The following is a 114,541-nucleotide window of genomic DNA, read 5'->3' as shown; positions in this document are numbered from 1 at the left end:
CCCTCCGCGTTCATGGCGGGGGCGCTCATCGGGGTGGCGGCGGACTGGCTCCAGCGCGGCTGCCCGCGCACCCCGGCCGAGATGGCGGCCCTGACCTGGCCGCTGCTGGACGCCCTGCGTCCCGACGTCATCCGCCCGCTCACCTGAGATCCGCACGGTTCTCCGGCTCGCTCGCCGCGCCCGCCGGCTGAGGCGGGGGATCCCGTTCGGACATGCGAAAGGCGACCAGGCGGGCGACGTCCCGCTGATCACGTGCCCTGGTGGGCCGGCGCTCAGGTCTTGTACAGCAGCGACAGCGGCATCGGCGCCGCCCGGTCGCCGAGCTGCGTGGCGGTCCGGCCGACGAAACGGGTCAGCGACCGCGCCAGGTGCGGCTGGTCGAAGTAGCCGAGCCGGTGGATCACGTCGTGGACCGGCACGCCCTCCTGGATCAGCACCGCCGCCTGCCTGGCCCGGTCGATCTGCCGGATGGAGCCCTGGGTGAGGCCGGTCGCGGCCAGGAAGCGCCGCTGCACGGTGCGCTCGGACACGTCAGGGGGCGCCTCGCCCAGCACCGCGGCCACGATCGGGTCGCGGACCAGCACCTCCTCCCGCGCCATCCGCCGGACGAACGCCTCCGCGTCGTCGTAGCCGGGCACGTCCCAGGACGAGCCCTTCAGCCAGAACGATCTCCGCGTCGCGTCGGGGATCTCCGCCGTGTCGTTCACGAGCCGGCTGACGGGGAGGTGCGGCATCGTGGTGCCGAGCGAGAAGGTGATCCCGAAGAACGTGGCGTCCTCGGGGACCGGGGCCGTGGCGGCCTTCGTCTCCGGCCCGTGGACGGCCACGCTCACCTGGCCGCGATGCTCCCAGAAGACCAGGTCCCAGCCGGCGGCGGCGATCGACGTCATCTGGTCGACGTGCTCGCTGCGGCTGCGCCACACCCGCTCGACGTACGGAGAATCCGACGGCCGGCTCTCGACCTTCAGGCCCATCCCCGTCACTCCTTCCCGACCGCCGGGCGCCCTGGCGCCGCACCCAGACCCTACGCCAGGGCCCCTTCCGCTAGTTCCAGATCCCGGGGACCTGGGCGGGCACGTCGTCGGCGACCTGCGTCCGGTCGATCACGTCGCCGCGCAGCGGCAGCAGGACGGTGACCTCGCGGCCCCAGTCCGAGAACCGGGTGGTCGACTCGATCCTGACGGAACCCTTGTCCACGGGCAGCACGCCCTTGGCGGACACCCGCTCGACCAGGCCCTTGGCGCCGAACCAGAGGGTGTAGGAGATCGTGCCGTCGTGGCCCTTCTTGTACCGCGTGCCGTAGCGCGCGGCGAACGCGGGCGACGCGGCCGCGAGCTTGGAGGCCTTGACGGACCCCTTGAGCACCCCGTCGCGCCAGGAGGAGCGGCCGGCCAGGAGCGTCTTGAGGGTGGCCGGCTCCAGCGTCTCCACCAGCAGATTGCTCGCCGGCAGGGTCACGCCGCCGTAGCGCACCCAGCTCGTGCCCTGCGGCAGGGCGTCGTCGACCACCGGACCGGAGACGTAGCTCGACGTGCCCGAGGAGATCATCCGGATGGGCCCCTCCAGCAGGTCCTCGGTCTCCTTCGGGCGGGAGCGCATCATGCCGCGGAGCAGGGCCTCGCTGTACGTCAGCGTCTGGCCCACGTCGGACGCGACCGCGCCCCGGGGGCCGAACCCGATGGTGCCGTCCAGCTCGGAGCCGGCGACCTGGTCACGCGAGTACGCCACCTTCGCCGTGGACTGAACGTTGACGGCCCTGCCGCGCGCTAACTCCGACTGGAGCGCCTTGACCGGGTCGCTTGCGAGTGCCGCCTGCGCGGGGGTGGCGGTGAGCTGCACCACGCCCGCGACCACGGCGACACCGACGATGGTTCGCTTCATGAGGATTCCTAGGGAACGGTCCGAAAAGTCGCGAATAATCTGGTGCATCTAAGATCGCCAGTCAAGCCGAATCGGGGATGCCACGGCCGGTGAACCCAGGTTCGCCGGCACACGTCCCGTTCTTACGATGAGAAAAGCGATGTGCGCGGTTCTCCTCCTGGTCGCTGCCCAGCTGGTGCTCACCGGGGAAACCGTGATCAGGTATCGGGACCCGTCGGCACTGGTCCAGGAATGGGCGCCGTTCCCGGAAGGCCGGGCGCTTCGTCCGATCCTGCTGGTGCAGACGCTTCCGGCGGTGGCCGTGAAGCCGGCCGGCGGGCGCGTCGCACGCGTGAGACCCGGCACGCCCCTGGACGCACCGGCGCCGGCGGCCACGGCGGTTTCGTTGCCCGACGGGGTGGCCCGGCTGCCGCAGATCTCCGCTTCGGAGGCGTTCGACGGCCTGGCCCGGCACCTGGCCCGGCTGGGGGCGCCAGGGCCGGAGGACACGGTGGTCGGGGCGCAGCACACCGTGCACGCCTTCCAGTCCGACCGCGGCCCCGTACGGCTTCCGGCCTGGAGTTTCCGCCTGTCCCGGGGCGGGGTGCTGGTGTGGCCGGCGCTGCCGTCCCGGCTCTTCTGGCGGCTCGGGTCGCTCTCCCGGTCGTCCGCCATCACGTGGGCGAGCGAGAGCCCGGTACGGCGCGAGGTCACCGTCTGGATGGACCCCGGCCGCACGTGCGGGGGCGGGGGCCGGCCGGCTCCGCACGTGCGGATCACGGAGACCCCGGACGTCGTCGTGATCGGCGTCGTCGAGACGCTCGAACCCCAGGGGGCGCCCGAGCGGTGTGTCGTGCCCGCCGACTTCCGCGCCAGGCCCTTCACCTACCGGCTGAGCAGCCCCCTGGGTGCCAGAGGGCTGCTCGACGCGAGGGGCGGCGTCACCGTCGTGGGAGCGCCGCTCAGCCCTCCGGGGCGAGGTCCAGGGCCACCCCGTACATCCGCGACACCTTCAGCCGGATCACCAGCCGCCGGCCCCTGACCATCTCCTCGAGGAACGCCGCCTCGTCCGCCGGGTCCGCGAAGCCCCCGGACATCTCCAGCAGCTCGCGGCCGGTCGCGTCGCCGGGCACCGTCGTCACCTCCGACACCTCCGCCTCGCCCTCGGCCACGGCGTAGGACAGGACGCTGTCACCTTGCAGGTGCACGGTCGCCCGCGGGTCGTGGCGCAGATGGCCTACCTTGACGCGGCCCTCCGCCGACGAGATCCGGACGACCCGCTCCCCGGCGTTCCAGTTGACGACCATGGAGGCCAGGTGCGGCCGGCCGTCGCGCTTGAGCGTGGCCAGGACGCCGAAGGGCTGCTTGCCCAGGATCTCCAGCAGTTCGTCCTCGGTGAGCGGGCGCGCGCCCGGTCCTTGCCCAGGTCCGTATTCGGACATCTCGATGGCTCCTGTTCAGACGGTGGTCGGGTGCTGGATCTGCGGCCGGGCCGGGGATCCGCCCGGCCCGGGCTTCGGCCGGCGCAGCACGATCAGGGCGACCGCGAAGGCCGCGACGAGCAGCCCGGCGGAGGTGGCGAAGGCGAGGTGGTACCCGCCGGTCAGCGCGGCCGCGTCGGACGCGCCGCCGGCCCGCAGCGCCTCGGTACGGGAGGCCGCCAGCGTGGACAGGACGGCGACGCCCAGGGCCATGCCGATCTGCTGGGTGGTGTTGAACAGGCCGGAGGCCAGCCCGGCGTCGTCCTCCCGGGCGCCGGACATGCCGAGCGCGGTCAGCGTCGGGAGCACCAGGCCGCCGCCCGCGATCAGCACCATCACCGGGAGCAGGTCGGTGACGTAGCTCGCCTGCACCGGGATCCGAGTCAGCCAGGCCATCGCGGCGAACAGCAGCACGAGCCCGCCCAGCAGCACGGCGCGGGCGCCGAAGCGGGCGCTCAGCCGGGCCGAGACGAAGAGCGAGATCGTGCCGATCGCCACCGCCGCCGGGAGCATCGCCAGCCCGGTGTCCAGGGCGCCGTAGCCGAGGACCTTCTGCATGTAGAGGGCGACGATGATCTGGAAGGAGAACATCGCCGACAGCGCGAGGACCTGGACCGCGTTCGCCCCGGCGACGCTGCGGGAGCGCAGCACGCGCAGGGGCATCAGCGGGTTCTTCGCGGTGGCCTGGCGGACGACGAACGCGGCGAGCAGCGCCAGCGACACCGCGCCGAGCCCCAGGGTGTGCGCCGCCAGCCACCCGTGCTCCTCCACCTTGACCACGGTGTAGATGCCCAGCATCAGGCCCGCCGTGACGAGCAGCGCACCGGCCACGTCGGCCCCGGCGCGGAGCCCGAGCCCGCGGTCGGCCGGCAGCGCCGGCAGGGCCACCGCGATCGTGACCAGGCCGATCGGCAGGTTGATGAAGAAGATCCAGTGCCAGTCGAGCACATCGGTCAGCACGCCGCCGACGACCTGCCCGATCGACGCCCCCGCTGCGCCGGTGAAGCTGAACACCGCGATCGCCTTGGCGCGCTCGCGTGGCTCGGTGAAGAGGGTCACCAGGATGCCGAGCACGACGGCCGAGGCCATCGCGCTGCCCACGCCCTGCAGGAACCGGGCGGCGATCAGCATCTCCTGGCTGCCCGCCGCCCCGGCCAGCAGGGACGCGGCGGTGAACACCGCGTTCCCGGCCAGGAACATGGCCTTGCGCCCCAGGAGGTCGCCGAGCCGGCCGGCCAGCAGCAGCAACCCGCCGAACGCGATCAGGTAGGCGTTGACCACCCAGCTCAGACCGGCGGGAGAGAAGCCCAGGTCACGCTGGATGGCGGGCATCGCGACCGTGACGATGCTGCCGTCCAGGATGGTCATCAACGCGGAGGTCGACAGCACGACGAGCGCCGTGCGACGTGATGTGAACGACATGGTCCACTCCTGTCTCAAGGGATCAACAGGAGAGACCGTAGCAGATAGTTCCGTTGCAGACGATCCCTATCGGACCTACTTTGTGCGCTCCCGGGCCCGCCGGACCGCCTGCGGCGCCTCGGGCAGGGTGGCCAGGTGGCCGGTGACGAGCCGGTTCATGGCACGCAGCAGGACCTCCCGCTCGTCGTCCGGCAGGGAGCCCAGCGCCGCCGCGTGCACGCCGTCCACGATCTCCTGGCTCCGCCGCGCGACCTCGGCGCCCTTCTCGGTCACCGCCACGATGCGGGCCCGCCGGTCCGTGCTGGACGGGCGCCGCTCCGCCAGGCCGGCCTTCTCCAGGGCGTCCATGGTCACCACCATCGTGGTCTTGTCCATGTCGCCGAGCTCGGCGAGCTGGATCTGGGTGCGCTCCTCCTCCAGCGCGTGGACCAGCACGCAGTGCATGCGGGCGGTCAGCCCGATCTCGGCCAGGGCCGCCGCCATCTGGGAGCGCAGCACATGGCTGGTGCGGTCGAGCAGGAAGGACAGGTCGGGCTCGGTGCGCGAGGGTGCCATAGCAGTCATGCCCCCAGGCTACCAACTCGTCCCGTAATGGATTATCTGGCGAAGTCCAAAGCTGGACGCGCCGCGGTCCTTTGCGCCTGCGGCCCGGATCAGTGACGCTCCGAACGCGGAAGGTAACGAACGCGCTACGGTGAGCACGTCTCTGGCGGGCGACGTGGCCGTTGCCCGCTCGTCGCCGGTAGCACGCATCGGAGCAGGCGCATGACCCATCAGGCCCGGCCCGCGGCACGCCATGTCGCGGCCACCGCCGCCGTCCTGCTCGCAGTCGCCGCCGCGCCGGCCCTTCCCGACCGGCCCCGGCCACCCACCGCTCCACGCATCGCCACCACTCCACCCGACACCGTCGGCGCGGCACCGCTGGCCGGGCCGTCGGGCCTGCCGGCGCTGGCGGAGGTGGCCGCTCGCCGGCTGTTCCTGGCCGATGCCGTGGCGGCGGCGAAGTTCGGGGGCGCGGGTCCCATCACCGATCCCGTGCGGGAGCGGGAGCTGCTGGCGTCGGTCGCCGCGACGTCGGCGGAGATCGGCCTGCCCCCGGACACCGGCGTACGGTTCTTCCGGGCCCAGATCGAGGCGGCCAAGCTGGTGCAGCGCGGACTGCACGCGCGCTGGCGGGCGTACCCGGAGCTGCGCCCGCGCGAGCGGCCCGACCTGGCCACCGAGGTGCGCCCGAAGCTCGACCGGCTCACTCCCCGCCTGCTGGAGCTGCTGAAGGCGACCGGGCCCGTCCGCGCGATCCCGGACCGGTGCCAGGAGACCCTCGCCGTCGCCCGCCGCGCCGCCGGGACGCGCACCCGCCTCGACCCGCTGCACCGAGCCGCCCTGAGAGTGGCCCTGACCCCCGTCTGCCGGATCCGCGACAGATAACGAGAACGTCCTCCGGAGCATGCGAGCGGAATTTACCGGCGATCAGCTCAAAACCCGGCGGTGTGCGTTTCCAGAACCCAACCCTTGGGGCCGCCCGATCCGTCGTTCCCAATGCCGCCGGGGCTTTGCGCCGTAACGCGCCCGGGGAAGCCGGAACGGTTCAGAACCTCGTGTGCGTCGGGGACGCCGCACACCATGTCACCGAAGGATCTTGCTTCTAATCGCACCGGTCGGACGCTCTCGGTCAATGACCGGATGCGACGGGCCATACTTTGAATTGAACTTCAACATGGCGAATCATAGCTATTGACACCAGGGACGGGCGCCCGCGCGGCGGCAATGCCGGGAGCGCCAGGTGAGCCGGTGGATCGGCGCCGGTGAGGGCTGATTGGGGCACGTTCACAGGGGTGCGCCGTGGGGCTGGAGATACGGCGACCTCCCACGCCGCTCCAGAGGTGCCGGTGCCATGGTGCGGTCGCCGTGTGTCGATGGCTTATCACTGGTAGGAAGGGGGGCGCGTATCTCGTACGGCCCCGGACGCGCGCCTCGGCCCCGCCCGGGCGGCCGGGATGTCCACCGCCAGGTCACGGGCTGAGCCGCCGTCGATGAATGCCGGGCCCGAGAACCACGAGAACTGCGCCACATGGGCGAAAGACCGCGTTGTTCAAGGTTGGCCCGAGCCGTTCCTTTGAGCTGGAACGGCACCCCCTGGAGATGCATAATGTGCTGAAGAAGGCTACAGTACCTGCAACCGTTACGTAATTGGAGCACCCTTATGGCGAAGCGTATTGTTGAGTCCTTTATCGATGACATCGACGGCAGTGACGCCGAGGGGACCACACGGTTCGCGCTCGACGGCACGAGCTACGAGATCGATCTGTCGGGCTCGAACAGGGAGAAGTTGGAGAAGGCCCTCGCGCCCTTTATCACCAAGGCTCGCGCGGTCCGTGCCGACAGGGGGCCTCGCGGCAGGCGCGCGGGCGCCGGTTCCACCCGGGCCGTCAGCCGTGAGAAGTCCACTGAGATCAGGCGCTGGGCCAAGGCCCAGGGTCTGCCGGTGAGCGAGCGCGGCCGCATCGCCGCCACCGTCGTGGAGCAGTACGAAGCCGCTCACTGAGCGGAGCGGGCGTGCCGTCCCGGAGGCTCGCCGCCTCCCCTGAAGGGGGTCAGGCGGCGGAGTGCGGCGTGAGCAGGTCGGCGAGCCCGATGCGGGTCAGGAAACGGGTGCGGATACGGTCGGCGACCTCGCTGACCTCCGCCGAGCCGTCGTCGGCCGGGTCGACGTGCACCCGGAAGGGGCGCTGCCCGTGCGGGGCGCCGACGACCTGGACGATGGCGTCGGCCACCAGGGACACGTCGGCATCGGGCGGCTGCAGGGCGGCCAGGCGCTTGGCGACCTGCTCCATCAGCGCGCCGTACCGCTCGTCGTAGGCCGGGAGCACGCTCCGCTCGGCCGGGTGACCGGCGTTGGCGAAGTGGTTGGTGCCTGAAGTGAAGGCGCCGGGGACGACGATGGTCGTCTCGATGCCGAAGCGGGCCAGCTCGGCGGCGTACGACACGGCCAGCGCGTCGGCCGCCGCCTTGGCGGCGAAATACGGGGCGAGGTACGGCGGTGTGCCGCCCCTGGTGGAGCTGGAGCCGACCCACAGCAGCAGACCGCGTTCCCGGCGGCGCATGTGCGGCAGGACCGCCCGGTTGAGCCGCTGGCTGCCGAGCACGTTCGTGTCGTAGACGGCGGCGAGCTCCTCGGGCGTGAACGCCTCGGCCGGCCCGAGCACCATGTGCCCGGCGTTGTGCACGACCACGTCGATGGCGTCCGCCTCGGCCACGACGGCCGCGACCGCCGCGTCGACGGACTCCTGCGACAGCACGTCCAGCTCGACGACCCGCAGGTCCACGTCGTGCTCCTCGGCGTAGTCGCGCACCTCGGCGACGCGGGCGGCGTTGCGGCCGTCGGTGGCGCGCATGGCCGCGTACACGGTGTGGCCGGCGCGGGCCAGGGCGCGGGCGGAGAGGGCGCCGAAGCCGGAGCTCGCGCCGGTGATGAGGATGGTCTCGCTCATGAGGTACTCCCGGAGATCAGGATGACAGGCGGCGGGAAGCCGGGCGGAGCCCGCGGGCCGCGGCCGGTCAGTGGAAGGCGACGACCCGGCCGGTCACTGGAAGGCGATGACCCGGCTGGTCAGTGGAAGGTGATGACGCGGCGGCCGCCACCGGAGCCGGCGGCCATGGCCTCCAGCGTCTCCGGGGCCTGGTCGAGCGTGATCGGGGTGACCGCGGGCAGGATGCCGTGCTGCGCCGAGAAGGCCAGCGTGTCGCGCAGGTCGTGCGGCGAGCCGGACGGCGAGGCCATGACCCGCAGCCGGTTGAGCACCATCGGCTGGGCCCGCAGGGTGAGCGGCGTGTTGTCGTAGCCGCAGAGCACCAGCGTCCCGTCGGGGGCGAGCCCGCCGAGGGTCGCGGCGGCGGCCGCGTTGGACGGGGCGGCGTTCAGGATGACGTTCGCGCCGCCGTCCCACGCCTTGAGCGCCGCGGCCGGGTCGGTGTCGCGGGTGGCCACGTACAGCTCGGCGCCGAGCTCCTTGGCGGCGGCCGCGCCGTCGGCGGACCTGCCGATCACCGCGACCCGCGCGCCCATGGCCAGGGCGTACCGGATGGCGAGCGCGCCGATGCCGCCGCTGCCGATGACCGCCACCCTGGAGCTCGGGGTGGCGCCGGCCTGCCGCAGGCCGTTGAACGCGGTCAGCCCCGCGCACATCAGCGGCGCCGCGGCCACCGGATCGAGCCCGGCCGGCAGCGGGGTCACGTAGCCGCCCTTGAACAGGCCGTACTCGGCGTACCCGCCGTCGGCCACGATGCCGGTGATGCGCTTGGACGGGCAGAGAATCTGGTCGCCGGACACGCAGTAGTCGCAGTGGCCGCACGAGTCGTACAGGAACTGGGCCCCGACCGGGTCGCCCACGGACAGGCCGGACACGCCGCTGCCGAGCGCGGCGACCGTGCCGGTGATCTCGTGGCCGGGTACGACCGGGAAGCGGGCGAACGGGTAGTGCCCGCGCACGAGGTTCAGGTCGGTGAAGCACACGCCGCAGGCGGTGATCTTGATCAGGACCTCGCCCGGACCCGGCTCCGGGACCTCGCGCTCGGTAAGGGAAAGCGGGGCGTTCACCCCGGTGGCCAGTGCGACTCTCATGACGGTCTCCTTGTTGGCTGAGCTCGTACGGAGGCTCGGAGAGTGCCCCCGCACCGCCTCCTTCCAGCCTGCCCCCCGACCGCCCGGCGGGAAAAGTGCGCAGCCTGGGGTGATCAACCCCAGGCTGCGAGGAGGCCGAAGGCCGGGCCCGGGGTGTCGCGCCAGACGCCGGCGGGGTCGAGGGTGCGCAGCGCCGGCATGACCGCGGGGTCGTCGGGGACGAACCAGAGCAGCCGCTGGGCGGCGTCGGCCGTGACGATGCTGTTGCAGGTGACCTTGAGGATGCCGAGCGCCGGGTTGACGATCCGCTTGTACTCCTCGTGGCGCACCTTGACCTCCTGCGCCCGCCACAGCTCGGCGAACTCGCCGCCGGCGGCCAGCAGGTGCGCGACGAGGTCGGCGCCGGCCCGGTCGCCGGGGCCGCGGCGGGCGACCGCGGCGCGCAGGTCGGAGACGAGCAGCCGGGAGTGGTAGTCGTGGTCCTCGGCCGGGTAGAGGTCGCGGGTGGCCGGGACGGTGAACCAGTGGTGGAGGAAGCTGGCCCGGACCCCGGTCAGCCCCGCCTGCGGCCCGACGAGGACCTGCGCGGCGTGGTTCTGCATGACCACCTCGTGCATGTCGGTGATCACCATGGCGGGCGTGTCCTGCAGGCGGTCCATGAGCTGGCGCAGCGCGGACTGCATCTGGAGGGGCTCCGCGCCGAACGGCGCCGGCCGGCCCGCCAGGAGGAACAGGTGGACGGTCTCGTCCGGGTCCAGGCGCAGGGCGCCGGCCAGCCCGCGCAGGACCGGCTCCGAGGGGGACTGCCCGCGGCCCTGCTCCAGCTCGGTGTAGTAGTCGGCGGACACGCAGGCCAGCTGCGCCACCTCGTCGCGGCGCAGCCCGGGCACCCGCCGCCGGGTGCCGGGCGGCAGGCCGACCGCCTCCGGGCGCAGCCGGTCTCTGCGGGACTTCAGGAACGATCCGAGCTCACGCAGGTCCACCTTGCCCTCTCCTCTCGTCTCCTTCCGACTCTAGGTCGGCCCGCCGACCGCTCATGCCGGTGCCCGGGCTCCTGAGCAGGGCGAGCACGGCGTTGATCGCCGGGGTCTCGGTGCGGAGCAGCGCGTGCGTGGTGCGGGTGATCTCGATCGTGGAGATCGGGCGGAGCACGACGCCGTCGGGTACGCCGACCACCGTGGCCACCAGCTCGGGCACCAGGCTGGCGCCCAGTCCCTCGCGGACCATGCGCAGGACGAGCGCGTAGTCGTCGGCGGTGTGCACGACGTTCGGGCGGAAGCCCGCCAGCGCGCAGGCGCGGTCGAGCATCTCGTGGTCGGCGGTGCCCCAGGAGCCCGCTATCCACGGCTCCCCGCGCAGCGAGCGCAGGTCCACCTCGTCGGCGGCGGCCGGGTGGCCGGCGGGCAGGGCGATCAGGAGGGGCTCGACGCCCAGGCGCCGCCGGGTGACCCCGGGGGGCGGGTCCTCGGGGATGAGGCTGTAGGTGAAGGCGATCCCGAGGTCGCAGCGGCCCTCGCGGAGCGCCTCGATCGCCTCGCGGGGCTCGAGCTCGTACATGATGACGTGGAGGTCGGGGTGCCGGGTTCGGACGGTGGCCATCGCGGGCAGCAGGCGGTGGACCGCGGCGGTGGCGAAGCAGGCCACGCGTACGGGACCGCGCGGGGTCGAGGCCGAGCGGAGATCCTCCTCGGCGGCGTCCAGGGCGTTCAGGACATTGTGCGCGTGGCCGACGAGGCGCCGCCCCTCCGCCGTCAGCCGGACCCGGCGCCCGGCCCGCTCGAACAGCCGGACCCCGGCCTCGCGCTCCAGGGTGGCGAGCTGCTGCGAGACGGCGGAGGAGGTCAGGCCGCAGACCTCGGCCACGGCCGTCATCGTGCCGTGCTCGGCGAACTCGCGCAGCAGGCGCAGCCTCGTGGGATCCAACATCAAGGAAACCTTATAGATCGGCTCATGAATACTAAGTGGACGTTGCCGATTGGACCACGCCACACTGTCGCCCGGCCACCAGAAAACCCCAGGTGAAGGAGGGCAGGATGCGGACTGTCGTCGAAATCCCGCAATGGCAGGGGTCGCTGTCGCCCACGGCGCCCAGGCTGGTCGAAGGCGCGGCCCGGCTGGCCGCGATGGTTCCCGGAGCGCGGCACGTACGGGTGGAGACCGGCGACACCCTCGCCGAGACCGCCGAGCGGGTCCGGCGGGCGCTGCCGGAGGACGGCTTCGTCGTCACGGTCGGCGGCGACTGCGGCGTGGAGCTCGAACCGGTCGCGGCCGCGTTGCGCCGGTACGGCGATCGCCTCAACCTCGTGTGGTTCGATGCCCACGGCGACCTGAACTCCCCGGCCACGTCACCGTCCGGGGCCTTCCACGGCATGATCCTGCGCGCACTCCTGGGCGAGGGCCCGCCAGGCCTGACGCCCTCGCCCGCGCTGCGCCCGGATCAGGTGGCCATGGTCGGAACGCGCTCGCTGGACCCCGGGGAGGCCGCCTACATCGAGCGGACGGGCATCGGCGGCCTCTCCACCCTCGACGATGGCGCGATCCTCTACATCCACGTGGACCTCGACGTCCTGGACGGCATCAGGTCGGTCGGCTACCCCGAGCCCGACGGCCTGTCGGCGCGGGCCCTGACCGAGGCGGTCGCCGCCCTGGCGGCCCGGCACGAGATCGCCGGCCTGGGCATCACCGAGTACGCGCCCTCCGACCCCCGGGACGAGGAGATGCTCAGGAGCCTGGTCCCCGAGCTCGTCCGGCTGTGCGCCGCGTCACGTCCGTGGCAGGTCGAACGGCGCGCGGCCGCCGCCTGGCCCGCCCTGCACGTCGAGGAACGCGACGGCTGGCTCCTGCGCCACACGCCGGGCGTGCACCGCAGGCGCTCCAACTCGGCGCTCCCGCTGCCCGGCGTGGCCGTCCCGTCCGTCCAGGCGGTGGAGGACTTCTGCGCGGCACGGGGGATCCCCGCGACCGTCCAGGTGAGCCCCGCGGAACACCACGGGGAGCTCGACGCGCTCCTGGCGGCCCGCGGCTACACGACGGCGGGCAGGACACTGGTCATGACCGCCGGCACCGCGACCGTCCTGGCCGCGGCGGGCGACCCCGCCGGGGCCGGGCCGGTGCACGACCGGGCCCGCTGGCCCGAGCTGTTCCAGGCGGTGAACGGTGATGCCGGCGACATGGCGGTCATCGAGCGCATCCGGCCCGAGGCGGTGCTGCTCGCCAAGGACACGAGCGGTGTGGCCCTGGCGGTCACGGAGGACGGCTGGACGGGGGTCTTCTGCATGGCCACCCATCCCGACCACCGGCGCAAGGGAGTGGCGAGGGCCCTCCTGGCGGCGCTCGCCCGCTGGTCGGAGGAGCGGGGCGCGGACCGTCTCTACCTCCAGGTCGAGGCGGACAACGGCGCGGCCCGCGCGCTCTACGAGGGCTTGGGCTTCACCGCGTCGCACGGCTACCACTACCGCTCGCGGGCGTAGCCGCGGGGCCGGGGCCCGGCGCGTCGAGGCCGACCCGCTCATGTCATGCTCCGCCCCACATGGGCAGGTCGGCGATGTCGTCGTGCTTCCACGCGAGGTCGTCGTGGACGGCGACGACGCCGTCGATGTTCTCCGCCAGGCGGACGGCGGTGGCGGCCTGGCTGTGCTCCGGCAGGGTCCCGGACAGGGTGACCACACCGTCGGCGACGGTGACCACGAGGCCGTGGTCGTCGGCCCGCACGGCGTCGCGCACGTACGTCTCGATGTCCTTGTCGAGGCGCAGGAAGACCTTGATCAGGTCGCGGCGGCTGACGATGCCGGTCAGGCGGCCGTCGGCGTCGACCACGGGCAGGCGCTTGACGCCGTGGCGGTCCATCAGCCGCGCGGCCGACACGATCGGCGTGTCGGGCGTGGTGACGTGGGCGGGCGCGGTCATCAGCTCGCCGGCGGTCTCGCCGAGCGACTTGCGGTAGCCGCTGCCCTCGCTGCCGGTGGTGTGACGGATGCGGGCGCGCAGCGGCGGGCGGTAGCCGTCGCCGTAGTAGCGCTCCTTGAACTCCTCCTTGGCCAGCAGGTCGGCCTCGGAGACGACGCCCAGCACGCGGTTGTCGTCATCGAGCACCGGCACGCCGCTGACACCCCTGGTGATGAGCAGCTCGGCCACGGCGTGGAAGGAGGCGTTGCGGCCGACGGCGGCGACGTCGGTGGTCATCACGTTCTCGACGATGGTTCTCATGGTGTTCTCCTGGTGTGTCCGGCCCGGCCGGCGCCGGGTGCGGTGCGGGCGATCAGGGCTGTCGGGGATGGTCACTTGGCGTCCCACGCGGAGTCGTCCTGTTTCCAGGCCAACTTGTCGATCACGTCGACCACCCCGTTGACCCGGCGCGTCATGCGTACGGCGATGCTCGTCTCGGTGCGGCGCTCCATCCAGCCGGACAGCGTCACGACGCCCTGGTCCACCGTCACCTGCACGCCCTCGGTGTTCACCCACAGCGCGCGGTCGAGGATGTCGTCGCGGGCGGCCTCGACCGCCGGCGCGTCGGGGGAGACGGAGACGGCGGGGCTGGTCATGAGCTCGCCGGCGGTGTCGCCGGCGGCCTTCTGCCGGCCCCGTCGTCGTCCACCACCGGCACGGCGCTGATGCCGCCGGTGATGAGCGTCTCGGCGATGTCCTTGAAGGCGGTGGTGGCGGTGACGGAGACGACCTTGCTCGTCATCACGTCCGTGACGGTCATGCGCATGGCGGGTCAGCTCTTTCGGCATTCCTCTGGATTTGTCTTCTTTCATGACAACTCGGAGCCGGATCGCGATGTAGGGCCGGAAGTCCCGACCGGCGGCGGTCATTGGTCAGCGGTCAGAGCGGGTGCCGGAGCCGGACGGCCCTGTGGGCGGGTCCCGGTCCAGGATCACCGCGTCGGTGGCGAACTCCTCGTCCAGGCCGTAAGGGGGGGACGCGGCGGCGGTCGCCGATGATGCGGCCGCGGCCGTCGCGTCGAACCCAGCCGGCGTCGAGGATCCCGCGCCGCCGCTCCTCGGGGAGCAGCGCCGGGACCCGCCCGCGCCACGGGCCTTCGTCCCCTCGCGCTCGTCCGAAGCCGCCGGCATTCTCGCCGCCCGGTTGTCCGGCCACACCGGTCCAAGGGCGGACGACTCGCCGGCGGGAAAGGCCGGCTCGCGGGAGGACGGGGTGAAGCGCGGGCCGAAGGTCCTTCGCAGCGAGGGCCTTCGGCTCCGGCGCGCCCGCGGCCGGGGATGATCCAGTGGTGCCATGGACGCCATGACGCATGCCCGGGACGGGCTCGCCGAGGACGAGGCAGCCCGGCTGCTGTCCGAGCACGGGCGGAACGAGCTGCCCGAGCCGAAGCGCCGCTCCCTGCTCTCGCGGGCCGCGCGCCAGCTCGCCGACCCGCTGTCGATCCTGTTGCTGATCGCGGGGGTGGTCACGCTCGCGGTGCTGGGCGAGGTGCCCGAGGGGGCGGCGATCCTGGCCATCCTGGCGGTCAACATGGTCATCGGGGTCAGCCAGGAGGCCAAGGCCGAGCAGGCCGTGCGCGCCCTGCGGACGATGACCGCGCCGATGGCCAAGGTACGCCGCGACGGGAGCGTACGGCGCATCCCGGCGGCCGAGGTGGTGCCCGGCGACGTCATCGAGGTCGCGGCGGGCGACCGCGTGCCGGCTGACGCGCGGGTCGTCGAGGCCGTCTCGCTCGCGGCCAACGAGTCGATGCTCACGGGGGAGTCGCGTTCGGCGGGCAAGCGGGCCGGCGGGCTGCTGGAGGGGTCGCTGGGCGACCGCGACGGTGAGCTGTTCTCCGGCACCATGATCGTACGCGGCTCCGGGGTCGCGGTCGCCACCTCGACCGGGGCCGGCACCCAGATGGGCCGCATCGCCTCGGCCCTGCACGGCCAGGTGAAGGGGCCCCTGGAGGTGGAGCTGGCGCGCGTCTCCAAGCGCATCGGCGTGCTGGCCGTGGCCGCCGGCCTGGTCATGGTGGCGCTCGGCTTCACCAGGGGCGGGATCGCGCCGTTCGACCTGGTGCTGGCCGGGGTGGCGCTGGCCATCGCGGCGGTGCCGGAGAGCATGGCGGCGGCCGTCACCACCGCCCTGGCGCTCGGCTCGCAGCGGATGGCCCGGCTCGGCGTGATCGTGCGGCGGCTGTCGGCGATCCAGGCGCTGGGCGCGACGACCGTGATCGCCTCCGACAAGACCGGCACCCTCACCACCGGCCGCCTGGCCGTGGCCGACCGGGTCACGGTGCCCGGCGCCGATCTGTGGCGGGCCGCCGTACGATGCAACGACGCCCGCGACGGGCTCGGCGACGCGGTCGACGTCGCCCTGCTGTCCGGCGCCGCCCACCACGGGGTACGGCCGGAGCCCGGCGACACCAGGCTGGCCGCCAGGCCGTTCGACGCCGACACCCGCTCGATGGCGGTGGTCACCGACGGGCCGGTGCTGACCGTGAAGGGCGCTCCCGAGGTGGTGCTCGCCCGCTGCGCGCCAGGCGGGGAGACCGACCGGCTGGCCGCCGCCGTACCCGATCTGGCCAGGAGGGGGCTGCGGGTGCTGGCGCTGGCCGAGGGCGACACCGCCGACCTGGACGCGACCGGGCTGCGGCCGGTCGGGCTGGTCGCGCTGAGCGACGAGATCCGCGCCTCGGCCCGGCAGGCGGTGGCCGACTCCCGGGCCGGCGGCATCCGGGTGATCATGGTGACCGGCGACCACGCCGACACCGCCCGCGCCGTCGCCGAGGAGGTCGGTATCGAGCCGGATCCGGTGGTGACCGGGGCGGGGCTGGACGGCGCGGACCGGGCGGACCGGCTGCGCGAGGCCGGGGTGCTGGCCCGGGTCGACCCGGAGACCAAGCTGGACCTCGTACGGGCCCTGCGCGACGGCGGCGAGGTCGTCGCGATGACCGGCGACGGGGTCAACGACGCCCCGGCGCTGCGGCACGCGGACGTGGGCGTGGCGATGGCGGGGGAGGAGGGCACCGACGTCGCCCGCGAGGCCGCCGCCGTGGTCGTCACCAACGGCGAGCTCGGCACCATCGTGACCGGCGTGCGCGAGGGCCGCCGCCTGCACCACAACGTCGGCTCCATGATAGGCTACCTGCTCGCCGGGAACCTGGCCGAGATCTTCCTCGTGCTCGTCGGACTGTTCCTGTGGCCCGACCTGGTCATCCCGCTGCTGCCGGTCCAACTGCTCTGGATCAACCTGGTGCTCGACGGCATCCCCGCCATCGCCCTGGGCGTCGACCGCGCGCCCGGCGACCCGCTGGCCACCCGGCCCGGCCGCGACGGGCTGCTGTCCCGGCGGGTGCTGGGCCGCATCGCGATCCGCTCGCTCATCGTCGGGGTGCTGGTCGTCGCCGCCGTCGAGGCCGCCCGCCGCCTCGGCTGGGACGACACCCAGGTCAGGACCCAGGCCGTGCTCACCCTCGTCTTCGCCCGGCTCACCCTCGCCTACGTGGCCAGGGCCCGCCGGTGGACCTTCGAGCACGGCTGGTGGCGCGGCCGGGCCGTGCTGCTCGCGGTCCTCGGGACGGCCGCCCTGCAGGCCCTGGTCACGCTCGTGCCGCCGCTGGGCGCGCTGCTCGCCCTGGCACCCGTCCCGCCGCTGGGCTGGGGCATGGCGCTGGGCGCGGCCCTGCTCACCCCGCCGCTGTGCGACCTGGTGCGGCGGGTGGGAATCCGCCACAGGTCCCGGACGAGCCGGGACCAACGACCCTAGGCGAGGGCGGGACGTACCACGAGGATGAGATCAGACACCCGCCGAGGTGCGAGAGAGGTCCCCATCCCCCGCGGCGGCTCCGCCCGGCAGCGGATCGCCGGCAGCGGCCGGCAGTCACAGTCGCCACGTCGGCGAGCCCCGCCGGGCGGAACCGCTCACTCGCCCGGCGGGTGTCTTTCGCACATGAGGGCCCCGTAAAGGGTGGAGCAGCTGCGGGTGCGGGCGTGCGGGTCTGGTGCCGGTGGGCCGCCGCGCGGGCGCATGGTCGCGAGGCGGTCCTCGGTCGCTCAGAGGGCGTGGATGCGGCGGCCGGTGATGTGGTGCGGCACGACGCGGATGTACAGGTGCCGCCGGCCGCCCGCCCAAGGGGTGACGTCGGCCTCGCCCATCCCGGCCGCCTCGGACTCCGGCACGTGGTGGGCGGCGCCCTGGACGAGGACGCTCCAGCCCTCGTGCCGCGCCTCGTCGATCCGGTCCACCTGGAACCCGATCATGATGTCCACGCCCTCGAGCCCCGTCCGCAGATCCCGGTCCATGGGGCCGCCGTGCGCGGTGCGGAAGACGATGGCGCCGTCGTGCAGGCGGTAGTTGACCGGCAGCACCGTCGGCCCGTGCGAGCCCGTGAAAGCGACCCGGCCGATGCCTCCCGGCCCGATCAGGCGCAGGCACTCCTCCGGCTCCAGCCCCTCCAGGACGGAGTCGGCCGGTCCGGGACCGGCGCCCGGCGGGTGGTCCTGCCCCCCGCCCAGCAGGTCCTCGACCGTGGTCTCCAGCGCCTTGGCCAGCCGGGTCACCGTGCCCATGTCGGGGGTGCCCAGGTGGGTCTCCAAATACTGGACGTACCCGGGCGACATGTCCGCGCGGTCGGCGACCTCCTCCAGCGTGAGGTCAAGCTTGGTGCGGTGAAAGGTGATGCGACGCCCGAAGTCGCCGTTGCCTGTCATGAGCGTGCCCTCCGTGGTGATGGTCCGACTCGTGGGACGCTACCCAGCCACCCTCACACCGGACAGGGTCCTTCGGCCCGATCTTCGCGCGGATCAGCCTGCCTCGAGTTCGGCCGCGGGCCGGCGCGGGCTGCGTGCCACGTGCGGGCCGTAGCCGAACCTGATGATCATCTGGGGGTGGCCGCGCCGGTGGTGCGGGTCCCGGCGGTGGCGCATGTCCCGCAGGTCGAGCGGCTGGTTCAGGAACGACGCCGACAGGCCGTGCCGGGCGGCGACCAGCAGCACCCGCTGCAGGGCCTGCCCGGCGCGCAGCCAGTCGAGCGGCCGATCGCCCATGGTGGTCAGCACCGCGAGCTGCGGCCTGCCCTCGAAGCGCGCCTCGCCTTCCCGCCGGCCGAAGTCCCTGACCGGGGACGGGTCCTTCAGGGCGTGCGGCCCGTGCGCGTAGCCGGGCATGCCGTCGTGGTGCGCGCCCGGCATCGTCCACGCGGCCACCTCGGCGCGGTACTCGTGGTCGTGCGCGAGCTCCTCCTCGGCGATGGCGGCGTGGTCGAGCATGTCGATCGTGCCGTGCCGGTCGAGCGGGACGAGGCCCGCGCCCTCCCGGGAGGCCGCCGTCCGCAACTCGGCCAGCACCGCGCGGGGCAGGCGGCGGTCGTCGAAGGGCCGGCGGCTGGTGCGGCGCACCGGGATGAGGTCGTACAGCTCCCGCTGCTCCTCCGGTACGCGCAGCGTCCCGGTCATGCGCACGGCCGCCAGCAGGTCGGGCTCCTCCTCCGGCGACGGCAGCAGCCACACCATCGGCCGCTGCCCGGCCGTACGCACCGCCAGGCGCAGGTTGAACAGCGCCGCGCCGCAGCTCACGTACTGGTTGCGGCCGCGCGGATCGAGGACCCGCAACCGCCGGTCCGGGTCGGCGAGCAGCTCGACGAACTCGCGGCGGACCACGCGGAAGCGCCACGGCTGGGTGTTGAGCACCGACGGCGCCTGCCCGGCCGCCACCAGCAGCCTGCGGACACCGAGTTCGGTAGCGAGTGAAGAGGACATCGCACACCTCCTGAGCCCGACGCTTCCGCACCGGCCGGCCCGTGGTGAGTGCCGGACGGCCCCGCCCCCGGCGCCGAACGTCCCTTCCCGGCGGGAGCGGGCGGAGAGGACCAAGGTCCTTCCGCCGCAGGCCGTACGGCACTGATCAGCGGCGGCCGGAAACGGTGTGATGAGGGTGCGACAAGGAAGACACGACAGAACAGAGAGGAAGGCCCGCCATGGCCACCACCGTCAGCAGGCCCGTGATGGACGCCCGCGTCGCCAAGGCGGCACACGCCCCCGTCGACTACGTCTGGGCGGCGGCCCGGATCTCGATCGGCTGGGTCTTCCTGTGGGCGTTCCTGGACAAGACCTTCGGCTGGGGGCTCGCGACGCCGGCCGGCCGCGCCTGGATCGAGGGCGGCAGCCCGACCACCGGCTTCCTCAAGGGCACCGGCGAGAACGCGCTCGGCGGCTTCTTCTCGGGCCTGGCGGGCCTGGCGTGGGTGGACTGGCTGTTCATGGCCGGCCTGCTCGGCATCGGCCTGGCGCTGGTCCTGGGCATCGGCACCCGGATCGCCGCCGTAGCCGGCACGCTGATGCTGGCCCTCATGTGGGCCGCCGAGCTGCCCCTGGCCAACAACCCCTTCATGGACGAGCACATCATCTACGCGATCGTCCTCATCGGCCTGGCCCTCACCGGCGCGGGCGGCACCCTCGGACTCGGCAACCTGCCCGTCGTCCGCCGCAACAACTGGCTCAAGTAACCGGCCCGGCGACCCCCGCCCACCCCCGCCACGGGGGTGGGCGCTCGTCGTTCGCGTGGGCGATCACCAGCGCTGCGCTGGCGGAAGGTGGAGGAGGAGACATGATTCTCGTCGGAGTGGACGGCTCGCGGGCCGGGCTGGACGCCGTCGGCTGGGCGGCGCGGGAGGCGGGCCTGCGCGGGGTGCCGCTGACGGTGGCGCACGCCATGCCGCGGTGGGCGTACGAGACGGAGACCGGCCGCCTGGCCGAGGTGGCCGGATGGATGCGCGAAGGCGGCCGGACCGTGCTGGCGGCGGCCGAGGAGCGGGCGCGCAGGGAGCGGCCGGACGTCGACCTGAAGACCGCCTTCCTGCCCGACGATCCGCGCACGGCCCTGATCGACGCGGCGGCGGACGCCGAGCTGCTGGTCGTGGGCGGCCACGGCGTCGGCGGGGTGCGCGGGATGCTGGTCGGGTCGGTGGCGTACGGGGTGGCCGGGCACGCCCCGTGCGACGTCGTCGTGGTACGCCGGCCGCCCTCGCCCCCTTCGGGGGAGATCGTCGCGGGAGTCGACGGGTCACCGGCGTCGCCGCGGGTGCTGGAGTTCGCCCTCGCGGAGGCCCGGCTGCGGGGAGCCCGGCTGCACGCCGTGCACGCCAGTGACCGTGCGCGGCCCGGCGGATTCGACCCGGAGGGCTCCGACGGGCCGCGGGTGCTCCGGGAGAGGCTCGCGGCGCTTCGCGCGGACCATCCGGACGTCCCGATCGTCGAGGAGGTCGTGCCCGGCCACCCCGCCGAGTTGCTGCGCCAGGCCGCGAGCGGCGCCGACCTGCTGGTGGTGGGCTCGCACGGGTACGGGACGCTCGCCGGGATGATCCTCGGCTCGATCAGCCACGAGCTGGTCCACCGCGCGCCGGGCCCGCTGGCCGTGGTCAGGAGCCCGCGATGACCCCCGCCGGCCGGCGCGGCAGAAAGGGACCCGGGGCCCTGCCGCCGGTCCCGCCGGTGGGTCACGCTGTCGCGACGACGCACGTACGACAGGTGGCCGGATCTGCATGACCGGCCGCGATCTCATGGAACTCAGCGAGGCGGAGTCCCTCCGGAGGCTGGCCGGCGTGGCCCTCGGACGGGTCGTGTTCACCCGCCACGCGCTCCCGGCCGTGCGCCCGGTGAACCACCTCGTCCTCGACGGGCGGATCGTCATCCGCTCCAGCCCCGGCACCATCCTGAGCTCGGAGATCGCCGCCCGCGAAACCGTGGTGGCCTACGAGGTGGACGACTTCGACGTCCACCGGCGCCTGGGCTGGAGCGTGGTGGTCATCGGCGTGGCCCGGCTGGTGGAGGCACCTGAGGAGGTGGCCCGCTTCAAGGAGCTCCTGCACCCGTGGGTGGCGGGTGAGAGGGAACAGGTGATCGACATCCGCCCGGAGATCGTGACCGGTTTCGAGCTGGTCCCGATCTGAGAGCCGGCCGGCGACGGTCAGGCGCCCGCGTCCAGGTCTATGAGGGCCAGGCCGGTGCGGGGGTCGTGGCGGCGGCGCAGGTACCGAGGCGACTGGGTGACGATCACCTCCAGGGTGGGGAACACCTCGCCGCTGATCAGGTGCCCGCCGCGCGCCGCCCCGTCCGGCAGCCCGACCACCACGTGGGCGTGCAGCTGAGGGGCCTGACCGTTCTCGGCCATCGCGAAATCGCCGATCAGGGCGAGCACCTCGGTCTGCTGATCGAGCGGGATGCGGCGGTAGTCCTGGGCCTCCGGGTCGAAGAAGCCCAGCGTGACCCTGCGGAACCCGCCGATGCCGGTCAGGCGGGCGGACCGGATGCCGGTTCGCGCCGCCCACTCGGTGAGGCCGTCCACCACCTGCTCGCCCTGGTCGAACACGACCACGTACGTCTGTTCCACATCGAACGCAAGCTGCTTCGCACGCATGCCGCCCCCCTGCCCCGACCGCCCGACCCGAACCCGGCCGCCGGCCGCCCGCCCCGAACCCGGCCGCCGGCCGCCCGCCCCGAACCCGGCCGCCGGCCGCACGTGGCGCTCGCGGCCGGACGCGCTCACCGGGTCAGGTCCAGCGACAGGGCCGGGTCGAGCGCCAGCGTGGCCACCGCCAGGCCGAGGAACACGTTCGCCAGCCCGAACGTCGGCGAGTAGTCGCTGACGCGCGCGTGGGTGTAGAGGGCGCAGGTGAAGTAGAGCACGAGGCCCGCGGCCGCCGCCGTGCCGATGACCGGCACGCCGAGCAGGCCAAGGGCCAGGCCCAGCGCGCCGAGCGCCTTGAGGGCGCCGATCGGCCACACCAGCCAGCGTTCGGGCACGCCGGCGTTGGCGAGCGCGGGCCCGAGCACCCGCATGATGGGCTCGAGCCGGGTCATGGCAGCGAACCCCGAGAACGTGTTCGCGGCGATGGTCACCAGGGCGGTGACGACGTAGGCGGCTGACATGGACGTGATCAGTCCTGGAACGCGCGGGCGTGGTCGGCCGCCCAGTCGGCGAAGGTACGCGCGGGGCGGCCGAGGACCTTCTCCACGTCGCCCGTCGCGAGGTGCTGCGGCCGCTCGGCGTAGGCGGTGTACCTGGCCATCAGGGCCCGTACGAACGGCTCGGGCAGCCCGATCCCGGTCAGGTGCGCGATGAGGTGGTCCGGCGAGACCTCCTCGAAGCGCAACGGCCGGCCGAGGACCTCGCCGAGGACGGTCACCGCCTCCCGGTGCGTGAGCGAGTGCGGCCCGGTGACCTCCAGCCTGCGGCCCGCCTGCTCGTCGGTGAGCAGCGCGCGGGCCGCGACCTCGGCCAGGTCCCGCTCGTCGAGCAGCGCCTCCTGGAACCCCGCGTAGACGTACCGGACCACGTCGCCGGTCCGGATCTGGGGGCCCCACGCCTGGAGCAGGTTGCCGCAGAAGGAGCTGGCCCGCAGGCTCGTCCAGGACAGGCCGCTGGCCACGGCCGCCTCCTCGGCCTCCTTGTTCCGGTCGCCCCGCTGACGGGAGGGCTGCAGCTCGTACGGGTCGTCGATGTTCATCGCCGACAGGGCGACCACCCGCTCCGCGCCCCGCTCCCGGGCCAGGGCGAGCAGGGCGTCCGCCGACTCGCCGAAGGTACGCGGGTGCAGGAAGACGGCCCGGACGCCGTCGAGATGGCCGGCGAGGCTCTCGGGCCGTGCCGGGTCACCCTCGACGACCTCCACGCCCGCCGGGAGGCCGGCGGCTCCGGGCGTACGGCTGACGGCACGCACCTTCGCGCCCTGGCCGACGAGCCGTTCCACGATCAGGCGCCCGACGGCGCCGGTGGCTCCGGTGATCAGAATCATCGTGTTCACCTTGCTTCAGTGAGCTTTTGTTCGGACGGAACCTGAGAGGCCCCCGGCGGCCGGAGTGTGACATCACCCGCTGAAACTTTCACGACTAACCCCGGCCCGCTGACCGGCCGAGAATCCGTCTCTGCCCTGCTGGCAGCCGGAACGGTCCGGAACAGGGCGCCGCCGAGCCCTCGCCCGGATCACCCGCGCTGGGGACAGAGTGAGGCGAATGACCGTGAGCCGGGAAAGACCTACCAAGTCACGCAAAACCACGCGGAGGCGGGAATGGCCGATTCCGAGCTGAGCAGGAGGCGCCTGCTGACGGCGAGCGGCGGAGCCGCCGCGGCAGCCCTCGTCCCGACGACCCCGGAGACCACCCAGGCCACGCAGGCCACGCAGGCCACCCCGGCCACCCCGGCCATCCCGGCCGCCCCGGTCGCCGCGGCCGGGCCCACGCTGACCCGGCTGGGCGACACCGTGCTCGACCAGGCAGCCCTGTACTTCGTCTCCTACGACGGACTGGTCAACGTCGAGTCGTTCCAGCTCAACGGCATCATGACGCACGCCGGGCACCAGTACGCCGCCTGGTACACCGCCACCCGCGACGTCCGGATCGCGCGCCGCACCCTGCCGGGCGGGGCATGGCAGGCGATCACGCTGCCGCACCGGCTCAGCGTGAACGACTCGCACAACGTCATCTGCCTGGGCATCTCACCTGCCGACGGCCGGCTGCACGTGGCCATGGACACCCACAACAGCACGATCTACTACACGAAGTCGGACGCGGATCTCGCGGCGGGCGGCACCTGGTCGGCCGCCCGCTTCGGCCCGGTGCAACGCAGCCTCGACGGAGTCTCCCTGGGCGCCATCACGTATCCGCAGTTCGTCGTGGCGCCATCGGGCCGGCTGCAGCTGTTCTACCGTACGGGCGGCTCCGGCAACGGCACGAACGAGCTGGCCGAGTACACGCCGAGTGGCTGGACGAAACTGGGCAAGTGGTCGTCGGCCACCGGCTCCCACACCCACAACGGCGCCACCAGCACGACCCGCAACATGTACGTGCACGGCCTGACCTACCACGGCAACCGCCTGCACGTGGCCTTCACCTGGCGCGAGGGCAACACCGCCGTCCTGTGCAACGCGGGCGGGCTGGCCAACCACGACACGTGTTACGTCTACAGCGACGACCAGGGCCGCACCTGGCGCAACGGCGCGGGCACCCAGGTGGGCACGACCGGCGGGACCCTCGTGTCGATCACCTCACCGGGCCTGATCGCCGACCCGCTCACCGTCGACCACGGCCTGATGAACCAGGAGAGCCAGGCCGTCGACTCCACCGGCCGCCCGCACGTGATCATCAGTTACGTACCGGGCCGCTTCACCCAGTGCGTCTCGTCGTACGCCGCCCAACGCCGCACGTACGGCCGGGTCTTCCATGTCCGGCGGGACTCCGCCGGCGCCTGGCACAAGCGCGAGCTCCCGGTGCCCCCGAACTCCACGGGCCGCTCCCGCCTGGTCTTCGACACCGCCGACAACGCGTACGTGGTGCTGCCGTTCGGCCGGGTGGCGGCGGCGAGCGCCGCCTCCGGCTGGACGGACTGGAGCCTGCTCTTCGACGCGGCCGGCCTGAACGCCTTCGGCGAGGTCACCATCGACTACCCGCGCGCGACCACCGAACGCATCCTCTCGATCATGTACCAACAGACCTCCACCGCCCCGACCCCCTCGCCCCTGCGCGTCCTCGACCTCCGCCTGGGCCCATAGCCCGACGCCCCCACCAGGCAGGATCGAAGACCCTGTCTAGTACGTACCACCACGACCCCCCGGTTCACTCTTATGCCAGCTGACGGGGTATCCGGGGTAACCGCGATAAGCCATCCCACAATGGGGCAATGGCATACCCTCCACAGCCCCACCACCCGCAGGACCCGTGGGGCCCGCAGGCGCAGGAACCGTCCCAGGAGCACGGCCGGTCCGGATACGGCCGGCCGTCGTCCGGCCAGGCGGGCCCGCCACCCGGCTACGGACCGCCGGGTACCGGCCGCCCCCAGAACCCCGGCCGCCCGGGACCCGGCCCACAACCGCGGCAGGGAGGCCCGCCACCACCCCCCAACCCCCTGGACTGGCCGACCCAGTACGGCAAGGGCGACCCCTACGGCCTCCCCACCGACCGCCACGGCCTCCCGCAGGACCCCTACGGCCTTCCCCCTGATCGTCACGGTCTCCCGCAGGACTCCTACGGTGTGCCCTCTGATCGTCACGGTCTCCCGCAGGACTCCTACGGCCTCCCCACTGACCGCAACGGCATCCCCCAGGATCCCTACGGTCAACCCCAGGATCCCTACGGTCTCCCCCAGGACCTCTACGACTACGGCCGGCCCCGCAGACGCAACAGCGCCCTGATCATCGCGTTGTCCGTCGGCCTGGGGGTCCTCCTGCTCGGCGGCGGCACGATCGGCGCGGTGACCTACGTCAAGTCCTCCGCCCCCGAGCGCGTCACCGCCCTGCCCAGCGGCGCGACCTCGTTACCCACCACGGCCCCCTGGCAGTCCGACTCCCCGGCGGCCGACCCGACCGCCGATCCAGGCGACTCGACCGCCGATCCAGGTGATCCGACCGCCGATCCGGGTGACCCGACCGGCGATCCGGCCGAGCCGGGCACCGAGCCCACCGGCAGCCCGCCCACCTCGTCACGGGCCCAGCCGGGATCGCCCATCGCGCACACCGAGTTCGACGACTGGAAGTTCGCCCTGAGCGGCGTCAAGTTCGACGCCAACAAGGTCGCCGGCTGGACCTACGACACCTGCGACCCGGTGGACGCCCAGGGCGTGCTGGCCAAGAACAAGTGCGAGCGCGCCGTCCAGGTCGCCTACTCCGCCTACCGGGGGCACCTCAAGGCGGTGCAGGTGATGATGGCGTTCCCGACGGACAAGGCCGCCAGGACCGCCGCCACGCGCCTGGCCAAGGTCCCCGCGGACTCGGTGAACATCCGCAGGGACATGGCCCTCGCCAACTTCTCGTACGGGAAGATCCGCACCAACGTGTCGAAGAAGTACGTGGTCGTCACGATCGTCACCGCGGACAAGACGGCCCGGTCCAAGGCCGACAAGTTCCACCTCTACATGCAGGCCGACGCCGTCAGCTATTTCCTGCTGCGCGACCTCACCATCACCAGCTGACCGCGCCACCCGCCCGGCGTGCGATCGATCGGTGGGCCGGCCGTCCGCGCCGGATCTTGCCCGCGCCGGATCTTGCCCGCGCCGGATGCTGCCCGCACCCGGTGCGGCAGCCAACGAGACGCCGGAAAACAGAGCCCGACGGCGGCCCCGGCCCGGGAGGGATGGGCCGGGGTCGCCGTCGGGGGAGTGCCGGCCGTCAGGCGCAGGTGTATCCGGACGGCAGTGCGGTGCTGCCGTTCGGGCGGGTCGCCTGGAAGCCGACGCTGGTGGTGGCCGCCCCGGGGGCGAGGGTGCCGTTGTGCCCGGTGTTCCTGATGGTCACGGTCTGCCCGCTGACCGTGGTGGTGCCGTTCCACGAGCCGGTCAGCGTGTGCCCGGCCGGCAGCGTGAAGGTGACGGTCCATCCGGTGATCGCCGAGGTGCCGGTGTTGGTGACGGTCAGCGGCTGGATGACGTACCCGGTGGCCCACTGGGTCTGTACGGTCGGGACGGCCGTGCAGCCTCCGGTGGACGAGCCGGGCTGGGTGGTGACCTCGGCGGTGTTCGAGACGGGGGAGAGGTTGCCCGCCGCGTCCCGGGCCCTGACCTGGTAGCGGTAGGCGGTGCTCGGGGTCAGGCCCGTGTCCGCGTACGTGGTCGTGGCTGAGGTGCCGACCTGGCTGAACGCGCCCGCGCCCGCGGCGCGCAGGATGTCGTAGCCGGTGACGCCGTTGTCGTCCGTCGAGGCGGTCCAGCTCAGGCTCGTGCCCGTGGACGTGGTGCCGGAGGCCGCCAGGCCGGCCGGGGCGGTCGGCGGCGAGGTGTCGCCGCCGGTGGTGGTCGTGGTGAACGTGACGGGCTGGGAGTCGCCGGACAGGTTGCCCGCGCCGTCACGCGCCCGTACGTACACCTGATACCGGGTGTTCGCGGTCAGCCCGGTGAGGGTGATCGAGCTGGTGGTGGACTGGCCGAGTTGCGGGTCGGTGGCGCCCTGCTCGCGGTAGACGTTGTAACCGGCCAGCCCGGAACCGCCCTGGTCGGTGGAGGCCGCCCAGGTCAGCGTGGCACTGGTGGCGGTGACGCCGGACGCGGCGGGGGTGCCCGGGGTGCTCGGCGCGGTGGTGTCGCCGGAGTCGCCGAGGGCCGGGGTCGTCCAGTTGCGCCACTCGGCCAGGTTGCCGCTCGCCCTGGACGAGATCCTCATCGCGCCGGGCGCGCTGCCGGTCTTCAGGAGGTGCTTCTGGATGTTCTGCTGCAGCGGGGTCCGCCATTCGGCCCTGCTGGCGCAGTGGCTGCCGTCCTGGACGTCGGACCAGTACGTGATGTTCTCGCCCGCGCCGAGCGCCTTGTAGACCTCCGCTCCGCCCAGGGCCGCCACGCTCGCCGATCGGGGGCCCAGGTTGGCGATGTGCGGGTTGTCCATGATGAACAGCCCGCGCGGCGCCACCATGGCCACGATCTCGTGCGTGTCCACCGGCAGCCTGGCCGGACTGCCGGTGAAGGAGCCGAACGCGTCGCCCAGCCACGGCTGTTCCCCGTACGCGCTGCTCAGGCTCTGGGCGCCTTCCCCGGGGATCCCGCGGAAGATGGGCACGCCGGCGCTGCCCGACTCGATCGGCATGGTCAGGGCGATGCGCTGATCGAACGCACCTGTCACGAAGGCGCCCTTCCCGAACCGGGAGCAGCCCGTGACGCCGGTCGCGTCGGCCTTGAGGATGCTGCCGCCCGACTGCTCGAGAACGTCGATGATCCGGCTCACCCCCCAGGCCCAGGCCAGCAGGAGCCCGGTGCTGCTGGAGGAGCCGTAGATGCTGTAGAAGGCGCCTTGCTTGTTGTTGCGCGGGGTGCCCTCCCGCCCGACCGCGTAGGGGTCGTAGCTGATGACGGCGGCGCCGGCCGCTCTGATGGCGGCCGTGTCCGCGCCGAAGCCGCCCAGGACGACGACGGCCGGGAAGGGCCCGGTGCCGCTCGGCAGCTCCACGCTCGCCGAGAAGCTGGAGCTCCTGCCGTTGTGGCTCACGTTCACGGTGATGCCGGTTCGCGAGACCGTACCCGTGACGCTGGACGGCTTCACGGGTTTCTCGCCGTAGACGAACTTCTCGGCCAGCCTCTTGATCTCTTCCCGACGGCACCGCCAGTCGGCCTTGGCGGCGATACGCGTACCGTCCAGCTTCCTGAAGGGGTCGGGGAGCCTGGAGTCGGTGGGCAGGGATCCCGCGTCGGGCAGGCCGGCCACCGCGCAGTCGGCACCCTCGTTCTCGACTCCGGCGGCCGCGGCGGCCTCGGTGGCGGTCACCGTCACCGTGCCGGCCACCGAGAGCGCCGCCGCCACCGCCAGCGCGACGACCCTCGAACGGGTCTTGGAGCGGGCCAAGCTGATGATCACCAGGGCTCTCCCTTCCGGGTGGGGTGTTGGCGATCAGTGTGAGAATCGATCCGAAACATGTCAACGTAGAAGTCGAAATATTTCGGACGCCAGCCTGGCTATGGGTAATTGACGTGCTAAGGCGCTAATGCACGAGTCCGATAGTTTCGGAAATTAGCTGAAATGAGAGGCAGGGTGGCCACGGATGACCTGCCTCTCCGAAAGTTTCGGTGGCGCACGGCCATGGCCGCGCGCCACCTCACCTCAGCTCAGACCCGTCACGGGTTGCCGGACCGGCAGGTCGCCAGGGTACGGAACTCGACGGACGCCCCGGTGGCGTCGGAGATCACCGATCGGATGTCGTACCGGAAGGGGGGCTGGCAGCCGATCCCCACGAAGGTCCGGTCGTCGAACGACGGCACGCGGTTGCCGTCGAGGAACCAGCGGATCGAGACCGGCGCGACCGCGCCGCTGAAGGCCACCTGGCAGAGGAACCGCCGCGCGAGCGCCTCGCAGCCGCCGCCGGTCAGGGTCAGCGCCATCATGCTCGCCGAGCCGGCCGACGCGGTCGTCTCGGCCGACGCCGGCGAGGTGAGCGCGGCCGGGAACATCAGCATCCCGGCAGCGGCGAGCGAAGCGATCTTGTACGACTTGCGCATTCCTGTCTCCTTTTGGAGTGATGACGGAATCGGATGTCGCGTTCGACGGGGTGAGCCGTCTCAGCATCTGCTTCGCCGCCGTGAGGCCCCTGGATGACGAGCGGACCGGGCGCCTGACCAGCAGCTGGGAGACCCTGGGATATATTCGAATATTGGGGGAGCGAACCATCGTCATCGGGGGTTGCGATGGTGGGAGACCTGCCGCTCCGGCGCCGGCCGGGCGTCGTCCGCCCGTGGTCGCCGTCGCCGCCGATGCGGCGCGAGGAGGTGATCCATGAGGCCGTGAACGACCGTATGCCCGTCACTGCCGAGCGAGGGAGACGAACGCCATGCCTGGTAACAGAGGAGTCATGTACGAAGGCCCAGGCAAGGTCGAAGTAAACGAGATCGACTACCCCGGATTCGAGCTCAAGGACGGCCCCGGGGTCAATCCGGCGAATGTCGGCCGCAGGTTGCCGCACGCCGCGATCATCAAGACGGTCGCCACCAACATCTGCGGCAGCGACCAGCACATGGTCCGCGGCCGCACCACGGCGCCACAGGGGCTCGTCCTCGGTCATGAGATCACCGGCGAGGTCGTCGAGACCGGTTCTGACGTGGAGTTCATCAAGACCGGCGATCTCGTGTCCGTGCCGTTCAACATCGCCTGCGGCCGCTGCCGCAACTGCAAGGAGGGCAAGACCGGAATCTGCGAGAACGTCAACCCGGACCGGCCCGGTTCGGCGTACGGCTACGTCGACATGGGCGGCTGGGTCGGCGGCCAGGCAGACTACGCCCTCGTTCCCTACGCCGACTGGAACCTGCTGAAGTTCCCCGACAAGGAACAGGCGATGGAGAAGATCCTCGACCTGGCCATGCTCGCGGACATCTTCCCGACGGGGTTCCACGGCTGTGTGACCGCGGGGGTGAAGCCGGGGTCCACCGTCTACGTCGCCGGCGCCGGCCCGGTCGGGCTGGCCGCGGCCGCCTCGGCGCACCTGCTGGGGGCCGCCGTGGTGATCGTCGCTGACCTGAACAAGGAGCGGCTGGACCAGGCGCACAGCTTCGGCTGCGAGACCATCAACGTCGCCATGGGCGAGCCGAAGGACCAGATCCTACAGATCCTCGGTGAGCCGGAGGTCGACTGCGGCGTTGACGCGGTCGGTTTCGAGGCCCGCGGACACGGCCACGAGTCGGGGGTGGAGCATCCCGCCACGGTGCTCAACACGCTGATGGACGTTACCAGGGCCGGCGGCGCGCTCGGCATTCCCGGCCTGTACGTGACTGGGGACCCGGGCGCGGCGGACGAGGCCGCCCAGCACGGCGCGCTGTCCATCCGGATCGGCCTCGGCTGGGCGAAGTCGCACAGCTTCGCCACCGGCCAGTGCCCGGTCATGCGCTACAACCGGCAGCTCATGCAGGCGATCCTGCACGACCGGGTGCAGATCGCGAAGGCGGTCAACGCCACGCCGATCCCGCTCGACCAGGCGCCGCGGGGCTACCACGAGTTCGACGAGGGGGCCGCCCGCAAGTACGTGCTCGACCCGCACGGCATGCTCGGCACAGCGGCCTGACCCACGTCGCCGGAGGCCGCGCCGTCATCGGCGGCCTCCGGCGCAGGTCCGGCTCATCGGGAGCGGCCCGTGGCGTTGTAGTCCACCACGCCGCGGGACCCCGCCCGCCGCGCTGGCCTCGCGGCAGGTGTCGTAAGCCCCCGCTGGGTCAGCCCCCGGTGAGGGACGGCAGCGGGTTCATCCGGAAGAACGGCGCGGCGAAACGCGTCAGCCAATTCTCGAAGATCCGCATGTTGTTCTTCCGGATGCGCTGGTCCGCCTCGCGAAGCTCGGTCAGGAAGTCCTCGAAGTCGGCCTCGCCGGGCCCGATGATCCCTTCGCTCGCAAGGGTGTCACGTCGCATTCTGGCCAAGGGGATGAGATGGTCGGCGGCCACCTCGGGGTGCGGCTGGAAGGTCCGCACCTGCGAGCCGAACGCCAGCGCCTCGTGCCGATAGCTGCTGCTGAACGCGAGCTCGGTGGCCTGCCCGTGTTGTCCTTGCGGAAGCCGGGTCGCCACGTCGACATGAGAGGTGAACAACTCGAACGTGTCGGGCAGGCCGGCGAAGAGCGGATCCTGCCGGCCGGCCGCGGTCAGCCGCAACTCCTCGATGCCGACCCTGCGGCCGTTCGAGCCCGGCCCGACGTCGCCGCCGAGCGCCATGACCTGCGCCTGGTGGGACCAGCAGATGTGCAACTGCGGAATGCCCTGCCGGAGCGCGGACCGGTAGAACTCCTTGGTCCGGTAGATCCAGCGCAGATCCTCGTAGGCGGCGTGCACCGACCCGCCGCCGATGATCCCGTGCGCCTCGATCGTGCCGGGCAGGTCCGCGCCGTCCGCCACGTCGACGACGTCTATCTGCGACCCGGCGAGCCGGGCCACGGAGGCGATCCACTCACCGTAGGGGCGCAGGCCGAGCTCGGTCAGGAGCTTTCCCTCCTGCGGATTGACGACCAGGATCCGCATCCGCTCCCTGACGCGGAGCATGGACCGGGGATTCGCTTGCCGGGCAGTGTCGAACCCGGCCTCCGCGGCTATTAATCCCATGCCATCGACTCCATCCGTGAGAAATCTTGAGATAGTTCACGCCGACCGGGTCCGGCCCTGATCACCGGCCGACCGCAGACGAATGATTCGCGAAATACAAGGCCATGCCCCCGCTGCCTTTCGCGGCTCTCGTGGCGCTCAAAGCAAATATGAGCTTTATTACGCTCCCGGGAGCCCCGCAGCATTTCGCGTCACAAACGATGCCACATCCCAAGATCCTCTGGGGAGGATGGTGGAGATCTCAGGGCGTCCGCCAGATACTCTGGCTATGCTACATGCTCGACTCCCCGCCTGACCCTCTCCAGTGCACGGTCGTGTCGTCAGCTGATCTCCCGAAAAAGGGATCTTTGCCGTATCGTCGGAGGTACTGACATGGGAAGAACGCAGGGCCCGGATTGGCTGGAACGTCTGGACGGGTTCCTGGTGCGGCGTCAACCGGGTCTGGTGGCCTTTCGCCGTGATCTTCACATGCACCCTGAGGCGAGCTTTCAGGAGTTTCGTACGACGGAACGAATCCTGCACCAGCTCGAGACGGTGGGCTTGACGGCCGTCCGCCTTCCCAAAGGCACCGGTGCGATATGCGATATCGGCTCGGGAAAAGGACCGATCGTCGCGTTGCGGGCGGATATCGATGCGCTGCGGTTGACGGATGAAAAGTCCGTTCCCTATCGATCGACGAACCCGGGCGTTTGTCATGCCTGCGGCCATGACGTCCACACGACGGCGGTGCTCGGCGCGGGCCTGTTCCTGAGCGGCCTGGCTGATGAGGGACTCCTGCCGGGCACCGTGCGTCTGGTGTTCCAGCCGGCGGAGGAAACGCTCGGCGGAGCGCTGGACGTCGTGGCCTCCGGCGGCCTCGCGGGTGTGCAGCGGATCTTCGGGCTGCATTGCGAGCCGAAATACGAGGTCGGCCAGGTCGGGCTGCGCGATGGCGCGATAACCGGCGCGTACGACAGAGTGCGCGTCCATATCGGGGGGATGTCCGCTTCGGGGCGGCATCCGGATCTCATCTTCGCCCTTGCGAAGATCATTACCGAGTTACCGGCGGCCCTGTCGCGGCGTATTGACCCGCGCTCCAGCCTGAGCCTCGTATGGGGCACCCTGAAAGCGCTCCCCACGGATGGGCTGCTGCCCGACAGCGGCATTGCCGAAGGGACCGTGCGATGTTTCGACGAGGCGGCGCGGCGCCGGGCGCCCGGGATAATCGAGGAGCTGGTGCGCTCGGTCGCGTCCGCCTATGACATCGAGGCATCACTGAAATACATTCACGGCATTCCTCCCACCGTCAACGAGAGCAACAGCGTCGGCAATTTCCGGGACGCGGCGCAGCTCGTCCTCGGCGAGAACAAGATATTCACCGCGCCGCAGAGCCTGGGCGGCGACGATTTCGGGGTTTACCTGCAGGAAGTGCCCGGCGCATATGCCCGCCTTGGCGTCCGCGCGCCGGGGCAGAGCGATTACGACCTCCACCAAGGCATTTTCGACGTGGACGAAAGAAGTATCTCCGTGGGAGTGCGGCTGCTCGCCGTCGCCGCTCTCATGGCGCTCAGCCAGCTGTCCCTTACCGGCTGAACGAAGGAGAGCCGGCTCATGCCTGCCGATCCACCTACCCGCAGCGGGACCCTCGGCTTCGCCGCCGACCAGGTGCCGATGGGCGGCGGGCGAGGTCTGGTTCGGGCGCGAGCACGCACACGGTGCCGCCGGGCCGGAGCGGGTCGAGTCCGGCCTGCGCGCCGGCCTGTCCCGCGGGGCCGAGCGCCTACGTCTCGGCCCGCTCCCCGAGCTTCAGGGTCACCAGGTGACGGGCAGCTCGTGCATGCCGTACACCGTCGACTCCTCCTTGAACGAGAGCTGGTCGGCGGGGACGGCCAGCCGGAGATCGGGGATACGCCGGAAGAGGGTCTCGAAGACGACCTCCAGCTCCACCCGGGCCAGGCTCTGGCCCAGGCACTGGTGGGCGCCGTAGCCGAAGGCCAGGTGGTTGCGGGCGCCGCGGTCGATGTCGAACCGCTGGGGGTCCTCGAACACCTCCGGGTCGCGGTTGCCGGCGTTGGCCAGCATGAGCACGCCGGACCCGGCGGGGATCACCGTCCCGCCGAGCTCCACGTCCTCCAGGGTCACCCGTGCCATGGCGAACTCGGCGATGGTGAAGTAGCGCAGCAGCTCCTCCACCGCGCCGGCCGTCCGGTCCGGGTCCTCGCGCAGCGCTGCCAGCGCCTCGGGGTGCTCCAGCAGCGTGTACGTGCCGAGCGAGATCATGTTCGCGGTGGTCTCGTGCCCGGCGATCAGCAGCAGGAAGGCCAGGGAGAGCAGCGCGGGGTGGTCCACGCCGCCGTTGTCGCGCTGCTTGGCGATCTGGCGGCCGAGCAGGTCGTCGGGCGCCTCCTGCTCCTTGGTCCTGATCAGCTTGTCGAGGTAGATGGCCAGCTCCAGGACGGCGTGCTGGCGCTCCTGCTCGGTGGCGCGGCGGTTGAGGAGCTGGGCCGAGTGCGTCTGGAAGAAGTCGTGGTCGGCGTACGGCACGCCGAGCAGCTCGCAGATCACCAGGGAGGGCACCGGCAGGGCCAGCGCGGTCACCAGGTCGGCCGGGCGGGGGCCGTCGAGCATGGCGTCGATGTGCTCGTCCACGATCTGCTGGATGCGCGGCCGCAGCGCCGCCATGCGCCGGACGGTGAACTCGCCGACCACCGCGCGGCGGGCCGGGCCGTGCTCGGGCGGGTCCATCTCCAGCAGCATCTTGGGCAGCGGTGAACCGGCCATCCCCTGCCCGCCCTGCTCGCTCAGCCGGGGAATGCCGGGGTGGCGGCGGTCGGCGCTGAAGCGCGGGTCGCTGAGGATCGTCCGGATGTCCTCGTAGCGGGCCGCGACCCAGGCGTCGCTCCCGGTCGGCAGCGTGACCTTGGCGACCGGCTGCTCGCGCAGGAGCCGCAGGTGCTGCTCGGGCGGGGCGAACGGGCAGCCGCGGGTGGTCTGGAGCGTCGCAGCGGGGTCAGTGGTCAAAGCTCTCCCCATTCGGTGTGGACCGCATAGATAAGCTACATATGTACGTTAACAGACTGGTGTCCGAGGATGGGTGCGTGGCCATGAGAGAACGCGGAGCCGAGGGTGACCGCCGGACACGACGCACCCAGGCAGCCCTGCGGCGCACGCTGATCGAGCTCGTCCAGGAGCGGAGCCTGTCGAAGGTCAGCGTGGCCGACGTCGCCGAGCGGGCCGGCGTGGGCCGCTCCACCTTCTACGACCACTACCGCGACGTGCACGAGCTGGCCGAGGCCGCCTGCACGGAGATGATCGACGAGCTCATCGACGCCATACCGGGCCACGTCCTCGCGTCGCCCGGCCCGTCGCAGGCCAAGTCCGACACCCTGCTGATCTTCTTCGCCCACCTCGCCGAGCACGCCGGCCTCTACCGCAGCGTGCTGGGAGCGCAGGGTAGCGCCCGCCTCATCGACCACGTACGCCGCCGCGCCACGGTGGCCACGTACGCCAGCTCCCGCCCCGCCGACGGCTGGCCCGGCCGCGCCGCGGACACCCCGCACGACGTGCCGGCCGCCTTCATCGCGGGCGCGCTCCTCGGCGTGGCCGTCGACTGGCTCCAGCGCGACTGCCCGCGCACCCCGGACGAGATGGCCGCCTTGACCCGCCCCCTGCTCACGCTTCTCTACCAGGGCCATTGAATTCAGAGCAATTCTCTAGAAAAATGCTCTACATGGCGTCCATCATGGTGGTGACCGGCGGGAACCGCGGCATCGGGCACGCGGTGTGCGCGCGGCTGGCCGGCGACGGGCACAAGGTGCTGCTGATCGCGCGGGATTCGGAGCAGGGGGAGCGGGCCGCGGCGGGGATCCGGGGGGACGTCGAGCCCGTGGCCGGCGATCTCACCACGGTCGCGTCCGTCAGGCGGCTGGCCGACGCGCTCCGGGCCCGGTGCCCGCGCATCGACGTGCTCGTCCACAACGCCGGGGTGTGGCCCAGCCGGCGCGTCCTGACCGAGGACGGGCTGGAGCAGTCCTTCGCGGTCAACCATCTGGCGCCGTTCCTGCTCAACCACCTGCTGGAGGACCGGCTCGGGCGAGTGGTGCAGGTCAGCGCGGGGCTCTACGTCAGGGGCCGGGCGGAGGCGGGGCGGACGGCCGTGGGCGCGGACTTCTCGCCGATGCGTACGTACGCCGACACGAAGCTGTGCAACCTGCTGACCGTGCCGCTGTTCGCCGAGCGCTGGCGGGAGACCGGGATCACGATCGACGCCGTGCACCCCGGCGTGGTCCGCACCGGGCTGGGCGACCGGCGCGGGCCCCTCGGATGGCTGCTCAAGGCCGTCAAACGCAAGTGGGCCACGCCCGAGGAGGGCGCCGGGCCGGTCGTGGCCCTGGTGGGCGCCACGGGCACCGGCCGCTACTTCGACCTGGCCGAGGAGGTGCCCTTGCAGGGGCCGGCGCTGGACGGCGACCTGGCCAGGCGTATCTGGGACGAGGCCGCGGAGCTGACGGCGGCGCGGTGACCCGGCACAAGCGCAGCGAGGAGACGATCCGCAAGCTCCTCGACACGGCCCTGGAGGTCTACCCCGGCGACTTCACCCTCAGGGCCATGACCACGCGCAGCGGCGTGAGCATGGGCAGCCTGTACCACCATTTCGGCAGCCTCGAAGGGCTGGCCGCCGCGCTGTACGGCCGCTGCATGGACGAGCTCCTCGACCGGATGGCCGCCGCCGTCGAGGAGGCCGCGGACGCCCGTGACGGCGTGCGGCGGGCGGTCGTGGCCTACCTCGGCTTCACCGCCGACCACCCGGACAAGGCCCGCTTCATCCACGCGGCGCCGTACGCGCTGGACCTCGGGCCGTACGCGGAACGCATCGCGGCGGCCAAGGCGCCCCGGCTGGCGCGGCTGAACGGCTGGATCCGCGGTCACATGGACGCCGGCACGGTCGCGCGGCTGCCGGTGGCGCAGGTGGAGATGCTCCTGATCGGCCCGGTCGCCGAGGTGACCAGGCGGTGGCTGGCCGGGGTGCCGGGGATCGACCTGGAGGAGGCGGCGCGGATCCTGCCCGACCGCATCTGGCGATCCCTGGGCGAATGAGCCTGGGCCCCGTCGCTCTCCTGGCCCGCACCGCTCCCCGCTGAGCGTCGCGCCTGCTCAGCGGGCCAGCAGGTCGGACTCCTCGACGGCGCTCCGGTGGGTGGCGACGAGGAAGCCGTGGATGATCTGCAGCCGGTCGATCATCTGCGTGATGGCACCCGCCGTACGGCCGAGCCGGGCGCTCAGCGTGAGGGTGTGCAGGCACTGAGGCAATCATCCCATCTGGAGAGCCCTCGGTGTCCACTGAGACAGCCAACCCGACCACCACCCCGGCCGGCTTCATGGACCTGCTCGACGTCACCATCGTGAACATCACCGTCCTTCCATCCGCGCCGAGCTCGGCGCGTCGCCCGCGCACCTGCAGGGGATGCTCGCGGGCTACACGCTCGCCTTCGCGCTCGGCATCATCACCGGCGCCCGGCTCGGCGACCTGTACGGCTACCGCCGCGTCCAGGGCGTCTTCGCCGCGGCGATGGTCCCCCAGGTGCTCTCGCAGATCCAGCTCATGTACGCGCCGCACGAGCGCGGCGGCGCGATGGCCGCGTTCTCGTCGTTGTCCGGCCTGGCCGCGGCCGTCGGGCCGATCCTCGGGGCGGTGCCGGCCGGATTCCACCGCCACCAGCGCCGGCTGGCCGGCCGCGGCGGCTCCTCGCTGGTGGAGGTTTCCCTCTTCCGGGTGCGCTCGGTCGGCGGCGGGCTGCTGGTGCAGTTCCTGTTCTTCGTACCGGTGATGGGCTTCTTCTTCACGTTCATGCAGCTCCTGCAGTCCGGCCTGGGGGATGGCGCCGCTGGAGGCGGAGGTGACGATCCTGCCCTGGCCGATCGCCACCACCGTCGCCGCCGGTCTGGGCGCGGCGGTGCTTCTGCCCAGGCTGGGCCGGCATGGGGCTGACCGGCGCCCCGCCGGCCCAGCTGACCCTGGAGGACGTTCCCGCCGGGCAGGCGGGCTCGGGCTCCGGCCTGTTCAACACGGTCGCCCAGCTCGCGGCCTCCGCCGGCGTCGCCGTCATCGGCGTGATCTTCTTCCCCTTGCTGGAGCCGCGGGGCTACGGGGCGGCCTTCGGCGTCACGATCCGGGTCAGCCTCGCCCTCCTGGCGCTCACCGTCGCGGTCAGCTTCCTGCTGCCCCGCCGGCCACCGGGGGCGCGTGCCGCGGTGCCCGGGGCATGAGCTCCAGGTGCCGGGTGGCGTAGGAGCGCCAGGGGCGCCAGCGGTCGGGCAGGGCGCCCAGGCGCCGCACGGCCCGGCGTACGGCGCGGTCCGGCAGGAGGACGTCGGGGTCGCCGAGGGCTCTCATGCGGATGTACGCCAGAGCCCACCGGCTCATGCCCGGCAGGGCGCCCAGCCGGTCGCGCACCCGGTGCGGGTCGTCGTCCAGCCTGATGGTTCCGTCGGCGAGCGCCCGGGCCAGTGCGAGGAGGGTGCGCCCGGCCGGATCGGCTTCGGCCAGTGTGCTCACGTCGGGGAACAGGTGCGTGATCTCGCCGAAGGGCCTGGCCAGCGGCTTGCCGTACGTGCTGACCAGGGCGGCGAGCCGGGCGCGCGTCTCCGCGGCGCGCGGCCGGCGGCCGAGCACGGCCCGGATCGCCAGCTCGGCCGGGTCGGCGCAGCCGGGCACCCGCAGGCCCGGGCGGCGCGCGACCAGCGGACCGAGCCGGGGATCCGCCTCCAGGAAGGCGTCGATGGCCTGCTGGTCGGCGTCCAGGTCGAGCAGCCGGCGGCAGCGCTGCACGGCCGCGGCCAGGTCTCTGAGGTCCTCCAGCCGCAGCTCGCAGGCCACGTGGCCGGTCCCGGGCCGCAACGTGACGACGCCCGCGCCGTGGGGCAACGCCAGCGACCTGCGGTAGGCGCCCGCACCGTGGGCCTCGATGCCGGGGACCGCCCGCGCGCCGAGGTGGTTCAGCGCGGCGGCGACGTCCATGGGCGGCCGGTAGGCGAGCCGCAGCGCGAGGGCTCCCGGCACGTGGGCGCCGCTCGTGGCTCCGCGCAGGCGGCTCGGCGTGGTCGCGTACACCTGCCTGATGGTGTCGTTGAACTGCCTGATGCTGGCGAACCCGGCCGCGAACGCCACGTCGCTGACCGGCAGCGCACCGGCCTCCAGCAGCATCCGGGCGGTCTGCGCCCGCTGTGTCCTGGCCAGGGCCTGCGGCCCGGCGCCGACCTCGGCGACGAGCTGGCGGTGCACCTGGCGCGGGCTGTACCCGAGGCGCGCGGCCAGCCCGGCCACGCCTTCGCGGTCGACGACGCCGTCGGCGATCAAGCGCATCGCCCGGCTCACCAGGTCCGTGCGCGTGTTCCACTCCGGCGAGCCCGGAGCGGTGTCGGGACGGCATCGCTTGCACGCGCGGAACCCGTTGACCTGCGCCGCCGCCGCCGTCGGGAACAGCCGGACGTTGCCCGGCTTCGGCATGACGGCCGGGCAGCTCGGCCGGCAGTAGATGCCGGTCGTGGTGACGGCGACGTAGAACCACCCGTCGAAGCGCGGGTCGCGGCTCTCCATGGCCGCGAACGCGACCTCCTCGTCAATCACCCTTCTCAGGGTGCCCTACCTGGGCGAACGGGACCAGCGGGCATCGGACGCCGACGTTCCGCGACCGATGCCCGCCAGCACCGGAGGCCGGGCCGCGGCCAGGCTGGCCGCGTGAACCATCTCCTTGGCCGGTCGGCCACCTACCGCCGGGTGTGGTCCCGGCGTGACTTCCGCCTGCTGTGGCTGGGCTCGTCCGTGTCGCTGGTGGGGGACGGGATGACGTTCGTCGCCCTGACGTGGCTGGTGCTGGCCCAGCCGGGCGGCGTCGAGCGGCTCGGGCTGCTGACCGTCTGCTACACGCTGCCGGTGTTCGCGGGTGGCCTGCTGAGCGGGCCGATCCTGGACCGGTTCGACAAGCGGTACGTGCTGGCGGCCGACAGCGTGGTGCGTGGGGTGGCGATGGCGGCGATCCCGGTCGTGTCCTTGGCGGGGGAGGTGCCCGCGGCGCTGCCGTTCGTCGTGGCGGCGGTGTACGGGCTGTTCAAGATGGTGCCGCTCGCCGGGTTCCCGGCGGCGATCTCCGACCTCCTTCCCGAGGAGGAGCGGGACGCGGGCAACGCGCTGGAGAGCCTGAGCTTCGGCGTCGCCGGGATCGTCGGGCCCGGGCTCGGCGGGGTGTTGATCGCGGGACTGGGCGGCGAGGCCGTGCTGGCCTTCGACGCGGTCTCGTACGCCCTGTTCGCCGCGGCGGCGCTCGCCGTCCGCCGGCCCCTCCGGCCGCAGGCGAGGGCGGCCGTCGTCCCGTCGGGTGGCGGCGTTCTGACGTTGTTCCGCGACCGGGTGCTGGTGGCGACCACGCTCGCGTTCATGGCCTTCAACATCGCCCTGGGCATGCTGATCGTCACCGGCCCCTGGCTGGCCAAGACCCGGCTCGACGGCGGGCCGGAGACCCTCGGCCTGCTGCTGGCCGCCCTGTCCGCGGGCGAGCTGGCCGGTGCGGCGATCGCCGGTGCCCGGGCTCCCCGCGCCCGGCCGATCAGGGCCGTGGCCGTAGTCCAGCTCGTCGCCGCCGCCGGTTTCCTGGCGCTGCCGGCCGCGCCCCACACGATGACGGTGGCCGCGGGCTACCTCGTCATCGGCCTGTTCAGCGCGCCGATGACCGTGTGGGCGCAGTCGTTGCGCATGGCGCGCATCCCGGCGCGGCTGCGCGGCCGGGGCTTCGCCGTTCTCAGGACGCTCATGCAGGCGACGCCCCCGATCGGCGCCGCCGTCGTCACGCCGCTGCTGGCCGCCGGGCTGCTCGCCCAGGCCGCGCTCGTGATGGCCGCCATCGCGGCGGCACCCGCACTGGCCCTGCTCAGGCTGCGGCATTGATCGCGGCTGTCGTCACCTGCCCGGCCACCGCAGTCCTCCGCCCCGCTCCAACCCGCCGCCCGCGGCGGGTGCCAGCCAGATCGCCTGGCCAGGGTGTCCAACAGGGGTGCGGACGGACCCGGACACCGGGCTCATGGGGCGTCGAGGGCGGCGAGCATCGCGGCGTGGTCGCGGGGGTGATTCGCCCCCATCGTGGGGCGCGGCGGTGCCAGGCGGGGCGAGCGTGCCGGGTGTGGCGGGACGCGCGGATCCCGCCACACCCGCCCGGCGTCAGCCCGTCCGGCAGGAGACCGACGGCCAGGTCCAGGTGCCGCCGTGCTGGATGGTGAGACCGAAGGTGTTGCCGCTGCCGTTCGGCCTCATGGTCATCACGTTGCCGCCGGAGCCCCACGACGGCGTGCCGTTCCAGGTGGCGATGATCTTCTGTGGCGGTGTCACGGTGACCGTGACGATCCACGCGTTCGTCCCGGAGACCGTCACCGACAGGTTGAAGCGGTCGCTCCACTGCTGGCCCTGCGCGATCGTGGCCGTGCAGGTGCCGCCGCCGGGCGGCGGGGACGTCGGGCCGCCACCGCCGTCGGGGGCGACGGCCCTGCCGGTGGTGGGGGAGATCATCCCGGCGCACAGGTTGCGGCTGCGCAGGTTCGCGGCGATCTGCGGGACGGCGGCCAGCGTCGTGGCGTACTGGTCGTGCATGAGGATGACCTGGCCGTTCTGCAGGCGGCCGGCTGCCTGGACGATCTGGGCGGTGCCGGCGCCGTTCCAGTCCTGCGAGTCGACGTCCCAGAGCACCTCCGTGAGTCCGAGCTGCTGCTCGACGGACCGCAAGGTGGCGTTGGTCTCCCCGTACGGCGGCCGGAACAGCCGGGGCGCGGTGCCCGTGGCCTGCTGGATGACCTGCTGGGTGCGCTGCAGCTCCGACGTCATCTGCGCGCTGCCGAGCTGGGTCAGGTGCGGGTGGGACCAGCTGTGGTTGCCGATCCACATGCCCGCGTCGCGCTGGGCCCTGACCAGAGCCTGGTTGTTCTGGGCGTTCTGGCCGGTGTTGAACATCGTGGCCCGCAGGCCGTTCGAGGTCAGCGCGTTGAGCAGGTTGGCGGTGTTGCCGGCGTTGGGTCCGTCGTCGTACGTCAGCCCGACATATCCGGCGCTGCAGTCGGCGGCGGCGGTGGCGCGGCTGCCGGCGACCACCGCTGAGGTGACGGTGAGGCAGAGGGCGAGGATCGCGCCCAGGAGCGCGGCGGCGAGGGGTGAACGGCGTTTCCGGTCGACCATGCTGATCCCTTGATCGTTTGGGGGGCTTCACCTGCGGTCATTGTGGAGAAGCTCCCGAAACATGTCAACGATGGTCAGAAATGTTTCGGCGACATGCGGGCCAATGTGTCTGATGGAACGCGCTGACCTCGGGTTGTCGCCTCTGAAACATTTCGGGTATCAGGAATCTTTCAGAGCGGTGGCGCGGGCGCGGAACAGGTCGCGCTCGCGTTCGTTGCGGGTCAGCTCCGCGGCGCGGCCGAACTCCGCCGCCGCCTCCTCGGCCCGCCCCAGCCTGGCCAGCAGCTCGCCGCGGACGGCGGGGAGCTGGGCGTAACCGCGCAGCGCGCGCTCGTCCCGGAGGGCGTCGGCGATCTCCAGGCCGCGGGCGGGACCGTGGGCCATGCCGACGGCGACCGCGCGGTTCAGCTCCACGATCGGCGAGGGGGTGACGTGGGCGAGCACGCGGTAGAGCGCGGCCATCCGCTCCCAGTCGGTCGCCTCGGGGGTCAGGGCGCGGGCGTGGCAGGCGGCGATGGCGGCCTGCAGGCTGTACGGGCCCAGCTTCCCCAGCGCCTCGGCACGGCCCAGCGCGGCCAGCCCGCGGCGGACGAGCAGCCGGTCCCAGCGGCTGCGATCCTGGTCGAGGAGCAGGACGGGGGAGCCGTCGGGCGCGGTCCTGGCCGGGATGCGCGACGCCTGGATCTCCATGAGCGCCAGCAGGCCGTGCACCTCGGGCTCGTCCGGCATGAGCCCGGCCAGGACGCGGCCCAGCCGCATGGCCTCCTGGCACAGCGACGGCCGGATCCAGTCGTCGCCCGCGGTGGCCGCGTAACCCTCGTTGAAGATCAGGTAGACGATCTCCAGCACCGACGCCAGCCGGTCGGGCAGCTCGCCGGGCGGCGGCAGCTCGACCCGGACCTTCTTGTCGGCGAGCGTACGCTTGGCGCGGAAGATCCGCTGTCCCACGGTCGGCTCGGGCACGAGGAACGCCCGCGCGATCTCCTCGGTCGTGAGGCCGCCCAGGAGACGGAGGGCGAGGGCGAGCCGGCCCTCGGCCGGCAGCACCGGATGGCAGAGGGTGAAGATCAGCCGCAGCAGGTCGTCACCGATGTGGTCGTCGAGGGCGTCGTCGAGCTCGGCTTCGGCCGATTCCTGGCGGAGCTCCATGTCCCGTCCCACTTCCTGCAGCTTGCGCTCGTAGGTGTCGCGGCGGCGGAACTGGTCGATGGCCTGGTGCTTGGCGGTCAGCATGAGCCAGGCACCCGGATTTTCCGGTATGCCGTTGCGCGGCCACTCTTCGAGGGCGGCCACGAGCGCGTCCTGCGCGAGTTCCTCCGCCAGCCCGATGTCGTGGACCATGCGGGCCAGGCCGGCGATGACCCTGGCGGACTCGATCCGCCACACCGCCTCCACCGCCCGGTGGGAATCGGCAACCGTCATGCGTCCTGGATACAGCATCCGGTCGCGGGGGGGGGGGGGGTGCGGGGCCCCGCGACCGGAGGTGGCGCATCAGGCGGGAGGGGCGAAGTCCTCGGGCCCGAACAGCCGCAGCACGTCCGCCTCGCCCTGCCAGCCGGGCCAGAGGTCAAGGTGCAGCCTGATGAAGCGGGAGGTCCATTCCACGGCCTCCTCCTTGGTCCTGACCTCGTAGAGTGCGTAGCTGATCAGCTCCTTGGCCTCGGCGAACGGCCCGTCGGAGACGGTCAGCCGCCCGCCGGACACCTCGACCCTGGCCCCTTCGGAGCTGGGCGCCAGGCCGCTGTTGTCGAGCAGCGCCCCGGCCTCGGTGGCCTGCTGGCCGAGCTTGAAGATGGCCTCCATGAGGTCCGCCGGCGGCGGTCCTTCGGGCTGGGCGGAGACTTTCAGGGTGACCAGGTAGCGCATGATGTCATCCTTGGATGAGTGGTGGAAAGGTCGAGGTCAGGCGGCGGTCCGGGACAGGCTCAGCGACAGTAGCGACAGCCAGCACCAGACCGCCACGATCCCGGCGATGAACGCGATGTTGGACCAGACGACGCCGCCCCCGCCGGCGATACCCATGAAGGCGCCGAGGAACAGCGTGCCGGTGACGCGGGAGTAGACGGCCCAGCCCGTGCGGCCCTCGCGGGCGAACCGGGAGGCGATGACGTAGCAGGCCGCGACCATGCACAGGAACCCGACGCCGCCGACGGCCATGTGCCCGACACCGGACATGGTGATCACGCCGGGCCCTTCCGGCGTACCGGCCGGGAAGCCCATCGCCGGGTCGGCCGGGAAGATGGCGGCGCCGATCATGCTGACGCCGAACGCGCCGATCAGCCGGGGCGCCCACCGCGCCCCCCGGCCCGGCGACAGCGCGCGGCGCAGCCCGGCGGCGCAGGCGATGGTCGCCAGGGCGGTGACCACGAAGTTGGCGGTCTGGATCCAGCCCAGGTCGCCGTTGGCCAGGAAGCTCCAGGGGTGGCGGGTCAGGTCGAAGCCCTCCCGGGTGAGCGCCTGTGCCAGGGCGACCGTGACGTACAGCGGGCCGGCGACGACGCCGAGGCCCAGCAGCGGGCGCACGGGGGAGATCGGGCCGGTGGCGGTGTGGGTGAGCTGCTGGGTCATGGTCCTCGTCCTCGGGTCCGCGGGGCCGGCTCTTTCCGGCCCTCTGCGTACGCTGCGAACGGGAAGACCCCGATTCGACACCCGCCACGAAATCTTTTCAAGATTTTTTGGGAGGGCGCCGTCGGCTCACCGACCCGGGGCCCACTCCGGGTCGCGGCCGGTCAGGGCGAGCAGGCGGTCGAGGTCCGTCGCGTCCCGGCCGACGGTCACCTGGTCGGCGAAGATGCCCTGCTGCCGGCCCATCGGCGCCATGTGCTCGGCGAAGCCCAGCAGCGCCTTGACCGTCTCCGGCTCGGCGTCGAAGGGGGCGCCGGTGGCCCTGGCCAGGTCCCAGCCGTGGACGACCAGGTCGAACAGCGCCATCGTGGCCACCGTACGCATCGGCAGCCCCATGGCCGGGCTCTCGCCCTCCCACGCCTCCGGCGGCTCCCACGCGGCCAGCATCCGCCGCGCCCGCTCGGGAAAGTCGCCCGCGTATTCGCGCTGCTGCACCATCGGGCCCTTGCCCGCCAGCGACGCGAACAGGTCCGCCACCCACTCCAGGTGGTTGATCAGCGCCCTGACGTCGAACTCCGAGCACGGCGTGGGCAGGCCCAGCTGGTCGTCGCGCACTCCGGCCGCCAGCGCGCCCGTGCGCCCGGCCGCCTGCGTCATCATGTCATGCATGGGTGAGGAGCCTGCCGGGGGCGCCGCGCGGCGTCTTGTAGAAACGCGACAGCGCGGCTGGATCGACCCCGCACGCGCGGGTTTCGGGCACAGCCGGCACTCGTGTGCGGAAGGGCTGTCGCCGTACGCCGAGCACTTCTGGATCAGCACGTGGGACCTGGCGGAGCCGTACACCCAGCGGTTGATCTCCCACCCCACGGTGAACCTGACCGTCACCGAGGAGTACGCCAGGGTCGCGGGCGTGATCCGCGGCGAGTTCTCCTGCACGCTGGAGGGGCGCGGCCGGGTGGTGGGGCTGCGGTTCAGGCCCGGCGGCTTCCGCCCGTTCGCGGGCGGCCCGGTCTCGAGGCTGACCGGCCGCTTCGTCTCGCTGCCCGACATGTACGGCACGGCGGGCGCCACGCTGTGGCGGGAGGTCCTCGCGTCGCCCGACGAGGAGGCCATGCGCCTGATCGAGCGCTTCCTCCTCGACCTGCGCCCCGCGCCCGCCCCGACGATCGACCCGCTCATCGAACGGGCCGCCGCGCTGGTCGCCGCGGCCGAGACCGACCAGACCATCACCAGGGTCGACCAGCTCGCCGCCCTGGCCGGCACGTCGGTACGTTCCCTCCAGCGCCTGTTCCAGGAGTACGTCGGGATCGGCCCGAAATGGGTCATCCGCCGCTTCCGCCTGCACGAGGCGGCGGAACGCGTGCGCGACGGCCTCGCCCCGGCCGACCTGGCCGCCGAGCTCGGCTACACCGACCAGGCCCACCTCACCCGCGACTTCGCCGCCGCGGTCGGCCTCCCGCCCGCCGCCTACCAGCGCCTGACCTCGGCCTGAGGAGCAGACGTGAGCCGCGACGTCTCGATCGACCTGGAGTTCCGGCACGGCGTCCACTTCGAGGACATCCTCGACCGGCTCGCCCGGGCGGGCTGGGAGTTCCTGCGCGAGGAGGACGCCGTCTGGTACTCGACCGATTTCGACTGGAAGATCGTGCCGCCGGCCGCCCTGGCCGAGGCCAGGCGCGACATGCGCGCCTGCTACGAGGCCGGGCAGTCGGTGGGCCTGACCGCCCGGCTGCCCGACGGGGAGACCTTCGCGAACGTGCTGTTCCACGAGGAGCGGACGGTGGTCTCGCTGCTCCCCCTGCTGGACTACCGCACCATCGCGCACCTGCCGGAGTTCGTCGATCTGGGGTGGTACCTGGAGAGGTTCCTGGAGCCGTGCCGCGACCTGCCGATCGTCGGGACGCGGGCCGCCGACGAGCGCTGACCGTGCCATGTACATCAAATGGATTTGATGTATTGTCGAGAACGTGGTGCCCTCGCCTCAGGCCGCCCCGGCCTTCGTCCGGCTGGCCGCCCACCCGCTGCGGTGGCGGCTGCTGACCGAGCTGGCCGGGAGCGACTACCGGGTCCGCGAGCTGGTGAGCCTGGTGGGCGAGCCGCAGAACCTGGTCTCCTACCATCTGCGCCTGCTGCGTGACAGCGGGCTGGTCACCGCGCAGCGGAGCAGCTTCGACGCCCGCGACAGCTACTACCACCTGGACCTGGAGCGCTGTGCCCACGCGCTGGCCGCCACGGGTGCCGCTCTGCACCCCGCGCTCCGCCTCGGCCCAGGCCCGGCCTCCCCGTCCGGCCCCGCCCCGGTCCACCCGGCCTCCCCGTCCGGGCCCGGCCCGGCGTCCCTGTTCGCGTCCGGCCCGGCGTCCCCGTCCGGGGCCGGTTCGGCGCGGCGGACCGCCGTGCTGTTCGCCTGCACCGGCAACAGCGCCCGGTCGCCGATCGCCGAGGCCCTGCTGCGCCACCGCGCCGGCGGCCGTGTCGAGGTGACCAGCGCGGGCAGCGACCCCCGGCAGCGGCTGCACCCCGACGCCGTACGAGTCCTGCGCGAGCGCTACGGCATCGACCTGGCGGGTCAGCGCCCACGGCACCTGGACACCATGGCCGGCCGCCGGTTCGACTACGTGATCAGCCTGTGCGACAGGGTCCGCGAGGTCTGCCCCGACTTCGGCGACCACTCCCGGCGGGTCCACTGGAGCATCCCCGACCCGGCCGCGCCGGGCGGCGCCGGGCCCCCCGCCTTCGCCCGTACGGCGGCGGAGATCGACACCCGCATCCACTACCTCCTCCCTCAACTCACACCACAGGAGGACCAGCCATGACCACCCCCGACCAGTTCGCGAGCGTCCGCTACCTCGTCGACGACGTGGGCGCCGCCGTCGCGTTCTACACCACCCACCTCGGCTTCACCCTGCGCCTCGACGCCGCCCCCGCCTTCGCCGACGTGGTACGCGGGCCGCTGCGGCTCCTGCTGTCCGGCCCGGCCAGCTCCGGCGCCCGGGCCACCCCCGAGGGCACCGCCGCCGGCCGCAACCGCATCCACCTCGTCGTCGACGACCTCGACGCCGAGATCGACCGGCTCCGCGAGGCCGGGCTGTCCTTCCTCGGTGACGCGGTCTCCGGCCCCGGCGGCCGCCAGATCCTGCTCACCGACCCGGCCGGCAACCTCGTCGAGCTCTTCCAGCCCGCCCACGCCCGCGCCACCCCCGCACCGGCGCGGGCCTGACCGGGCCGCCACCACACCGCCGCACCGGCGCGGGCCTGATCGGCGACCGTGTCCCGTCCCGCGCGAGGGCGGTAGTGAGGTCTCCCGCCGCCCTGCTCGCGGGGTCACGACCGCGTTTCCCGGGCCCGTCACGCCGGGCTCGCCCCGGGACGTGCAGGTCAGGCGAGCTGGTCGATCGGGCGGCCGAGGCGGTCCAGGCGGGCGAACTGCTCGTCGGTCAGCCGGAGATCCCGCGCCGCGACGTTCTCCTCCAGATGCCGCACAGAGGTCGTCCCCGGGATGGGGATGATGTTCGGTGAGCGGCGCAGCAGCCAGGCCAGCGCGATCTGGGCCGGCGTCGCCCCGATCTCGGCCGCCAGGCCCGCCACGGCGCCGAGGTCGCCCACGGCGATCGGGAAGAACGGGACGAACGCGATCTCGTGCTTGCCGGTGTGCTCCACCACCTCCTCATGGGTGCGGTCGGTGAGGTTGTAGAGGTTCTGCACGGCGGCGACGGGGGCGATCTCGCGGGCCTGCTCGAGCTGGTCGACCGTCACCTCGGACAGGCCGATGTGGCGGATCTTGCCTTCCTGCCGCAACCCCTCCAGGGCGCCGATCTGGTCGGCGAGCGGGACCTGGGGGTCGACGCGGTGCAGGTAGTACAGGTCGATCACGTCGCGGCGGAGCCGGCGCAGGCTCAGCTCGGCCTGCTGGCGCAGGTATTCGGGGCGGCCCAGGGGGACCCACTCTCGGCGCTCGGCCGGGCCACGCCGCCCTTGGTCGCGATCACCACGTCGTCCGCGTACGGACGCAGGGCCTCGGCGACGAGCTCCTCGCCCGCGCCCAGGGCGTACGCGTCGGAGGTGTCGATGAGCCGCACCCCGAGCTCCACCGCCCGCCGCAGGACGGCCGTGGCGGCCCCGCGATCGGCCGGCGGCTCCCAGATCGTGCCGTCGGACGCCAGCCGCATCGTGCCGAAACCGAGGTCGCCCACCTCGATGTCGCCAATCCTCATGATGTCTCCCTAACAGTTGAGCTCTCAAGTGAGCGTTCGACCGGGACGCTACACGGCCACAGTTGAGAGTTCAAGTTAGGATGCCGGGTGTGAAGACACGGTGGCTCAATGACGACGAACAGCGGACGTGGCGGGCGTACCTGTGGACGACCCGGCTGCTCGGCGACGCGCTCGACCGGCAGCTCCAGCGCGACGCGGGCATGCCGTACACGTACTACATGATCTTGGCGACGCTCTCGGACGTCCCCGAGCGGCGCACGACGATGACCGACCTGGCCACGCTGGTCTACTCCTCGCTCAGCCGCCTGTCGCACGCGGTGGCCCGGCTGGAGGAGCGCGGCTGGGTGCGCCGCTCGCCGCATCCGGACAACCGGCGGATCACCCTGGCCGAGCTGACCGACGCCGGCGCCGCCGTCCTGGCGGAAGCCGCGCCCGCGCATGTCGAGGAGGTGCGCGAGCTCCTGTTCGACCCGCTCACCGACGAGCAGGTGGGCCAGCTGCGGGAGATCCTGCGGGCGCTGTGGGCCCGGCTGGACCCCGCGCCGGGCAAGCCCGGGCCGTACCCCGAGATCTTCGGACCGGAGGCCTAGTAGACCGCCGGGTGGCCGGGCATCGCAGTCACCGGCCACCGCCCGCCGGCACGGCGGCCTCTTCCGCCCCCGCGGCGGTCTCCTCCGCACCCGCGGGGGTCTCCTCCGCACCCGCGGGGGTGATGTTGAAGTTGCGGTTGAAGACGTCGTCCGGGTCCCATTCGGCCTTGAGCGCGCGCAGGCGGGTCAGCACGGGCTCAGGGAAGGCGTCGAGCAGGCGGTCGGGGTGGGTGTCGGTCTCGAAGCTCAGGTACATGCCGTTCAGATGCGGGTAGAGCCGCGCCCAGCTCGCGTTCAGGGCGGGCGCGCGGCTCGGCGTCGCCGCGGCGAGCACGGAGAACTGCTGGGTGCGGTGCGGCCAGGCCATGGCGTCGGCCGGCACGTCGTGCACCGCGCCGCCCATGGAGCGGAACTGCACGATCGGGATGTCGCCCGACCGCATCATCTCCTCGATGACGCCGGCGGCCTCCGGGGTGAGGTGTTCGAGCAGGCCGCTGCGCGTGTTCTCCAGCCCGTGGCCCTGGTGGCGGTTCTCCGGCGGGGTGACGATCAGGTGGTAGGGCACGAGCTGCGCCTGCTGGTGCAGGACCGGGCCGGCGCCGAGGAACGGGCTGAGGGCGCTCTGCGCCGCTTCGACGTCGTCGCCCGCGTACACGAGGGTGATCCGGGCGGTCACCGGCGCTCCCCGGCGGGCGGGGAACAGCGACAGGAAGCTGGTGATCTCGCGCGGGGCCCGCTCGACCAGCCGGGCCCATTCCACGAGGAAGCCCGCGGTGCCGGTGGCGTCCACGGTGATCGTCGCGTAGGCGACGTCCCCGAGCTCGTACGCGTCCAGCTCGAACGCCGTCACGACGCCGAAGTTGCCGCCCGCTCCGCGGATCGCCCAGAACAGGTCAGCATGGTGCTCGGCGTCCACGCGCAGCCTGCGCCCGTCCGCGACCACGATCTCGGCCGCGGTGACGTGGTCGATCGTGAGCCCGTGCCTGCGGGCCAGGTAGCCGAGCCCGCCGGCGGTGGCCAGGCCGCCGACGCCGACGTCTCCGTAGTCGCCGGAGCTCATCGCCAGCCCGTACGGCGCCAGCGCCCGCGCGACGTGTCCCCAGCGGGCGCCCGGCTCGACGCGGATCCGCCCGGCCGCCCGGTCGAGCAGCTCGACGGCGTTCATCCTCGACAGGTCGATGACCACGCCGCCGTTGTTCGTGGAGCGGCCGCTGATGCCGTGCCCGCCGCTGCGTACCGCGATCTCGGCGTGCTGGCCCCGCGCGTAGGCGAGGGCCGCCGCGACGTCGTCGGCGTTCTCCGCCTGGATGACCAGGGCCGGCGAGCCGGTGCGGGTGTAGGTGTGGCGCACGTCGTCGTAGGCGCGGTCGCCCGGCTCGATCGCCTTCCGCGCGAGCGACGGCGGCAGCGCGTCGTAGTCGAGGGTGTCGTGCCGCCTGGCGAGCGCGACGGCCGAGCGCGTGAGCGCGGTGCCGGCGCCGGACCGGGCGCGCTCGCGCGTGAAGGTGCCGAGCAGGGGCTCGTGACCGTGGTCAGACATGCGGTGTCCTCACAAGTTAGGTTGCCTAGCAACTCATCAGGATGACAACTTATATGCACCGCAACATATCTTCGGGACAACTTGTTCCTCGGTATGCTGGACACGTGGCATCGACTGAGAGGCTCTCCACCGGCAACCTGGGCTGGTCGCTCGGCATGGTGCTGCGCGCCTGGCAGGAGGAGGTCGACGAGGTGCTGCGCGGCATGCCGGGAAGCAGCAGGGGCTATCACGTGCTGGCGGCCGTCGCGCACGGCGAGCCGCAGCGGCAGCGGGCCCTGGCGGACCGGCTCGTGATCGACCGCACCGTGCTCGTCTACCTGCTCGACGACCTCGCCGAGGTCGGCCTCATCGAGCGGCGGCCCGACCCGCAGGACCGGCGGGCCAGGCTGATCGTCGCCACCGATCACGGCCGGCAGGTGCTGGCCGAGGCGGAGAGCCGGGTCGCGGCGGCGGAGGAGCGCATCCTCGGCGGCCTCACGCCGGACGAGCGGGCCGCCCTGCGCGAGATCACGATGCGGGCGGCCGCGACGATCCACGAGGCGCGTCCCCGTACCGATCCGTGCGCCGCCGTGGAGTCGGTGCTCGACGTGTCGCCGTCCTGAGGCCCCTCCTCAGCGACGGACCTGGGGCGTCCGGTGGTGCTCCTCGAACACCGCGATCGGCACGTCCCCCTCCGCGTGCCGCCCCCGTCGGGCGGTCATCGCAGGCAGCCCTCGATGGGGGCGAGGCGGCTCCTGCCGCTGGGCGCGGGTGGTGCTCCTCGCCGGTGAGGGCGTGGATGCGCCGGAGGATCCGCCGGTCGTCCATGGTGGGTCCGTCGCGACGGACGGCGCCGCGCCGAACGGGGGTGTCAGGCCGTCCGGTCGGCGGCCGCGCGGCCGGCGGTGCGGCCGGACAGCAGGCAGCCGCCCAGGAACGATCCCTCCAGGGCGTTGTAGCCGTGCACGCCCCCGCCGCCGAACCCGGCGACCTCGCCGGCCGCGTAGAGACCGTCGATCGGCTGCCCGTCCAGGCCGAGGGCGCGGGAGTCGAGGTCGGTCTGGATCCCGCCGAGCGTCTTCCGGGTGAGGATGTGGAGTTTCACCCCGATCAGCGGCCCCGCCGCCGGGTTGAGGATCCGGTGCGGGGCGGCGGCCCGGCCGAGGCGGTCGCCGAGGTAGCGGCGGGCGTTGTGGATGCCCTGCACCTGGACGTCCTTGCTGTAGGGGTTGGTGATCTGCAGGTCGCGGGCCTCGATCTGGGCGCGGATGACCGCGGCGTCGAGCAGGGGCTTGTCGGTGAGCCCGTTCATCGCGGCCACCAGCTCCTCCAGGGTGTCGGCCACGACGAAGTCGGCGCCGTGCCGCTTGAACGCCTCGACCGGGGCGGGCGCGCCCTTGCCGAGGAGGCGGGCGCGCAGGAACGCCTTGCGGTCCTTGCTCGTGATGTCGGGGTTCTGCTCCGAGCCCGACAGCGCGAACTCCTTCTTGATGATCTGCTGGCTGAGGATGAACCAGGAATGGTCGTGTTCGGCGATGTCGGGGGTGGTGCGCAGGTGCCGCAACGTGCCGAGGGTGTCGTAGCCGGGCAGGCAGGGCTCGGGCAGCCGCCGGCCCAGGGCGTCGAACCACAACGACGACGGGCCCGGCAGGATGCGGATGCCGTGCCCCGGCCAGACGGGGTCCCAGTTGTGCAGGCCCTCGGTGTAGTGCCACATCCGGTCGCGGTTGACCAGCCTGACCCCGGCGCCGGCGGCGATGTCGAGCATCCGGCCGTCGACGTACGCCGGGACGCCGGTGACCATGTGCGCGGGCGGCCGGCCGAGCCGCTCGGGCCAGTACCGGCGGACCAGGTCGTGGTCGGCGCCGATGCCGCCGGTCGTGACGATCACCGCCTGGGCGCTCAGCTCGAACTCGCCCACCTGCTCGCGCGTGGAGGCGACCCCGCGAGGGGAGTCGTCGTCGGCCAGCACCGTGCCGCGCACCCCACTGACCGTGCCGCCGGTCGTGACCAGCTCGTCCACCTGGTGCCGGTGGTAGAAGCGCACCAGCCCGGCGGCGGCGGCCCGGTGCGCGGAGCGGACGAACGGCTCCACCACGCCCGTCCCGGTGCCCCAGGCGATGTGGAAGCGGGGCACGGAGTTGCCGTGCCCGTCGGCGCGCAGGCTGCCGCGCTCGGCCCACCCGACGGTCGGCAGGAAGGTGAGGCCGTGCCCGGCCAGCCAGGAGCGCTTCTCCCCGGCGGCGAACTCCACGTAGGCGCGCGCCCACCTGACCGCCCAGGAGTCCTCGTCGTCCAGGCGGTCGAACTGGGCGCTGCCCAGCCAGTCGCTCCACGCCAGCTCGAAGGAGTCCTTGACCCGCAGGCGGCGCTGCTCTGGCGTGTCGACCAGGAACAGGCCGCCGAAGGACCAGAACGCCTGCCCGCCGAGGTTGGCGGCGTTCTCCTGGTCGACGAGGGCGACCTTCCGGCCCGCGGCGGTCAGTTCGTGGGTGGCGACCAGGCCGGCCAGGCCGGCGCCGACGACGATGACGTCCGCGTCCATGGCGGGGGTGCTCCTCACTGCCGGAGGCCGCCGGACGGCCCGGGGGACATACAGGTGCCGGTGGCCGCCCGGGTGGCGCCCACCGTATCGGATACATCTGTGTATCGGATACGTGCGTGTATGTAAATGGGGCTAGCGTGTGTCCGTGAGCTCTCCCACCCCGGCCCGGCAGCGGCGCCGGCCGGACGGCGCCGCGCCCCGCGTCACCCAGCGGCGCGGCCGGACCCGGGCCCGGCTGCTCGCGGCGGCGTTCGAGGTGTTCGCGGCCAAGGGGTTCGGACGGGTGCGCATCGAGGACGTGTGCGAGGCCGCCGGCTACACCCGGGGCGCGTTCTACTCCAACTTCGACAGCCTCGACGAGCTGTTCTTCGCCCTCTACGACGAGCGCGCCGACCTCATCGCCGACCAGGTCACCGCCGCCCTGTCCGTCGAGGGGGCGGTGGAGGAGGCCGCCGGACCGCCGATCCAGGCGGTCATCGAGCGCGTCGCCGCGACGCTGCTGCTGGACCGCGACTGGCTGCTGGTCAAGACCGACTTCCTGCTGTACGCCGCCCGCGACCCGGCCGTCGCCGACCGGCTCGCCGCCCACCGCGACCGCCTGCGCACGGCCGTCGAACAGCGGCTGCACGCCGCCCGCGCCTGGCTCGCCCTGCCCCCCGCCATCGGCGACGTGCCCGGCGCGGCCCGTGCCGTGGTCGCCGCGTACGACGGCGTCACCGTCCAGCTCCTGCTCGACGGGGACCTGCCTGCCGCCCGCGCCTGGCTGACCCGCCTCCTCACCGCCCTGCTGACCCGCCCGCGTGAATAGCCTCGCCGTCCAGCGACGACGCGACGACGCGACGGCGGGGCGCCTCTCTGGTTAAGTTAGCCTTGCCTAATTAACGCAAGGGAGGGAGCCCCCATGGCGACCGAAACGGCACGGCGTGCGCCCAAGTGCACCACCGGCGTGGTGCTGCGCACCGAGCAGCTGACGCCGCACATGATCCGGGTGGTGCTCGGCGGTGAGGGGCTCGCCGGGTTCAGCGCGGGCGAGTTCACCGACCACTACGTGAAGCTGCTGTTCCCGGTGCCCGGGGTGACCTATCCGGAGCCGTTCGACATGGGCATGATTCGGGCCGAGCTGCCCCGCGAGCAGTGGCCGGTGATGCGGACCTACACCGTCCGCTCCTGGGACCCGCAGACCGGGGAGCTGGCCATCGACTTCGTCTGCCACGGCGCCCAGGGCCTCGCGGGACCCTGGGCGACGCAGGCCAAGCCGGGCGACGTGCTGCGCTTCCTGGGCCCGGGCGGGGCGTACGCGCCCAGCGCCGAGGCGGACTGGCACCTGCTCGCCGGTGACGAGAGCGCGCTGCCGGCCATCGGCGCGGCGCTGGAGCGGGTCCCGGCCGGGGCGCACGCCAAGGTCTTCGTCGAGGTGGCGGACGCCGCGGAGGAGCAGGGGCTGCCGACGGCCTGCGACGCCGACATCGTGTGGCTGCACCGCGACGGCGGGCAGGTGGGCGAGGCGCTGGTGCGGGCGGTGCGGGAGGCGAAGTTCCTCGACGGTACGGTGCACGCCTTCGTCCACGGCGAGGCCACGTTCGTCAAGGAGCTGCGGCGCCATCTGCGGGTGGAGCGGGGCGTGCCGCTGGAGCAGCTGTCGATCTCCGGCTACTGGCGGCTCGGCCGTGACGAGGACGGCTGGCAGTCCTCGAAGCCGGAGTGGAACCAGCAGATCGAGGAGGAAGAGGCGAAGGTCCTGGGCGACCGGGCCACGCGCTGAGCCGGTGCCCGCCCGGCCGCTCTCCTCCGGCGGCGGGCGGGCACGCCGCGCCTGTCGTCACGGCGTCTCGGCCGGCGGCTCGATCGGCGGCTCGATCGGCGGCTCGATCGGCGGCTCGATCGGCGGCTCGATCGGCGGCTCGGTCGGGAGGAACCTGTTCTTGCGCAAGGGGCCGGCGAGCAGGATGAAGCTGCTCAGCACCGCCATCGACGTGACGATCCACATGGTGGCGCGCAGGCCGGCGAACTCGGCGACGGCGCCGCCCATCACCGCGCCGATCGGCAGGGTGCTGAAGTTGACGAAGTGCTGGCTGGCCCCGACCCTGCCCATGAGGTGCCCGGGTGTGTACGACTGCGTGAAGGTCCCGATGAGCACGTTGCTGGCCACGATGGCGACGCTCACGGTGAGACCGCCGACCAGGAGGAAGACCAGCCCCCACCCGTCGGTGGTCAGCGGGATGAGCAGGGCCAGCGGCGTGACGCCCAGCTCGGCGATCAGAATGGTCCTGGAGGTGCCGATGCGCTGGGCCAGGGCGGTCACGATGAGCGCGCCGATGACGCCGCCCACGCTCACCGCGCCGACGACCACGCCCACCAGCCCCTGAGACAACCCCACCTCGCGGATCATGAACACGATCAGGGTCGCCTGGAGTGCCGCGGCGGCCAGGTTGCCGGTGCCCGCGTGGATCGTGAAGACGCGCAGGTACGGGTCGCGCCAGAGGAACCGCAGGCCGGCGGCGATGTCCTGGCGCAGGGTGGTCGTGCGCTCCGCGCGCTCCTCCAGATGGGTCTCCGGCACCCGGATCGAGCGCAGGCACAGCGCGGAGACGACGAAGCTGAACGCGTCGATGAGCAGGCCGCTCACCGCCCCTGCGAGCTGGGCGACGGCACCGCCGACGGCCGGGCCCAGGATGAGCGCGCCGGCGTCGGTCCCCTGCAGCTTGGCGTTCGCGCCGGGCAGCCGGTCCTTGGGCAGCAGGGCGGGCAGGAACGCCTGGGCGGCCGTGGAGAAGAAGACCGCCGTGGTGCCGATGACCAGGGCGACGCCGACCATATGAGCCATCGTGAGCACGCCCGCCCAGGCGGCGAGCGGCACGCTGGCCAGCGCGAGCGCCGAGACGAGATCGCAGATGATCATGGTCCCGCGCCGGCGCATGCGGTCGACCCACGCTCCGGCGGGCAGCCCGATGATCAGCCAGGGCAGCCAGACGGACGCCTCCAGCACGGTGATCATGAAGGTGCTGGACCCCAGCACGCTGATCGCGATCAGCGGCATCACGATGGTGGTCACGGCGCTGCCCAGCTTGCTGGTGGCCTGCCCGAACCACAGGAGCGCGAAGTACCTGCCGTAGTCGGGGGAGATGGCGGTCTTTACGCGGTCGGTTTCCATGAACCTCGTCCCGTGGGTTGCCCGGACTTGGTGATCTGACGCCTCATTCTGGCGTGAGGTATGCGGACCGATCCCGCCTCGACCGGCAACTGCCTGCATTCTGCCTCAGGCAACTGCCTATTTCGCCTGACAGTCACAAGTAGCCTTTCGCATTACTTCATGGAATTACTGGTGGAGGCTCCCATCAACGGATTCAGGCTTAATGTTCTGCTGACGGGGACGTCGTCGGATTCGCATGTCTGGAACTTGGTCTACATGCACCTGCTCCTCCAGGAGCTGGGTCACGACGTCCTCAATCTCGGCTGCTGCACACCGGACGACCTCCTGTTGCGCGAGGCCGTACGCATCGCCCCCGATCTCGTCGTGGTGAGCACCGTCAACGGACACGGCGTGAACGACGGGGCGCGGGCGGTCCGGCTGCTCCGCGCCGAGGAGTCTCTGCGGGGCATTCCCATGGTCATCGGGGGCAAGCTCGGCGTCGCGGGCTCGTGGCGTTCGGAAGGCGTCCAGACGTTGCTCGATGCCGGTTTCACCGCCGTATTCGGTGATGACGAGCTCGATCTGGTGCTGTTCGGCTCGTTCGTTGATTCCGTTCTGAAAACCAGGTCTCGACAAAGGTGAGGAATTGACTGCGTTCGGGCAATTTGTGGCGGACATTCGTGCGTCGGGCCGTCTTGTGGTGCAGCCGAGAATGGGGTTCGGCCGGGCCGCGCGCATGCGGCGCGGGCTGGCCGCGACGAAGGCGGCCGCGCCGGCCACGGCCGGCACCATCACGCTGGACAGCTACACCAGGCTGGGCGACCACGACGGCGCACGGCGCGCCCTGGCGGCCGGTACGGAGCTCAACGGCTATCCCATCGTGGCCCACGGCGCCGCCACGACGCTGGCCCTGCTCGACGGGATCCGCGACGAGAGCTTCCCCGTGCAGGTGCGGCACGGCTCACCCACGCCGGACCGGCTCTTCCATCGGCTGTGCGAGCTCGGGCTGACCGCGACGGAGGGCGGGCCGGTGTCGTACTGCCTGCCCTACAGCCGTACGCCGCTGCGCCAGAGCCGGCAGAGCTGGGAGCGCTGCTGCTGGATGCTCGCCGAGACGCGCGGGACCGGGGTGGAGCCGCACCTGGAGACCTTCGGGGGGTGCATGCTCGGGCAGCTCTGCCCGCCGGGGCTGTTGGTCGCGATCAGCCTGCTGGAGGCGCTGTTCTTCCGGCGGCACGGCCTGCGCAGCATCTCCCTGAGCTACGCCCAGCAGGCCAGCCCGGACCAGGACGAGGAGGCTCTGGGCGCCCTGCGTCACCTCGCCGCCCGCTTCCTTCCCGATGTGGAGTGGCACATCGCGCTGTACGCGTACATGGGGCTCTATCCCCGGACCCGCGGTGGTGCCGAGGCGTTGCTCGGCGATGCCGCCCGGCTCGCCGTACGCGGTGGGGCCGCTCGGCTGATCGTGAAGACGGTGGCCGAGTCGGCGCGCATCCCGACCATCGCGGAGAACGTCGCCGCGCTCCGGCACGCCGCCGCCACCGCCGCCACCGCGACCGCCACCGAGGAGCGGTCCGGTCGCGGCGCCGAGCGGGCGGCCGGGGGCGAGGTGCTGGCGGAGGCGCGGGCCATCGTCGAGGCGGTCCTCGATCTGGACGATGACGTCGGCAGGGCCATGGAGGACGCCTTCGGCCGCGGTTACCTCGACATCCCCTACTGCCCGCATCCGGACAACACCGGGCGGGCCACCAGCTACCTCGACCGCGACGGCCGGCTGCGCTGGCGGGACACCGGCCGGTTGCCGGTCGCCGAGCCCCGCCGCGCCGCGGGACGGCCCTTCGCAGCCGCGGACCTGCTCGAGTGCCTGAGCCGGGTGCGCAGGAAATACGACGGCGAGCCGGTGGAAGCGCACGGCTCCAGCCCGATGGAGGTGAGCACATGATCGGTGACGAGCACCGGCCACCCGGGCCGCTGCGCGACCACCTGATGGCCCCGACCACCCGCACCGCCCTGCTCGTGCAGCAGGAGATCCTCCGCGCCGTGCGCGGCCACCTCGCCCGCCGCGGATTCGTCGAGGTGCGGGCGCCCGTCATCGGCCCGGTGACCGATCCGGGCGTGCGCGGCGCCAAGCAGGTGGACATCGACTACTACGGCACCCGCTTCAAGCTGATGTCCAGCGCGATCCTGTACAAGCAGGCCGCGTTGCTGACGTTCGACCGGATCTTCTGCGTCGCGCCCAACATCCGGCTCGAACCGCCGGAGACCGCCTCGACCGGGCGGCATCTGGTCGAGTTCCACCAGATCGACGTCGAGATGGCCGACGCGTCGCGCGAGGAGGCGATGGCCCTCCTGCAGGGGCTGGTCGTACGCGCCGTGGCGGCGGTGGTCGGCAACCTGGCCGAGGAGCTGGAGGCGCTCGGCCGCGACATCGGCGCCTTCGCCGAGCTGCTCGACCAGCCCTTCGGCCGGAAGACGCACGCCGAGGCGGTGGCGGAGATCCGGCGCGCGGGACACCCGCAGGACGACGGGGCCGAGATCGCCTGGTCGGGAGAGCGGGTGCTGTCGGGCAAGGCCACCTGCCCGTTCTTCGTCACCGATTATCCCAAGGGCTCGCGGGGGTTCTACGACCGTGAGAGCCGTACGTCCGACGGCGTGCTGCGCAACTTCGACCTGATCGCCCCCGAGGGGTACGGCGAGCTGTCCAGCGGCAGCGAGCGCGAGTCCGAGTACGCCCGGCTGGTCACCCGCATGCGCGAGACCGGGGAGAACCCGGCCAAGTACGCCTGGTACCTGGAGCTGGCCAGGCAGGGCCTCCGGCCGAGCGCCGGATTCGGCCTCGGGCTGGAGCGGCTCACCAGGTACGTCGCCGGGCTGGACGAGATCTGGCAGGTCACCCCGTTCCCGAAGCTGGCCGGGGTGGTGTCCCCGTGACCAGGCTGACCGCCCCGGGCTTCCCCGCCGGGCCGATCAGGGCCCGGGCCAGGACCGGTCCGGCCGGCGCGTTCCCGGCCCTGGCGGAGTACGGAAGCGCCGTCTTCGGCGCGCTTCCCCCCGACGGTGACGACGTCCTGGACCGGGCCCGCCTGGCACCGCCGATCTTCACGCCGCAGCGCCTGGACAAGCTCATCGAGCTCGGCCGCGAGCCGACCTACGCCGACGTGGACCTGACGACGGTGATCGGTGGCATTCCGGCACGGTCGCCGGTGTACGTCTCCGCGCTGGGCTCGACCGAGGTGGCCGGCTCCGGTCCCGGCCTGTCGGTGATCAGGCAGGCCGCGCGGCTCGGCGTGCCGCTGGTCATCGGGGAGAACGTGGCCTCGACGAGCGGGTATCGCGACACGGGCGGCGCCGCCGGGCTGCTGCTGCGGATCAAGACCTACCTGGCGGAGCTGGACGGCGAGCACGGCGGGATCGTCGTCCAGCAGAGCACCGAGGACGCCGACTCCGAGGTGTGGAACCTCGTCTACAGCGACCCCGTCGTGGGGGAGCTGCTCGCCTCCGGGCGGCTGGCGTTCGAGCTGAAGGCCGGGCAGGGGGCCAAGCCGGGCCTCGGCGGCATGACCGTGCTGGACGCCGCGGAGGCCGCCCGGCTGGCCGGCCGCTATCTGCTTGATGCCGTCGCGGGCGCGGAGAGCGCGGAGAGCGTGGACGCCGTGGATGCCGGGGGCGGCGGCGGGGGCGGCGGGGGCGGTGCGGTGGGCCGGGATGTGGCGTCGCTCAGGAGCGGTAGCCCCGGCACGTTCACCGAGGAGATCCTGCGCCGCCAGGTGCACCTCATGCGCAACAACTACCCGCGCGCCCGGGTGTGGGTGAAGCTCCCGCCGGTCCGTGACGTACGGGCGGCCGCGTTCACCGCCTGGTCGGCGGGCGCGGACTCGGTCACCGTGGACGGCGGCGAGGGCGGCACCGGCTGGGCGCCGCTCTCCTTTCTCCAGCACGTCGGCCTGCCGCTCGCCGAGTGCCTGCGGCGGATCGGCCCCCCGCCCGCCTGCCTGCTGGTGTCCGGCCGGATCTGGGAGGGCGCCAGGGCGGTGAAGTGCCTCGCGCTGGGCGCGACCGCGGTCGGGCTCGGCCGCGCGGCGCTGCTGGCCGCCGACGAGGAGCCGGAGCACGGCCTGGTCAACCTGGTCGAATGTCTGGCCCTGGAGCTGCGGATGCTGGTCAGCGCGCTCGGCAAGTACGCGCCGGGCCGCCTTGGCGCGGAGGACGTCTGGTTCCCGGAGGGTGATTCGTGATCACCGTACTGGTGCAGCTCGCCGTGATCCTCGGGGCCGTGTACGCCGGGCGGGCCGCCGCGCGGCTGCTGCGGCAGCCGGAGGTGATCGGCGAGATCTGCGCGGGCCTGCTGCTCGGGTACGTCGTCATGCGGATCGCCGGGACCGGGTTCTTCTCCGACGGGCTGATCGAAGTGGTGCGCGCCGTCGGCAAGGCCGGGCTGGCGCTCTTCCTCGTCGGCATGGCCGTCGAGCTGCGTCGCGGCCTGGCCGGGATCAGGCTCGGAGAGCTCGGCAAGGTGGCGGCGGGCTCCCTGGCCCTGCCGCTCGCGGGCGGGGTGGCGCTGGCCCTCTGGCTGATCGGCACCGGACGGCCGGAGCTGGCCGGCACAGGAGGGCCGGTGCTGGTCGGCACCGGAGGGTCGGAGCCCGCGCTCGTGGCGATGATCGCGATCTCGCTCGCGGTGACGGCCGTTCCCGTGCTGGCCCGGATCATGGCGGCGCGCGGGCTGGCCGGCGACACCGCCGGCACGCTCGCGCTCGGGTCGGCGGTGCTGATCGACGCGGTCGCGTGGCTGCTGCTGTCGGTGCTGATCGGGTTGTCGGCCGCGGGGCTCGGCGGCGTGCTGCTCTCCGTCACGGTGTCCTGCGGCGGCCTGGCGGTGGCGCTGGGGGTCAGGCGGCTGCTGGAGCGGGGGCGGGCCGGCGCGCTGTGGGCCGCGCGTCCCCGGGCCGCCGCCGTGCTGACCGGCCTGATCGCGGTGGGCGCCATGGAGGCGGCCGGGCGGTGGGGGCTGACCGAGTTCCTCGGCCCGCTCCTCGTCGGTCTGGCCGTCCCGTCCGACCACGCCACCCGCCCCCACGCGGGTGACCGGCCGGCCGCCGCGGACGATGCTCCGGTGCGGGGGCGGCCGGCCGACCGGATCGGGGCCCTCGGGCTGCGGCTGGTGCCCGCGTTCTTCGTGGTCACCGGGGTCGGGCTGTTCGCCGGGCCGGACGCGGCGAACGTCGGCTGGGACGTGATCGTGGTGACCACCGTGGTCGCGATGATCGGCAAGATCGGCGGCGGCTACCTCGGCGCGGTCGGCGCCGGCCACTCCCGGCGTACGGGCCTGCGGGTCGGTGTCCTGATGAACGCCCGCGGCCTCACCGAGATCGTCTTCCTGCAGGCCGGGTACGCCGCCGGGCTGCTGCCCCCCGCTCTCTACCTGGCATTCCTCGTGATGGCGGTGGTGACGACGGCGGCGACCGGCCCGCTGCTGTCCCTCGTCGAACGGATCCCCGCCGCACACCCCATGACTTCGAAAGGCGCGGGACGCCCGTGAAGCACACACCCGGCAACGGCACGGACGTCGTCGACATGCGGCCGTTCATGACCGAGTTCCCGACCGGCGTGGCCGTCGTCACCACCCTGGAGCCGCAGGGCCGGCCGTGGGGCATGACCTGCACCTCCCTGTGCAGCGTCACGCTGGTGCCGCCGACCCTCCTCGTGTGCCTGCGCGACGGCAGCCCGACGCTGGCCGCGCTGCTGAGCGCGCGTACGTTCGCCGTCAACCTGCTGCACCGCGACGCCCGCGCGACGGCCGAGCTGTTCGCGTCCGGCGCCCCCGACCGGTTCGGCCGGGTGGGCTGGAGCCTCCCGGCCGGCTGCGGCGGGCCCCATCTGCGCCCGTCCGCACACATGATCGCCGACTGCGAGCTCGCCCGCAGCATGTCGATCGGCGACCACATCGTGGTCGCCGGCCAGGTCCAGCACGTCACCCGCACGTCGGAGACGGCACCCCTGCTCTACGGGAGGCGCCGGTACGCGTCGTGGCCCGACCAGCCCCCAGCCCCCTCAGGTTCCGGAGGACCGCAATGATCCGCAACGTCGTCATCGTCGGCGGTGGCACGGCCGGCTGGATGACCGCCACCTACCTCAACAAGGCGTTCGGCGACTCGGTGTCGGTGACGGTCGTCGAGTCCGCCCGCGTGCCCACCATAGGCGTGGGAGAGGCGACCTTCAGCACCATCCGCCACTTCTTCGCCCACATCGGGGTCGAGGAACACGAGTGGATGCCCGGCTGCTCGGCCAGCTACAAGCTGGCCATCAAGTTCGAGAACTGGCGCGAGCCCGGCACCCACTTCTACCACCCCTTCGAACGGCTGCCCTCCTTCGGCGGCTTCGACCTGGCCGACTGGTGGCTCCACCTGGACGGCAAGGTGGCCGAGTTCGACCGGCGCTGCCTGGTCATCCCGGCGGTCTGCGAGGCGCAGCGCGCGCCGCGCCGCCTCGACGGCTCGCTGCTCACCGGCACCCTCGAACACGGCACGCAGTTCCCGTACGCCTACCACTTCGACGCCGCGCTGCTGGCGAAATACCTGACCCGGCTCGGCACCGCCCGCGGCGTCCGACACGTGCTGGACGACGTGACGGAGGTCAGGCAGGACGAGCGCGGCTGGATCAGCCACCTGGTCACCGCCGGGCACGGCGAGATCCACGGCGACCTGTTCGTCGACTGCACCGGCTTCCGTGGGCTGCTGATCAACCAGGTGCTCGGCGAGGAGTTCCAGTCCTTCGAGGACGTCCTGCCGAACAACCGCGCGGTCGCGCTCCGCGTCCCGCGTGACATGGCCGCGCACGGGATCGACCCGTACACCACGGCCACGGCCATGGACGCGGGCTGGATCTGGACGATCCCGCTGTACGGCCGGGTCGGCACCGGCTACGTCTACTCCGACCGGTTCTGCTCGCCCGAGGAGGCCGAGGCGACCCTGCGCGCGTTCGCCGCGCCCGGGATGCCGGAGCTGGAGGCCAACCACATCAGGATGCGGATCGGCCGCAACCGCCGGTCCTGGGTGCGCAACTGCGTGGCCATCGGCCTGTCGAGCGGGTTCGTCGAGCCGCTGGAGTCCACCGGGATCTTCTTCATCCAGCACGGCGTGGAACAGCTCGTCGCCTGCTTCCCCGGCGAGACGTGGGACCCGGCGCTCGCCGACGCCTACAACGCCCGGGTGGCCGGCGTCATGGACGGCGTGCGGGAGTTCCTCGTGCTGCACTACCGGGCCGCCGCCCGCGACGACACGCCGTACTGGAAGGCGGCCAAGACCCGCGCCCTGCCGCCCGGCCTCGAACGGCGGCTGGAGAGCTGGCGGTCGATGCTGCCGGACGCCGCGAGCATCCATCCGCACTTCCACGGCTTCGAGCCGTACTCGTGGCGGGTCATGCTGATCGGCCTGGGCGCCCAGCCGGTCGCGGCCCTGCCCGCCCTGGCGCACGCGGACCCGGGACCGGCCCTGGCCGCCCTGGACGGCATCCCCCGCAAGATCGAGCAGCTCATCGAGGAACTACCGAGCTGTTACGCCTACCTCAGCCGGCTGAACCACTGATCAGAGCAGATGGAGTACGAGATGTCGCGACTGCCGTTGTCGACCGCGCAATGGGGAATCTGGTTCGCCGGTCAGCTGGGCTCCCCGAACGAGCTCATGAACTGGGGCGAATACCTCGAGATTCGCGGAAGTATCGAGGTGCCGCTGTTCGAGGCGGCGTTGCGCCGCGCGGTGCGCGAGACCGACACCCTGAACATGCGCTTCGCCGTGGACGCCGACGGTGAGCCGTACCAGGTGGTCGAGCCCGACCGCGGGCTGCCCTTCTCGTACGTCGACCTCACCGACCGGCCCGACCCGGCCGCCGCGGCGGTGGCGTGGATGCGGGCCGACGTCGCCAGGCCCGTCGACATCGGCCGCGACGTGCTCTTCGGCGAGGCGCTGTGCAAGATCGACGAGGACCGGTACTTCTGGTACTGGCGGATGCACCACCTGATCATGGACGGCTTCGGGCACGCCATGTTCGTGCGGCGGGTGGCAGAGGTGTACACGGCCCTCGAACGCGGCCAGGCGGTGCCCGAGGCGACCTTCGGCCGGCTGGCCGAGCTGCTGGAGGAGGAGCAGGACTATCTGGCCTCGCCCGAGATCGACCGCGACCGCGACTTCTGGCGCGAGCGGCTGTCGGGGAGCCCGGCGCCGGTCGCCCTCGGCCGCCCGTCGGCCGAGGGCACGACCAAGGTCCTGCGCGGCACCCACCACCTGACCCAGGAGGAGATCGACCGGGTGCGCGGGCTGGCCGCCGAGCTGGGCGTCAAGTGGACGCGGCTGTTCGTCGGGATCATGGCGGCCTTCCTGCACCGCGTCACGGGCACCGAGGACGTGGTGATGAGCCTGCCCCTGACCGGACGCGCCACCGCCAGGGCGCTGAACGTGCCGTCCATGATGTCCAAGGTCGTGCCGTTCCGGGTGGCCGTGCACTCCGACCTGACGGTACGGGAGCTCGTCACGCGCGTGGCCGCGGAGGTCGACGGCGTGCTGGCGCACCAGCGCTACCGCGTGGAGGAGATGCGCAGGGACCTGTCGCTGCCCGGCGGGCAGACGATGTTCTTCGGCGCGCTGCTGAACATCATGCGGTTCGAGCAGGTGGTCCGGTTCGGCGACCGGGAGACCGAGCTGCGCCACTTCATGAGCGGGCGGGTCGAGGACGTCCAGGTCGTGGTGGACAGCCGGGGCACCGGCGACGGGCTGCGCGTCTACGTGGACGCCAACCCGGTCGCCTGGGACGCCGGGGACTTCGCAGCGGGGGAGCGTACCTTCCTGACGTTCCTGCGATCGCTGCTGGCCTCGCCGGTCGATCGGCCGGTCGGCGACGTCGAGCTGCTGGGCTCGGCCGAGCGCGGGCGCATGCGTGCGCTCGGCGCGGGCGCCGGCGGGCCTTCCGAGGTCGAGGAGGGCGTGCACACGCTGTTCGAGCGGCAGGCCCGGGCCACTCCCGGCGCCGTCGCGCTGATCTGCGGCGATCGGCGCGTCAGTTACGCCGAGCTGGACGGCCGGGCGGGCCGGGTGGCGCGCGAGCTGGTGGCGGCCGGGGTCCGCCGGGGCGCCGGTCTGGTCGCGGCGCTGCTCGGCGTGCTGAAGGCCGGGGCCGGTTACACCCTGCTCGACCCCGCCTTCCCCGCCGAGCGGCACACGCTGGTGCTCGGGGAGGTGGGCGCGGCAGCCGTGGTGACGACGGAGGCGCTCGCCGAGGGGCTGACCGGGGCGCACCCCCACATCGTGATCACGGACGACCCCGCCCACGGGGACGGCCCCCGCGAGCCGGGGGTCCCCGTACGGGCCGACGACGTCGCGTGCGTCATGTTCACGTCGGGCTCGACCGGCCGGCCCAAGGGCGTCGTCGCGCCGCACCGGGCGCTGACCTCGACCTTCCTCGGCCAGGACTACCTGGACTTCGGTCCCGGGCACGTGTGGCTGCAGTCCTCGCCGGTGTCGTGGGACGCGTTCGCGCTGGAGGTCTTCGGCGCCCTGCTGCACGGCGGGACGTGCGTGCTGCCGAGCGGGCGGCGGGCCGACCCGGCCGAGATCGCCGAGCTGACCGCCCGGCACGGCGTGACCGTGCTGCAACTGTCGGCGGGCCTGTTCAACGCGCTGCTCGACGAGCGGCCGGAGGTCTTCGCCGGGCTGCGGGTGGCGATGACCGCGGGTGACGTCGCCTCCGTCTCCCACGTGCGCCGCGCCCTGCGGCGCTTCCCGGACCTGGTCGTGCTCAACGGCTACGGGCCGGTGGAGAGCATGGGGTTCACCACCTGCCACCGGATCGCCGAGGCCGACTGCGACCGGCCCTCGATCCCGGTCGGCGTGCCGCTGGCCGGCAAGGGCGTCCGGGTGCTCGACCGCGGGCTGCGGGTGGTCCCGGTCGGCGTGGTGGGCGAGCTGTACGTGTCGGGCGGCGGCCTGGCCCGCGGCTACGCGGGCCGTCCCGGTCTGAGCGCGGACCGGTTCGTGGCCGACCCGCACGGCCCGGCGGGGTCGCGCATGTACCGGACGGGAGACCTCGTACGCTGGCGCCCCGACGGGACGCTGGAGTTCCTCGGCCGGGCCGACGAACAGGTGAAGGTGCGCGGCTTCCGCGTCGAGCCCGGCGAGGTGGAGTCGGCGCTGCGCGAGGTGCCCGGCGTGACCGACGCCGCCGTCCAGGCCGTCGCGGACGCCACCGGAGGCCGGCGGCTGGTCGCCTACCTGGTGGGCGACGCCGGGCCGGGCACCGTACGGGCCGCCCTGGCGGGCGCTCTTCCCGACTACATGGTGCCGGCGGCGTTCGTGCCGATGGCCGCGCTGCCGCTGACGCCCAACGGCAAGCTCGACCGCCGGGCGCTGCCCGCGCCGTCCTTCGGGGGCACCACGGGCGGCCGCGGCCCGCGCGATCCCCGTGAGGAGATCCTCTGCGGGCTGTTCGCCGAGGTGCTCGGCGTCGGTTGGGTGAGCATCGACGACAGCTTCTTCGACCTGGGCGGGCACTCCCTGCTGGCCATCCGGCTGATCTCGCGGATCCGCTCCACGCTGAGCACCGAGCTGACCGTGCCCGAGCTGTTCGCGTCGCCGACCGTGGCGGGCCTCGCCGCGCTGGCCGGCGGTGACCGCGGCGCCAACCTGCGCCTGCTGGCCAGGGACCGGCCCGACCGGGTGCCGCTGTCCTTCGCGCAGCGCAGGTTGTGGTTCCTGGGCGAGTGGGAGGGGCCGAGCGTCACCTACAACGTGCCGATGTCCCTCCGGCTGCGGGGGGCGCTGGACGCGCAGGCGCTGATCGGCGCGATCGGCGACGTGGTGGAGCGGCACGAGAGCCTGCGCACGATCTTCCCCGAGGCCGGGGGCGTGCCCTACCAGCGGGTGGTCGCGGCCGGGCCGGTCGTCGAGCTGGTCGAGTGCGGCCCGGGGGAGCTGGCCGGGCGGATCGAGGAGGCCGTGGGCCGGACCTTCGACCTGGCCGCCGACCTGCCCGTCCGCGGCTGGATCTTCAGAGTGGCGCCGGAGGAGCACGTGCTGCTGCTCGTCGTGCACCACATCGCCGCCGACGGCTGGTCCACGGCGGTGCTCTGCCGTGACCTGTCGGTGGCGTACGCGGCACGCGCCCAGGGGCTCGCCCCGGCCTGGTCGTCCCTGCCGGTCCAGTACGCCGACTATGCCTTGTGGCAGCGGGAACTGCTGGGGGAGGAGGACGATCCGGGCAGCGTGCTGGCGGGGCAGCTGGCGTTCTGGTCGGAGGCGCTGGCCGGCCTGCCCGACCGGCTGGCGTTGCCCGCCGACCGGCCGCGCCCGCAGCGGGGCAGCCAGCGGGGCGAGCACCTGGAGCTGACGATCCCGGCCGAGCTGCACGCGCGGCTGGCGGGGCTGGCCCGGGATTCGCACGCGACGTTGTTCATGGTGGTGCAGTCGGCGCTGGCGGCGTTGCTGACCCGTCTGGGTGCCGGGGGTGACATTCCGATCGGGACGCCGGTGGCGGGTCGGTTGGATGACGCGCTGGACGATCTGGTGGGGTTCTTCGTGAACACGCTGGTGTTGCGGGCGGACACGTCGGGGGATCCGACGTTCCGTGAGCTGATCGGGCGGGTGCGGGCGGCGGACCTGGCCGCGTACGAGCATCAGGACCTGCCGTTCGAGCGGCTGGTCGAGGCGCTCAACCCGGCTCGCGGCGGCCACCACCCGCTCTTCCAGACCATGCTGGCGCTCAACAACGCCACCGCGCACGACCTCGACCTGGCCGGGGTCACGGTCGCGGAGGAGCCCGTCGGCTTCCACGCGGCCAAGTTCGACCTCACCGTCGCGCTGACCGAGCGGCACGACGCCGGCGGCGGGCCGGCCGGGATCGACGGCATGATCGAGTACGCCACTGACCTGTTCGACCGCGACACCGTGCGCGCCTTCGCCGGCCGCCTGGTGAGCCTGCTCGACGCCATGACGGCCGACCCCGACAGCCCCATCAGCGGCCCCGAGCCGCTCACCCCGGACGAGCGCCGCCAGATCCTGCACGACTGGAACGTCACCCCGGACGCCGGCCCGCGCACCGGTGTTCACGAGCTGTTCGAACGCCAGGCGCGCAGCACCCCGGACGCCCCCGCCCTCTCCTACGGCCCGCGCACCCTCACGTACGCCGAACTGGACGCGGAGGCCAACCGGCTCGCCCACCGCCTCGTCGAGCGCGGCGTGGGCCTGGAGGACCGGGTCGCGCTCGCCATGCCCAGCTGCGACCTGTGGGTCATCTCGATCCTGGCGGTGCTCAAGGCGGGCGCCGCGTTCGTGCCGATCGATCCCGGTTACCCGGCCGAGCGCATCCGGTACATGATCGGCGACGCCGCCCCCGCGCTCGTGCTGAGCACCGCCGAATGGGCCACCGGGCTGCCGGCGGACGGCCCGCCCCGGCTGCTGCTGGACGACGCGCTCCCGGGCCCGCTCTCGGGCCCGCTCTCCGGCCCGCTCTCCGGCCCGCTCTCCGGGCCCGTGACCGGGCCCGTGACCGGGCCCGGCCGGGCGGTCCTGCCCGGCAACGCCGCCTACGTCGTCTACACCTCCGGCTCCAGCGGCCGTCCCAAGGGCGTGGTGGTGGCGCACGCCGGGGTGGGCGACATCGTCGCCGCCCAGCGGCACCGCCAGGCGGTGGGACCCGGCAGCCGCGTCCTCCAGCTCGTCTCCACCAGCTTCGACGCGGCGTTGTGGGACCTGTTCGGCGCCGTGCTCTCGGGCGGGACGCTGGTCGTCCCCGCCGGCGAGCGGCCGCTCGGCCAGGACCTGGTCGACTTCGCCGCCGAGCACGGGATCACCCATGTCGCGATCCCGCCCGCCGTCGTGGCGGACCTGCCGCCCAACGGGCTGCCCGCCGGTCTCGCGGTGACGGTGAGCGGTGAGGCGTGCTCACCCGCGCTCGCGGCCACGTGGTCGGTGGGCCGCCGGCTGTTCAACGGCTACGGTCCGACCGAGGCCACGATCGGCGCGACCATGTGGGAGTGCGAGCCCGGCCGCGCGCCGAACCCCGTGCCCATCGGCACCCCGCTGATCGGCAAGAGCGTCTACGTGCTCGACGACTTCCTGCGGCCGGTGCCGGTGGGGGTGGCGGGTGAGCTGTATCTGGGTGGTGCGGGTCTGGCGCGGGGGTATGCGGGGCGTCCCGGGTTGACGGGGGAGCGGTTCGTGGCGTGTCCGTTCGGGGGGTCGCGGATGTACCGGACCGGTGATGTGGTGCGGTGGCGGGCGGGTGGTGTGCTGGAGTTCGTCGGGCGGGTGGACGATCAGGTCAAGTTGCGCGGGTTCCGGGTGGAGCCGGGTGAGGTGGAGGCGGCGCTGACCGCGCATCCGCTGGTCGGCCAGGCGGTGGTCGTGGTCCGCGAGGACGTCGCCGGCGTGCGGCGGCTGGTCGCGTACGTGACGGCCGGCCGGGCGGCGCCCGGCGCGGCGGAGTTGCGCGCGCACGTGGGCGCGCTGCTGCCCGAGTACATGGTGCCGGCGGCGGTCGTCGTCCTGGAGTCGCTGCCGCTCACCCCGAACGGCAAGGTGGACCGGCAGGCCCTGCCCGTGCCCACGTTCGACGGGGCGGCCGACGGCCGGGGCCCGCGCGATGCCCGTGAGGAGATTCTGTGCGGGTTGTTCGCGGAGGTGCTGGGGGTGGAGCGGGTCGGGGTGGATGACGGGTTCTTCGATCTGGGTGGGCATTCGTTGCTGGCGACGCGGTTGATCTCGCGGGTGCGGTCGGTGCTGAGGGCGGAGTTGGGTGTGCGGGAGTTGTTCGCGGATCCGACGGTGGCGGGGATCGCGCGGCGGGTGGTGGCGGGGACGACGCGTCCGGCGTTGGTGCGGGGGGTGCGGCCGGAGGTGGTGCCGTTGTCGTTCGCGCAGCGCAGGTTGTGGTTCCTGCACGAGTGGGAGGGGCCCAGCGCCACCTACAACATCCCGGTCGGCCGGAGGTTGTCCGGGCCGCTGGACGTCGCGGCGCTGACGGCCGCGATCGGCGACGTGGCGGACCGGCACGAGAGCCTGCGCACCGTCCTGCCCGACGACGGCGGCGTGCCGTACCAGCGGGTGCTCGACGCCCGCCCGGCCGTCGAGTTCATCGAGTGCGCGGAGGAGGAGCTGGGGGCGCGCATCGGCGAGGCCGTCGGCCGGCCGTTCGACCTGGCCACCGACCTGCCGGTACGGGTGCTGCTGTGCCGCGTCGCGGCGGACGAGCACGTGCTCGTCGTGGTCATGCACCACATCGCCGCCGACGGCTGGTCGATGGGGCCGTTCTGCCGTGACCTGTCGGTGGCGTACGCGGCGCGGGTTGCGGGCGGGATGCCGGAGTGGGCGCCGTTGCCGGTCCAGTACGCCGACTATGCGCTGTGGCAGCGGGAGCTGCTGGGGGAGGAGGGCGATCCGGGCAGTGTGCTGGCGGGGCAGCTGGCGTTCTGGTCGGAGGCGCTGGCCGGTCTGCCCGACCTGCTGGCGTTGCCGGTCGACCGGCCGCGCCCGGCCCGGCCCAGTTACCGGGGAGATCAGGTGCGGCTGGCCGTCCCGGCGGAGGTGCACGCGCGGTTGGCGGGGCTGGCCCGGGATTCGCACGCGACGTTGTTCATGGTGGTGCAGTCGGCGTTGGCGGCGTTGCTGACCCGTCTGGGTGCCGGGGGTGACATTCCGATCGGGACGCCGGTGGCGGGTCGGTTGGATGACGCGCTGGACGATCTGGTGGGGTTCTTCGTGAACACGCTGGTGGTGCGGGCGGACACGTCGGGGGATCCGACGTTCCGTGAGCTGATCGGGCGGGTGCGGGCGGCGGACCTGGCCGCGTACGAGCATCAGGACCTGCCGTTCGAGCGGCTGGTCGAGGCGCTCAACCCACCCCGGGGCGGCCACCACCCCCTCTTCCAGACCTCCCTCGGGGTCGACGACGCCACCGTCGGCGACCTCGACCTCGACGGGCTCACGGCGACCGAGGAGCCGGTCGACCTCCGCGTGTCGAAGTTCGACCTCACCTTCGCCGTCACCGAGCACGACGCCGGGCTCGACTGCGTCATCGGCTACGCCACCGACCTGTTCGACGAGGACACCGTCCGCTCGATCGGGCACCGCTTCCTGAAGGTCCTGGAGGCGATGGCCGCCGACCCCGGGACCCGCATCGGGCAGGTCGACGTGCTGGAGCCGGCCGAGCGGGCCTTCGCCGGAACCGGGATCTACGTGCTCGACGACGCGCTGTCCCCGCTCCCCGCGGGCGCGGTGGGGGAGCTGTACGTCTCCGGCTCCTACCTCGGCCGGGACCACGCCGGCGCGGGCGCCGACCGGCTCGTGGCCGACCCCTTCGACCGCACCGGCGGCCGGATGTACCGGACCGGCGACCTGGTGCGCCGGAGCCTGGACGGCGGGCTGGACCTCGTCCCGCCCGCCGGGCCCTCGGAGGCCGGGCTCCGCGAGCCGACCGGCCGCGGACCGCGCGACCCGCGCGAGGAGATCCTGTGCGGCCTGTTCGCCGAGGTGCTCGGGCTGCCCTCGATCGGCATCGACGACAACTTCTTCGCCCTGGGCGGCTACTCGCTGCTGGCCACCCGGCTGATCTCACGCATCCGCTCGACGCTGGGCGTCGAGGTCAACGTCAGGGAGCTGTTCGTCGCGCCGACCGTGGCCGGGCTCGCCGCGCGCTGGGACGAGAGCCGCGACCTGCGCCCCGCCCTCGTCCCCCTGCCGCGCCCCGACGCGGTGCCACTCTCCTACGCCCAGCAGCGGCTGTGGTTCCTGCGGGAGTGGGAGGGCCCCAGCGACACCTACAACATCCCCATGGCCTTCCGCCTGTCCGGCCGGCCGGACACGGACGCGCTGACCCGCGCGCTGAACGACGTCGTCGCCCGGCACGAGAGCCTGCGTACCCTGTTCCCCGCCGAGGGCGGCGTCGCCCGCCAGCAGATCGTGGACGCCGACCTGGCCAGGCCGTTCTTCTCGGTACGCGCCTGCGCCCCCGACGAGTTGCCCGCGATCGTGGCGGAGGCCGCCGGGCACGTCTTCGACCTGGCCGCCGAGCTGCCCATCCGGGCCTGGCTGTGCACCACCGACCCGGAGGAGCACGTCCTCGTGCTGGTCGTGCACCACATCGCCGCCGACGGCTGGTCCGGGGACGTGCTCTGCCGCGACCTCGCCACCGCCTACACCGCGCGCACCGCCGGCCAGGCCCCCAGCTGGGACCCGCTCCCCGTCCAGTACGCGGACTACACGCTGTGGCAGCGCGCGCTGCTCGGCGGCGACGGTGACCCGGACAGCGTCTTCTCCCGCCAGCTCGCCCACTGGGCCGAGCGGCTGGACGGCCTGCCCGACCAGCTCGAACTGCCCGCCGACCGGCCCAGACCGGCCGCGCCCAGCCACACGGGCGCGCTCGTCGAGCTGGAGGTGGCCGCGGAGCTGCACGGGCGGCTGGTCGAGCTGGCCAGGGAGAGCGACGGCACCGTGTTCATGGTCCTGCAGGCCGCCCTCGCCGCGCTGCTGACCCGCCTGGGCGCCGGGACCGACATCCCGATCGGCACCCCGGTGGCCGGGCGCGCCGACGACGCGCTGGACGACCTCGTCGGGTTCTTCGTCAACACGCTCGTGCTGCGTACCGACACCTCGGGCAACCCCACCTTCCGTGAGCTGCTCGCCGGCGTGCGTGAGGTGGACCTCGACGCCTTCACGCATCAGGACCTGCCGTTCGAGCGGCTGGTCGAGGCGCTCAACCCGGTCCGCTCGGCCGCACACCACCCGCTCTTCCAGGTCATGCTGGTGCTCCGGAACGACGATCCGGCGCCGTTCGAGCTGCCCGGCGTGCGCGTCTCGGATCACCGGGTCGGCTTCCGGGTCGCCAAGTTCGACCTCACGCTCGGGCTCGCCGAACGGTACGGCGACGACGGCCGCCCTCTCGGGCTGCGCGGCGGCCTGGAGTACAGCACCGACCTGTTCGACGAGGACACCGCGTGCTCGCTGGCCGGGCGCCTGCTCCGCCTGCTCGACGCGGTCGCGGCCGACCCGGACCGGCCCATCGGCGACATCGACGTGCTCGCCCCCGACGAGCGCCGCCGCCTCCTGGCCGGGTGGAACGGCGACCAGCCCGGCCAGGCGGCCGAGCCGGGTGGCAGTGTGGTCGAGCTGATCAGGTCGCGGGCCGGGCAGACCCCCGGTGCGATCGCGCTGAGCTGCGAGGACCGCCGGGTGAGCTACGCCGGGCTGGTCGAGCAGGCCGACCGGCTGGCTCACCGGCTGCTGCGGCTGGGCACCGAGCCCGGGCAGGTCGTCGCGGTGATGACCGGGGCCCGGCCCGAGCTGGTGATCGCGATGCTCGGCGTCATGGCGGCCGGCAAGGCGTTCCTCCTGCTCGACCCCGACACCCCGGCCCCGAGGCTGGCGGCGATGCTGCGCGACGCGGACGCCGAAGCGGTGATCGCCACGCCCGAGCTGGCGGCGTCGCTCGGCGGCGTCGACCTGCCCGTCCTGCGCCCCGACGGCCCCCCGGCCGACCCGCGGGCCCTCCCGGAGCTCGACCCCGCCGGCCTGGCCTGCGTCTTCTTCACCTCGGGCTCCACCGGACGGCCGAAGGGCTCGATGTTCGTCCACGGCGAGCTGGCACGGTACGCCGCGACGATGTCCGGCGTCCTGGGCCTCACCGCCGACGACCGCATCCTCCAGGTCGCCGGCGTCTCCTTCGACGTGATCCTGGAGGAGGTCCTGCCGGCGCTGCTGGCCGGGGCGTGCGTGGTCCTGCCCGGGGCCGCCGGGCTCACCACCGTGACCGACCTCGCCGGCCACCTGGAGGCCCAGCGCATCACCGGCTTCGAGGTGACCACGCCCTACTGGCACGAATGGGTCGACATCCTCACCCGCGAGGGGCGCCGGCTGCCGGAGTCGCTCCGGTTCGTGATCATCGGTGGCGAGCGGGTCTCGCCGGACCACCTGCGGCGCTGGCGCCCGCTGGGCGCGGCCCGGCTGTTCAACGTGTACGGCCTGACCGAGGCGACCTGCACCTCCACCGTCCACGAACTCACCCCGGCCGACCGCTCGCTGCCGATCGGACGGCCGCTGGCCGGCGTCCGGCCCTTCGTGCTCGACGACTTCCTGCGGCCGGTGCCGGTGGGGGTGGCGGGTGAGCTGTATCTGGGTGGTGCGGGTCTGGCGCGGGGGTATGCGGGGCGTCCCGGGTTGACGGGGGAGCGGTTCGTGGCGTGTCCGTTCGGGGGGTCGCGGATGTACCGGACCGGTGATGTGGTGCGGTGGCGGGCGGGTGGTGTGCTGGAGTTCGTCGGGCGGGTGGACGATCAGGTCAAGTTGCGCGGGTTCCGGGTGGAGCCGGGTGAGGTGGAGGCGGCGCTGACCGCGCATCCGCTGGTCGGCCAGGCGGTGGTCGTGGTCCACGAGGACGTCGCCGGTGAGCGGCGCCTGGTGGCCTACCTCGTGCCGGCCACAGGCGACCTGCCCGGTGTCCCGGACCTGCGCGCGCACGTGGGCGCGCTGCTGCCCGAGTACATGGTGCCGGCGGCTTTCGTGCCGCTGGCGGCGCTGCCCCTGACCCGGACCGGCAAGCTCGACCGGCGCGCGCTGCCGGCCCCCGCCTTCGACGGGGCGGCCGGGGGCCGGGGCCCGCGCGATGCCCGTGAGGAGATTCTGTGCGGGTTGTTCGCGGAGGTGCTGGGGGTGGAGCGGGTCGGGGTGGATGACGGGTTCTTCGATCTGGGTGGGCATTCGTTGCTGGCGACGCGGTTGATCTCGCGGGTGCGGTCGGTGCTGGGGGTGGAGTTGGGTGTGCGGGAGTTGTTCGCGGATCCGACGGTGGCGGGGATCGCGCGTCGGGTGGTGGCGGGGACGACGCGTCCGGCGTTGGTGCGGGGGGTGCGGCCGGAGGTGGTGCCGTTGTCGTTCGCGCAGCGCAGGTTGTGGTTCCTGCACGAGTGGGAGGGGCCCAGCGCCACCTACAACATCCCGGTCGCGGTGCGCTGGTCGGGAAGCCTCGACCGGCGGGCCCTCATCGCCGCGATCGGCGACGTGGCCGACCGGCACGAGAGCCTGCGCACCGTCTTCCCCGCCGTCGAGGGCGTGCCGTACCAGCGGGTCGTGGCGGATCGGCCGGCCGTCGAGGTGGTCGAGTGCGCGGAGGAGGAGCTGGGGACGCTCATCGGCGCCGCCGTCCGGCACGCCTTCGACCTGGCCGCCGAGCCGCCGGTCCGGGCCTGGCTGTTCGCGCTCGGCGAGCGGGAGCACGTGCTGGTCATCGTGCTGCACCACATCGCCGCCGACGGCTGGTCGATGACCCCTCTGGGCCGCGACCTCGCCCGCGCCTACGCGGCCCGGGCCGAGGGGCGGGCGCCGGACTGGGCGCCGCTGCCCGTCCAGTACGCCGACTACGCGCTGTGGCAGCGGGAGTTACTGGGCGACCAGGACGACCCGGACAGCATCCTGGCCCGGCAGACCGCCTACTGGTCGGCCACGCTGGCCGGCCTGCCCGACCGGCTCGCGCTGCCCGCCGACCGGCCGCACCCGGTCCGGCCCACCGGGCAGGGCGCGGCGCTGCCCTTCGCCATCCCGGCCGGCCTGCACGCCCGGCTCCTGGAGCTGGGCCGCGAGTCGCACGCCACGCTGTTCATGGTGCTGCACACGGCGCTGGCCGCGCTGCTGACGCGGCTCGGCTCCGGGACCGACATCCCGATCGGCACCCCGGTGGCCGGGCGCGCCGACGACGCGCTGGACGACGCCATCGGCTTCTTCGTCAACACGCTGGTGCTGCGCGCCGACACCGGCGGCCACCCCAGCTTCCGCGAGCTGATCGGCCGGGTCCGGGCCGCCGACCTGGCCGCGTACGAACACCAGGACCTGCCGTTCGAGCGGGTCGTCGAAGCGCTCAACCCCGAGCGCACCGGCGACCACCACCTGCTCTTCCAGACCATGCTCAGCGTCGACAGGAGCCTGCCGCCCGGCGAGTTCGAGCTGCCCGGCCTGCGCGCCTCGTTCGTGCCCGCCCCGCTCGGCGGGGCCAAGTTCGACCTCTCCTTCGACCTGGTCGAGGAGCACGACGGCGGCGGGCGGCCGACCGGCGTCCACGGAGAGATCGAGTACAGCACGGACCTGTTCGACCACGGCACGATCGCCGCCATGGCCGGACGCTTCCTCCGGCTGATCGAGGCGATGGCCGACGACCCGGAGCAGCCGATCAGCCGGCCCGACCTGCTCGACCCCGGCGAGCGGCACCACTTCGTCGTCGAGTGGAACGACACGGGCACCCATGACCGCCCCGCCCACCAGGCCGTCCACCACCTGTTCGAGCAGCAGGCCCGCCGCCGCCCGGACACCGTGGCCGTGGTGTGCGGGCTGGAGTCGCTCACGTTCGCGCAGCTCGACCGGCGGGCCAACCGGATCGCCCACCACCTCCTGGCCAACGGGGCGGTCCGGGGCGGCATTGTCGGCGTGCACCTGGACCGCGGCGTGGAGCTGGTCGCCGCGCTGCTGGGCGTGCTCAAGGCGGGCGCCGCCTACGTGCCGCTGGAGCCCGCCCACCCGGCCGAGCGGCTGGCGTTCCTGCTCGCCGACACCGGCGCGTCCCTGGTGCTGACGCGGGGCGGCCTCGACGTCGCGCCGCCCGGCGTGACGATGGTCGACCTGGACGACGACCGGGCGGCCGTCTCGGCCCGACCCGCCGGGAACCCGGGGGTGGACGTGCGCCCGGGCGACCTCGCGTACGTGATCCACACCTCCGGCACCACGGGCCGGCCCAAGGGCGTGATGGTCGAGCACGGCAACCTGCTGAGCCTCGTTCGCACCTGCGACCGCCAGTTCGGTCTGTCGGCCATGGAGCCGCGGGCCGTCTCGGTGTCCGGGGTCTCCGTCGACCTGTTCTTCGGCGACATGATCAGGTCGATCATGTTCGGCGGGACGCTCACGATCAGCCCGATCGAGGTCACCCTCGACCCGGCCAGGCTGCTGGAGCTGCTGGACACGTCGGCGGCGACGGGTCTGGAGATCGCTCCCTCGCTGCTGCGGCCGCTGGTGCGGGAGGCCGTGCGGCAGGGCCGCGCGTTCCCCGCGCTGCGCCACCTCACGGTCGGTTCCGAGGGCTGGCCGGTCGCCGACTGCCTGGAGCTGCTGGAGCTGCTCCCGCCGGGGGCGCTGGCCTTCAACGTCTACGGCACCACCGAGGTCACCGCGGACGCCACCGTCTACTCGCCGGGGTCCTCATCGGAGGGCGAGCGGTACGTACCGATCGGCCGGCCGCTGCCGGGCGTCCGGATCTACGTCCTGGACCAGGGCTTGATGGCGGTCCCGCCGGGCGTCCCGGGCGAGCTGTACGTGGCGGGCGGCGGCGTGGCCCGCGGCTACCTGGGCCGTCCCGGGCGGACCGCCGGCGCGTTCGTGGCCGACCCGTTCGGTCCCGCCGGGTCGCGGATCTACCGCACCGGCGACAGGGTCAGGCTCCGGGCCGACGGCGAGCTGGAGTTCCTCGGCCGCTTCGACGACCAGATGAAGATCCGCGGCTTCCGCGTCGAGGCGAGCGAGGTCGAGACCGCCATGCGGAACGTGCCCGGCGTCCGGGAGGCAGCCGTCGCCCTGCACCGCGACGACTCCGGGACCGAGCGCCTGGTCGGCTACCCCGTCGGCGACGTGACACCGGCCGGCCTGCGGTCCGCGCTGGTCGCGGCGCTGCCCGAGCACATGGTGCCGTCGGCGTTCGTGCCGCTGGAGTCGCTGCCGCTCACCCCGAACGGGAAGGTGGACCGGCGGGCGCTGCCCGCGCCAGAGCCCGCCGGAAGCGTGACGGGACGCGCGCCGCGCGGCCCGCGCGAGGAGATCCTGTGCGGCCTGTTCGCGGAGGTGCTCGGGCTGCCCTCGATCGGCGTGGACGACGACTTCTTCGCTTCGGGCGGGCACTCGCTGCTGGCCACCCGGTTGATCTCGCGCATCCGGTCGTCGCTGGGCGTCGAGCTGAGCGTGCGCGACCTGTTCGCGGACCCGACCGTGGCGGGCGTCGCCCGGCGGGCCGCCTCCGGGGTCGTCCGGCCCGCGCCGGCGCCCGCGGCCAGGCCGGAGCGGATCCCCCTGTCCTACGCCCAGCAGCGGTTGTGGTTCCTCAACCAGTGGGAGGGCGAGAACGCCACCTACAACGTGCCGATGTCCGTCCGGCTCCGCGGCCCGCTGGACGTGGCGGCGCTGACGGCCGCGATCGGCGACGTCGTGGGGCGGCACGAGGCGCTGCGGACGATCTTCCCCGAGGCCGGCGGCGTGCCGTACCAGCGGGTCCTCGACTCCGCCGGGCCGGACATGGAGCTCGCGGACGTCACCGAGGCCGAGGTGCGCCGGGCGCTGGCCGAGGCCGCGCACCAGCCGTTCGACCTGGCCGGGGAGCCGCCGATCAGGGCCCGGCTGTTCCGGCTGGGGGCGGAGGAGCACGTGCTGCTGCTCGTCATGCACCACATCGCCGCCGACGGCTGGTCCACGGGCGTGCTCTGCCGTGACCTGTCGGTGGCGTACGCGGCGCGGGTGGCGGGCGGGGCGCCGGAGTGGGCGCCGTTGCCGGTCCAGTACGCCGACTACGCGCTGTGGCAGCGGGATCTGCTGGGGGAGGAGGACGATCCGGGCAGCGTGCTGGCGGGGCAGCTGGCGTTCTGGTCGGAGGCGCTGGCCGGTCTGCCCGACCTGCTCGCGCTGCCGGTCGACCGGCCGCGCCCGGCCCGGCCCAGTTACCGGGGCGATCACGTGCGGCTGGCCGTCCCGGCGGAGGTGCACGCGCGGCTGGCGGGGCTGGCCCGGGATTCGCACGCGACGTTGTTCATGGTGGTGCAGTCGGCGCTGGCGGCGTTGCTGACCCGTCTGGGTGCCGGGGGTGACATTCCGATCGGGACGCCGGTGGCGGGTCGGTTGGATGACGCGCTGGACGATCTGGTGGGGTTCTTCGTGAACACGCTGGTGTTGCGGGCGGACACGTCGGGGGATCCGACGTTCCGTGAGCTGATCGGGCGGGTGCGGGCGGCGGACCTGGCCGCGTACGAGCATCAGGATCTGCCGTTCGAGCGGCTGGTCGAGGCGCTCAACCCGGCCCGCGGCAACCACCACCCCCTCTTCCAGACCCTGTTCGCGCTGCACCACGACGGCGAGTTCGACCTGCCCCTGCACGGCCTGCACACCGCCTACGAGGATGTGCCGCTCGACGTCGTCCAGTTCGACCTCGGGTTCGTCATGAGCGAGCAGTACGACGGCGACGGCGCGCCCGGCGGCCTGCTCGGCGTCGTCGAGTACGCCACCGACCTGTTCGACCGCGACAGCGTGGAGCGGCTCGTGCGCCGCTTCCAGCACCTGCTCGCGGCCATGGTGGACGGCCCCGACCGGCGCATCGACGAGGTCGAGCTGCTCTCGGCCGACGAGCGGGAGACGCTGCTGACCGAGTGGAACGGCACACCGTGGCAGGTGCCGGAGACGACGCTGACCGAGCTGGTCGAGGCACGGGCGGCGAGCGCGCCGGACGCGGTGGCGGTCGTCTCGGAGGACCGCGAGCTGACCTACGCGGAGCTGGACGCCCGCGCGAGCCGGCTCGCCCACCACCTCGTCTCCCTCGGCGTCGGGCCCGAGTCCCTGGTCGCGGTCGCGCTGCCCAGATCCGAGCAGCTCATCGTGGCGCTGCTCGCGGTGCTCAAGGCCGGTGGCGCCTACCTGCCCATCGACCTGGCCTATCCCGCCTCCCGCGTCGCCTACGTGCTGGAGGACGCCCGGCCGGTGCTGCTGCTGACCGTCTTCGACGGCCTCGCGGGCACGCCGGTGCCGACACTGAACCTCGACGACCCGGACGTCGCCGTGACACTCGCCGCGTACCCGGACGCCGGGCCGCGCGCCAGCGCCTCGGCCGCCCATCCCGCCTACGTCATCTACACCTCGGGCTCGACCGGCCGGCCGAAGGGGGTCGTCGTCGCGCACGGCAGCGCGGTCAACCTCCTGCACACCACCCGTGAGGAGCTCGGGCTGGGCCCCGGCGACGTGTGGACGATGTTCCACTCCTACGCCTTCGACTTCTCGGTCTGGGAGATCTGGGGCGCGCTGGCCACCGGCGGACAGGTGGTGGTGGTGCCGTCCAAGGTGATCCACCAGCCGGAGGCGTTCTGGCGGCTCATGCGGGAGCGCGGCGTCACGGTGCTGAGCCAGACGCCGTCCAGCTTCCGCGAGCTGCTGCGTACGGCGGGCGAGTCCGGCGGGCCGCTGCCCGCCCTCCGCATGGTGATCTTCGGTGGCGAGGGGCTCAGACAGGACCACGTCCGCGGCTGGTACGAGGCGTTCCCCGACGCCGCCACCCGGCTCGTCAACATGTACGGCATCACCGAGACCACCGTCCACGTCACCGCCCAGGAGCTGTGCTGGGAGGAGGTCCGGCGGCACGACCGTGTCTCCGCCGGCCGCTCGCTGCCCAACTACCGGACGTACGTGCTGGACGGCGGCCTGAGCCCGGTCCCCGTCGGCGTGACCGGCGAGGTGTACGTGGCGGGCGACGGCCAGGCCCGCGGCTACCTCGGCCGCCCCGGACTCACCGCGAGCAGGTTCGTGGCCAGCCCGTTCGACCCGGGGCAGCGCATGTACCGGTCCGGCGATCTGGCCAGGTGGCGGGCCGGCGGCGTGCTGGAGTTCGCCGGCCGCAGCGACGACCAGGTCAAGATCCGCGGGTTCCGCATCGAGCTGGGCGAGATCGAGACGGCGCTCGCCGGGCACCCCGCCATCGCGCAGGCGGCCGTGATCGTCAGGGAGGACCGCCCGGACGATCGGCGCCTGGTCGCCTACCTGGTGCCGGCGTCCGGGGACCTGCCCGCCGTCCCCGACCTGCGGGCGCACGTGGGCGCGCTGCTGCCCGACCACATGGTGCCGTCGGCGTTCGTGCCGCTGGCGTCGCTGCCGCTGACCATCAACGGCAAGCTCGACGTGCGCGCCCTGCCCGCGCCCGAGCTCACCGGCCCGGCCGGCGGCCGGGGCCCGCGCAACCCCCGCGAGGAGGTGCTCTGCGGGCTGTTCGCCGAGGTGCTCGAGGTGGGCCGGGTCGGCATCGACGACAACTTCTTCGACCTGGGCGGCCACTCGCTGTCGGCGACCCGGGTGGTCGCCCGGACAAGGTCCACGCTGGGGATCGAGGTGAGCCTGCAGGAGCTGTTCCACGCGCCCACCGTCGCCGGGATCTGCGAGCTGGTCGACAGCAGGGACGCCGGAGGAGCCCAGCCGACGAGCATCCTGCTCAGGCTGCGCGACCGGGGGAGCAGGCCGCCGCTGTTCTGCGTGCATCCGGCCACCGGACTGGCCTGGTGCTACACCGGGCTGCTGCAGCACCTGGGCCCGGACCGGCCGGTGTACGGCCTGCAGACGCGCGGCATCGGCGCCGACACGACGCGCCACGCCTCGCTCGCGGAGCTGGTCGACGACTATCTCGACCACGTCCGGCAGGTCCAGCCCACCGGGCCCTACCACCTGCTGGGCTGGTCGCTCGGCGGCGGCATCGCGCACGCGATGGCCTGCCGGCTGCAGGAGCAGGGCGAGGAGGTCGCCCTGCTGGCCATGATGGACGCCTACCCGCCGGACGACTCCTGGCGGGACGACCAGCCCACCAGCAACTGGGTGGCCGAGCTGATGGAGCGCGAGGGTGCCGGGCAGATCCGGCTCGATCCCGAGCTGATCGAGGAACTGTTCGCGGCCTCCATGCGCAACCAGGACATCGTGCTCGGCGAGACTCCGGGGCTGTTCCACGGCGACCTGGTGTTCTTCACCGCGACGCTGGGCCGCGAGCCCGACACCCCGACCTCGGACGAATGGTCCGCCTTCATCGACGGGGAGGTCCTCGACCACTCCGTGCACTGCGAGCACCTCGACATGACCCGCCCGGAGCCGCTCCGGGAGATCGCCATGGAGCTCGTCCGCGTACTCGAGCCGTCGGCCGAATAGGCCCGGCCCTTTTCCGAAACTCTCGCCGGGTGGCCCGTCCACCCGGCGGGCCAGAATTCCTGGAGGTTGTGCAAGGTGCTGCCCGAAATGCTGGTGAACGCGCGGGTACGGGAAATCGCGCTGAACCGGGAAGAGGCCAAACTGGCCAGAGCGCTGGCCGGCAACTGCGCCGACGAATATGTCGCCGCCGACAGTCCCGAATTTCTCGCCGAGGTAAATGTCATCGCACAGGAGCTGCCGCTCGCGCCGCGCCGCGCCGTCAACAGGGCCCGGCTCGACGAGGCCAAGCACGCCGTTCTCATCACCGGGAACATGCTCCGCGACGACCTGCTGAACGACACCCCCGCCCACTGGCGCGACCCGCAGAGCGAGGAGGCCAGGCTGTCCGGCTTCACGCTGATGCTCTGGGCCGCGCTGCTCGGGGACCCGATCGGGTGGACCACCCAGCAGGACGGCCGCATCCTCACCGACGTGCTGCCGGTGGCCGGGCACGAGCAGACGGACGTCAGCTCCAGCAGCCGCAAGGAGCTGACCTGGCACACCGAGGACGCCTTCTCGCCGTACCGGGCCGACTATGTGGGCCTGTACTGCCTGCGCAACCCCGACCTGACGCCCACCACGCTGGCCGCGGCCGACCCCCTGGCGCTGCCCGGATGGGCGCGCGAGACGCTGGCCCAGCCGCGCTTCCTGACCCGGGCCGACGACGCCCACGACCAGGACACGACCAGGCCGGAGACCGGAGCGGTGCTGACCGGGCCGCCCGAGGCCGCGGTGCTGCGCATCGACCGCGACTGCACCGTGGCCGCCCCGGGCGACGAGGACGCGCGGGCGGCGCTGGAGCTCATCTTCGGCCAGCTCGACGCGGGCCTGTACGACTTCGCCCTCGCCCCCGGAGACCTGATCTTCCTCGACAACCGGAACGTCGTGCACGGCCGGCGCCCGTTCCGGGCCCGCTACGACGGCCGCGACCGATGGCTCAGGCGGATCAACGTGACCGCCGACCTCAGGCGGACCCGGGCGGGCAGGAGGAGCGGCGATGACCGTCGAATCGGCTGACCCCCGCCCGATCGGGGACATCGCCCCGGCGCTGCTGGAGGACTGGCTGCGCGAGCGGTACTTCACCCTGCCCGTCGACATCTCCAGCTCCGGCGTGGAGAACTACACGCTCGGCGAGCTCAGGGAACTGCTCGGCATCAGCACGGCGGAGCTCGACGGCATCGCCTTCCGCGACAGCCCCTCGGTGGGCGCGCCGGCGCTGCGCGAGGTGATCGCGCGGCGGTTCGGCAGCCGGCCGGACTCGGTGATGGTGACCCACGGCTCCACCGAGGCGCTGTTCCTCGCCCTGGCCGCGATCGTCCGGCCGGGCGACGAGATCGTGGTCCTGCACCCCGTCTACCACTCGCTGTACTCGATCGCGGAGGTGCTGGGCGCCCGGCTGCGCGTCTGGTGGCTGGACCCGGCCGACGGCTTCGTCCCCGACCTCGACCGGCTGCGCGACCTGCTCAACGAGCGCACCCGAGCGGTGCTGGTGAACTTCCCGCACAACCCGACGGGCACCACGCTGGGGCCCGGCGACTACGCGGAGTTCCTGCGGCTCATCGCGGCGCGGGACTGCCACCTGCTGTGGGACGGCGCGTTCGGCGAGCTCGTCTACGACGGCGACCCGTTGCCCGATCCGCGCCTCTTCCTGGACCGCGCCATCTCGGTGGGCACCCTGTCCAAGGCGTACGGGCTGCCGGGGCTGCGCGTCGGCTGGTGCCTGGCGCCGCCCGAGTTGCTCGCGACGATGGTGAAGGTCAGGGACTACGTCTCGATCAGCACCTCGCCGCTGGCGGAGTTCCTGGCCACGGCGGTGCTCGCGAACGGCGACAGGATCGTCGCCGACCGGCTCGGCCTGGCCGCGCGCAACCGCGAGCGCCTGCGCGGCTGGGCGGCCGCGAACCGGGACGCCATCGACCTGGCCATGCCGCTGGGCGGGGTCTGCGCCTTCCCCGCCGTGCGCGGCGTCACCGACGTGGGCGAGATCTGCGACACGCTGGAGAGTCTGGGCGTGCTGGTCGTGCCCGGCGTCTGCTTCGGCCACCCCGACAGGATGCGCATCGGCTTCGGCGGGCCCACGGAGGTCCTGTCGGACGGGCTGCGCGCGATCACCCGGGTCCTCCGTGGCCGGGTCTGAGGAGATGCCGATGACGGCAGGGAAATACGAGCGCTCGGCGTACCGGGTTCAGGGCGACGACGAGCGCGCCGAGCGGGCGCGGCGCACCGGCGGGCGGCCGATCCTGGAGTTCGGCGAGGGCCCCACACCGTTCGCCGCGTACGTCCGCCCGGACGTGCTGCTGTCGGTGCAGGAGTTCCGCACCAAGTCGCCCAGCGAGCCCGGCTTCCTCATCGGCACCCAGGTCATGGAGCTGCTGTTCAAGCTCGGCCACATCGAGGCGGCACGGGCCCGCGACCAGCTCGACGCCGACGACCCGGGCGCGGCGCTGCGCACACTGAGGCGGCTGCGCCCGGCGCAGGCCCTGATGGCCGCCGCGTGGGAGCTGTTCGCCTCCCTCAGCCCGGCCGAGTACGCCGAGTTCCGCGACCAGCTCGCCGGCGGGTCGGGGTTCCAGTCCTCCGCCTACCGGCAGTGGGAGTTCGTCCTCGGCAACAAGAACGCCGCCATGACCAGGCCGTACGAAGGCGAGGCCGGCCACGGCGACCTCATGCGCGACCTGTCCGAGCCCAGCCTCTACGACGCGTCGCTCCGGCTGCTCGCGCGCAACGGGCTGGAGATCCCCGCCGAGTGCCTGAAGCGCGACTGGACGGCCCCCTACCGGCCGCACTCCGGCGTCGAACAGGCCTGGCGCCAGGTGTATGCGGATCCGGCCCGCCACCACACGGAGCACCGGCTGGCCGAGGCGCTGGTCGACGTGGCCTACGAGTTCGGGAAGTGGCGGGCGGTCCACCTGCTGGTGGTCGAGCGCGTGCTCGGCGGCAAGCCCGGCACGGGCGGGACCAGCGGCGTGCAGTGGCTGCGCCGGTCCGCGGAACACCGGTTCTTCCCCGAGCTGTGGTCCGTCAGAAGTGTCCTTTGAATTGCCGGTCGGTTGCCTCGCCGACTGCCGGTCGATGCAAATTCCCGACCTTAGGCTTTGCATGTGCAGAAAAAATTCCGGAGGTAACGGTGACTAATCCTTTCGACGACGAGAACGGCACTTTCCTGGTGCTGATCAACGATGAGGAACAACATTCCCTGTGGCCTTCGTTCATCGACGTGCCGGACGGCTGGAAGGCCGTGCACGGTCCGGAGACCCGCCGGTCCTGCCTGGACCACATCGAGCGGAACTGGGTCGACATGCGCCCGCGCAGCCTGCGGGAGCAGATGGACCAGGTCCAGACCTGACGTGACCGCGTACCGCGTACAGGACACGACGGTCATCCGGCCCGCGCCGCGGGCGGCGGCCACCAGGTCGCTCGTCTGCCTCGGCTTCTGCGGCGGGGGCACCGGGGCGTACCGGTCGTGGGCCGCGGCCCTCGACCAGCGGACGCAGCTGGCGCTCGTCTGCTACCCCGGCCGGGAGGGCAGGTTCGCCGAGAGCTTCGCCCGGACCTGGGAGGAGCTCGCCGAGGACGCCACGGCGGCCGTGCTGTCGGCGGCCGACCGGCCCTACGTGCTCTTCGGGCACAGCATGGGCGGCTGGATGGCCTTCGACGTGGTGACCCGGATCGAGCGGCAGGGCGGCCCGCTGCCCGCCGCGCTCGTCGTCTCCTCCTGCAACGCGCCGAACCGGGGGCTGACCGAGCGGGACAGGTTCCCCGCCCTCGGCGACTCCGACACCGAGCTGCTGGCCTGGATGGCGACGATCGGCCTGCTGCCCGGCCACGCGCGCTCGGACTCCGGCCTGATGGAGATGGCCTACGAGCTCATGCGCGCCGACATCCGCGTACGCGACTCCTACCGCTACCCGCCGGGAGCGACGACCGGCGTCCCCGTGCAGGTGCTCTGGGGCCGCGACGACCGGGTCATCGAGCCGGCCGTGGCAGCCCAGTGGCGGCAGGTCTGCCGCGGCCGGTTCCGCTGCGACTCCTTGCCCGGCGGGCACTTCTACACCCCCGACGTCTGGCGCGCACTGCCCGCGCACATCGACGCGCTGTAAGGGACAAGCCATGGACGTGACCATCCCCGACCTCGAATGCACGCTCGGCCACGGCGGACCGGCGACGGCCACGGTGACCGGCCTGGACACCGTCGCCGCAGCGGGCGCCTGGCTGGCCGCGGTACGCCCGCGCATCCGCGACCTGCTGGACGCGCACGGCGCGCTGTGCCTGCGCGGCCTGCCCGTCCGCGGCGCGGCCGACTTCGCCGCCCTGCGGGACGTTCTCCTCACCGAGCGGGCGGCCTACCGGGAGAAGGCCACCCCCCGCACCCACGTCGTCGACGACGTCTACTCCTCGACCGACCTGCCGCCCTCGCAGCCCATCAGGATGCACAACGAGAACAGCTACACGCTGAGCTTCCCCGGCGTGCTGCTCTTCTGCTGCCTGACCGCGCCGCCCACGGGCGGCGCCACGCCGGTGGCCGACTGCCGCCAGGTGCTGCGCAACCTGCCGCCCGAGCTGGCCGAGCGGTTCCGTGCCGTCGGCTGGTCGCTGCGGCGCACCTACGGCGAGCACATCTCCCTCGGCTGGCGCACCGCGTTCGGCGCGGACACGCGCGAAGAGGTCGAGAAGTACTGCGCCGACAACCTCATCAGCTGTCGCTGGGGCGAGAACGACACGCTGCGCACCAGGCAGGTGCGCCCCGCGATCATCAGGCATCCCCGGACCGGGGATGAGGTGTGGTTCAACCACGCCGCCTTCTGGAGCGAGCATTCACTCGATCCCGAGATCCGGGACGTGCTTCTCCAGGAATCGGGGCGGGACGGCCTGCCCTTCACGACAGGGTACGGCGACGGCACGGAGCTCAGCGCGGACGACGTGAGCGCCATGAACGCCGCCTACGAAACGGCCGTCCTGCGGCAGGCGTGGCGGGCAGGTGATCTGCTGATCGTGGACAACCTGCTCGCCGCGCACGGCCGCGACCCGTTCCGCGGCGACCGCAGGGTCGTCGTGGCCATGGGAGACCCGGTGACGCTCCAGGAGTGCCGCCCGATCCCGCCGATGTCCGTGTGCGACGGGGGCTGAGATGACCGCCGGCTTTGTCCGTATCCTGCCCGCGCGCGATATGGGGCCGAGATGACCGTCACCTTCCCCGCCGCCCCGCGCTCCGTGGGGCCCGCGCTCGCGGCCGAGCCCGATGACGTGCTCGGCCGGTTCCGCCGGGCGGTGGCCGCCCATCCCGACCGCCGCGCCGTGCGGGCGCCGGACGGCGAGCTCAGCTTCGCCGGGCTGGCGACGCGGGTGGCCAGGGTGGCGGGGGCGCTGCGGGCGGCGGGCGTCGTACGCGGCTCCCGGGTCGGCGTCTGCCTGCCCCGGTCCACCGAGCTGCCCGCGGCGCTGCTGGCGGTCTGGTGGCTGGGCGCGGCCTACGTCCCGCTCGACCCCGCCCACCCGGCCGAGCGGCTGGCGCTCACCGTCGCCGACGCCGGGGTGAGCGCGGTCTACACGGACCGGCCGGAGCCCGGCTGGAGCGTGCCGACCGCGACCGCCCCGCCGCGCGACGACCCGGAGCCCACCGCCCCGCCCGCCTCCCTCGTCGAGCGGAAGCCGGCCGGACCGCCCGCTCCGGCGGGTGAGCACCCGGCCGTCCGGACGTCCGCGCAGGTCGGCGGGCACGACGTCGCCTACGTCCTGCACACCTCCGGTTCGACCGGCCGGCCCAAGGGGGTCGCGGTCAGCAGAGGCGGGGTGTCGGCGCTGCTCGCCTCCCTGGAGCAGGCCGGGATCTACCCTCCAGATCCGGCCACGGTCGGCTGGAACGCGAGCATCTCCTTCGACGCCTCGGTGCAGCAGCTGATCCGCGTGTGCCGCGGCGACACGATCGTGCTGCTGGGCGAGGACGTCCGCGCCGACCCGCCCGCACTGGCCGCGTACGTGCGCGAGCACGACGTCACCGAGCTCGACCTCACGCCCTCGCACTGGGCCGCCCTGCGCGACGACCTCCTGCCCGGCCGGCCGCTGCGGCTGCTCATGGGCGGCGAGCCGGTGCCCGCCGGCATGTGGCGCGACCTGGCCGCCACCCCCGGCTGGCGGACGGTCAACCTGTACGGCCCCAGCGAGTGCACCGTGGACGCCACCGCCGCGCCCGTCCACGGCCCGCACCCGCACATCGGCGGCCCCCTGCCCGGCGTGCGCGTGTACGTGCTGGACGGCCGCCTGCGCCCGGCCGAGGACGGCGAGTTGTTCGTCGCCGGCACCGGAGTGGCCCACGGCTACGTCAACCGGCCCTCCCTGACCGCCGAGCGGTTCCTGCCCGACGTGGTGGCCGGTGACGGGTCGCGCATGTACCGGACCGGCGACCGCGCCCGGTGGGACGCCGACGGCAACCTGATCTTCCTGGGCCGGCTCGACCGCCAGGTGAAGGTGCGCGGTCACCGGATCGAGCCGGGCGAGGTCGAGGCGGTGCTCGGCGAGCGTCCCGAGGTATCGCGCTGCGTGGTCGTCCCGCGCGGCGACGCGCTGGCGGCCTACTACACCGGCACCGAGGCGCCCGGCGCGCAGCTGCGCGAGCACCTGGCCCGGCGGCTGCCCGGCTCCATGGTGCCCGCCGCGTTCACGTGGCTGCCGGAGTTCCCCCGTACGGTCGGCGGCAAGCTGGACCTGGACGCGCTGCCCGTACCGGCGGCGGGAGCCGGGACGGGGCCGCCCGCCGAGGGCCCCGTGGAGGAGCTGATCGCCAGGGTCTGGGCCGGCGTGCTCGGCGTCGACAGCGTGCTGGCCGACGACGACTTCTTCGCCCTTGGCGGCCACTCGCTGGTGGCGCTCAAGGTGGTGGCGCGGGTGCGCGAGCACTTCGGCGTCGTCCTGCCGACGAAGGACGTCTACCGCCACCCCAGGCTCCGCGATCTCGCGGCGCACGTGGCCCGGCTGAGCGGCGGGATCTCATGACCGACGTGGGGGTCGTGCTCCCCGCCACCAGCGCGGCGGGCGCGAGCCGATACGACGTGGTCGCCTCGGCCGGCCTGGCCGAGGACCTCGGATTCGACTCGGTCTGGACCGTCGACCACCTCGCCTTCCGCACCGGGATCCTCGAGCCGGTCTCCGTCCTGGCCGCGGTGTCCGCCGTGACCCGGCGGGTCGGCCTCGGGTTCTCCGTGCTCGTGGGCGCGTTGCGGCACCCGGCCTGGACGGCCAAGCAACTGGCCTCGTTACAGGTTCTGTCCGGTGACCGGGTCCTGCTCGGCGTGGGCGTGGGCGGCGAGTACCCCGCCGAGTGGGTGGCCGCCGGGGTGCCCGTGGAGGAGCGCGGCAGTCGTACCGACGCCCTGCTCGACGTGCTGCCGGCGCTGCTCTCCGGGCGCCCGGCGCGGTTGCCCGCCCCGTGGGACGCCGACGTGCCCGCGCTCGCCCCCACCGGGGCGATGCCGCCGGTCTGGATCGGCGGCCGTTCGGCGGCGGCGATGGAGCGGGCGGCGGGCCACGGCGACGGCTGGCTCGGAGCCTGGGTGAGCCCGGCGCGGTTCGCCCGGCGGCGGGAGCACCTGTGCGCCCGCGCTCGCGAGCTGGGCCGGGCCGAGCCGCGAGCGGGCATCGCCGCGCTCGTCCACGTGGACGACCGCGACCCCGAGCACGCCAGGGCCGAGGCGGCCCGGTTCGTGGGCCTTCAGTACGGCCCGTCGGCGGGGCCGCTCCTGCGGCACGTCATCGCGGGAACCGGCGCCGAGGTGGCGAAGGGCCTGGCCGCGTTCGTCGCCGCCGGGGCCGACCAACTGGTGCTGATGCCGGCCGCGGCCGGCTACGCGGCGCAGTACCGCCGGCTCGCCGCGCTGCTGGACGAGGAGCCGATCGTGCGAGGAAAGGGACCCGTGACATGGCCGTCGGAGTAGTCGGACTGGGCGCGCACGCGCCGGAACGAGTGATCACCAACGCGCACATCAGAGGCTGGACCGGGATGCGGGAGGAGTGGGTCGAGAGAAGGACCGGGATCGTCGAGCGCCGCTACGCCACGGCGGGGACGGTGACCTCCGACCTGGCGGCCATCGCGGCCAACGAGGCGCTGGACGCCGAGCCGGACGCACGCGAACGCCTCGGCGCGCTCATCCTGGCCACCATGACGCCCGACGTGCCGCAGCCGGCGACCGCGGCCATCCTGCAGCACAAGCTGGACCTGAAGACGGTGCCCGCCTTCGACGTGAACGCCGGCTGCAGCGGGTTCCTGTACTCGCTCGCGGTCGCCGAGGGCCTGCTGAGCACGTACTGCCGCGGCGCCCGGGTGCTGGTCGCGGGGGCGGACATGGTCTCCACCCTGGTGAACAGGAAGGATCGCGCCACCGTCAGCATCTTCGGCGACGGCGCCGCCGCCATGCTGCTCGGCGAGGTGCCGGACGGGTACGGCTTCCTGACCACCCGGATGCTCACCGACGGCGAGTACCACCACGTGGTGGGCGTGGACGCCGGCGGCACCCGGATGGAGGTCGACGAGGAGACCAGGGCGGCCGGGAAACACTACGCGCACATGGACGGCCGGGCGGTCAGGGACTGGGTGCTGCCCACCCTGCGCAAGATCGTCGAGCAGGTGCTCGACGACTGCGCCCTCGACCTCGGCGACATCAGCAGGTTCGTCTTCCACCAGGCGAACATCCGGATGCTGGAGGAGCTGGCGGCCGATCTCGGCATCGGGCTGGACCGGGTGCCGCTCACCGCACGCGACCACGGCAACATCGGCGCCGCCTCGGTGGCGTTCACGCTGCACCGGTCGCACCAGAGCCGGCCGCTCCAGCGGGGCGAGCGCATCCTGCTCGCCACGGCGGGCGCGGGCCTGTGCGCCGGCGCCACGATTCTCCACTGGTACTGAACCCGGAGGCGGCGATGCGGAAGACACTCGAAGCGATCATGGCGGACGACCCGGCCGAGCTGGGGTCCCTCCCCGTACCGGAGAGCTACCGGGCGGTCACGGTGCACGCCGACGAGGTCACCATGTTCGACGGCATGAGCTCCGTGGACAAGGACCCGCGCAAGTCGTTGCACGTCGAGGAGGTGGCCACGCCCGAGCTGGGGCCGGGGGAGGCGCTGGTCGCGGTGATGGCGAGCAGCGTCAACTACAACACGGTGTGGACGTCGATCTTCGAGCCCCTGCCCACCTTCACCTTCCTGCGGCGTTACGGCCGTACCTCCCCGCTGGCCGGGCGGCACGACCTGCCCTACCACGTGGTCGGCTCCGATCTGTCCGGAGTGGTGCTGCGTACCGGTGACGGCGTCGGCGCCTGGAAGCCGGGCGACCACGTGGTCGCGCACTGCCTGTCGGTCGAGCTGGAGCACCCCGACGGGCACGGCGACACGATGCTCGACCCCGAGCAGCGCATCTGGGGCTTCGAGACGAACTTCGGCGGGCTCGCCGAGCTGGCCGTCGTGAAGTCCAACCAGCTCATGCCCAAGGCGGCCCACCTGACCTGGGAGGAGGCCGCCGCCTCCAGCCTGGTGAACTCGACCGCCTACCGGCAGCTCGTCTCGTCCAACGGGGCCGGGATGAAGCAGGGTGACACGGTGCTCATCTGGGGCGCCTCGGGCGGCCTCGGCTCGTACGCCACCCAGCTCGTGCTCAACGGCGGCGGCACGCCGGTGTGCGTGGTCTCCAGCGCCGAGAAGGCGGAGCTCTGCCGCAGGATGGGCGCCGAGCTGATCATCGACCGGCGGGCCGAGGACTACCGGTTCTGGTCCGGCGAGCACACCCAGGACCCCCGGGAGTGGCGCCGGTTCGGTGCGCACATCCGCGAGCTGACCGGCGGCGAGGATCCCGACATCGTCTTCGAGCACCCCGGCAGGGAGACCTTCGGCGCCAGCGTCTTCGTGGCCAGACGCGGCGGAACGATCGTCTCCTGCGCCTCCACCAGCGGTTTCCAGCACACCTACGACAACCGCTACCTCTGGATGAACCTCAAGCGGATCATCGGCACGCACTTCGCCAACTACCGGGAGGCGTGGGCGGCCAACCGGCTGATCACCCGCGGCCGGATCCACCCGACGCTGTCCAGGGTGTATCCGCTGTCCCGCACCGGCCAGGCCGTTCACGACGTGCACGGCAATCTGCACCAGGGCAAGGTGGGGGTGCTCTGCCTGGCGCCCGGGCCGGGGCTCGGCGTGCGGGACCACGAGCTGCGCGCCGGGCTGGAGGGCCCGCTCGGCCGCTTCCGCCAGGGGACGTGGTGAGTCGTGACCATCGACACGTCCGTCATCGGCGCCCGCTCGCCCGAACTGACCGTCGAGGTCGAGCGCGGCCGCCTGCGCATGTTCGCCAGGACGATCGGCGAGTGCGACCCCGTCTACACCGAGGTGGCCGCCGCGCGCGCGGCCGGCCACCCCGATCTGCCGGTGCCGCCGACGTTCCTGTTCTGCCTGGAGATGGAGCGCCCCGACCCCCTCGCGTACGTCCGCGCGCTCGACGTCGACCTGGGCCGCATGCTGCACGGCGAGCAGAGCTTCGCCTACCACGCCCTGGCCCACGCCGGTGACGTGCTCACCTTCGACTCCCGCATCACCGACGTCTACAGCAGGAAGTCCCTGGACTTCCTGGTGCGCGCCACCGACGTCACCCGCGGCGGCGCGCCCGTCGCCCGGCTGACCACCGTCATCGTCGTACGTCCCGCGGAGGCCGCCCCATGACCACCCCGCTGCGGGCCGGTGACCGGCTGCCGCCGCTCCGGCTCTCCCCGATCAGCCGCGCCACGCTCGCCCTGTACGCGGGCGCGTCCGGCGACCACCACCCCGCCCACATCGACACGGACGCGGCCCGGGCCGCCGGGCACGACGACGTGTTCGTCCACGGGATGCTCAACATGGCCTACCTCGGGCGGCTGCTCACCGGCCTGGTCCCGCAGGGGCGCATCAGGTCGTACGGCGTGCGCTTCACCGCCATCACGCCGGTGCACGCCGAGCCGACCTGCACCGCGACGGTAACCGGGGTCGAGGGCGGAGCCGCCCGGCTGGACCTCGCGGTGACGCTGGCCGACGGCACGGTGACCCTGCGCGGCACCGCCGTCATCGACGTGGAGACCGACCCGGAGACCGACCCGGAGACCGACCTGGAGGAGGGCACGTGGACAGGCTGACCGGACGTACCGCGATCGTCTCCGGCGCGGGCCGCGGCATCGGCCGGGCCACCGCGCTCAAGCTGGCGGCGGAGGGCGCCCGCGTGGTCGTCAACGACGTCGACCCCGAGCCCGCCGAGGCGACCGTCGCCGACGTCAAGTCCGCGGGCGGCGAGGCGGTGGCCTGCCTCGGCGACGTGACCGAGCCCGGCTTCGCCGGCCGGTTCGTCGAATGCGCGATCGACTCGTTCGGCGGGCTGGACATCGTCGTCAACAACGCCGGCCACACCTGGGACACCGTCGTCCACAAGATGACCGACGAGCAGTGGGACGCCATCCTCGACCTCCATCTCAAGGCGCCGTTCCAGATCCTGCGGGCCGCCCACCCGTACATCAGGTCCCATCCCGTCGAGCACCACCGCAAGGTGGTCAACATCTCCTCGGTCGCGGGACTGGGCGGCAACGCGGGGCAGGCCAACTACGCGGCGGCCAAGGCCGGCGTGGCCGGCCTGACCAGGACCCTCGCCAAGGAGTGGGGGCGCCACCGGGTCAACGTGAACGCGGTCGCCTTCGGCCTGATCACCACGCGGCTGACCGATTCGGCCGCCGGCGAGGGTGCCACGATCACCATGCGGGGCAGGCGGATCAGGGTCGGGGTCAACGCCCGGCTCCTGGAGACGATCAAGGCCACCATCCCGCTGGGGCGGGCCGGCACGCCGGAGGAGGCGGCCGGGGCGGTCTACCTGCTGTGCACGCCCGAATCCGACTACATCAGCGGCCAGGTCGTGGTGTGCGGCGGCGGCTTCACCCTCTGACCGGGCCCGTTCGGCCGGCACCCGCGGCCCGGCACTCAGCGCAGACGCTCAGTGTCGACACTCAGTGCAGACCGAGGAACCGGCGGGTGTTCCTGAGGATCTCGAAGTACACCCCGGCGGAGGTCTCCTTCCGCCGTACGAGCCCGAGCATCAGCAGGGCGTGCACCTGCCGGGCCACGTTGCCGAGCGGCCTGTTCACCGCGGCGGACACGTCCTTGACCGACCAGGCGGGGCTGATCCGCGCGGCCACCGCGAGCAGCTCCCAGGCGGGCTGGTCCAGCCAGCCGATCGCCTGCGGGATGGCGTCGGCCGGGGCCTGCCGCCGTCCGGCGGGGACCGGCCAGCCGGACAGGGCGGCGGGGTCGCGTGAGAGCTCCTCCAGCAGCTCGTCGAGCCGGTGCACCACGCTCCACTGGGCGACCATCTCCAGGGCGGCGGGGATGCCGTCGACCTGGCGGCAGATGCCGGCGATCACCGACGCGTTCGCGGCGTCGAGGCTGAACCCCGGATGGGCGTGCCGGAGATGGCGGGTCAGCAGCCGTACGGACTCGACCTGCTCGGTCACGGCCTCCGCCTCCGCGGGCACGCGCAGCGGGGCGAGCGGCAACATCCGCCAGCCCGCGGCGTGCTGCGGCCGGCGGGTCGTCACCAGCACGCGCAGCCGGCGGCAGCGGCGCAAGAGGGCGAACAGGGCCTCGGCGTGCTCTCCGGAGCTGTCACAACCGTCGAGCACCAGTACGGCGGCCTGCTCGCCGATGGCGCCGGCCAGGGCGGAGATCCCGTCGCCGAGCAGGTCCGTCATGGTGGTCCGGTCGGCCCACAGGACGCACCATTCGCCACTGCCGCCCAGCTCGTGCGCCACCTCCATGACCAGTCGCGTCTTACCGACCCCGCCCAGCCCGACGACCGCCACCAGCCGTTCGCCGGCGTGGACGAGCTCGCGGAGCAGCTCCCGTTCGGCCGCCCTGCCGACCATCTCGCCGGTGGGGACGGGGATCCTCGACGCGCTCCCCAGCGCCTGCGGCTCGGGGGTGTCCTCCGGCAGGCCGGTCGCCGCCTCCAGCGCGGCGCGCTGGGACCCTTCGACCCTCAGACCGTCGGCCAGCAGCTGCACGGTCTCCCTGCGCGGGCTCTTGACCCGGCCGGATTCGAGGTCGCGGATGGCGCGGACGCTGACCGCGCTGAGGTCCGCCAGGGCCTGCTGGGACAGCCTGGCTCGACGACGGTACGAGCGAAGCAGGGATGCCAGGTCTTCGGCGTGTGTGTCGCTGAGCAACGTGCCTCCTTGCCCAGGGCGATGGCGTGCGCGGGAAGGCTGTGCGGTACGCCGGCGGGCGCACGCCGGAACGTGCGCACGCCGGTGGCGCCCGGCCGGTCGGTGCCCAGAAGGAGCCGCACCGGCCGGGAGAGCCGGGTCAGGTGGTGGTGGCGCCCTCGATCAGCCCCAGATGTTGCTGTCGAATCCGTTCACGGGCGGGAGGGGCCGCCCGCCCGCGGCGGTCGGCGGGCAGCCGGTCTCGGCTGCGGCCGTGGCCGTGGCCGTGACCCCGGGCGAGACAGCGATCAGGAGGATGGCGGCGGCGCCGGTGGCGGTGATGCGGATCGCGAGCTTCATGTCTGCTCCTTGGAAGTGGATGCCTGCCGGCGTTCACGTGACGCTGACCTCCCGGCCCCGGCGAACTCACCCCGAGCCGTCCGAGCCGTTCCAGCCGTCCGAGCCGTCCGGCGGCCTTACCCCGTCGATCCAGAGTCTGCGTCGATCTCCGTGCCCAGCAGAAGGTCTCGAACGGCTCCTGAAGCGGCCCGGCCTATTTAGGCACCTCGGCGGCCCGGGCCCCGGCACGCCGGTCGAAAGGCCCGGCCGGTGACTCATCCGCCGGGCCGTCTGGACCGAAGTGCAGCATGGGCCGAGCAGTCGGCCGGAAGCGAAGGGAGCAAGCTCGTGTACCACATGCACATGAGAAGGCACCCACAGTGGCGGCGGCTGATCGCCGGGGGGATCGACAGGGTCGTGCGCTCGGCGGCCACCGGCATCACCAGCACGCGCTACGACCTGCTGATTCGAGGACTTGACGTCCGGTGACGACGAGGGGGAAACCCGAAGAGATCGATGTCGCTGCGAACAAGTGGGCGAAGACGCAGCTCGGAATGCTCGAATCGCTGGGCCTGAGCAGGCTCGCCGAGCGCGTCTACCGCCTGCTGCTGACCGGGCTCGTCCCGGATCCCGAGGGGCTGGCCGCGCAGTTGTCGGTCAGTGCCGACCAGATCAGGCAGGCGTTCGACCAGCTCGCCGACCTGGCCCTGCTGCGACCCTCCTGGGAGGCACCCGGCGTCATGCGCCCGGTCAACCCGGAGGCCGGGCTCCAGCTGCTGCTCCGACGCCGTCAGGCCGAGGTGCTGCGCCAGCAGCAGAGCATCGTCGAGAGCGAGGCGGCCATCACCGTGCTGGTCAGCCAGTACGCCGGCCTGCGCCCCGGTGACGGGCACCCCGACGCGGAACGGCTGATCGGCCTGGACGCCATCAGGTCGCGCATCGAGGTGCTGGCCTCGCGGGCCCGGATCGAGGTCGCCACCCTGATGCCCGGGGGGCCTCAGGATCCGGCCATGATCGAGGCGGCCAAGCCGCTCGACCAGCAGGTACGCGATCGCGGTGTGGCGATTCGCACCGTGGGGCTGGACTGCCTCCGGCGTGACGGGCCCACCCTGGCCTTCGCCTTCTGGCTGGTCGGGATAGGCGCCCAATTCCGTACCGTGCCGACCCTGCCCACGCGCATGATCATCTATGACCGCCAGATCGCGCTGGTACCCCTCGACCCGGCCGACACCAAGGCCGGCGCCGTCCAGGTCAGCAGTCCGGGGACGGTCTCGTTGATCATGGCGCTGTTCGAGCAGATCTGGGCGACGGCGACCCCCGTCGGCTCGACACCGGTTCGCGACCGCGACGGCCTGTCCCCGCAGGAACGTCAGCTCCTGCGGCTGCTCGCCGAGGGCATGACCGACGAGGGCGCGGGCCGTCAGCTGGGCCTGGCGCCCCGTACCGTGCGCCGGATCATGGCCGATGTGATGGGGCGGTTGGGGGCGCGCAGCCGCTTCGAGGCCGGCCTGCGCGCTTCCGAACGGGGGTGGCTGTAACTCGCGTGCGCACGCTCGCCGCGCCCACCGCGGTCCGGGCCCGACCCCGGCCCGCCGCACTGCCGGAAATTCCGGCCGGTGGGCGGCGCACTCGGGCCGATCGTCGCTTACTGTGCATCTCGGGGGAGCACTGCGGGAGAATGTCCCGTCAGCGCACACGCAAGCATGGCGTGCCGGGGGATCACGGAGGATGACGTCGGGAATGAGCACGCAGACGCAGGAACATCTCGGCCCCTACCGGGTGATCGGGAAGATCGGCGAGGGCGGCATGGGGGTCGTCCATCTCGGTCTCGACGGCGCGGGCCGCGAGGTCGCGATCAAGGTGCTGCACCCGCACGTGGCCGCCGACCTCAAGGCGCGCGACCGGCTGTTCCGCGAGGTGGAGACCATGCGGCGGGTGCGCAGCCGCTTCGTGGCCGAGGTGATCGACGCCGAGCTGTCAGGCGGGCGGCCCTTCGTGGTGACCCGGTTCGCCAAGGGCCGCACGCTGGAGGACACCGTGCTGTCCCAGGGCCCGCTGGAGGCGCGTGCGGTCGTCCGGCTCGCCGAGGGGTTGTGCCAGGCGCTGGTGGACGTGCACGCGGCCGGGGTGATCCACCGGGACCTGAAGCCGACCAACGTCATGCTGGTCGACGGGGAGCCGCTGGTCATCGACTTCGGCATCGCCCATCTGGTGAATGCCTCCCGGCTGACGCAGACGGGGATGTTCGTCGGCACGCCGGGTTACCTGGCGCCGGAGATCATCCGTGACTCGCAGATCACCCAGGCGGCCGACGTGCACGCGCTGGCCTCGACGGTGTTCTTCGCCGCCACGGGGCTGCCGCCGTTCGGCACGGGGACGTTCGAGGCGGTCTGCTTCAACACCATGGAGGGGCGCGCGCAGATCGACAAGGCGCCGGCCTGGCTGCGGGGCTGGCTCAGCCTGGCGTTGCAGGTCGATCCGGCGGCCCGGCCCAGCGCGCGTGAGCTGCTGCGGATGGCCAGGGCGCTCGATCCGGCCGGCCGCCCGGCGGGGCGGATCAGCGAGCGTACGCTGACCATGGATATCGTGTCCGACCTGCTCCCGCCGGTCGAATACGCCGCGAGGCGCCAGGAGGAGCCGCCGTCCCCGGCAGCGGCGCCGACCGTCCACGCGGCTCGGGAGCGGGAGCGCCCGCAGGCCCCCGCGGAGCCCTTCGACCTGCGGCGGTTCCTGCACAGCAGCGGGTTCGTCGGGGTGCTCATGCTCGTGACGCTGGTCGCGTTCACCGTGCTCATGCCGGTCGCCGTGGGCCTGGTGGCGGCGGCGATCACGCTGGCGCTGCGCGCCGCCGACCACTACTTCGCCGAGCCCGAGACCCGGCCGACGCTGTCCAGGACCGCGCTCGTGACGGCCGGCCACATGTTCCTGTCGCTGGCGTTCGGCCTGGTCGCGGGGAGCCTCCTGCACATGACCGGCCGGTTGAGCGGCAGCCACGCGGAGTCGCTGGCGGCCGGCGCGTTCACGCTGGGGCTGTTCGTGCTGCCCGGCGCGGGCGCGGTGCGGCGGACCGCCTCCAACGCCCTCGCCCGCCTCCTGCCCGGCCGCAGCCCGATCGTGGTGACGGTGGCCGTGATGGGGCCGGTCGCGCTGACGTCGATCATCATCGCCCTGGTCCAGGGGCTGTGACCCCTGCTGGAGCCACCGCCCGGACGCCAGGTCTGAGCCGCGCAAGTCGGGGCGCCGGTCAGCGCAAGTCTTGCAGCTTCTTGCGCTGACTTGACGTCGCCCCTTGCGCTCCGTCAAATTCCGCCGGATCCGCAGCTCATGGGCGCACGCTGGGAGAAGATCCTCAAAGTCTGCCGATCGACAGTTATTTCTTTGCGCAATCTCGTCGAAATATTGCGGCCTTCTGCTCGACATCTTATGGTTCGGCCATCCGCCTTACCCGAAGGGCCACCCCCATGAGAGCACTGCTTGCCGCCCTTACGTTACTGATCGGAATCCTGGTCGCCCCGCCCGCCTCAGCCGCGGCCGACACCAACCTCGCCGCCGGCAAGACCGCCACCGCGAGCAGCACCAACGACGTCTACACCGCCGCCAACGTGACCGACGGCAACCAGGCCACCTACTGGGAATCAGCCAACAACGCCTTCCCGCAGTGGATCCAGGTCGACCTGGGCACCACCGCCGGCGTGAACAAACTGGTGCTCAAACTCCCCACCGGATGGCCCAGCCGCACCCAGACCCTGACCGTCCAGGGCAGCACCACCGGCACCGCCTTCAACACCATCGCCCCCGCCGCCACCCACACCTTCAACCCCACCGCCACCATCACCTTCCCCACCACCACCACCACCCGCTACCTACGCCTGCAGATCACCGCCAACAACGGCTGGCCGGCCGGACAACTGGCAGAACTCGAAGCCTGGGGCAGCGCCCCCGACAACCCCGACCCCGGCACCAACCTCGCCCTCGGCAAACCCATCACCGGCTCCGCGCACACCCACACCTACGTGGCCGCCAACGCCAACGACAACAACGTCCAGACCTACTTCGAAGGCGCCACCTACCCCACCACGCTCACCGTGCAACTCGGCGCGAACGCGGACCTCAGCTCGATCACCCTCAAGCTCAACCCGGACGCGGCCTGGGCCCGGCGCACCCAGACCATCCAGGTGCTGGGCCGCGAGCAGAACGCCACCTCCTTCACCAACCTGGTCTCCCCGACCGCCTACACCTTCGACCCGGCCACCGGCAACACGGTGACGATCCCGGTGACCGCCAAGGTCGCCGACCTCCGGCTGCAGATCACCGCCAACTCCGGCGCCCCCGGCGGCCAGATCGCCGAGTTCCAGATCTTCGGCACCCCGGCCGCCAACCCCGACCTCACCGTCACGAATCTCACCTGGACGCCCGCAGCGCCGACCGCGACGACCGCCATCACGCTGTCGAGCACGGTCAGGAACGCGGGCACGGCGGGCTCGGCCGCGACCTCGGTCACCTTCTACGCCGGCACCACCAAGGTCGGCACCGCCGCCGTGGGCGCCCTGGCCGCCGGCGCCTCCACCACCGTCTCGGCGAACATCGGGACCAGGAGCGCGGGGACGTACCAGCTCTCGGCCAAGGTGGACGAGGACGGCAAGGTCGCCGAGCAGAACGAGAGCAACAACACCTTCACCGCGCCGACGTCCCTGGTCGTCGCCGAGGCTCCCGGACCCGACCTGCAGGTCCTCAGCATCACGGCCAACCCACCGAACCCCGCCGCCGGAGCGCGGGTCACCTTCACCGTGGCCGTGAAGAACCGCGGCACCAGCACCACCGGCGCCACCACGGTCACCCGGGTCGCGGTGGGCGGCACCACGCTCGACACCCAGACGCCGCCGATCGCCGCCGGTGCGACCGCCGACGTGGCCGTCAGCGGCAGCTGGACCGCCACCAGCGGCGGCGCCACCGTCACCGCCACCGCCGACGCGACCGGCGTCGTGGCGGAGACCGACGAGGGCAACAACTCGCTCGCGCAGGCGATCACGGTCGGGCGCGGCGCCTCGGTGCCGTACGTCGAGTACGAGGCCGAGGCCGCCGGTTACCAGGGGACCCTGCTGCAGGCGGACCCGCTGCGCACCTTCGGCCACACCAACTTCGCGACCGAGTCGTCGGGCCGGAAGTCGGTCCGGCTCAACAGCACCGGCCAGTACGTCGAGTTCACCTCCACCAACCCCGCCAACTCGATCGTGGTGCGCAACTCGATCCCGGACGCGGCGGGCGGCGGCGGCATCGAGGCCACGCTCAGCCTGTACGTCGACGGCGTCTTCGCGCGGAAGCTCACCCTGTCGTCCCGGCACAGCTGGCTGTACGGCACCAGCGACGACCCGGAGGCGCTGACCAACACTCCGCAGGCCGACGCGCGGCGGCTGTTCGACGAGGCGCACGCGCTCCTGTCACGCTCGTACCCGGCCGGCACCAAGTTCCGGCTGCAGCGGGACGCCGGCGACAACGCCGCCTTCTACATCATCGACCTGATCGACCTGGAGCAGGTGGCGCCCCCGGCCGACAAGCCGGCCGAATGCACCTCCATCACCGAGTACGGCGCGGTCCCCGACGACGGCAACGACGACACGGCCGCCATCCAGCGGGCGGTCACCGACGACCAGAACGGCGTCATCACCTGCGTGTGGATCCCGCCGGGCCAGTGGCGGCAGGAGAAGAAGATCCTCACCGACGATCCGCTGAACCGCGGCCAGTACAACCAGGTCGGCATCAGCAACGTCACGATCCGCGGCGCGGGCATGTGGCACTCCCAGCTCTACACCCTGACCGAGCCCCACCTGGCGACGGGCGGCATCAACCACCCGCACGAGGGCAACTTCGGCTTCGACATCGACAACAACGTCCAGCTCTCCGACCTGGCCATCTTCGGCTCCGGCCGCATCCGCGGCGGCCCCGGCGGCGCCGAGGGCGGGGTCGGGCTGAACGGGCGGTTCGGCAGGAACACGAAGATCGCCAACGTGTGGATCGAGCACGCCAACGTGGGCGTCTGGGTCGGCCGCGACTACGACAACATCCCCGAGCTTTGGGGGCCGGCCGACGGGCTGCAGTTCAGCGGCATGCGCATCCGCAACACGTACGCCGACGGCATCAACTTCAGCAACGGGACGCGGAACTCGCGGGTGTTCAACTCCACCTTCCGCACCACCGGCGACGACTCCCTGGCCGTCTGGGCCAACCGGTTCGTGAAGGACCCGTCGGTGGACATCGCGCATGACAACACGTTCGTCAACAACACCATCCAGCTCCCGTGGCGGGCGAACGGCATCGCGATCTACGGCGGTTACGACAACAAGATCGAGAACAACCTCGTCTACGACACCATGAACTACCCGGGCATCATGCTCGCCACCGACCACGACCCGCTGCCCTTCTCCGGCCAGACGCTGATCGCCAACAACGCGCTGCACCGCTGCGGCGGCGTCTTCTGGGGTGAGGCCCAGAAGTTCGGCGCCATCACGCTCTTCGCCCAGAACAGGGACATCACCGGCGTGACCATCCGCGACACCGACATCTCCGACTCGACCTACGACGGCATCCAGTTCAAGGGGGGCGGCGGCAACATGCCGAACGTCGCCATCACCGGCGTCCGCATCGACAGGTCCAACAACGGCGCCGGCATCCTGGCCCAGGGCAGCGCCCGCGGCAGCGCGACGCTGACCGGCGTCACCATCACGAACTCGGCGACCGGCGACATCGTCAGGGAACCGGGTACGACCTTCCAGATCACCGGCGGGTGACGCCGCACGGGGCCTGAACGCCACACGGCCGATCAGGCCCGAGGACACCGCGACTCCGGGAGCGACCCGTCCCGGAGTCGCGGCCGTCCGGGGGGTGGCGCCCACTGGCGGCGAGGGGCCCGGCGGCGGGAGGAGGCGGCCGCGACGAGCAGGTCCATCGAGCCCGAGGAGGTCGCCGCCGTGGCGCGTGTCGGAGCAGGGTGATGACGGCGGCCGAGGCCAGGTGGGTGAAGACGAGGCGGGCGTCCGGCCGGCGCTCGCCGGCCAGACGGACGCCGGGTGTTCCTGCCTGGCCAGGGTCAGTAGAGCCAGCGGTAGGAGCGCACCACGGCTCCGGCGTCGAGGTCGGCCGCCCGGCGGGCGTCGGAGGTGCGCACCGCGCGGAAGGCCCCGGTGAGCTCCTCGCCCAGCGCCGCGCGGATCCGCTGGTTGCCCAGCAACGCGTCGAGCTGCTCCGTCACCGTGGTGGGCAGCCGGTGGACGCCGTGCTCGGCGCGCCGGGCCTCGCTCCAGGTCCCCGGGTCCTCCTGCACCGGGTCGGGCGGCGTGAGCCCGTCCTCGATGCCGGCCAGCCCGGCGGCGATGACGGCGGTGAGCGCGAGGTAGGGGTTGGCGGCGGCGTCGGACGGCTTGAGCTCGACGTTGGCGTGCGCCGGTCCCAGCAGCGGGGTGGCCGGTACGAGCCGCAGCGCCGCCTCCCGGTTCTCCACGCCCCAGCAGGTGAACGCGCCCGTCCAGAACCCCGGCCGCAGCCGTTGCAGCGACGACAGGCTCGGCGCGGTGACGGCCACGACCGCGGGCAGGTCGCGCAGCAGCCCGGCGAGGTAGGCCCCGCCCTCGGCCGTCATGCCGGCCGGGCCGTCGCCGCCGGACAGCAGGTTCGTGCCGGCCCGGGACAGCGAGGTGTGCAGATGCCAGCCGTTGCCCACCTGGCCCATCGTGACCAGCGGGGCGAAGCTGGCGCGCAGCCCGTGCGCCCGGGCGGCCGCGTGCACCGTCTGCCGGGCCAGGAGCTGCCGGTCGGCGGCGGTGACCGGGTCGGACGGTGCGATGTTGAACTCGAACTGCCCCGGCCCGTATTCGCCGTGGAACTGGCCGACGGGCACCCCGTTGCGGTCGAGGTCGCGCAGCAGCTGCTCGGCGAAGGCGTCCACGGCCAGCATCTTGGCCGGCCCGTAGGACGGCCCCTCGTAGACGGGCCGCAGCTCGTCGCCGTCGTCGCCGTCGGCCCGGCTGAGGTGGAACTCCATCTCGTAACCGGCCAGGAACTCCAGGCCGAGCGCCCCGGCCCGGGCGACCTGCCGCTCCAGCGCGCCCCGCTGGTCGTACGGCCACGGGGACCCGTCGGCCGCCACCTGCCGCCCCGGCACCCACGCGAACCCGGGCTGCCCGGCCAGCCGGACCAGCCGCTCGACAACCGGCACCAGCCGGATGTCACCCGAGGGAGTGCCCAGCGGGGCGTGCTCGAAGGTGATGGTGTCGTGCGAGTCGAACACCGCGAACAGCGGCGTCACCCCGACCCCGAGCCTGGCCGCCGCGCCGAACTGGCCGGCGGGCACCGTGCGCGACCGTGGGATGCCGTTGTTGTCGGCCCAGACGATCGTGACGCCGGCCACGCCCGTCGCGGCCAGATCGAGATCCTCCGTGCCGCCCTGCTGCGCGCCGGCGGTTACCTGGTCGAGCATTCGGCATCCCCTCACGAGCAGTCACTCGCCATAGCCACTTAGAGTAGCCAAGATACTACTCTCCGCGTCGATCGCGGCAGGCCGCCCGCTCGCGGGCAGCGGGATGCTGCCGGCGATAAGGTGCGTCACGTGGAGGAACTGGGGCATCTGTTTCGTTCGGCCGCTGAGCACGCGGCCGCCTACCGGCGCTCGTTGCCCGACCGGCCGGTCGGACCGCCGATCGACCTGGACGCGCTGATCGCCGCGTTCTCCGGCCCGCTGCCCTCCGCCCCCACACCGGCGGACCGGGTGCTGGCCGACCTGCTCGCCGCGGCCGAACCCGGCCTGGTCGCGACCGCCGGCCCGCGATATTTCGGGTTCGTGGTCGGCGGCGCGTCGCCGGCCGCGACCGCGGCCGACATCCTGGCCGCCGGCTGGGACCAGCTCGCGACCAACACCGTCACGTCGCCGGCGGCGGTCGCGGCCGAGGCCGCCGCCGGGGCCTGGCTGAAGGAGCTGCTGGGGATCCCGCCGTCGGCATCGACCGGGTTCGTCACGGGCGGCCAGGCGGCCAACACCGCCGGGCTCGCCGCCGCCCGGCACCAGGTGCTGGCCGACGCGGGCTGGGACGTGGAGCGGCGCGGGCTGCTCGGAGCGCCGCGGATCCGGGTGATCGCCGGGGAGGAGCGGCACGTGACCATCGACCGGTCCCTGCGCCTGCTGGGCCTCGGCACCGACGTGGTGGAGCCGGTGCCGGCTGGGCCGAACGGCGCCGTCGACGTCGATGCGCTGGCGGAGCGGCTGCGAGCCGGCTCACCGGGCCCGACCGTCGTGTGCCTCCAGGCCGGCAACGTGAACACCGGCGCCTGCGACCCGCTCCGGGAGGCGTGCGAGCTGGTCCACCGGCACGGCGGGTGGGCGCACGTGGACGGGGCGTTCGGGCTGTGGGCCGCGGCCGCCCCCGGGACCCGGCATCTGGTGGACGGGCTGGAGCTGGCCGACTCCTGGGCCTGTGACGGTCACAAGTGGCTGAATCTCCCGTACGACTCGGGCTTCGTGTTCTGCGCGCGGCCCGACGCGCACGCGGCGGCGATGTCCTTCGCCGCCGCGTACCTGGTCGGATCGGGCGGTGTGCCCGTGGGAGCGGACCTCACCGCCGAGTCCTCGCGCCGCGCCCGCGGGTTCGCCGCGTGGGCCGGGCTGCGGGAGTTGGGGCGCGACGGGGTCGCGGCCCTGGTCGAGCGCTGCTGCGCGCTGGCCCGGCGGTTCGCCGAGGGGCTGACCGCGGCGGGGTTCGAGGTGGTGAACGAGGTGGTGCTCAACCAGGTGCTGGTCGGCTTCGGCGACGACGCGCGCACCGACCGCGTGGTGGCGGCGGTGCAGGCGGACGGCACCTGCTGGGCGGGCGGCACCACCTGGCGGGGCCGGCGGCTGATGCGGATCTCGGTGTCGAACGCCACCACCGCGGAGGCGGACGTGGACCGGTCGGTCGCCGCGATCACCCGCGCCGCCGCCTGACACCGGCCGGAACCGCCCGCCGGCGCGGCTGCCTCCGTGACAAGAGGGTCACCAGCACAAGAGGGTCACCAGTCGATGGCGCGGGCCAGCGGCGTGCCCTGCCCCGGCGACAGCGGCTCGGTCAGCATGAACGGCATCTGCGCCATGAACCGGGGCTCGGTCCCCAGATGCTCCTGGGCGGCGTGCACGGTGAACGGGTGCACCACGTAGGCGTCCCCGGGGCTCCCGGTGGCGAGCGCCACCGGCCGGTCCTCGCCGGTCGCGTCGAAGAGCGGCCCCATCTGCATCGGGTCGAGCACCTGCTCGTCCAGCACCTTGGCCAGGTCGCGCTGGGAGCCGGCGCGCACCCGGGTCGGCGCGTCGTCCGGGCCGACCTCCGAGAACAGCACCAGCAGCAGGAGCGTGGCCGGCCGGTTGCTCACCCCCCAGGTGCCGTCGGGCCGCGCCGTGTTGGAGTCGACGTGCCAGCCCCGGTCGTCGGCCGGCGGCACCCGGGGAAAGCGGACCGGGATGTTGCCGACGCTGCCGCGCCGCGCCCACCCTCCCGGGCCGGCCACCGCGTCCAGCGCCGCGTGCAGCCGCGGGCTGGCCATGAACTGCCCGAACGGCCCCTCCCCGGTCAGGTCGGCCGTCCACACCACCGGCTGCGTCCACCCGGCCGGGTCGTCCGGCGACAGCCCGATGCGCTGCCACAACAACGCCCTGGCTGCGTCACCGACCTCGCGTGGCACGATCTGCTCCACCTTGGCGAAACCGTCGGCGACGAACTGCTCGACATCGATGATTCCCATGCTCAGGACGCTACCAACGCCGTCCACTGCTTTTTCCGACCCCCGTGCCGCATCAGGCGCGGGAGTCGAGGTGCTGACGGATGGCGGCCATGACGGCCTGCGGGGAGGCGCCGCGGCTGAAGGTCGCGACGACGACCTGGTCGCTCTCCTGGGGTTGTTCGAGGTGGCGGAAGGTGGCGATGACGTAGCCGAGGGCGTGGTCGAGCCGCTCGCTCGGGTCGTACGTGCCGCCGGCCCGCAGCCAGCCGCGCAGGACCTGGTTGTGCGCGGCCACCACGGAGGCCGCCATGAGCTCGGCGCGCAGGCCGGCGTCGGGGGAGTCGCCGAGCCATTCGCCCACGAACTCGCGGAACAGCCGCTGGTAACGGGCCACGCTGGCGATCTCGCGGTCGCGCAGCGCGGGCACCTTGCGCACCAGGCGGTAGCGGCGCAGCGACACCTCCGCGTCGTCGACATAGTGGGCGAGGACGATCCGGACCGCGTCGGTGATGGCCACGATCGCGGTGTCGGCGGTGGAGGCGCGCAGCCGGGCCGCGATCCGGTCGAGCAGCGTGTCGTGGTCGGGGAAGATCGCGTCTTCCTTGGAGCGGTGGTAGCGGAAGAACGTGCTGCGGCTGACGCCTGCTCGCGCGGCGATGTCGTCGACGGTGGTCTCGTCGTAGCCGTGCTCGTCGAAGAGCGCCACGGCGGCTTCGGCCAGGCGCTGGCTGATGGGCGGTGTCGGCACGTGGCCATTGTCCCGGAAGCCGGGGCTGTTCAGGAGGAGCGATACTGAGTATCGTGCATATGAAACTGAGTCTTACCCGGTGGTGGTGAATGGCAGCGCACGGCACTGCGGGCAGCCTGGCCCGTCTCAAGGAGCGCCTGGACGAGGCGGTGCACGTCGGCGAGGCGCGCGCGGCGGCCAAGCAGCACGCCAAGGGCCGGCTGACCGCCCGCGAGCGCGTCGAACGGCTGCTGGACCCCGGCTCGTTCGTGGAGCTGGACGCCCTCGCCAAGGGCACGCTGGGCCACGGCGACGGCGTGGTCACCGGCCACGGCACGGTGGACGGGCGCCAGGTGTGCGTGTTCTCGCAGGACTTCACGGTGGCCGGCGGCTCGCTGGGCGAGGTGTACGGGCAGAAGATCTGCAAGGTCATGGACCTGGCGATGCGCACCGGCTGCCCGATCATCGGCATCAACGAGGGCGCCGGCGCCCGCATCCAGGAGGGCGTGGTCTCGCTCGGCCTGTACGGCGAGATCTTCCGCCGCAACATCCGCGCCTCGGGGGTGATCCCGCAGATCTCGCTCATCATGGGCGCCTGCGCGGGTGGCCACGTCTACTCCCCGGCGCTCACCGACTTCACGATCATGGTGGACGAGTCCTCCCACATGTTCGTCACCGGCCCCGACGTGATCAAGACGGTCACCGGCGAGGACGTCACCTTCGAGGACCTGGGCGGCGGCCGGGTGCACAACAGCCGCAGCGGCGTGGCCCACTACCTGGCCTCCGACGAGGAGGACGCGCTCGACTACGCGAGGGGCCTGCTGGCGTACCTGCCGGACAACAACCTCGACGAGCCGCCGCACCCCGAGTTCGAGGCCGATTTGGAGCCGTCCGCCGGCGACCTGGCGCTGGACGAGCTGGTGCCGGACTCGCCGAACCAGCCGTACGACATGCACGAGGTCATCGCCGCGCTGCTGGACGACGGCGACTTCCTGGAGGTGCAGGCGCTGTTCGCGCCGAACATCGTGATCGGCTTCGGCCGGGTCGAGGGCCGCCCGGTCGGCGTGGTCGCCAACCAGCCGATGCGGCTGGCCGGGACGCTGGACATCGACGCCTCGGAGAAGGCCGCCCGGTTCGTGCGCACCTGCGATGCCTTCAGCATCCCGGTGCTCACGCTGGTGGACGTGCCCGGCTTCCTGCCCGGCACCGGCCAGGAGTGGAACGGCATCATCCGGCGCGGCGCCAAGCTCCTGTACGCCTACGGCGAGGCCACGGTGCCGCTGGTCACGGTGATCACCCGCAAGGCGTACGGGGGCGCGTACGACGTGATGGGCTCCAAGCACCTGGGCGCGGACGTCAACCTGGCCTGGTCCACGGCGCAGATCGCGGTGATGGGCGCCCAGGGCGCGGTCAACATCCTGCACCGCAAGCGCCTGGCCGCCGCCGGCGACCCCGACGCGCTGCGCGCCGAGCTGATCGCCGAGTACGAGGACACCCTGGCCACCCCCTACCTGGCGGCCGAGCGCGGCTACGTGGACGCGGTCATCCGGCCGAGCGAGACCCGCCGCGAGGTCACCCGGGCGCTGCGGCTGCTGCGCGGCAAGCGCGACGCCCTGCCGCCCAAGAAGCACGGGAACATCCCGCTATGAGGGTGATCAAGGGAGATCCCACGCCGGAGGAGCTGGCCGCCCTCGTCGTCGCCCTGCGCACGCTGCGCCAGGAGCCCGCCCCACGGCCGGCCGTCCGGCCCCGGCGCGTGTTGCGCCGCCCCCTCGCCCGAGGCCCGCGCGGCTGGCGGGAGTCGAGCTGGAATCTTGGAGGACACCTGTGAGCCTGCGCAAGGTGCTGGTCGCCAACCGCGGTGAGATCGCCGTCCGCGTCGTGCGGGCCTGCCGGGACGCCGGGATCGGGTGCGTGGCGGTCTACGCCGACCCCGATCGCGACGCGCTGCACGTACGGCTGGCCGACGAGGCGTACGCGCTGGGCGGGGCGACGCCCGCCGAGACGTACCTGTCGATCGAGAAGATCGTCGAGGTGGCGGCGCGGTCGGGAGCCGACGCCGTGCACCCCGGCTACGGTTTCCTGGCCGAGAACGCCGCGTTCGCCCAGGCGGTCATCGACGCCGGGCTGGTCTGGATCGGCCCGCCGCCCGCCGCGATCACCGCGCTCGGCGACAAGGTGCGGGCCCGGCACCTCGCCCAGCAGGTCGGCGCGCCGCTGGTCCCCGGGACGCCCGACCCGGTGTCCGGGGTCGAGCAGGTCCTGCGGTTCGCCGAGCGGCACGGGCTGCCGATCGCGATCAAAGCGGCGTTCGGCGGCGGCGGGCGTGGCCTGAAGGTGGCCCGCACCCTGGAGGAGATCCCCGACCTGTACGACAGCGCCGTCCGCGAGGCCGTGGCGGCCTTCGGCCGGGGCGAGTGCTTCGTCGAGCGCTACCTCGACCGGCCCCGCCACGTGGAGACCCAGTGCCTGGCCGACGCGCACGGCACCGTGGTCGTGGTGAGCACCCGCGACTGCTCCCTCCAGCGCCGCCACCAGAAGCTCGTCGAGGAGGCCCCGGCCCCCTTCCTCACCCCCGAGCAGGAGGCGCTGCTGCGCGAGTCGTCGAAGGCGCTCCTGCGCGCGGCCGGTTACGTCGGCGCCGGGACCTGCGAGTTCCTGGTCGGCCAGGACGGCACCGTCTCCTTCCTGGAGGTCAACACCCGCCTGCAGGTCGAGCACCCGGTCACCGAGGAGGTGACCGGCATCGACCTGGTCCGCGAGATGTTCCGCATAGCCGACGGCGAACCCCTCGGCTACGACGACCCCGCGCCGCGCGGCCACTCCATCGAGTTCCGCGTCAACGCCGAGGACCCCGGCCGCGGCTTCCTGCCCGCCCCCGGCACCATCACCGGCTGGCGCGCGCCCTCCGGCCCGGGTGTCCGCCTGGACAGCGGCTACGAGCAGGGCGAGACCGTGCCGGGCGCGTTCGACTCCCTGGTCGCCAAGCTGATCGTCACCGGGGCCACCCGTACCCAGGCGCTGGAGCGCGCCCGCCGGGCGCTGGCCGAGTACGAGATCGACGGCATGCCCACCGCGCTGCCCTTCCACCGGGCCGTCGTCCAGGACCCCGCCTTCACCGCCGAGCCGTTCACCGTGCACACCCGCTGGATCGAGACCGAGTTCGACAACCGGATCGCGCCCTACGCGGGCGAGATCGCGGCTGCGGAGCCGGAGGAGCGGGAGCGCGTCACGGTCGAGGTGGCGGGCAAGCGCCTGGAGGTCGTCCTCCCGGCCGGGCTCGGAGCCGCCGCCGGCGGCGCGCGGAAGCCCGCGGCCGCCCGCCGGGCCAGGACGGCGGCGGCGCCCGCCGCCGGTGGCGACGCGCTGGTCAGCCCCATGCAGGGCACGATCGTCAAGGTGGTCGCCGCCGACGGCGACAGCGTGACGACCGGCGACACCGTCGTCGTGCTGGAGGCCATGAAGATGGAGCAGCCGCTCACCGCGCACAAGGACGGCACCGTGGTGGGCCTGTCCGCGGCGACCGGGGCCACGGTGACGGCGGGCGCGGTGATCTGCGAGATCAAGGACCCGGCATGACCCGGGAGCGGTGGCGGGAGCGCCCCCGGCCTGCTCCGCGACCTGACGGCCCACCTCACCGCCGGGCACCCCGTCTAGGGCCGGAGCAGCAGGTTGATGACCACGGTCAGCACCACCGACAGCAGGATCGACAGGACGATCATCGCCAGGCACCCCGTCCACCCGCCCAGCGGTGTGACATCCCACCTTCCGAACCTCATACCGCATGCGCCTACCCGCGGACGCGACCCGAAATCCCCTGGTCAGGCCATGTCCTGGCGCGCCTGCCGAGGAGGAGGTGAGCGGCCGGCTCAGAGGGCGTCGAGGAGTTGCCGCATGCGGGCGATCTCGATGCGCTGGTCCGAGTCGACGTGGGTGGCGAACTGGTCGATCTCCGGCTCCAGGCCGCCCTTCTCGGTGTACAGGCGCTCCACCATCTGCAGCGCGCCGGTGTGGTGCTGGATCATGTACCGGTAGAAGAGCCGGTCGAACTGTTCGCCCTTGGCCTCCCGGAGCTCGGTGAGCTGGGCGTCGGTGAGCATGCCGGGCATGAGCGCGCCGCCGTGGTCGTGGGCGGAGTCCGCGCCGGGCACCGGTTCCATGCGGTCGCGCAGCCAGCGCACCATCAGGTCCATCTCGTCCCGCTGGGAGACGTCGATGCGCTTGGCGAGCCGCGGCAGGCTGGTGCTCTTGGCCCGCCCGGCGACCAGGCCGGTCATCTCCAGCGCCTGGGCGTGGTGGCGGATCATCCCCTGCATGAACCGTACGTCCGCGGCGGTGTGCCCGGTGCCGGGCTGCTCGATCTCGTCCAGCGGCACCACCTGGCCGGTCTCGCCGGGCCGTCCCGGCTGGACGACGGTCACGGAGGAGGAGGACCCGCCGGACGTGCACCCGGTGAGCGCGCCGGCCACGATCAGGAGCGAGGGGACGAGAAGGCGTAACGAGATCATGAAGGACGCTCGCTTCGAAAGTGCCACATATCGGATATATCCGGAAAATCGGACAGCATATAGCTCAGCTCACCAAATTACTTTAGTGTCCGCATAACCGTCGTGCCGATATCTGACGGTTCAGTCGGACATCTGGGCCGTTCCGGGCTGCGGCACGGCGCGTTGGGTCACGCCGAAGTACCGGAAAAGGAGGGGTGCGACCCATGCAGGAGATCAGTACGGCACGACGACGTGCCGGGTTACGCGGCCTGGCGGTGATCGCGGCGGGGGTGATCCTGGCCGGGATACTGCCCACAGCCGCGGTGTCAGCCGAGCCGGCTCCGCTTCCGGCCGATCCGGCCACGCAGCAGGCCGACCCGCGGGTCGGCCTGGGCGCCGGCTGGCTCGACGCCCAGCAGGCGGCCAGCGGGCTGCAGCTCGTCGGCCACCAGAACCGGCCGGAGGGCTTCTTCCAGCCCGACAACCCGGGCAATCTCGCATTCGCCAACTCCGACCTCGCGCTCGCCGGCAACCACGCGTTCGTCGGGAACTTCCACGGCTTCAACATCTACGACATCTCCCAGCCGTCCCAGCCGGCCCTGAAGACCTCCGTGGTCTGCCCGGGCGGCCAGGGTGACCTGTCGGTGTACGGCAACCTGCTCTTCATGTCGGTCGAGGAGACCCGGGGCCGGCTCGACTGCGGCACCCAGGGCGCCCCCGGCTCCGTGAACCCGGAGCGCTTCCGCGGCGTCCGGATCTTCGACGTGAGCAACATCTCCCAGCCGGTCCAGGTCGCCGCGGTGCAGACCTGCCGCGGCTCGCACACGCACAGCGTGGTGACCGGCAAGCAGGACCGGGACAACGTCTACATCTACGTCTCCGGCACCGCCGGGGTGCGCAACGCCCAGGAGCTGGCCGGCTGCGTGAACGCGCCGGCGACCGACCTGAACACCGCCCTGTGGCGGATCGAGGTCATCAAGGTCCCGCTGGCCGCCCCGCAGAACGCGGCGATCGTCAGCCAGCCCCGGGTGTTCACCGACCCGGCGACCGGCGCGATCAACGGCCTGCAGAACACCCCGCCCGCGCCGACGCACCCGTCCGGCGGCAACTGGTCCCCGCAGCCGGTGACCAGCGCCTGCCACGACCTCACCGCGTTCCCGGCGCTGAACCTGGTCGCCGGCGCCTGCGCGGGCAACGGCATCCTGCTCGACACCACCGACCCGGCCGCGCCGGTCCGGCTGGACGAGGTCTCCGACCCCAACTTCGCGTACTGGCACTCGGCGACGCTGAGCAACGACGGGAAGAAGGTCGTCTTCACCGACGAGTGGGGCGGCGGCACCGGCGCCCGCTGCCGGGAGACCGACGAGCTGTCGTGGGGCGCGAACGCCATCTTCGACATCGTGAACGGCAAGATGGAGTTCCGCAGCTACTACAAGATGCCCGCGGTGCAGACCACCACGGAGAACTGCGTCGCGCACAACGGGTCGCTGATCCCGGTGCCGGGGCGGGACATCATGGTCCAGGGCTGGTACCAGGGCGGCGTGTCGGCGTTCGACTTCACCGACTCGGCCAACCCGAAGGAGATCGCCTTCTTCGACCGGGGCCCGATCAGCGCCACCCAGCTGTTCACCGGCGGCATCTGGTCCGCGTACTACTACAACGGGCGCGTGTACGGCTCCGAGATCGCCCGCGGTCTGGACGTCTTCGCGCTTACCCCGACCAAGGACCTGGCGGAGGCGGAGATCGCCGCCGCGGCCAAGGTCAGGTACGACGTGTTCAACGCCCAGCACCAGCCGCAGGTGGTCCACCAGCCCAGCTTCGAGCTGGTCCGGGCGTACCAGGTGCAGGCCGAGCGGGCCGGCACGATGCGGAAGGGCACCGCCATCGCGGTGGACCGGCTCATCGACTCGGCCGAGCGACTGGCCGACCGGCGGTTGAAGAAGATCGCCGCGATCGAGCTGCGCACCGCGGCCCGGCTGCTCAAGACCTCTGACCCGGCCCAGGCCGCCCTGGCCAAGGCGCTCAACGACCTGGCCAGAGCTCTCGACTAGCACGGCGGTACGACACCACGAGGGGCGCTCCCGCCAGGGGCGCCCCTTTCGCCGTTCGCTGGGTTGCCGCAAATGTCGTCGAAATTCTGCAAATACCGCAGCATTTCGCGAATCCCGCCAGGAAAATTCAGCGGAAAGTGCGTCAATGACGTAGATAAAGTGGCGATTCGTGGCCCCATCTCCCAAACGCCGTCTTCTGGGTTTCCTCCGGCTGGCCGGCTGGCCGTGGCTGACGGCCGTCTCCCTCCTTGAGCTGTTCCTCCTGGTGGAGCCGACCGCGGTGGCCCTGGTGACCGGTGAGCTGGTGGGCCGCCTGGCGCAGGGCGCGGCCCGGCGGGACGCCTTGGGGAGCGGCATCGGGACGATGCTGGCGCTGCTCGGCGCGCTGCTGGTCGCCGGCAACGTGC

Annotated in this window: 97 protein-coding genes and 1 pseudogene (2 of these 98 only partly in view); 58 read left to right on the top strand and 40 right to left on the bottom strand. The window is 72.8% G+C overall.

The features are described 5' to 3' along the window. Positions 1-147: the 3' end of a TetR/AcrR family transcriptional regulator gene (locus ACBJ59_RS34590; protein WP_375114400.1), read on the top strand. 492 nt of this gene lie to the left of the window's left edge; the window shows 147 of its 639 coding nt (coding positions 493-639); its start codon lies off the left edge, out of view; its stop codon occupies positions 145-147. 125 nt (positions 148-272) lie between these two features. Here ACBJ59_RS34590 and ACBJ59_RS34585 read toward each other — a convergent pair whose 3' ends face one another. Continuing rightward, on the bottom strand, positions 273-974 hold the full coding sequence (locus ACBJ59_RS34585) for a helix-turn-helix domain-containing protein (protein ID WP_375114399.1): 702 nt from the start codon (positions 972-974) through the stop codon (positions 273-275). Positions 975-1,044: 70 nt separating this feature from the next. Further along, positions 1,045-1,881, bottom strand: coding sequence for a hypothetical protein (locus ACBJ59_RS34580; RefSeq protein ID WP_375114398.1), 837 nt, complete (start codon positions 1,879-1,881; stop codon positions 1,045-1,047). Between the two features lie 139 nt (positions 1,882-2,020). Between ACBJ59_RS34580 and ACBJ59_RS34575 the strand changes: the two genes are divergently transcribed. Further along, positions 2,021-2,902 (top strand): hypothetical protein, encoded by an 882-nt coding sequence (locus ACBJ59_RS34575; RefSeq protein ID WP_375114397.1) that lies wholly within the window; start codon positions 2,021-2,023, stop codon positions 2,900-2,902. Here the strand turns inward: ACBJ59_RS34575 and ACBJ59_RS34570 are convergent. The 3 genes from ACBJ59_RS34570 to ACBJ59_RS34560 form a co-directional block, all read right to left on the bottom strand. After that, positions 2,823-3,302 carry a TIGR03618 family F420-dependent PPOX class oxidoreductase gene (locus tag ACBJ59_RS34570; protein WP_375114396.1) on the bottom strand — a complete coding sequence of 160 codons (480 nt, stop codon included), beginning with the start codon at positions 3,300-3,302 and terminating at the stop codon, positions 2,823-2,825. The genes ACBJ59_RS34575 and ACBJ59_RS34570 overlap by 80 nt on opposite strands. A gap of 15 nt (positions 3,303-3,317) precedes the next feature. Continuing rightward, entirely contained in the window at positions 3,318-4,763 is a 1,446-nt protein-coding gene (locus ACBJ59_RS34565) for a DHA2 family efflux MFS transporter permease subunit (RefSeq protein WP_375114395.1), read from the bottom strand. Positions 4,764-4,838: 75 nt separating this feature from the next. Next, complete coding sequence (locus ACBJ59_RS34560) at positions 4,839-5,327, bottom strand: MarR family winged helix-turn-helix transcriptional regulator (RefSeq protein ID WP_375114394.1); 489 nt, start codon at positions 5,325-5,327, stop codon at positions 4,839-4,841. Positions 5,328-5,528: 201 nt separating this feature from the next. Between ACBJ59_RS34560 and aroQ the strand changes: the two genes are divergently transcribed. Both aroQ and ACBJ59_RS34550 read left to right on the top strand, forming a co-directional pair. After that, on the top strand, positions 5,529-6,191 hold the full coding sequence (aroQ, locus tag ACBJ59_RS34555; protein WP_375114393.1) for a gamma subclass chorismate mutase AroQ: 663 nt from the start codon (positions 5,529-5,531) through the stop codon (positions 6,189-6,191). Between the two features lie 775 nt (positions 6,192-6,966). Continuing rightward, a complete protein-coding gene (locus tag ACBJ59_RS34550; RefSeq protein WP_364113969.1) occupies positions 6,967-7,308 on the top strand; it encodes an Lsr2 family protein in 342 nt (113 codons plus the stop codon). 49 nt (positions 7,309-7,357) lie between these two features. On the opposite strand, the gene ACBJ59_RS34545 is transcribed toward ACBJ59_RS34550, so the two are convergent. The 4 genes from ACBJ59_RS34545 to ACBJ59_RS34530 form a co-directional block, all read right to left on the bottom strand. Then, positions 7,358-8,254 (bottom strand): SDR family NAD(P)-dependent oxidoreductase, encoded by an 897-nt coding sequence (locus ACBJ59_RS34545; protein ID WP_375114392.1) that lies wholly within the window; start codon positions 8,252-8,254, stop codon positions 7,358-7,360. Between the two features lie 119 nt (positions 8,255-8,373). Next, complete coding sequence (locus tag ACBJ59_RS34540) at positions 8,374-9,384, bottom strand: alcohol dehydrogenase catalytic domain-containing protein (RefSeq protein ID WP_375114391.1); 1,011 nt, start codon at positions 9,382-9,384, stop codon at positions 8,374-8,376. Between the two features lie 113 nt (positions 9,385-9,497). Continuing rightward, on the bottom strand, positions 9,498-10,367 hold the full coding sequence (locus ACBJ59_RS34535; RefSeq protein ID WP_375114390.1) for a helix-turn-helix transcriptional regulator: 870 nt from the start codon (positions 10,365-10,367) through the stop codon (positions 9,498-9,500). Then, the gene (locus ACBJ59_RS34530) at positions 10,354-11,310 is read right to left on the bottom strand and encodes a LysR family transcriptional regulator (protein ID WP_375114389.1); all 957 of its coding nucleotides are present in this window, start codon (positions 11,308-11,310) and stop codon (positions 10,354-10,356) included. The genes ACBJ59_RS34535 and ACBJ59_RS34530 overlap by 14 nt, the downstream gene beginning before the upstream one ends. A 107-nt stretch (positions 11,311-11,417) precedes the next feature. Here ACBJ59_RS34530 and ACBJ59_RS34525 point away from each other — a divergent pair, with 107 nt between their 5' ends. Beyond that, entirely contained in the window at positions 11,418-12,854 is a 1,437-nt protein-coding gene (locus ACBJ59_RS34525; RefSeq protein WP_375114388.1) for a GNAT family N-acetyltransferase, read from the top strand. A 43-nt stretch (positions 12,855-12,897) separates the two neighbouring features. Here ACBJ59_RS34525 and ACBJ59_RS34520 read toward each other — a convergent pair whose 3' ends face one another. The 4 genes from ACBJ59_RS34520 to ACBJ59_RS34505 form a co-directional block, all read right to left on the bottom strand. Next, the gene (locus ACBJ59_RS34520) at positions 12,898-13,590 is read right to left on the bottom strand and encodes a CBS domain-containing protein (protein ID WP_375114387.1); all 693 of its coding nucleotides are present in this window, start codon (positions 13,588-13,590) and stop codon (positions 12,898-12,900) included. A gap of 71 nt (positions 13,591-13,661) precedes the next feature. Continuing rightward, a complete protein-coding gene (locus ACBJ59_RS34515; protein ID WP_375114386.1) occupies positions 13,662-13,925 on the bottom strand; it encodes a BON domain-containing protein in 264 nt (87 codons plus the stop codon). Then, positions 13,922-14,095 (bottom strand): CBS domain-containing protein, encoded by a 174-nt coding sequence (locus ACBJ59_RS34510; protein ID WP_375114385.1) that lies wholly within the window; start codon positions 14,093-14,095, stop codon positions 13,922-13,924. Before ACBJ59_RS34510 ends, ACBJ59_RS34515 begins: the two co-directional genes overlap by 4 nt. Before the next feature lie 106 nt (positions 14,096-14,201). Continuing rightward, the gene (locus ACBJ59_RS34505; RefSeq protein WP_375114384.1) at positions 14,202-14,624 is read right to left on the bottom strand and encodes a hypothetical protein; all 423 of its coding nucleotides are present in this window, start codon (positions 14,622-14,624) and stop codon (positions 14,202-14,204) included. A gap of 7 nt (positions 14,625-14,631) precedes the next feature. Between ACBJ59_RS34505 and ACBJ59_RS34500 the strand changes: the two genes are divergently transcribed. Continuing rightward, complete coding sequence (locus ACBJ59_RS34500) at positions 14,632-17,082, top strand: cation-translocating P-type ATPase (protein WP_375114383.1); 2,451 nt, start codon at positions 14,632-14,634, stop codon at positions 17,080-17,082. Positions 17,083-17,369: 287 nt separating this feature from the next. Here the strand turns inward: ACBJ59_RS34500 and ACBJ59_RS34495 are convergent, their stop codons facing one another. Further along, complete coding sequence (locus ACBJ59_RS34495) at positions 17,370-18,026, bottom strand: helix-turn-helix domain-containing protein (protein WP_375114382.1); 657 nt, start codon at positions 18,024-18,026, stop codon at positions 17,370-17,372. A gap of 93 nt (positions 18,027-18,119) precedes the next feature. Continuing rightward, complete coding sequence (locus ACBJ59_RS34490; protein WP_375114381.1) at positions 18,120-19,073, bottom strand: Acg family FMN-binding oxidoreductase; 954 nt, start codon at positions 19,071-19,073, stop codon at positions 18,120-18,122. A gap of 218 nt (positions 19,074-19,291) precedes the next feature. On the opposite strand from ACBJ59_RS34490, the gene ACBJ59_RS34485 reads away from it, so the two are divergent. The 3 genes from ACBJ59_RS34485 to ACBJ59_RS34475 all read left to right on the top strand — a co-directional run bounded on the left by ACBJ59_RS34485 (position 19,292) and on the right by ACBJ59_RS34475 (position 21,262). After that, positions 19,292-19,819, top strand: coding sequence for a hypothetical protein (locus tag ACBJ59_RS34485; protein ID WP_375114380.1), 528 nt, complete (start codon positions 19,292-19,294; stop codon positions 19,817-19,819). Positions 19,820-19,920: 101 nt separating this feature from the next. After that, positions 19,921-20,748, top strand: a complete 828-nt coding sequence (locus ACBJ59_RS34480) for a universal stress protein (protein WP_375114379.1) — start codon at positions 19,921-19,923, stop codon at positions 20,746-20,748. A gap of 106 nt (positions 20,749-20,854) precedes the next feature. After that, entirely contained in the window at positions 20,855-21,262 is a 408-nt protein-coding gene (locus ACBJ59_RS34475) for a pyridoxamine 5'-phosphate oxidase family protein (protein WP_375114378.1), read from the top strand. A 17-nt stretch (positions 21,263-21,279) separates the two neighbouring features. On the opposite strand, the gene ACBJ59_RS34470 is transcribed toward ACBJ59_RS34475, so the two are convergent. The 3 genes from ACBJ59_RS34470 to ACBJ59_RS34460 form a co-directional block, all read right to left on the bottom strand. Further along, positions 21,280-21,729, bottom strand: coding sequence for a PPC domain-containing DNA-binding protein (locus ACBJ59_RS34470; RefSeq protein WP_375114377.1), 450 nt, complete (start codon positions 21,727-21,729; stop codon positions 21,280-21,282). Positions 21,730-21,854: 125 nt separating this feature from the next. Beyond that, complete coding sequence (locus ACBJ59_RS34465; protein ID WP_375114376.1) at positions 21,855-22,241, bottom strand: DoxX family protein; 387 nt, start codon at positions 22,239-22,241, stop codon at positions 21,855-21,857. An 8-nt stretch (positions 22,242-22,249) separates the two neighbouring features. Further along, a complete protein-coding gene (locus ACBJ59_RS34460; protein WP_375114375.1) occupies positions 22,250-23,107 on the bottom strand; it encodes an NAD(P)H-binding protein in 858 nt (285 codons plus the stop codon). 273 nt (positions 23,108-23,380) lie between these two features. Here ACBJ59_RS34460 and ACBJ59_RS34455 point away from each other — a divergent pair, with 273 nt between their 5' ends. After that, entirely contained in the window at positions 23,381-24,859 is a 1,479-nt protein-coding gene (locus ACBJ59_RS34455; protein ID WP_375114374.1) for a BNR repeat-containing protein, read from the top strand. 128 nt (positions 24,860-24,987) lie between these two features. Continuing rightward, positions 24,988-26,274: a hypothetical protein gene (locus ACBJ59_RS34450; protein ID WP_375114373.1), complete on the top strand. Its 1,287-nt coding sequence runs from the start codon at positions 24,988-24,990 to the stop codon at positions 26,272-26,274. A 196-nt stretch (positions 26,275-26,470) separates the two neighbouring features. On the opposite strand, the gene ACBJ59_RS34445 is transcribed toward ACBJ59_RS34450, so the two are convergent. Together ACBJ59_RS34445 and ACBJ59_RS34440 are read right to left on the bottom strand one after the other, a co-directional pair. After that, positions 26,471-28,639 (bottom strand): fibronectin type III domain-containing protein, encoded by a 2,169-nt coding sequence (locus ACBJ59_RS34445; RefSeq protein ID WP_375114372.1) that lies wholly within the window; start codon positions 28,637-28,639, stop codon positions 26,471-26,473. 257 nt (positions 28,640-28,896) lie between these two features. After that, entirely contained in the window at positions 28,897-29,277 is a 381-nt protein-coding gene (locus tag ACBJ59_RS34440; RefSeq protein ID WP_375114371.1) for a hypothetical protein, read from the bottom strand. Positions 29,278-29,606: 329 nt separating this feature from the next. Here ACBJ59_RS34440 and fdhA point away from each other — a divergent pair, with 329 nt between their 5' ends. Then, positions 29,607-30,830, top strand: coding sequence for a formaldehyde dehydrogenase, glutathione-independent (fdhA, locus tag ACBJ59_RS34435; protein ID WP_375114370.1), 1,224 nt, complete (start codon positions 29,607-29,609; stop codon positions 30,828-30,830). Between the two features lie 148 nt (positions 30,831-30,978). On the opposite strand, the gene ACBJ59_RS34430 is transcribed toward fdhA, so the two are convergent. Continuing rightward, positions 30,979-31,857 carry a type 1 glutamine amidotransferase gene (locus ACBJ59_RS34430; RefSeq protein ID WP_375114369.1) on the bottom strand — a complete coding sequence of 293 codons (879 nt, stop codon included), beginning with the start codon at positions 31,855-31,857 and terminating at the stop codon, positions 30,979-30,981. A 372-nt stretch (positions 31,858-32,229) separates the two neighbouring features. Between ACBJ59_RS34430 and ACBJ59_RS34425 the strand changes: the two genes are divergently transcribed. After that, the gene (locus tag ACBJ59_RS34425; RefSeq protein WP_375114368.1) at positions 32,230-33,429 is read left to right on the top strand and encodes an amidohydrolase; all 1,200 of its coding nucleotides are present in this window, start codon (positions 32,230-32,232) and stop codon (positions 33,427-33,429) included. Positions 33,430-33,648: 219 nt separating this feature from the next. On the opposite strand, the gene ACBJ59_RS34420 is transcribed toward ACBJ59_RS34425, so the two are convergent. Further along, complete coding sequence (locus ACBJ59_RS34420; RefSeq protein ID WP_375114367.1) at positions 33,649-34,857, bottom strand: cytochrome P450; 1,209 nt, start codon at positions 34,855-34,857, stop codon at positions 33,649-33,651. A gap of 83 nt (positions 34,858-34,940) precedes the next feature. Here ACBJ59_RS34420 and ACBJ59_RS34415 point away from each other — a divergent pair, with 83 nt between their 5' ends. Genes ACBJ59_RS34415 through ACBJ59_RS34405 form a run of 3 tightly spaced genes read left to right on the top strand, consistent with a single transcriptional unit; the run spans position 34,941 to position 36,933 of the window. Further along, positions 34,941-35,534 (top strand): TetR/AcrR family transcriptional regulator, encoded by a 594-nt coding sequence (locus ACBJ59_RS34415; protein WP_375114366.1) that lies wholly within the window; start codon positions 34,941-34,943, stop codon positions 35,532-35,534. Between the two features lie 32 nt (positions 35,535-35,566). Beyond that, positions 35,567-36,358 (top strand): SDR family NAD(P)-dependent oxidoreductase, encoded by a 792-nt coding sequence (locus ACBJ59_RS34410; protein WP_375114365.1) that lies wholly within the window; start codon positions 35,567-35,569, stop codon positions 36,356-36,358. After that, on the top strand, positions 36,355-36,933 hold the full coding sequence (locus ACBJ59_RS34405) for a TetR/AcrR family transcriptional regulator (protein ID WP_375114364.1): 579 nt from the start codon (positions 36,355-36,357) through the stop codon (positions 36,931-36,933). Before ACBJ59_RS34410 ends, ACBJ59_RS34405 begins: the two co-directional genes overlap by 4 nt. Before the next feature lie 57 nt (positions 36,934-36,990). Here ACBJ59_RS34405 and ACBJ59_RS34400 read toward each other — a convergent pair whose 3' ends face one another. After that, positions 36,991-37,146: a hypothetical protein gene (locus ACBJ59_RS34400; protein ID WP_375114363.1), complete on the bottom strand. Its 156-nt coding sequence runs from the start codon at positions 37,144-37,146 to the stop codon at positions 36,991-36,993. Between the two features lie 154 nt (positions 37,147-37,300). On the opposite strand from ACBJ59_RS34400, the gene ACBJ59_RS34395 reads away from it, so the two are divergent. Both ACBJ59_RS34395 and ACBJ59_RS34390 read left to right on the top strand, forming a co-directional pair. Next, positions 37,301-37,825 carry a hypothetical protein gene (locus ACBJ59_RS34395; RefSeq protein ID WP_375114362.1) on the top strand — a complete coding sequence of 175 codons (525 nt, stop codon included), beginning with the start codon at positions 37,301-37,303 and terminating at the stop codon, positions 37,823-37,825. Continuing rightward, positions 37,816-38,103, top strand: coding sequence for a hypothetical protein (locus ACBJ59_RS34390; RefSeq protein WP_375114361.1), 288 nt, complete (start codon positions 37,816-37,818; stop codon positions 38,101-38,103). The genes ACBJ59_RS34395 and ACBJ59_RS34390 overlap by 10 nt, the downstream gene beginning before the upstream one ends. Here the strand turns inward: ACBJ59_RS34390 and ACBJ59_RS34385 are convergent. Next, complete coding sequence (locus ACBJ59_RS34385) at positions 38,045-39,463, bottom strand: bifunctional transcriptional activator/DNA repair enzyme AdaA (RefSeq protein WP_375114360.1); 1,419 nt, start codon at positions 39,461-39,463, stop codon at positions 38,045-38,047. The genes ACBJ59_RS34390 and ACBJ59_RS34385 overlap by 59 nt on opposite strands. 111 nt (positions 39,464-39,574) lie before the next feature. Here ACBJ59_RS34385 and ACBJ59_RS34380 point away from each other — a divergent pair, with 111 nt between their 5' ends. Further along, a complete protein-coding gene (locus ACBJ59_RS34380; RefSeq protein WP_375114359.1) occupies positions 39,575-40,777 on the top strand; it encodes an MFS transporter in 1,203 nt (400 codons plus the stop codon). Positions 40,778-41,047: 270 nt separating this feature from the next. On the opposite strand, the gene ACBJ59_RS34375 is transcribed toward ACBJ59_RS34380, so the two are convergent. The 5 genes from ACBJ59_RS34375 to ACBJ59_RS34355 all read right to left on the bottom strand — a co-directional run bounded on the left by ACBJ59_RS34375 (position 41,048) and on the right by ACBJ59_RS34355 (position 45,286). Further along, entirely contained in the window at positions 41,048-42,052 is a 1,005-nt protein-coding gene (locus ACBJ59_RS34375) for a polysaccharide deacetylase family protein (RefSeq protein ID WP_375114358.1), read from the bottom strand. Positions 42,053-42,211: 159 nt separating this feature from the next. Further along, positions 42,212-43,474, bottom strand: a complete 1,263-nt coding sequence (locus ACBJ59_RS34370; RefSeq protein ID WP_375114357.1) for an RNA polymerase sigma factor — start codon at positions 43,472-43,474, stop codon at positions 42,212-42,214. 69 nt (positions 43,475-43,543) lie between these two features. After that, positions 43,544-43,918 carry a YciI family protein gene (locus tag ACBJ59_RS34365; protein ID WP_375114356.1) on the bottom strand — a complete coding sequence of 125 codons (375 nt, stop codon included), beginning with the start codon at positions 43,916-43,918 and terminating at the stop codon, positions 43,544-43,546. 36 nt (positions 43,919-43,954) lie between these two features. Further along, positions 43,955-44,620: a DUF998 domain-containing protein gene (locus ACBJ59_RS34360; RefSeq protein ID WP_375114355.1), complete on the bottom strand. Its 666-nt coding sequence runs from the start codon at positions 44,618-44,620 to the stop codon at positions 43,955-43,957. A gap of 126 nt (positions 44,621-44,746) precedes the next feature. After that, positions 44,747-45,286 carry a TIGR03086 family metal-binding protein gene (locus ACBJ59_RS34355; protein WP_375114354.1) on the bottom strand — a complete coding sequence of 180 codons (540 nt, stop codon included), beginning with the start codon at positions 45,284-45,286 and terminating at the stop codon, positions 44,747-44,749. Between ACBJ59_RS34355 and ACBJ59_RS34350 the strand changes: the two genes are divergently transcribed. From ACBJ59_RS34350 to ACBJ59_RS34335, 4 genes are read left to right on the top strand one after another with little or no spacing between them, the layout of a single operon-like run. Next, positions 45,285-46,109 (top strand): DUF6597 domain-containing transcriptional factor, encoded by an 825-nt coding sequence (locus ACBJ59_RS34350; RefSeq protein WP_375114353.1) that lies wholly within the window; start codon positions 45,285-45,287, stop codon positions 46,107-46,109. The genes ACBJ59_RS34355 and ACBJ59_RS34350 overlap by 2 nt on opposite strands. A gap of 9 nt (positions 46,110-46,118) precedes the next feature. Continuing rightward, a complete protein-coding gene (locus tag ACBJ59_RS34345; protein ID WP_375114352.1) occupies positions 46,119-46,541 on the top strand; it encodes a hypothetical protein in 423 nt (140 codons plus the stop codon). A 43-nt stretch (positions 46,542-46,584) separates the two neighbouring features. After that, a complete protein-coding gene (locus ACBJ59_RS34340) occupies positions 46,585-47,433 on the top strand; it encodes an ArsR family transcriptional regulator (RefSeq protein ID WP_375114351.1) in 849 nt (282 codons plus the stop codon). Beyond that, positions 47,430-47,837: a VOC family protein gene (locus ACBJ59_RS34335; protein ID WP_375114350.1), complete on the top strand. Its 408-nt coding sequence runs from the start codon at positions 47,430-47,432 to the stop codon at positions 47,835-47,837. The genes ACBJ59_RS34340 and ACBJ59_RS34335 overlap by 4 nt, the downstream gene beginning before the upstream one ends. A gap of 158 nt (positions 47,838-47,995) precedes the next feature. Here ACBJ59_RS34335 and ACBJ59_RS34330 read toward each other — a convergent pair. Beyond that, positions 47,996-48,831, bottom strand: a pseudogene (locus ACBJ59_RS34330) (aldo/keto reductase). Between the two features lie 80 nt (positions 48,832-48,911). On the opposite strand from ACBJ59_RS34330, the gene ACBJ59_RS34325 reads away from it, so the two are divergent. After that, positions 48,912-49,421, top strand: a complete 510-nt coding sequence (locus ACBJ59_RS34325) for a MarR family winged helix-turn-helix transcriptional regulator (protein ID WP_375114349.1) — start codon at positions 48,912-48,914, stop codon at positions 49,419-49,421. A 28-nt stretch (positions 49,422-49,449) separates the two neighbouring features. Here ACBJ59_RS34325 and ACBJ59_RS34320 read toward each other — a convergent pair whose 3' ends face one another. Next, positions 49,450-50,961, bottom strand: coding sequence for an FAD-binding oxidoreductase (locus tag ACBJ59_RS34320; protein WP_375114348.1), 1,512 nt, complete (start codon positions 50,959-50,961; stop codon positions 49,450-49,452). Between the two features lie 104 nt (positions 50,962-51,065). Between ACBJ59_RS34320 and ACBJ59_RS34315 the strand changes: the two genes are divergently transcribed. Beyond that, positions 51,066-51,563, top strand: coding sequence for a MarR family winged helix-turn-helix transcriptional regulator (locus ACBJ59_RS34315; protein WP_375114347.1), 498 nt, complete (start codon positions 51,066-51,068; stop codon positions 51,561-51,563). 248 nt (positions 51,564-51,811) lie between these two features. Here the strand turns inward: ACBJ59_RS34315 and ACBJ59_RS34310 are convergent, their stop codons facing one another. Further along, positions 51,812-53,485 carry an FAD-binding dehydrogenase gene (locus ACBJ59_RS34310; protein WP_375114346.1) on the bottom strand — a complete coding sequence of 558 codons (1,674 nt, stop codon included), beginning with the start codon at positions 53,483-53,485 and terminating at the stop codon, positions 51,812-51,814. Positions 53,486-53,630: 145 nt separating this feature from the next. Here ACBJ59_RS34310 and ACBJ59_RS34305 point away from each other — a divergent pair, with 145 nt between their 5' ends. Next, complete coding sequence (locus tag ACBJ59_RS34305) at positions 53,631-54,293, top strand: TetR/AcrR family transcriptional regulator (protein WP_375114345.1); 663 nt, start codon at positions 53,631-53,633, stop codon at positions 54,291-54,293. 93 nt (positions 54,294-54,386) lie between these two features. After that, on the top strand, positions 54,387-55,247 hold the full coding sequence (locus ACBJ59_RS34300; protein WP_375114344.1) for a siderophore-interacting protein: 861 nt from the start codon (positions 54,387-54,389) through the stop codon (positions 55,245-55,247). A 57-nt stretch (positions 55,248-55,304) separates the two neighbouring features. Here ACBJ59_RS34300 and ACBJ59_RS34295 read toward each other — a convergent pair whose 3' ends face one another. Beyond that, on the bottom strand, positions 55,305-56,636 hold the full coding sequence (locus ACBJ59_RS34295) for an MFS transporter (protein WP_375114343.1): 1,332 nt from the start codon (positions 56,634-56,636) through the stop codon (positions 55,305-55,307). A gap of 159 nt (positions 56,637-56,795) precedes the next feature. Here ACBJ59_RS34295 and ACBJ59_RS34290 point away from each other — a divergent pair, with 159 nt between their 5' ends. The 21 genes from ACBJ59_RS34290 (at position 56,796) to ACBJ59_RS34190 (ending at position 94,538) form a co-directional block, all read left to right on the top strand. Further along, a complete protein-coding gene (locus ACBJ59_RS34290; RefSeq protein WP_375114342.1) occupies positions 56,796-57,257 on the top strand; it encodes a cobalamin B12-binding domain-containing protein in 462 nt (153 codons plus the stop codon). 25 nt (positions 57,258-57,282) lie between these two features. Next, the gene (locus ACBJ59_RS34285) at positions 57,283-58,557 is read left to right on the top strand and encodes a methylaspartate mutase (RefSeq protein WP_375114341.1); all 1,275 of its coding nucleotides are present in this window, start codon (positions 57,283-57,285) and stop codon (positions 58,555-58,557) included. Next, entirely contained in the window at positions 58,554-59,546 is a 993-nt protein-coding gene (locus tag ACBJ59_RS34280; RefSeq protein ID WP_375114340.1) for an asparagine synthetase A, read from the top strand. Before ACBJ59_RS34285 ends, ACBJ59_RS34280 begins: the two co-directional genes overlap by 4 nt. After that, positions 59,543-60,850 (top strand): glutamate synthase-related protein, encoded by a 1,308-nt coding sequence (locus ACBJ59_RS34275; RefSeq protein WP_375114339.1) that lies wholly within the window; start codon positions 59,543-59,545, stop codon positions 60,848-60,850. Before ACBJ59_RS34280 ends, ACBJ59_RS34275 begins: the two co-directional genes overlap by 4 nt. Further along, the gene (locus tag ACBJ59_RS34270) at positions 60,847-62,154 is read left to right on the top strand and encodes a cation:proton antiporter (RefSeq protein WP_375114338.1); all 1,308 of its coding nucleotides are present in this window, start codon (positions 60,847-60,849) and stop codon (positions 62,152-62,154) included. The genes ACBJ59_RS34275 and ACBJ59_RS34270 overlap by 4 nt, the downstream gene beginning before the upstream one ends. Beyond that, positions 62,151-62,690 (top strand): flavin reductase family protein, encoded by a 540-nt coding sequence (locus tag ACBJ59_RS34265; protein ID WP_375114337.1) that lies wholly within the window; start codon positions 62,151-62,153, stop codon positions 62,688-62,690. Before ACBJ59_RS34270 ends, ACBJ59_RS34265 begins: the two co-directional genes overlap by 4 nt. Further along, positions 62,687-64,198, top strand: coding sequence for a tryptophan halogenase family protein (locus tag ACBJ59_RS34260; RefSeq protein WP_375114336.1), 1,512 nt, complete (start codon positions 62,687-62,689; stop codon positions 64,196-64,198). Before ACBJ59_RS34265 ends, ACBJ59_RS34260 begins: the two co-directional genes overlap by 4 nt. A 21-nt stretch (positions 64,199-64,219) precedes the next feature. Then, a complete protein-coding gene (locus tag ACBJ59_RS34255; protein WP_375114335.1) occupies positions 64,220-82,558 on the top strand; it encodes a non-ribosomal peptide synthase/polyketide synthase in 18,339 nt (6,112 codons plus the stop codon). Positions 82,559-82,633: 75 nt separating this feature from the next. Continuing rightward, positions 82,634-83,614: a TauD/TfdA family dioxygenase gene (locus tag ACBJ59_RS34250; RefSeq protein WP_375114334.1), complete on the top strand. Its 981-nt coding sequence runs from the start codon at positions 82,634-82,636 to the stop codon at positions 83,612-83,614. Then, positions 83,595-84,734, top strand: a complete 1,140-nt coding sequence (vioD, locus tag ACBJ59_RS34245) for a capreomycidine synthase (RefSeq protein ID WP_375114333.1) — start codon at positions 83,595-83,597, stop codon at positions 84,732-84,734. The genes ACBJ59_RS34250 and vioD overlap by 20 nt, the downstream gene beginning before the upstream one ends. 10 nt (positions 84,735-84,744) lie before the next feature. Then, positions 84,745-85,635 (top strand): tryptophan 2,3-dioxygenase, encoded by an 891-nt coding sequence (locus ACBJ59_RS34240; RefSeq protein WP_375114332.1) that lies wholly within the window; start codon positions 84,745-84,747, stop codon positions 85,633-85,635. A gap of 89 nt (positions 85,636-85,724) precedes the next feature. Further along, positions 85,725-85,943 (top strand): MbtH family protein, encoded by a 219-nt coding sequence (locus ACBJ59_RS34235; RefSeq protein WP_375114331.1) that lies wholly within the window; start codon positions 85,725-85,727, stop codon positions 85,941-85,943. Between the two features lies 1 nt (position 85,944). Further along, positions 85,945-86,697 carry a thioesterase II family protein gene (locus ACBJ59_RS34230; protein ID WP_375114330.1) on the top strand — a complete coding sequence of 251 codons (753 nt, stop codon included), beginning with the start codon at positions 85,945-85,947 and terminating at the stop codon, positions 86,695-86,697. A 10-nt stretch (positions 86,698-86,707) separates the two neighbouring features. After that, the gene (locus ACBJ59_RS34225) at positions 86,708-87,724 is read left to right on the top strand and encodes a TauD/TfdA family dioxygenase (protein WP_375114329.1); all 1,017 of its coding nucleotides are present in this window, start codon (positions 86,708-86,710) and stop codon (positions 87,722-87,724) included. A 51-nt stretch (positions 87,725-87,775) separates the two neighbouring features. Beyond that, positions 87,776-89,587, top strand: a complete 1,812-nt coding sequence (locus tag ACBJ59_RS34220; RefSeq protein ID WP_375114328.1) for an amino acid adenylation domain-containing protein — start codon at positions 87,776-87,778, stop codon at positions 89,585-89,587. Further along, positions 89,584-90,525 (top strand): LLM class flavin-dependent oxidoreductase, encoded by a 942-nt coding sequence (locus ACBJ59_RS34215; RefSeq protein ID WP_375114327.1) that lies wholly within the window; start codon positions 89,584-89,586, stop codon positions 90,523-90,525. Before ACBJ59_RS34220 ends, ACBJ59_RS34215 begins: the two co-directional genes overlap by 4 nt. Beyond that, entirely contained in the window at positions 90,510-91,493 is a 984-nt protein-coding gene (locus ACBJ59_RS34210) for a 3-oxoacyl-ACP synthase III family protein (protein ID WP_375114326.1), read from the top strand. The genes ACBJ59_RS34215 and ACBJ59_RS34210 overlap by 16 nt, the downstream gene beginning before the upstream one ends. 14 nt (positions 91,494-91,507) lie before the next feature. Continuing rightward, positions 91,508-92,845 carry a crotonyl-CoA carboxylase/reductase gene (gene ccrA, locus ACBJ59_RS34205; protein ID WP_375114325.1) on the top strand — a complete coding sequence of 446 codons (1,338 nt, stop codon included), beginning with the start codon at positions 91,508-91,510 and terminating at the stop codon, positions 92,843-92,845. A 3-nt stretch (positions 92,846-92,848) separates the two neighbouring features. Continuing rightward, entirely contained in the window at positions 92,849-93,298 is a 450-nt protein-coding gene (locus ACBJ59_RS34200; RefSeq protein WP_375114324.1) for a MaoC family dehydratase N-terminal domain-containing protein, read from the top strand. Further along, positions 93,295-93,744: a MaoC/PaaZ C-terminal domain-containing protein gene (locus ACBJ59_RS34195; RefSeq protein WP_375114323.1), complete on the top strand. Its 450-nt coding sequence runs from the start codon at positions 93,295-93,297 to the stop codon at positions 93,742-93,744. Before ACBJ59_RS34200 ends, ACBJ59_RS34195 begins: the two co-directional genes overlap by 4 nt. Further along, entirely contained in the window at positions 93,732-94,538 is an 807-nt protein-coding gene (locus tag ACBJ59_RS34190) for an SDR family NAD(P)-dependent oxidoreductase (RefSeq protein WP_375114322.1), read from the top strand. The genes ACBJ59_RS34195 and ACBJ59_RS34190 overlap by 13 nt, the downstream gene beginning before the upstream one ends. Positions 94,539-94,599: 61 nt before the next feature. On the opposite strand, the gene ACBJ59_RS34185 is transcribed toward ACBJ59_RS34190, so the two are convergent. Together ACBJ59_RS34185 and ACBJ59_RS34180 are read right to left on the bottom strand one after the other, a co-directional pair. After that, positions 94,600-95,814, bottom strand: a complete 1,215-nt coding sequence (locus tag ACBJ59_RS34185; protein ID WP_375114321.1) for a helix-turn-helix domain-containing protein — start codon at positions 95,812-95,814, stop codon at positions 94,600-94,602. A 162-nt stretch (positions 95,815-95,976) separates the two neighbouring features. Next, complete coding sequence (locus ACBJ59_RS34180) at positions 95,977-96,153, bottom strand: hypothetical protein (protein ID WP_375114320.1); 177 nt, start codon at positions 96,151-96,153, stop codon at positions 95,977-95,979. Positions 96,154-96,495: 342 nt separating this feature from the next. Between ACBJ59_RS34180 and ACBJ59_RS34175 the strand changes: the two genes are divergently transcribed. The 4 genes from ACBJ59_RS34175 (at position 96,496) to ACBJ59_RS34160 (ending at position 102,917) form a co-directional block, all read left to right on the top strand. Next, on the top strand, positions 96,496-96,621 hold the full coding sequence (locus ACBJ59_RS34175) for a hypothetical protein (RefSeq protein ID WP_375114319.1): 126 nt from the start codon (positions 96,496-96,498) through the stop codon (positions 96,619-96,621). Between the two features lie 65 nt (positions 96,622-96,686). Further along, a complete protein-coding gene (locus ACBJ59_RS34170; protein WP_375114318.1) occupies positions 96,687-97,670 on the top strand; it encodes a LuxR C-terminal-related transcriptional regulator in 984 nt (327 codons plus the stop codon). A gap of 202 nt (positions 97,671-97,872) precedes the next feature. After that, positions 97,873-99,318 (top strand): serine/threonine-protein kinase, encoded by a 1,446-nt coding sequence (locus tag ACBJ59_RS34165; protein ID WP_375114317.1) that lies wholly within the window; start codon positions 97,873-97,875, stop codon positions 99,316-99,318. 275 nt (positions 99,319-99,593) lie between these two features. Beyond that, on the top strand, positions 99,594-102,917 hold the full coding sequence (locus tag ACBJ59_RS34160; protein ID WP_375114316.1) for a CARDB domain-containing protein: 3,324 nt from the start codon (positions 99,594-99,596) through the stop codon (positions 102,915-102,917). A 299-nt stretch (positions 102,918-103,216) separates the two neighbouring features. Here ACBJ59_RS34160 and ACBJ59_RS34155 read toward each other — a convergent pair whose 3' ends face one another. Then, positions 103,217-104,602, bottom strand: coding sequence for a glutamine synthetase family protein (locus ACBJ59_RS34155; protein WP_375114315.1), 1,386 nt, complete (start codon positions 104,600-104,602; stop codon positions 103,217-103,219). Between the two features lie 129 nt (positions 104,603-104,731). Between ACBJ59_RS34155 and ACBJ59_RS34150 the strand changes: the two genes are divergently transcribed. Continuing rightward, positions 104,732-106,099: a pyridoxal phosphate-dependent decarboxylase family protein gene (locus ACBJ59_RS34150; RefSeq protein WP_375114314.1), complete on the top strand. Its 1,368-nt coding sequence runs from the start codon at positions 104,732-104,734 to the stop codon at positions 106,097-106,099. Between the two features lie 65 nt (positions 106,100-106,164). Here the strand turns inward: ACBJ59_RS34150 and ACBJ59_RS34145 are convergent, their stop codons facing one another. Both ACBJ59_RS34145 and ACBJ59_RS34140 read right to left on the bottom strand, forming a co-directional pair. Then, positions 106,165-106,890, bottom strand: a complete 726-nt coding sequence (locus ACBJ59_RS34145) for a phytanoyl-CoA dioxygenase family protein (RefSeq protein WP_375114313.1) — start codon at positions 106,888-106,890, stop codon at positions 106,165-106,167. Between the two features lie 52 nt (positions 106,891-106,942). Then, positions 106,943-107,617, bottom strand: coding sequence for a TetR/AcrR family transcriptional regulator (locus ACBJ59_RS34140; protein WP_375114312.1), 675 nt, complete (start codon positions 107,615-107,617; stop codon positions 106,943-106,945). 89 nt (positions 107,618-107,706) lie between these two features. On the opposite strand from ACBJ59_RS34140, the gene ACBJ59_RS34135 reads away from it, so the two are divergent. The 3 genes from ACBJ59_RS34135 to ACBJ59_RS34125 are packed head-to-tail and all read left to right on the top strand — an operon-like array spanning position 107,707 to position 111,175. Then, complete coding sequence (locus ACBJ59_RS34135) at positions 107,707-109,245, top strand: acyl-CoA carboxylase subunit beta (protein WP_375114311.1); 1,539 nt, start codon at positions 107,707-107,709, stop codon at positions 109,243-109,245. Then, on the top strand, positions 109,242-109,427 hold the full coding sequence (locus ACBJ59_RS34130) for an acyl-CoA carboxylase subunit epsilon (RefSeq protein WP_375114310.1): 186 nt from the start codon (positions 109,242-109,244) through the stop codon (positions 109,425-109,427). Before ACBJ59_RS34135 ends, ACBJ59_RS34130 begins: the two co-directional genes overlap by 4 nt. A gap of 2 nt (positions 109,428-109,429) precedes the next feature. Further along, the gene (locus ACBJ59_RS34125) at positions 109,430-111,175 is read left to right on the top strand and encodes an acetyl/propionyl/methylcrotonyl-CoA carboxylase subunit alpha (RefSeq protein WP_375114497.1); all 1,746 of its coding nucleotides are present in this window, start codon (positions 109,430-109,432) and stop codon (positions 111,173-111,175) included. Between the two features lie 74 nt (positions 111,176-111,249). Here ACBJ59_RS34125 and ACBJ59_RS34120 read toward each other — a convergent pair whose 3' ends face one another. Both ACBJ59_RS34120 and ACBJ59_RS34115 read right to left on the bottom strand, forming a co-directional pair. Next, a complete protein-coding gene (locus ACBJ59_RS34120) occupies positions 111,250-111,375 on the bottom strand; it encodes a hypothetical protein (RefSeq protein WP_375114309.1) in 126 nt (41 codons plus the stop codon). A 90-nt stretch (positions 111,376-111,465) separates the two neighbouring features. Then, positions 111,466-112,104, bottom strand: a complete 639-nt coding sequence (locus ACBJ59_RS34115; RefSeq protein ID WP_375114308.1) for a DUF305 domain-containing protein — start codon at positions 112,102-112,104, stop codon at positions 111,466-111,468. Between the two features lie 203 nt (positions 112,105-112,307). On the opposite strand from ACBJ59_RS34115, the gene ACBJ59_RS34110 reads away from it, so the two are divergent. Next, positions 112,308-114,134: an LVIVD repeat-containing protein gene (locus ACBJ59_RS34110; protein WP_375114307.1), complete on the top strand. Its 1,827-nt coding sequence runs from the start codon at positions 112,308-112,310 to the stop codon at positions 114,132-114,134. A gap of 169 nt (positions 114,135-114,303) precedes the next feature. Further along, positions 114,304-114,541: the beginning of a hypothetical protein gene (locus ACBJ59_RS34105; protein WP_375114306.1), read on the top strand. It continues 839 nt past the right edge of the window; 238 of the gene's 1,077 nt are visible here — the first part of the coding sequence; the start codon lies at positions 114,304-114,306; the stop codon falls past the right edge of the window.

Source organism: Nonomuraea sp. MTCD27, from assembly GCF_041950495.1.
Lineage (GTDB): Bacteria > Actinomycetota > Actinomycetes > Streptosporangiales > Streptosporangiaceae > Nonomuraea.
Note: the sequence above shows the minus strand (reverse complement) of the source record. Positions and strands in the feature narration are given on the sequence as shown.

Coding starts and splice junctions, on each gene's coding strand:
- ACBJ59_RS34585 (WP_375114399.1), bottom strand. CDS start 974: ATGGGCCTGAAGGTCGAGAGCCGGCCGTCGGATTCTCCGTACGTCGAG.
- ACBJ59_RS34580 (WP_375114398.1), bottom strand. CDS start 1,881: ATGAAGCGAACCATCGTCGGTGTCGCCGTGGTCGCGGGCGTGGTGCAG.
- ACBJ59_RS34575 (WP_375114397.1), top strand. CDS start 2,021: ATGTGCGCGGTTCTCCTCCTGGTCGCTGCCCAGCTGGTGCTCACCGGG.
- ACBJ59_RS34570 (WP_375114396.1), bottom strand. CDS start 3,302: ATGTCCGAATACGGACCTGGGCAAGGACCGGGCGCGCGCCCGCTCACC.
- ACBJ59_RS34565 (WP_375114395.1), bottom strand. CDS start 4,763: ATGTCGTTCACATCACGTCGCACGGCGCTCGTCGTGCTGTCGACCTCC.
- ACBJ59_RS34560 (WP_375114394.1), bottom strand. CDS start 5,327: ATGACTGCTATGGCACCCTCGCGCACCGAGCCCGACCTGTCCTTCCTG.
- aroQ (WP_375114393.1), top strand. CDS start 5,529: ATGACCCATCAGGCCCGGCCCGCGGCACGCCATGTCGCGGCCACCGCC.
- ACBJ59_RS34550 (WP_364113969.1), top strand. CDS start 6,967: ATGGCGAAGCGTATTGTTGAGTCCTTTATCGATGACATCGACGGCAGT.
- ACBJ59_RS34545 (WP_375114392.1), bottom strand. CDS start 8,254: ATGAGCGAGACCATCCTCATCACCGGCGCGAGCTCCGGCTTCGGCGCC.
- ACBJ59_RS34540 (WP_375114391.1), bottom strand. CDS start 9,384: ATGAGAGTCGCACTGGCCACCGGGGTGAACGCCCCGCTTTCCCTTACC.
- ACBJ59_RS34530 (WP_375114389.1), bottom strand. CDS start 11,310: ATGTTGGATCCCACGAGGCTGCGCCTGCTGCGCGAGTTCGCCGAGCAC.
- ACBJ59_RS34525 (WP_375114388.1), top strand. CDS start 11,418: ATGCGGACTGTCGTCGAAATCCCGCAATGGCAGGGGTCGCTGTCGCCC.
- ACBJ59_RS34520 (WP_375114387.1), bottom strand. CDS start 13,590: ATGAGAACCATCGTCGAGAACGTGATGACCACCGACGTCGCCGCCGTC.
- ACBJ59_RS34515 (WP_375114386.1), bottom strand. CDS start 13,925: ATGACCAGCCCCGCCGTCTCCGTCTCCCCCGACGCGCCGGCGGTCGAG.
- ACBJ59_RS34510 (WP_375114385.1), bottom strand. CDS start 14,095: ATGCGCATGACCGTCACGGACGTGATGACGAGCAAGGTCGTCTCCGTC.
- ACBJ59_RS34505 (WP_375114384.1), bottom strand. CDS start 14,624: ATGGCACCACTGGATCATCCCCGGCCGCGGGCGCGCCGGAGCCGAAGG.
- ACBJ59_RS34500 (WP_375114383.1), top strand. CDS start 14,632: ATGACGCATGCCCGGGACGGGCTCGCCGAGGACGAGGCAGCCCGGCTG.
- ACBJ59_RS34495 (WP_375114382.1), bottom strand. CDS start 18,026: ATGACAGGCAACGGCGACTTCGGGCGTCGCATCACCTTTCACCGCACC.
- ACBJ59_RS34490 (WP_375114381.1), bottom strand. CDS start 19,073: ATGTCCTCTTCACTCGCTACCGAACTCGGTGTCCGCAGGCTGCTGGTG.
- ACBJ59_RS34485 (WP_375114380.1), top strand. CDS start 19,292: ATGGCCACCACCGTCAGCAGGCCCGTGATGGACGCCCGCGTCGCCAAG.
- ACBJ59_RS34480 (WP_375114379.1), top strand. CDS start 19,921: ATGATTCTCGTCGGAGTGGACGGCTCGCGGGCCGGGCTGGACGCCGTC.
- ACBJ59_RS34475 (WP_375114378.1), top strand. CDS start 20,855: ATGACCGGCCGCGATCTCATGGAACTCAGCGAGGCGGAGTCCCTCCGG.
- ACBJ59_RS34470 (WP_375114377.1), bottom strand. CDS start 21,729: ATGCGTGCGAAGCAGCTTGCGTTCGATGTGGAACAGACGTACGTGGTC.
- ACBJ59_RS34465 (WP_375114376.1), bottom strand. CDS start 22,241: ATGTCAGCCGCCTACGTCGTCACCGCCCTGGTGACCATCGCCGCGAAC.
- ACBJ59_RS34460 (WP_375114375.1), bottom strand. CDS start 23,107: ATGATTCTGATCACCGGAGCCACCGGCGCCGTCGGGCGCCTGATCGTG.
- ACBJ59_RS34455 (WP_375114374.1), top strand. CDS start 23,381: ATGGCCGATTCCGAGCTGAGCAGGAGGCGCCTGCTGACGGCGAGCGGC.
- ACBJ59_RS34450 (WP_375114373.1), top strand. CDS start 24,988: ATGGCATACCCTCCACAGCCCCACCACCCGCAGGACCCGTGGGGCCCG.
- ACBJ59_RS34440 (WP_375114371.1), bottom strand. CDS start 29,277: ATGCGCAAGTCGTACAAGATCGCTTCGCTCGCCGCTGCCGGGATGCTG.
- fdhA (WP_375114370.1), top strand. CDS start 29,607: ATGCCTGGTAACAGAGGAGTCATGTACGAAGGCCCAGGCAAGGTCGAA.
- ACBJ59_RS34430 (WP_375114369.1), bottom strand. CDS start 31,857: ATGGGATTAATAGCCGCGGAGGCCGGGTTCGACACTGCCCGGCAAGCG.
- ACBJ59_RS34425 (WP_375114368.1), top strand. CDS start 32,230: ATGGGAAGAACGCAGGGCCCGGATTGGCTGGAACGTCTGGACGGGTTC.
- ACBJ59_RS34415 (WP_375114366.1), top strand. CDS start 34,941: ATGAGAGAACGCGGAGCCGAGGGTGACCGCCGGACACGACGCACCCAG.
- ACBJ59_RS34410 (WP_375114365.1), top strand. CDS start 35,567: ATGGCGTCCATCATGGTGGTGACCGGCGGGAACCGCGGCATCGGGCAC.
- ACBJ59_RS34395 (WP_375114362.1), top strand. CDS start 37,301: ATGCTCGCGGGCTACACGCTCGCCTTCGCGCTCGGCATCATCACCGGC.
- ACBJ59_RS34390 (WP_375114361.1), top strand. CDS start 37,816: ATGGGGCTGACCGGCGCCCCGCCGGCCCAGCTGACCCTGGAGGACGTT.
- ACBJ59_RS34375 (WP_375114358.1), bottom strand. CDS start 42,052: ATGGTCGACCGGAAACGCCGTTCACCCCTCGCCGCCGCGCTCCTGGGC.
- ACBJ59_RS34370 (WP_375114357.1), bottom strand. CDS start 43,474: ATGACGGTTGCCGATTCCCACCGGGCGGTGGAGGCGGTGTGGCGGATC.
- ACBJ59_RS34365 (WP_375114356.1), bottom strand. CDS start 43,918: ATGCGCTACCTGGTCACCCTGAAAGTCTCCGCCCAGCCCGAAGGACCG.
- ACBJ59_RS34360 (WP_375114355.1), bottom strand. CDS start 44,620: ATGACCCAGCAGCTCACCCACACCGCCACCGGCCCGATCTCCCCCGTG.
- ACBJ59_RS34350 (WP_375114353.1), top strand. CDS start 45,285: ATGGGTGAGGAGCCTGCCGGGGGCGCCGCGCGGCGTCTTGTAGAAACG.
- ACBJ59_RS34355 (WP_375114354.1), bottom strand. CDS start 45,286: ATGCATGACATGATGACGCAGGCGGCCGGGCGCACGGGCGCGCTGGCG.
- ACBJ59_RS34335 (WP_375114350.1), top strand. CDS start 47,430: ATGACCACCCCCGACCAGTTCGCGAGCGTCCGCTACCTCGTCGACGAC.
- ACBJ59_RS34325 (WP_375114349.1), top strand. CDS start 48,912: ATGCCGGGTGTGAAGACACGGTGGCTCAATGACGACGAACAGCGGACG.
- ACBJ59_RS34320 (WP_375114348.1), bottom strand. CDS start 50,961: ATGTCTGACCACGGTCACGAGCCCCTGCTCGGCACCTTCACGCGCGAG.
- ACBJ59_RS34310 (WP_375114346.1), bottom strand. CDS start 53,485: ATGGACGCGGACGTCATCGTCGTCGGCGCCGGCCTGGCCGGCCTGGTC.
- ACBJ59_RS34300 (WP_375114344.1), top strand. CDS start 54,387: ATGGCGACCGAAACGGCACGGCGTGCGCCCAAGTGCACCACCGGCGTG.
- ACBJ59_RS34295 (WP_375114343.1), bottom strand. CDS start 56,636: ATGGAAACCGACCGCGTAAAGACCGCCATCTCCCCCGACTACGGCAGG.
- ACBJ59_RS34290 (WP_375114342.1), top strand. CDS start 56,796: ATGGAATTACTGGTGGAGGCTCCCATCAACGGATTCAGGCTTAATGTT.
- ACBJ59_RS34280 (WP_375114340.1), top strand. CDS start 58,554: ATGATCGGTGACGAGCACCGGCCACCCGGGCCGCTGCGCGACCACCTG.
- ACBJ59_RS34260 (WP_375114336.1), top strand. CDS start 62,687: ATGATCCGCAACGTCGTCATCGTCGGCGGTGGCACGGCCGGCTGGATG.
- ACBJ59_RS34255 (WP_375114335.1), top strand. CDS start 64,220: ATGTCGCGACTGCCGTTGTCGACCGCGCAATGGGGAATCTGGTTCGCC.
- vioD (WP_375114333.1), top strand. CDS start 83,595: ATGACCGTCGAATCGGCTGACCCCCGCCCGATCGGGGACATCGCCCCG.
- ACBJ59_RS34240 (WP_375114332.1), top strand. CDS start 84,745: ATGACGGCAGGGAAATACGAGCGCTCGGCGTACCGGGTTCAGGGCGAC.
- ACBJ59_RS34225 (WP_375114329.1), top strand. CDS start 86,708: ATGGACGTGACCATCCCCGACCTCGAATGCACGCTCGGCCACGGCGGA.
- ACBJ59_RS34220 (WP_375114328.1), top strand. CDS start 87,776: ATGACCGTCACCTTCCCCGCCGCCCCGCGCTCCGTGGGGCCCGCGCTC.
- ACBJ59_RS34215 (WP_375114327.1), top strand. CDS start 89,584: ATGACCGACGTGGGGGTCGTGCTCCCCGCCACCAGCGCGGCGGGCGCG.
- ACBJ59_RS34210 (WP_375114326.1), top strand. CDS start 90,510: ATGGCCGTCGGAGTAGTCGGACTGGGCGCGCACGCGCCGGAACGAGTG.
- ccrA (WP_375114325.1), top strand. CDS start 91,508: ATGCGGAAGACACTCGAAGCGATCATGGCGGACGACCCGGCCGAGCTG.
- ACBJ59_RS34195 (WP_375114323.1), top strand. CDS start 93,295: ATGACCACCCCGCTGCGGGCCGGTGACCGGCTGCCGCCGCTCCGGCTC.
- ACBJ59_RS34180 (WP_375114320.1), bottom strand. CDS start 96,153: ATGAAGCTCGCGATCCGCATCACCGCCACCGGCGCCGCCGCCATCCTC.
- ACBJ59_RS34175 (WP_375114319.1), top strand. CDS start 96,496: ATGAGAAGGCACCCACAGTGGCGGCGGCTGATCGCCGGGGGGATCGAC.
- ACBJ59_RS34170 (WP_375114318.1), top strand. CDS start 96,687: ATGCTCGAATCGCTGGGCCTGAGCAGGCTCGCCGAGCGCGTCTACCGC.
- ACBJ59_RS34165 (WP_375114317.1), top strand. CDS start 97,873: ATGAGCACGCAGACGCAGGAACATCTCGGCCCCTACCGGGTGATCGGG.
- ACBJ59_RS34160 (WP_375114316.1), top strand. CDS start 99,594: ATGAGAGCACTGCTTGCCGCCCTTACGTTACTGATCGGAATCCTGGTC.
- ACBJ59_RS34155 (WP_375114315.1), bottom strand. CDS start 104,602: ATGCTCGACCAGGTAACCGCCGGCGCGCAGCAGGGCGGCACGGAGGAT.
- ACBJ59_RS34145 (WP_375114313.1), bottom strand. CDS start 106,890: ATGGGAATCATCGATGTCGAGCAGTTCGTCGCCGACGGTTTCGCCAAG.
- ACBJ59_RS34135 (WP_375114311.1), top strand. CDS start 107,707: ATGGCAGCGCACGGCACTGCGGGCAGCCTGGCCCGTCTCAAGGAGCGC.
- ACBJ59_RS34130 (WP_375114310.1), top strand. CDS start 109,242: ATGAGGGTGATCAAGGGAGATCCCACGCCGGAGGAGCTGGCCGCCCTC.
- ACBJ59_RS34120 (WP_375114309.1), bottom strand. CDS start 111,375: ATGAGGTTCGGAAGGTGGGATGTCACACCGCTGGGCGGGTGGACGGGG.
- ACBJ59_RS34115 (WP_375114308.1), bottom strand. CDS start 112,104: ATGATCTCGTTACGCCTTCTCGTCCCCTCGCTCCTGATCGTGGCCGGC.
- ACBJ59_RS34110 (WP_375114307.1), top strand. CDS start 112,308: ATGCAGGAGATCAGTACGGCACGACGACGTGCCGGGTTACGCGGCCTG.